The sequence below is a fragment of the Tateyamaria sp. GN1-10 genome (assembly GCF_055693845.1).
The window spans coordinates 996120-1111462 of sequence record NZ_JBVFUR010000004.1 but is presented as its reverse complement, the minus strand read 5'-3'; the positions used below and the strand labels follow the sequence as shown (position 1 = coordinate 1111462).

Sequence of the window (115343 nt, the reverse complement as noted above, 5' to 3'; positions counted from 1 at the left end):
CGCGGTACATGTCGCACATTTAGAGGGGCTCAGGGCACATCACAACTGCGGCACAATTGCCGCTGGCCCGCGTCTGTGACCGAGCAACCCCGCCATGCAACAAGAAAACCCCGCCTTCTTGCGAAAGCGGGGTCACAAGATGAAAAGCTTTGAAATCAGGCGGCGGCGGATTGTGCCTTCGCGATCTCTTTCTTCACCTTCAGGGCGCGGTCCGACAGTTCAACGTCCTTGGCTTTGGCAAGGTACGCGTCCAGACCACCGCGGTGATCAACCGACCGCAGTGCCGCAGCCGAGATGCGCAATTTTACACCACGGCCCAGTGCCTCGGACTGAAGGGTTACGTCATTCAGGTTCGGCAAGAAGCGCCGACGTGTTTTGTTGTTGGCGTGGCTGACATTGTTGCCAGTCATCGGGCCTTTTCCGGTCAGTTCGCATACGCGCGACATCGGCTTGTCCTCTTTCGTCCGGCAAGGGACGCGCCCTCGCAAATATCAAAAGGGCGCCGCAATGGCAGCGCCTGAAACTTGGTCAGCGGCTGGTATGCGCTCAACCAAGATTCGTCAACCCCTAGACCTGCCAAGAGCAGTCGCGCGCGACATAGCAACCCTTGCAAGGTCAGCACGCTTGCGCAACGTAGCAAGCTCAGCGAGTTTTTCCAGTAAATGGCAGAATGACGGCGGGCGTTCCGGTGCAGCACAGTCACGGCGCCAGATGAGACGGGTGGGTCAAACAATATGCGCTGCAAGGCCGGAAACTGCCCCGCCTCGCGCAAAACACGAGTGGCCGGATGACCGGAACACGCCGTCCGCGCCAGACCGATCCGTGGGAACAGGGCTTGAATCATGTGGGCATTGCGCATGTCCAGCGCGCGGAACGGATCCACGATCACTGTCCCGGCCAATTGACGGCGCCCATGTATGCCCAAGTCCCCTTGCGCAAAGTGGAAGCCGCCGGACGACCCACGAAAACGCTTGTCGAACGGCACCACATCCGGGTGGATCGACACCTGCGGCGATACAAGGATCACGTGGCGCAGATCAAGACACCGCGACAGCCGCAACGCTGCGTAACCACCCATTGAAAACCCCATCGCCACCCGCCGACCATACCCGCGCAGGGCGTCTGCCAAACAGTGTTCAAGCGCTTCGGTCTCGGCATTGACAAACCAGTCGTTGAACCGCGACTGAATGTGGAGATGCGCGTGGTCTTGCGCGATGAAACTACGTACCGGGTTAGGGCGGCTGAACGCCCCATCAACTGCTATGCGTTGACGGAGACTGACGAACAGGCGCCGCCCCGACGGATTGAAGAGGTCGGCGCGCAGCAGATCGCCATCGAAGGCGCGTTTGGGGTCAGCCATCCAGATGTTCTGTCAGGAACATCTGTGCGGCCGCCGAAGGACTGCGCGTTCCCGCCTCAACCTCGGCCGCCAGTTTGCCAAGCGCGGCCCGCGCCGTTGGTCTGTCCAACCGTGCGAGCAGTCCTGCGCGCACATCGTCTTCGAACCAGTAACGCGCTTGCGCAGCACGGGTTGCAGCAAAGAAACCCGCTTGCTTTCGCCAGTCCATCAGCGCCTGCATGTCGGCCCACGCGGCGTCCAGACCTTCTCCGGTCATCGCCGACACCATCATCGCCTTGGGAAATCCGTCCGGGTCCTGGGGACGCTTGCGCAACAAACGCAAAGCGCCGGTATAGTCGGCACAGGTGCGCGTCGCGGCGGGTTTCAGATCACCATCCGCCTTGTTGATCAGGATCATGTCGGCCATCTCCATGATCCCGCGCTTGACCCCCTGAAGCTCGTCCCCACCTGCCGGAGCCAGCAGCAACAGAAACAGGTCGGACATCTGCGCCACAACCGTTTCGGACTGCCCGACACCAACCGTTTCAATCAGCACCACGTCGAACCCGGCGCCTTCGCACAAGGCGACCGCCTCGCGCGTCCGTCGGGCCACGCCGCCCAGATGAGTCTGGCTCGGCGACGGGCGAATGAAAGCAGCCGGTTCGCGGCTCAGCCGATCCATACGTGTCTTGTCGCCCAGGATCGAACCGCCGGACCGGGCAGAGGACGGATCAACGGCAAGAACCGCGACGCGCAACCCAGCCTGCACAAGCATCATTCCGAACGCCTCGATAAAGGTTGATTTGCCGACGCCCGGTGTGCCGGACAATCCAATCCTCAGCGACTGCCGATCTCGTGGCAATGCGGCCAATACCTCGGCCGCCTGCACCCGATGATCGGCCCGTCCGCTTTCAACCAGCGTGATACCGCGTGCCAGCGCCCGCCGCTCGCCGGCTGCAATCCGTTCAGCAAGATCCTTTGTATCCATACGCGCGTTTCTGCGTGGGCATGTTAAAAATGTCCAGTGTTGGCGACCCATGACGGTTGCGCCATAAGGCGACGTATGACCCGCTTGCCTATCGATGACATTCTGCCTGATCTGATGGACGCATTGCGCCAGTACGGGCGCGCTGTCCTTCAGGCGCCACCGGGTGCGGGCAAAACCACGCGGGTGCCGTTGGCCATACTTGATGCCGGGTTGACCGACGGGCGCATTCTCCTGCTGGAACCCCGTCGACTGGCCGCGCGTACGGCCGCAGACCGAATGGCAACAACACTTGGCGAACGGATTGGGCAAACTGTCGGTTATCGCATCCGCGGGGACAACACTGTTGGTTCATCTACCCGCATCGAGGTTGTGACCGAAGGAATCCTGACAAGGATGCTGCAAGACGCTCCGGACCTGCCGGGCGTGGGCGCGGTGATCTTTGATGAATTCCATGAACGATCCTTGAACGCCGATCTGGGTCTTGCCCTGTGCTTGGAGGTGGCCGAGGCCTTACGGGACGACCTGATCCTGCTGGCCATGTCTGCCACGCTGGATGCTGCACCGGTGGCCGACGTGATGCAGGCTCCGATCCTGACATCCGAGGGCAAGAACTATGATGTCGCGGCGCATTGGCTGGACCGACCGCTTGCGAAAACGACCCGCTTCGAAAGCGCGATGGCGGACCTGATCCGCACGGCCTATTCAAACGAGCCAGGTGGCCTGCTTGCTTTTCTACCAGGAGAAGGAGAAATCCGGCGTACCGCAGCGTTCCTGTCCGATCTGCCCAATGTGCAGCCGCTTTTTGGTGCCATGGACTTCAAAGCACAGCGCGCCGCCATTTCCCCGTCTGACCAACGCAAGATCGTGCTGGCCACAGCAATTGCAGAGACCTCGCTTACCATTCCGGACATCCGCATCGTCGTTGATGGTGGCCGTGCCCGTCGCGCGCAATTCGATCCGTCATCGGGCATGTCGCGCCTGATCACAGAAAAGGTGACCCGCGCTGAAGCCACACAACGTGCGGGCCGTGCGGGCCGCGTCGCCCCCGGCGTCGCATACAAACTTTGGACAAAGGGCGAGGACGGCGCGCTTGCCGCCTTCCCGCCGCCCGAAATCAGCGCAGGCGATCTGGCCAGCTTTGCGCTCGAGCTGGCCATCTGGGGTGGAGGCGAGAATGACCTGCGGTTTGTCACGCCACCCCACGAAGGACGTCTGGCCGAAGCGCGCGCGGTGTTGCAAATGCTTGGTGCCCTCGACGCTCAAAACCGGATCACCGATCATGGGAGGGAGCTTGCCCGGCAACCGTTGCACCCAAGGCTGGCCCACATGCTGGTGACGGCTGGCAAACAGGCCGCACCGCTGGCCGCTTTGCTGAGCGATCGTGATCCCCTACGGGGAAGAGGTGTTGATCTGGGGCTCAGGCTGCGCGCGCTTAGGAACCCGGGTGACTTTGGTAACAGTGTCCATCGCGGGGCGATAGCCCGGATCAAGGATGAGACAAGGAAACTGGCCGCGAAGCAGCAGAATGCCGCACCGCTTACAGCGGCGGCGATGGCCAGTCTAGCATATCCCGACCGCATCGGGCTGCGGCGTTCTGGTGACGCACCGCGCTATGTCCTGTCCGGCGGGAAAGGCGCCGTCATGCCCGAAGGCGATGCCCTTGCAGGGCAGCGGCTTATCGTGGCGACGAACCTCGACGGTAACCCACGCGAAGCGCGGATCAGGCAAGCAACAGCTTTGACGATGTCAGAGTTGGAAGACCTTTTTACCGACCAAATCCAATGGAAAGACATCTGCTTGTGGTCCAAACGGGATGGGGCAGTTCAGGCCCGCACGCAACGTCAGTTTGGTGCGCTGATCCTCGAAGACCAACCATGGCACGCAGCGCCAGATGAGGCGGTGGCGATGGCGATGATCGACGGTATTCGGCAGATGGGTCTGCGACCGTCCAAAGGGGCAAAACGGCTGATGGCGCGTGCGCGTCTGATGGGAAGCGAATTTCCCGATCTGAGCGAAGGTACACTACTCGGCTCCCTCGACACATGGTTGCTCCCTCACCTGACGGGGATCCGCACAACGTCGGACTGGAAAGCCTTTGACATCTTGCCCGCGTTGCAGGCGCATCTTGGCTGGGACATGCTGCAAAAACTTGATCGCGCAGTGCCGGGGCATTTTGAAACACCTCTCGGTCGCCGTATTCCCATCGACTATGACGAAGACGTGCCGGGCATCTCTGTGCGCCTGCAGGAAATGTTTGGCGTCACCCGACACCCGGTGGTGGGCACTGTGCCACTACAAGTTACCCTGTTGTCCCCTGCCCAACGCCCCGTGCAGGTTACGTCGGACCTGCCCGGCTTCTGGGCCAATTCCTATGCCGATGTACGCAAGGACATGCGCGGGCAATATCCGAAACACCCCTGGCCCGAAGACCCAACGCAAGCAGACCCCACGCTTAGGGCAAAGCCAAGACGCTGAGCCCTGCCGTGGCTACGGCCGAATATCGGCTGGGGTTAACCCGGGCGGGCCCTTTCCAGCAGCTTCCGCCTCACGGATCAGTGCGCGCATGCGTGCATTCAACGGCGCTTGCCGTCCGTACCTTTCAGCAAGCGCAATGATGGCACCCTGCAAAGCATCGATTTCGGTGCGACGCCCCTGTTTCAAATCATCCCACATGGATGAGCGGGCCTGTGTGTCGATGGTCAGCATCTGGGCTGCGATCCGACGAAATAGAGGTGTGGGCAGACGCAGGATATGCGGGATCAGGCCGGGTGGAGCAGCAGTTGTCTTGGCAGGCTTGATCCCTGCAGCAGACAATATGCGCAGTGCTTCGCCCATTTGATCCGCCATGAGACGCCGCCACGCCCGGTCCTGCAGCTGTGTCAACAGCGGCAAGTCGGACAGCGCGTTGACGGCATTGCCCAGATTGATCAACAACTTGCCCCATTGCACCGCTTCGATGTTGTCGACCTGCTGCCACGCAAGGGTTGGCGTATCAAAATCGGGCAATGGCCCGGCTTCGATCAGAATGTCGCCAGAAGTCGCGCGGTGGTAGTGCGCAGCCCCTTCCGGCACGACATTGAATGGGACCATAGCAGCGCGAACATCGGCGCCCGGCACTTCGGCGCGTATGGTAGAGGCGTTGTCGACCCCGTTCTGCAAACTGACAATCTGTGCCGAAGGCGCATGTGCTGCGATGTCTCGCGCCATGGCGGCCGTATCGCCTGACTTTGTGCAAACAAGGATCACATCCGCACCGACAAATGCAGTTTCGGGCGTTTCGACCATCTGCGGCTTTGGCAGGTGCACATCATTCCCAGCATAGTCCGTCATACGCAGGCCACGCTGCGCACAGGCTTGCGCGATACGTGGCCGTGCCAGAAAACAAACGTCATGCCCTGCTGCGGCCAGCAAACCGCCCACATAGCAGCCAATACTGCCTGCGCCCGCGACTGCTATACGTGCGCCCGCCATCAGCTCAGACCCCAAGACACCAGCGCATGATGGCCTTTTGAGCATGCAGACGGTTCTCAGCCTCGTCAAAAATGACCGAATGCGGGCCGTCCATCACTTCGGACGTGGCCTCGTCATCACGGTGGGCCGGCAGGCAGTGCATGAAAAGACTGTCCGGTTTCGCTTGTGCCATAAGGTCCGCGTTCACCTGGTAGCCACGCAGCTGGTTGTGGCGCCGCTCGCGTGCGGATTGTGGATCGTGCATGCTGACCCATGTATCAGTTACGACGAGATCGGCATCTTTCACCGCCGCATGAGGATCGCGCTCGATCGTATAAAGACCATCCAACGCGCGTTCCGGGTCCAAGGGATCTGGTCCGGTAAACGTCAGATCAAACTCGAATTGCTTGGCCGCGTGGGCAAAGCTGGCAAAGACGTTGTTGCCATCGCCAGACCACACAACCTTCTTGCCCTTGATTGGACCGCGATGTTCTTCGAAGGTCATGACATCGGCCATGATCTGGCAAGGATGGGTGCGATTGGTCAGCCCATTGATCACGGGAACGCTGGCATACTCCGCCATTTCAAGCAGCGTCGCCTCTTCAAAGGTACGGATCATGATCAAGTCCACATAGCGGCTCAGCACGCGCGCTGTGTCGGCAATGGTCTCTCCGTGGCCAAGCTGCATGTCGCTGCCTGAAAGCACCATGGTCTGCCCACCCATCTGGCGCACGCCGACGTCAAACGACACACGCGTCCGGGTCGAGGGCTTTTCAAAGATCAGGGCGACCATATGGCCAGCCAATGGCTGATCGTCGTCATGGGTGCCTTTGGGGCGCCCGGCACGCGCTGCTTTCATTGCTTGCGCGTTGTCGATGATGTGCCGCAGATCTGTTTGGCTGGTGGTGTGGATGTCCAGGAAATGGGTCATGTCGATGTCTCTTGGATCGAAAGGTTCGAGGGCCAACAGCCCCCCAACCCTCGAGGTTTATTCAAATAAGGAAGGATCAGGCCGCCACCGTTTGTGCGGCTGCATCAAGGCGTTCAACAGCAGCGGCGATTTCGTCATCCGTTATGGTCAAAGGCGGCAAAAGACGGACGGTGTTGTCCGCTGCAGGCACTGTAATGATCTCTTTGTCATAACCGGCAGCAACGACATCCCCGCATGGAACCTTGCACTTGATACCAAGCATAAGCCCCGATCCGCGAACCAGTTCGAACACGTCCGGATGCGCCGCGATCAAGCCTTCGAGCTTTTGGCGCAGAAGGCCCGCCTTGCGGTTCACATCATCTAGAAATTGGGGATCCATGACGATGTCCAAAACCGCACAGCCCACGGCGCAACCCAGCGGGTTTCCACCGTAGGTCGATCCATGTGTGCCAGCTGTCATTCCGCTGGCCGCGTCTTCCGTGGCAAGTACGGCCCCAAGCGGGAAACCACCACCGATGCCCTTGGCCACCATCATGATGTCCGGCTCAATCCCGGCCCATTCATGGGCAAAGAGTTTACCGGTACGCCCCACACCGCACTGGACCTCGTCGAGGATCAAAAGGATATCCTTTTCGTCACAAAGGTCGCGCAGCCCTTTAAGACATTGATCCGGTATGGGTATGATGCCGCCCTCGCCCTGCACGGGTTCGACCATGATGGCGGCGGTCGTTTCGGTAATGGCTGGCGCGATGGCGTCGTGATCACCAAAGGCTAGATGGGTAAAACCAGGCAACAGGGGACCAAAACCCTTTGTCATCTTCTCAGACCCGGCAGCGGCGATGCCTGCAGAGGATCGTCCATGAAAGCTGCCCGAGAATGTGATGATGTCCACCTTTTCGGAATGCCCTTTGTCATACCAGTACTTGCGCGCCATCTTGACGGCCAGTTCGCACGCCTCGGTTCCCGAATTGGTGAAGAAAACGGTGTCGGCAAAGGTTGCGTCCACCAACTTGTCTGCCAGCGCCTGCTGTTGCGGGATGTGATACAGGTTGGACGTGTGCCACAGCGTGCCTGCCTGCTCGGTCAAGGCCTGCGTCAGAGCGGGATGGGCGTGACCCAATGCGTTCACGGCGATGCCGGCGCCAAAGTCAAGAAAACGTCGGCCATCTGCCTCGATCAGCCAAGTGCCTTCGCCTTTGACGAACGTCAAAGGAGCACGGTTGTAGGTCGGCAGAACGGACGTGATCATGCGGATCATCCTTTTTGGAAAGCCAATACGTCAAAGCACGTTGGTGCATGAGGCATCGGGCGGGGTCAACAGATTTGAGGAATGGAGTGCCTTCACGACACATCAAGATCAGGCGCAGCAGTCAGCTGCGTCGCAAGGCTCTTCGGAGGTGTGCGAAATTGATCATGGAGTCCGTCTAGGCCAGTTGCAGCGTATTTGCCAGCAAAAATGCGCTTGCACTTGGGGCGGCGTGGGCGCAGGGACGCGATATGTACAAGCCGAAGGCCGAGAACCCCGTTTTTGCCGCGCTGCTGATAATCGTGGCTTGCGCCTTCATCGCAGCCTCGACCTTGTTCGCAAAAGCACTGGGGACAGGTCAGTTTGGCGCGCCGCTGCATCCGTTCCAGATCAGCTTTGGCAGGTTTCTTTTCGCTTTTTTGGTCCTCGGCATGGCCGCGATGGTCCTAAGGCCAGAATTGCAGCGCCCCCATCTCGGCTTCCATTTGGCCCGCACAGCAAGTGGTTGGGCAGGTGTTACCCTGATGTTCGCGTCCGTTGCGTACATTCCCTTGGCAGATGCCACCGCAATTTCGTTTCTAAACCCGGTCTTCGGTATGATTTTGGCCATCCCATTGCTGGGCGAGCGGGTGGGTAAGTGGCGTTGGCTGGCCGCCCTGATTGCCTTTGTCGGGGCAATGATCCTGTTGCGTCCGACGCCGGAGAGTTTTCAGCCAGCCGCACTCCTGGCCCTCGGGGCTGCCATGGCGCTGGGACTTGAGCTGAGCTTTATCAAGAAATTGACCGCTCGCGAGGGGCCGTTTTCGATTCTACTGGTCAACAACGCGCTTGGACTTTGCATTGCCGGGGTGGCCGTATCTTTTGTTTGGCAATCCCTCTCCCCGAGCCAGTGGATACTCATGGCTGGGGTCGGATGTGCCATGGCTGCAGCACAAGCATGCTTTGTAAACGCCATGGCAAGGGCCGATGCCAGCTTTGTCGCGCCGTTCAGCTATGCCACCCTGATCTTTGCCGCGGGATACGACATCATCTTCTATCGCGTGATCCCCGATGCAATCACGATCCTTGGCGCTGGTGTTATCATCGCGGGGGCACTGCTTCTGGCCTGGCGGGAAGGGTTGCGTGCCCCACCCAAAGCCTAAGGTCACGTCTTGTAACTTTGGGCTGTGTGACTACTATAGGGCGCTGACACTGGAATGAGACACAAGGCGGCCCCACGTGAGGCCGCTTTTTAAATCGGAAAGCCTGCTGATGTCCTGGACCGACGAACGCGTTGAACTGCTGAAAAAAATGTGGGGCGAAGGCCAATCGGCCAGCCAGATTGCCAAGGAGCTTGGTGGCGTCACCCGCAATGCGGTGATCGGCAAGGTGCATCGCCTCGGCCTGTCGAACCGCGCTGGTGGCGGTGGCAGTGCCAGCACGGCAAAGGCTGAAGCCAAACCGAAACCGGCCCCCAAGGCCAAGGCCGAGCCTAAGGTGCAGCCCAAGACGGAACCGGCCGTAAAGCCGGTGTCCGAGACCAAGACAACCCTGCCCGCTCGCAAGCAGATCATTCCGGCAGGCCAGCCCTTGCCCCCGCAGCCCTCGGCCAACGAGATCAGCCCGGAAGCTCTGGCAAAGGTCAACGAGGTCGAAAAGAAAGCCAAGAAGATCAGCCTGATGGAACTGACCGAACGGACCTGCAAGTGGCCCGTGGGCGATCCAGCGACGGATAACTTCTGGTTTTGTGGCCTACCGGTGCAACAAGGCAAACCCTACTGCGAAGCACATGTGGGCGTGGCCTTCCAACCGATGTCGTCGCGCCGGGATCGCCGCCGCTGATCCTGCGGTCGGCTGACGGCGGCGCCATGTTCAAGGGGGCTTTGCCCCCGGCCTGCGGCCTCCCCCATCGTATTTTCAGTCAGAAGAAGACAGGCTGTTCAAAATCGGGCAATCGGGTCGATTGTCACCTGCACAGGTGTTGACGAGGTGACGCAGCGTATCGCGCATGGCTGACAGGTCAGCGATTTTGGCCTCAATGGCACCGAGGTGTGTCTCAGCAATATTGCGCACATCAGCGCTGGCCCGATCACGATCCTCCCACAACGCAAGAAGGGAGCGGCAATCCTCGACCGAAAAACCAAGCGCGCGGGCACGCGCCAAAAACGTCAGTTGATGGATGTGCATGTCTGTAAAGCTGCGGTAGCCGTTCGCGCTGCGCCCCGGCGTGATCAACCCTATCTCTTCGTAGTAGCGAATTGTTTTGGGTGGCAGTGACGTGATCTCTGCAGCGTCCGAGATATTCATGCGGCTCCCTCCGTGCGCAAGCGCAATGCATTCGTAACGACAAAAACGGACGACAGCGCCATGGCCAGGGCTGCCAAAGCAGGCGAAAGTTGCGGGCCACCAAAGGGCACAAGAATGCCTGCGGCCACCGGGATCAGGGCTGTGTTGTAGACGAAAGCCCAACCCAGATTCTGCCAGATGTTGCGTAGCGTGGCACGGCTGATGCGCATGGCGCGCAGGACGGCCGCTGGTTGCGGCGACATGAGCACAACATCCGCCGCTTCGATGGCTGCGTCAGTGGCCCCATTTACGGCCAGCCCAACGTCGGCAGCGGCGAGAGCCGGGGCATCGTTGATGCCGTCTCCGACAAAGGCAACGGCGCCTTTGTCGGCGCGCAGTTGGCGGATCGCATCAACCTTTTGATCCGGTTTCACACCGGCGATGACAGTATCGATCTGCAATGCTGCGGCAGTGTGTTTTGCTGCGGCAACCGCGTCACCGGATATCATGGCCACCGACCTGCCCTGCGCTTTCAAAGCGGCAATGGCGTCTGCCGCACCGCTCCTTATCGTATCGCGGATGGCCAATGACGCCATGTGCCGCTCATCAATGGCCACATGCACGACAGTTGCGCCCTTAGCAGCCCAGCCTGCAGCGGTCTCGCTCAACGGTGCATCCGTCGTTACGTTGGCCTGCAACAGTATATCCAGATTGCCAACAACCACGTTGTGCCCTTCGACAGATGCGGATGCTCCTGCCCCCAGAGTCGCCTGGAAGTCGGTGACATTCGTCGGAGCTTTCGCAACATGATCAACGATCGCGCGGGCGATTGGATGTTCGGACAGACTTTCGACACCCGCAGCCATCCGCATAACAAACGCCTCATCCACAGCACTAGCCAAGGCGATTTCATGGAGTCGCGGCGTGCCCATGGTCAAAGTCCCTGTCTTGTCAAAGGCTACGACCTGCGCATCCTGCACCCGCTGCAACGCATCGCCCTTGTGGAATAGGACGCCCAACTCTGCCGCCCGCCCCGTGCCCACCATCACGGACATGGGCGTTGCCAAGCCCATTGCGCAGGGACACGCAATGATCAGCACCGAAACGGCCGAAACCACGGCAGGGGCCAATCCGGCAAGAGCCCACCAGATCACAAATGTCCCCAATGCCACTGCAAGGACCGCGGGCACGAACCGCGCCGTGATCCGATTGACCAGTGCCTCGACCGGCAAACGCGCAGCCTGTGCTTCCTGCGTCAGGGCTGTAATGCGAGCCAGCACCGTATCCCCGCCCACATGCGTGGCGCGCAGCGCGATGGTTCCTGTGGTTGTCAGTGTCCCGCCGGTGACCACGTCGCCCTCTTGCCTGAGGACCGGCACAGGTTCACCCGTCAACATGCTTTCGTCAACGTGGCTGTACCCATCGACCACGATGCCATCCACCGGAATCCGCCCACCGGAACGCACACGCAGCACATCGCCGGTACGTACAGCTGTCAGTGGTACAGTCTCTGTCTCACCGTCGTCTGTCAGCCGCTCGGCTGTGTCCGGGCGCAACCCCAGCAAACGCCGGACGGCGTCACCGGTGCGCCCCTTCGCGCGCGCCTCAAGCCAGCGCCCCATGAGGATCAATGTGACAATCACTGCGGCAGCTTCGAAATAGACGCCTGCGGGTGGCAAGATGCCGGGGGCAAGGACGGAAAAAGCTGAAAATGCGAACGCCGCCCCTGCCCCGAGTGCCACCAAGGCATCCATGTCCGGGCGTGCCTTGAAAAGGTTTGGAATACCGCGACGGAAGAACCCCGCCCCGGGCCCTGCCAATACGACGGCAGTCAGGACAAGTTGAAACAGATGACTGTTGGCGGTGCCGATCGTGCGGGCCACCCAGTGATGCAAAGGCGGATACATGTGACCGCCCATCTCGATAACAAACACGGGCAACGTCAGCGCGGCGGCAAGCAGGAAGCGGCGGAAAATGCGCTTGGTTTCGCTTCCCTCTTCTGCACTGGCGTTGGATGCCTCAGCGGGATAGCCGGCCTCTTTCAAAGCGGTTCGCAGATCAGAATCGGGACCGAGCGTTTCAACAACAAGGGTACGGGTTGGCAAACGTGCCTCGGCCTTGATGACACCCGGCGTGGCGCGCGCCGCAGCCTCGATCCGCCCAACGCAGGACGCGCAGGACATGGACGGGATGTTCAAGACGATCTGCCGGACGGCAGGCGGATAACCGGCGTCATCCAATGCCTGCACCGCGTTGGCCATATCGACCCCCGCGACACGTGCGCTGTGATCTGCAAGGTTCACCCTTACGCCATGTGCACCCGGCAATCCGGCCAAGGCCGTTTCGGCCCGTCCGACGCAAGATGCGCAGCGCAGTCCCTGCAACTGAAAGGTCAATGTTTGATCAGCCATGCATTGCACATAGGGTTTCCAGTGACTGGAAGGTCAAGTCCCTGATGAAACAAACCCAGCGCAGGTGTGAGTTGTGCGTCAGCAACGACCATGACAGGAAGACGCGGTGTAAAAACGTGAAAGACCAGCGATGCAAGACCTGCCCCCGCCCCCGACACCACCGCGCGCCGCAGATGTTCTGGCGGCGCGGCTTTTTGATGCGGGGTGCCGTTTCGCCTTTGGTATGCCGGGCGGCGAGGTCCTGACCATCGTGGACGCTCTGGAGCGGGCCGGCATTCGCTTCATCTTGTGCAAACACGAGAACGCCGCGGCTTTCATGGCCGAAGGGGCATGGCACCGCACCGGCGCACCGGGCATTCTAGTCGCTACGGTCGGTCCTGGCGCATTGAATGGCGTGAATGCGGTGGCCAATGCGCATCAAGACCGCGTGCCGCTGATTGTGCTCGCTGGTTGTGTTGATGCGGATGAAGCGCAGACCTACACGCACCAGGTGCTGGATCAGACGCAAGTGTTCCGTCCGATCACGAAGGCAACATTCACTCTCAACACAGGTGCAGCACACGTCATTGCAGACAAGGCCGTGGGCATCGCGCTGGAGGGGCGCCCCGGCCCCGTTCACATCGATGTGCCAATCACTGTTGCAGTCACCCCTGTACGTCCGGAGCTTCCAATACGCAGGTCCTTTGCAGAACCAGTTGTACCAGCGGCACAGACACTTGCCGACATGCGCGCTGCCCTTGCGAACGCGGAACGCCCTATCGTGATTGCCGGCGTCGATGCGTTGAACCAAGGCTTCGATACGCGGCGCCAAGACATGTCGGACATGCTGCGTCACTTTGTCGAAACCTACAGCGTACCCGTCATCACCACGTACAAAGCCAAAGGGCTGCTACCCGAAGATCACCCACTGGCTTTGGGGGGTGCGGGACTGTCGCCCAAGGCAGACAAGATTCTGCTGCCACTCGTCCAGCGCGCCGATCTGATCATCGGTCTGGGCTATGACCCGATCGAAATGCGCACCGGTTGGCGTGATTTCTATTTCCCCGGCATCCAGACCATGATCGACATTACGGCTGAACCGAACCATCACTACATGCACCAAGCCACAACCAACGTGATCGGCGATTGCGCCGCTACGCTGACGGCGATGGCTGAGGGCGTAACGCCGCGCGCCACATGGGCAGATGGAGAAGTCTCCGCTGCTAAAGCCAAGTTGTCCAAGGCCTTCCCGCGTGACGACGATTGGGGACCGGCGGCGGTGATAGACACATGTCGTGCCGAACTGCCCCGCGATGCGCTTGCCACGGCAGACAGCGGGGCGCATCGCATTCTGCTCAGCCAGATGTGGGAATGCTACGAGGCACGCGGGCTCATGCAATCCTCTGCGCTCTGCACCATGGGCTGTGCAATTCCCCTTGCAATGGGTGCCCACGTGGCTGATCCCGCGCGCACGGTTGTCAGCTTTTCGGGCGACGCCGGATTCCTCATGGTTGCCGGGGAACTATCGACAGCGGCCGAACTGGGTCTCAAGACCATCTTTGTCGTCTTCGTCGATGCTTCTCTGGCTCTGATCGAACTGAAACAGCGGCAACGACAACTCACCAATGCAGGCGTCGACTTTGCCAAACATGATTTCGCTGCGATGGGGCGCGCCTTTGGCGGCGCAGGCCATACGGTCACGTCACGGACCGAGTTGAAAGACGCACTTGCCGCCGCGCAATCCGCCGATACCTTCACCGTGATTGCCGCTGTGATTGATCGGGGAGCATATGATGGCCGCATCTGATACACCGGGCGCGCTGGATGGCCTGTTCGTTCTGGACTTGTCGCGTATTCTTGCCGGGCCAACTGCGACGCAAATGTTGGGCGACCTTGGTGCCACAGTGATCAAGATTGAGAACCCGAAGACCGGCGGTGACGACACACGAGGATGGGGGCCCAACTACGCCCGCGACCAAGATGGACAACCCACTGATCTATCTGCCTATTTCATGTCCGCAAACCGCAATAAGCAATCGGTGGCCGTCGATCTTTCGACCGAAGAGGGTCAGGATGTTGTTCGCCAGCTCGCTGCGCGCGCCGATGTGGTGATCGAGAATTACAAGCCCGGGGGGTTGGCAAAATACGGCCTTGATCACGACACCCTCCTGGGCGCCCATCCGGGACTTGTCTATTGTTCGATCTCCGGGTTCGGGCAAACCGGCCCAAACCGCGACAAACCCGGCTACGACCTGATGGCACAGGGCTATGGCGGGATCATGTCACTGACCGGCGATCCAGAAGGCACACCAACCAAGGTCGGTGTCGGCATCGCCGACGTCATGTGCGGCATGTATGCCACCATCGGTATTCTGGCCGCACTGCGGCACCGGGATCAAACCGGCGAAGGGCAGCACATAGACCTCAGCCTTGTGGACGCGCAGATGGCGTGGCTGATCAATGAAGGATGCAACTACCTCGTGTCGGGTCAAGTGCCGGAACGGCGCGGCAATGCGCACCCGAACATCGTTCCCTACGATGCGTTTGCGACATCAGACGGACATGTACTGGTAGCCGTTGGAAACGACGCGCAATTTGTACGTTTCTGCGATGCCATAGGCGCGCTCGAACTGGGCAGCGACCCACGCTATAAAACCAACCTTGACCGTATCGAAAACCGGGTAACGCTGACTGCGTCGCTCACCCCGATTTTATCCGGGATGACAAAAGACGACTTGCTGGCGAAAATACACGCGGTCAAAGTTCCCGGCGGACCAATCCACGATGTCGCCGAAGCGCTGAACTCCGATCAGGCCGAGGCGCGCGGTACGGTGGTGCAGGTCGACAGCAGTGATGTGAAAGACGGACACGTACATCTTTTGGCAGATCCGCTCAAGTTTTCGGCCACGCCCGTGACTTACAGACGCCCCCCGCCGCGGTTCGGGCAGGACACAGAGGCCGTACTTGCAACATTAAAGCCCCGAAATTCGCAACAAAATACCGACTAGCCCAAGCGCTTTGGCCGGTTTTTGCCTGATTTTCGCAGATGTGCTGACATTTTGCTCACGGAACCGCACATGCTGCTTCACGGTTACGTGTTTCCTATGCTCATAGCATACCATTCCTGCCTAGATGTTTTACACCCAGTCAAGAACGCATTCGGTAAAAGGTCACGCACCCATGATGCACGATATTTGTCAGGCGCCCGTCAGCCTTGAAGACCCCGCTCTCGTTGAAGAGTGGAACGGCTTGATCCGCGCCTTCCTTGCGCATGGCACTGCAACCCCCACACATCTGGGGGCGGTCCTGTCTGGCGCGCCCCAGTTTGCAATGGGATACGCCGCAAAGGGTCTCTTTTCCCTGATGATGGGGCGAAAGGAGTTGTGGGATGTTGCCCATCAGGCCGGCAAGGATGCGGTGGCTGCATTGGCTGTTGCCGGAGGCTCCGCACGCGAACGGCTGTGGGTTCGTGCTCTGGGCGAATGGCTGGATGGTCGCCCTTCGGGCGCCATAGCCGCAATGGAGCGTGTTCTGGCCGATCATCCCACCGACACCCTGTCAGCCAAGGTAAGCCACGCCATCCGTTTCATTCTGGGCGACGGTGTCGGCATGCGCACCTCAATCGAGAACGTGCTGGGTGCCCACAAGGATCACCCACTCGAAGGGTATTTGCACGGCTGTCATGCCTTCACTCTGGAAGAGACAGGTGACTATCACGCGGCAGAAGCCGCCGGCCTCAAGGGGCTAGAACTGGCAACGGACGACGCTTGGGGTCTGCACGCCGTAGCCCACGTTTATGACATGACCGCCCGTCCTGACGCGGGCATTTCTCTCATCGAAAACAATGTTCCAGCATGGGACCACTGTAACAACTTCCGCTACCATGTGTGGTGGCACAAAGCGCTGTTGCACCTCGACCGGGGCGAAAACGACATCGTACTCGCGCTCTATGATCAACAGATCCGCGCGGACAAGACAGACGACTACCGTGACATCGCCAATGCGACATCCCTTCTGATGCGGCTTGAGCTTGAGGGCACCCAAGTGGGGGATCGCTGGACCGAGTTGGCGGATTTCGCACAACACCGCACGGATGACGGATGCCTCGTTTTTGCCGATCTGCACTACCAACTGGCCCTTGGCGCCGCTGGGCGTGAGGACGCTCAGGCTGCAATGACCGCACGCTTTGCTGTCGATGCAGCACGTCAGGGTGAAATGCCTGCACGTGTGGCTGATCCGGGCAAGGCTGCCCTATCGGGCCTGAATGCCTTTGCCGAAGGGCGCTACGACGCGGCGTTCCAAGACCTCGCTGCAGCGCGCCCGTCGATGCAGACCATCGGTGGCAGCCACGCCCAGCGCGACGTGTTCGAACGGATGACGATCGATGCCGGCCTGCGGTCAGGCATGTATGACGCGACCGAAGCCTTGCTCGAAGATCGCATTGCACGTCGGGCAGGCGCAGTCGACCGGTTTGCCGCAACCCGGCTCGTCTCGATCCAGGACGCGCGGCGCATTCCCGCTCAATAATGTGCGGGGATAGCACCCATTTGTGAGGTAAAGTAGACAGCTGCCATGACTTTTGCCGACCCAACCACCACTGCAGCGCCTTCCGCTGCCGCCGTGCCAGCCAATCCGGTGCGGGTGCGTGATATCCGTCTGGATTTCTTCCGCGGGTTGGCGATGTTCATTATCCTGTTTGCACATACGCCGGGCAACTTCCTGACCTCATGGATCCCTGCACGTTGGGGTTTTTCGGACGCGACCGAAATCTTCGTCTTCTGCTCAGGCATGGCATCCGCCATTGCCTTTGGCTCCACGTTCCAGAGGGCTGGCTTTGCCCTTGGGACAGCCCGCGTTGGCTACCGTATCTGGCAGGTTTACTGGGCGCATGTCGGCCTGTTCTTTGCCACGACAGCCCTATTGGCGTTTGTTACGGACCTTGAGATTACGACCCGCAACTACTGGGGCCAATTGAACCTGTGGATGCTGTTTGTCGAAGGTGAGCATTGGCAGAACCCGGACATGCTGTTCCGTTTCATGACGTTGCAGTGGGTACCAAACCTTTTTGACATCTTGCCGATGTACATGGTGATCCTTGCCATGATGCCCATCGTGATCTTTCTAGCGCGAGTGCATCTGGGGCTTGTCGCGGCATTCTGCGGCATCCTGTGGATACTTGGCCAACGCAAATTCATGGAGGCGATGGGCCTGCCATATCTGAATTTCACTGCTGAACCATGGGTCGGAAATGACGATTGGCAGCGGCGTTGGTTCCTTAACCCGTTTGGCTGGCAGCTTGTTTTCTTTACCGGCTTTGCCTTCATGCGCGGCTGGTTACCGAAACCGCCCGTCAACAAGGTGCTGATCGGTATCGCCGCCTTTATCGTGCTGGCCAACATCCCTTTCTCGAGCATTGGCGTGCGTGAACTGGGCTTTGACTGGGCCCGTGACTGGCGTGCCGACAACCGCCAGTGGATCTCCAAATCCGACTTTGGCCTGCTGCGTTACGTGCAATTCCTGGCGCTCGCTTACCTTGCCTGGGTTCTGGCAGGGGATAAGGGCCACCGCCTCCGGGTGTCGACGACTAGCGCGCTGGCTCGTGCCTGGGACAAGGTCCTGACGGTCATCCTGAAGGTGGGTCAGCAATCCCTCGCGGTTTTCGTCGTGTCTATCTTCGTTGCGCGGTTCAACGGTTTTGCGATGGACGTTCTGGGCCGCGACACAGGCACCGTGCTGGCAGCCAATGCATTCGGGTGCGGCATACTGATCCTGACGGCCTATTTGGCAGGCTGGTTCAAGTCCGTTCCCTGGAAACCAAAGGCGAGCTACTGATGCTGCGCCGCGAATTCCTCGCTTCCCTTGCAGCGCTTGCCGCAGCCCCCAATGCGTCTTGGGCGCAGGATGAACCCGGTTTGCCATTGGGCGATGCCGTGTCCTTCAACCCGTCAAACGTCATCGACATGGCCCGGGACAAGGCCAACCGCGCCTATGAACCACGCCCGATGATCCCTGAAGCGTGGCAGAACCTTACCTACGATCAGTATCGTAAGATTTGGTTCGACAGCCGCAATGGCCTGTGGGAAGGCAGCGATGCACCACAACGGGTCGACGTGTTTCCGCCGGGACTCTACTTTCCACAAGCCATCCGCACATATGTGGTCGAAGGCGATCAGGCCCGTCCGATCAAGTTCGACATGGGCGTCTTCGACACGACCGACAAATTCCCTGACGTGCCGATTGACGACACCTTAGGCTATTCTGGTCTGCGTTTGCGGGCAGAGCTGCGCCAGCCCGGCATCCATGAGGAATACGCCGTTTTTCAAGGTGCCAGCTATTTTCGTGGCATCGGCACCGGGGATATTTACGGCCTGTCGGCCCGGGGCCTTGCCCTCAAGACCGGCGATCCGATGGGCGAGGAATTCCCCGACTTCACGCATTTCTGGCTGGAGCGCCCCGCAACTGGAGCGGCGCAAATCGTCGTTCATGCGTTGCTGGACAGCCCGTCCTGCACCGGGGCCTACCGGTTCGAGATCATGCCCGGCCAACCGCTTGTGATGGAGGTTGAAGCGGAAATCTTTGCCCGCGCCACTCTCACACATGTGGGCATCGCACCTCTGACATCGATGTTCATGTTCGATGACATGAACACCCAACGCTTCGATGATTTTCGGCCGGCAGTGCACGACAATGACGGGCTCATGATCCACAATGGTGGCGGTGAGGTGATCTGGCGTCCTTTGGCCAACCCACGCACCCTGCAAATCAGTGCTTTTGGCGACAACAATCCACGGGGTTTCGGCCTGATGCAAAGGGCGCGTAAATTCAGTGACTTTAATGACCTGGAGGCTTTGTATCATCGCCGCCCTGGTCTTTGGGTTACACCGGGTGAGGGTTGGGGACGCGGAAGTGTGGCGCTGATCGAAATCCCGACGGACAAGGAAGTCTACGACAACATTGTTGCGTATTGGCGGCCCTCAGCTGACATTGAGGCTGGTACATCCCGCCGCATGACCTATCGCTTGGATTGGGGCGCGGACCCGGCGCCGAAAGCTGCCATGCCGCTGCGCGTTTTGAATACTGCTGCGGGCGGACGGCCCGAAGGCGGGCGCATCTTCACAATTGACTTCGAAGACGCGCCCCATGTTCCCAAGGACCTGTCAAAAGTGGACCGACTTGTCCGCTCCAGCGCGGGTGATGTGACCGAAGGTATTATCCAACGCAATCCCGAAACCGGCGGGCCGCGCCTTGCATTCACCTTCATGGCAGGTGACGCACAGTGGGCCGAATTCCGTGCGCAATTGCGGCTGGACGGGCAAGCTCTCAGCGAAGTGTGGCTCTATCGATGGACCATATGATACACACAGCAATGCCTCCCCGCGCGCCGCTCGATATGCCGGCGCAGGATTTTGCATGCGCGCCTGCGAACTCGGATGCAGGCACAGGCAAACAGGACCCGATTTGGCGCATGGCGGTGTTCATCCCGGCTCTGACAATCACAGGCCTAGTGCTTTGGGGGCTCTACGGCCTGTTCAAGATGTCTGGCATGACGGGCTTCGAGTATGTGCTTTTGGCTCTTATCGGCCTCACGTTCGTCTGGGTCACCATCGCCGTCTCAACCGTCGGTGTCGGGTTGGCTGGCAGACTTGATCCAAACCGCAAACCCGAACCTTCGGACCCGTTGGACGTGGCTCTTCTGGTGCCCGTCTACAATGAAACACCGTGGGACGTATTCGGTAACGCAGCCGCAATGCTGACTGACTTGGCCCGCCAAAAGGGCGGTCATCGGTACAGTCTCTTCATCCTGAGTGACACGACCGACGACCTCATCGCGTGGCAGGAATGGCAAGCTTTCGAAGCTTTGCGGAGCAGCGCGCCGTTTCCAGTCCATTATCGCCGCCGCGCACAGAATACGGATAAAAAGGTTGGCAACCTCGTCGACTGGATCACGGGATGGGGCGCTTCTTATGAAGCCATGCTGGTTCTGGATGCCGACAGCCTGATGACCGGCCGCGCTATTGATCGACTGGCCAGCGAGCTGGCTGCAGACCCAAAGGCCGGTCTGATCCAAAGCTTTCCACAGCTGATCGGCGCCAACACCCTATTTGCGAGAATGCAGCAGTTTTCCAACGTTGCGTATGGCTGGTTGTTGGCCGAAGGGCTCGCGCATTGGTCCCGGACCGAGGGTAACTATTGGGGCCACAACGCGATCATCCGCACGCGCGCCTTCGCTTCCTCCGCCGGACTGCCACATCTGCAGAGTATGACAGGACGTACCAACATGATCCTGTCTCATGATTTTGTCGAGGCATCGCTCCTGCGACGTTCTGGCTGGCGCGTGCGTTTCCTGCCCCGTATCTCGGGCAGTTTCGAAGAAACCCCCGGAACACTGATCGACTACGTGATCCGTGACCGGCGCTGGTGCCGAGGCAACCTGCAACACTTGCGCCTGCTGACCACACGTGGCCTGCATCCGGTCAGCCGCTTCCATCTGTTTCAGGGGGCAGCTGCCTACTTGATGTCGCCCGCGTGGTTCGTTCTTCTCGTGTTCTGGGCGCTTCTGGGCCGCGATGCAGAGACCAACGTGATCTCGTACTTTAACGAGGCGAACCCTCTTTTTCCCAACTGGCCACCGGCCATGACACATATCGACAGCGCCATCTTCTTGGTGGTCATGTACGCTATGCTGCTGACGCCCAAGATCACCTCTGCCCTGATTATCGCCGCCAACGGCAAGGCGGTTCGGCTCTTTGGTGGTCGTAGCGTGTTTGCAGGTGCGGTGGTGACAGAACTCGCGCTGTCTGTTGCCTATGCGCCAATCATGATGATCCAGCAAACCAAAGCCGTGATTGGAGGGGTGATGGGCCGTGGCGGATGGGCACCGCAAAGCCGTACCGCACAGGCATATCCGATGACAACCTTGATCAAGTTCCATTGGATTGAAACCCTGATTGGTGCCCTTCTGTTCCTCGGGTTAGGTACGGGACTGGTATCGTGGTGGCTTATCCCGATTGCTGCGAGCCTGGCCTTTTCTGTCCCGCTGTCTGGCCTCAGCGCATATCCTTTGGCCCATATCCGGCCACCAAGCCTACGGCTCGACAATCCCCTCACGCTTCGCGAGCCTGCCATCGTCGGCAACGCCCGCACTGCACGCGCCGAAATGCGCGCGCGGATTGAAGCGTCGGAAATCGCAGCCGAGTAGCAATCTACGCGAGAAAGACAACGCGCGCAGTCGAGCGGTGTTGAGGCAAAGCAATGGACACCGCCAAGCGATGTCTTGTTGCGCGAAGGAATACGGGTCCGGGACCAGCCGGTAGATCGTTTCGAAGCAGAAACGGCAGCCGTCTGTTAGATTTGCGAAAACGCCCTTGCGTAGAGAGGGCGATACAATTGTTGAGCAGCACAGCGCGTCCGAAAACAACCGTTCGGAAAAAATCTACTCGGGCTGCCATGTCACGGTCGGTAAGCCGCGCTTCAACCAACCAGGCCCTGCACCCGATCCCAGCATTCCCTCCGGCACATCGATGATCGTTGTAAATCCGGCTGTTGTCAGACGCTCGGTCAAACGACGGGAACGCACGCCGCGGGCGCAGATCAAAGCAACAGGCACATCCCTACGCCCATCCGTATGAATCAGAAGCGCGTCGGTAAAGTCCTTCCGGCGCATATCCAACGGAACAGCCCCCTCACCCACACCGGTCCGCTCCCATTCGTCAGGACGGCGGATGTCGATCAACAGGATCGCACCGTTCACCGCCGAAGCATGGGCGTCCGGTGTGCTCAGCGTTCCTTCTAACCCGGCCTCGGTCGAGATGTTGTACCACCGCGATGCAAAAACCGCGCCGCCAACGATGGCCACTCCGGCGGCAAGGCCAAAGCCCCGGCGCGTCATCCGCGCCGGGGCCTCTGCCCGATCAGTTCGGGAATGCTCTGTCGGGCGATCCGTCATATCAGGTGTTTGGAGCTTCGCTTGTGAATTTCGGAATGGTGCTTTCCGATGCTGCATCACCCTCGAGGCTGACCCAGTTGCTTTCCGAAACGGTGATGTTGCCTGGAATGTCTTCTTCCCAGAAGCCCACAACAACGTCTGTGATGTTCAGATACAGCTTGTCATCGACGATGCGCCACAGGTTGGGGTTGGCGGGCACTTTCCCCCCTTGGCAACACCGTAGGCACAGTGACCGTCATATTGAGGGGCATATCGCGCGGGATCAGCAGCAAACTTGTCGCGGTTTTCCTCGGTTGAGAACGCAAAGGTCGCACCATTGTATTCCGCGGTGATGTCGGCATTGCCGGGAACACCTGGTGTTTGGGTTTGACCGACTGGCTTCATCTCAAGGTCAAAATAAGCCACCACATCATAGCCAGAGACGGCAAATCCCGTCTCATCAATATACTGGTCGCCGGCGAACGCGGCCGTTGTGAAAGTCAAGGCGCTTGCAGCCGCCGCAACGGCCAAAGTGAATCGATTCATCATTTGTGATCATCCTCTGTCAAACTGAGCCCCCCGCGCGTCACTGCGGTGGATAATCAGTCATTAGGGGTCCGCGGTCCAGCATTTCAGCCTGCCTCGCGCTGATGTGAGATGGCGTCGGATTCCGTGAATACCGGATGCTCTTAACGCAGGCGCGGCGGGCGGTCCGGGTCCATGCCCGGAGCGGCAGGCTCAGGCGACCGTACGGGTGCAGGTTGCGGCAAATCAAAGCGCAAACCAACACGTGCAAGACGCTGAGTCACAGGATCATTGGCCTCAAAAAATCCCACATCCATCGCTCCTGCATCGATCCCGGAAAAGGTCAACACCTCGGACGCGGCTCTGGCCAAGGCGCCCTCGGCGCCCGGCGCCGCACCGACAAAAGCCAGCATGTGACTGCGCGCACCGTCCGCATCCGTCGTACCGACAAGATATGCAATTTGTGCCAATCCCGTTGCCGTGGCCAATTTGGTATCCACAGCCGAGATCAGCATTTCCGGCAAACCTGTTGGAGCGGATACTTCAGCCAGCCGTGCCTCAACTTCGTCCGGACCATTGCCGAGTGTCCGCGCAAGCCATTGCACTCCATCCGCATCCAGCAGAAAAGACGACTGGGCCACGTCAAGGTTCAACCCCAACCCCAACCCCTGTTCCGCAAGCAAACCTGCGATTATCCGACCGGACAGCGCGGCATATGGTGCCTCAGCACCAACAAACAGGGCCAACCGGTCCTCGCGATCAAAGACAAGAACAAGCGGACCAGAACCGGGGTCGAAGACTTGCGGCGTGATCTGCTCACCTTGCGCCTCTGCTTCGAGCAGAAGGAACAGTTCCGCATCCCCCAAGCGCTCAAAGAACCGCAACCGCTTTGCATCATCCTCGGGCGCAGCCAGCATGGCGGCATGCGCCTGATCGAGAACCGTTTCTGTCACGCCAACACCTCTTTTACACGCGCCCGCAGCACAGGCAGCACGTCTGCCTCGAACCACGGGTTTTTCTTCAACCACGCGGTATTGCGCCAAGACGGATGAGGCAAGGGAAAGGCCCGAGGCGCGAAGTCGCGCCAAGCAGCCACGGTTTCACGCACCGACATATTCGTCCCCAGATGCCAAGATTGGGCATATCCGCCAATCAAAAGAACCAATGGAACCTCACCCATATGATCCATGACATCACTTCGCCACGTTTTGGCACAGATCTTGGGCGGCGGTCGGTCCGATCCCTTTGCGTCGTAACCGGGAAAGCAAAACGCCATCGGTACAATGGCCAATTTGTTTCGGTCGTAAAATGTGGCCTCGTCCATACCAAGCCAATCGCGCAGCCGGTCTCCGGAAGGGTCGGTGAAGGGCCGTCCGCTTTCGTGTACACGCGCGCCGGGCGCCTGACCCGCCACGAGGATCCGTGCGCCGGGCTTGAACCAAACGACGGGACGCGGGCTGTGCCCTGTTTCGGTCGCAGCAAATCGATCCGCACAAAGCGTGCAAGCACGAATGTCTTCAGGCAATCCCATAAAAAACACCTATGCGACACCAATGGGTTAGGCAATCAATTCGATACTCTTCGAAATAAACCTTGCGTGACTCCAACATTTCTATAATTCTAGAAATATGAAAATAGAATCTCATCACTCGCTTGATCTGACACGCGCCGCCGCAGCCTTTGCCGCACTTGGATCAGAACAACGCCTGTCGGTTCTGCGAACGCTGGTACGGGCCGGGCCCGAAGGGCTGAGCATCGGGGCATTGGGTGACCGCACGGGCGTCACAGGCTCAACCTTGACCCATCACGTCAAAATCCTTGCCAGTGCGGGTCTTGTGACACAAGCCCGACAAGGCCGTTCGATCATCTGCGCCGCCGTCGCCTTTGGCGAGGTGCAAGACCTGTCGAACTTCCTCCTTACAGAATGCTGCGCAGACAGCCCCAACTCGGATCATGATCATGGCTGACACCACTACACCGGTACCTGCTCAACGGCGCAAGTTCCTTGATGGCGCATGGATTGCATCGATCGCGGTTCTTGTGGTTCTGGCTGTTCTGGACATAGCGCAGCTTTGGCCGACGATCACCTTTGCCGCGAATGCGTTGCTACACACAGCCCCGTTCATCGCCTTTGCAGTCTGCGCAGTTGCCTATCTAAAAGCCACGGGTGCGGAAAACCTGCTGGCAAAGGCGTTTGAGGGGAACCCCGCACGCATGATCGTCATGGCAGCACTGCTGGGCGGCTTGTCACCCTTTTGTTCATGCGAAGTCATCCCGTTTATCGCTGCACTGCTTGCAGTAGGTGCACCGCTTGGCGCGGTTATGGCTTTCTGGCTGGCCTCTCCGCTGATGGACCCGGCCATGTTCGCAATCACCACTGGCGCAATCAGCTTCGAATTCGCCTTGGCAAAGACAATTGCGGCGGTCGCGCTTGGTATGTTCGGCGGGTTTGGAACGCTGATGCTGTCGGGCACACCGGTCTTTACAAATCCGCTACGTGAGAAGCCGTCGGTGGGCGGGTGCTGTGGCGTGAAACAGCCCTTCTCATCACAGCCGATCTGGCGGTTCTGGACCGAACGCAACCGCCTCGACATCTTCCGTAGCACGGCTTTGGACAATGCGATTTTCCTGCTCAAATGGCTGACGCTCGCCTACGTGATCGAGGCAGTCATGGTGCACTATATGCCCGCCGATCTGATTGCATCGGTTCTAGGCGATGGTGGCATCGGCACGGTGATCCTTGGTGCGCTTGTGGGCATGCCCGCCTATCTGAATGGTTACGCGGCCGCGCCGCTGGTGGCAGAACTGATGGATCAGGGTATGGCTGCAGGAGCAGCTATGTCATTCATGCTGGCCGGTGGCGTCAGTTGCATCCCCGCCGCAATAGCCGTTTGGGCGCTCGTCAAACCACGCGTCTTTGCTGCTTACCTGAGTTTCGCACTGGCGGGGTCTGTCATCGCCGGCATGGCTTGGCAAATTCTGAGCTGAGGCATACTCAGAGTACGAACAAACAGCACACGGGCATATCAAAGACCCGTGTACATTCCCCCAAACTGTCCATTCCGTCGCGACAATACCCCGTGAAACCTATACATTTAACAGGACTTTGGACATAATATCGCCTAAGTCGGTGATTAGACCGTTAAGACGCCTCTGGTAAGGAGGGCCCTGGTCTCCCACGTTAATGCGCGGGGACAAAGCAGACACCGCGGAGCAACGGGGATGCTGGAATTCGAAAATGTATCCAAGTCCTTCTGGACGGGCACACAGCGCAAGGTGATCCTTGATCGTGTATCCTTCCGGGTGGAATTGGGCCATTCGTTTGGCGTGCTGGCCCCCAATGGCACCGGCAAGACGACCCTGATCAACATGATGGCAGGGCTCGAGAAGCCAGATGAGGGCGAAATCCGCCGCAGCTGCAACATCTCCTTTCCTCTTGGGTTCATGGGCGGGGTGCTGCCCAAGATCTCTGCACTCGAAAACTCACGTTACATTGCACGGCTCTATGGGCTTGATCCCGACTATGTGGAAAGCTTCTGTCGCTGGCTCTGTAACCTGGGTGAGTATTTCGACCAGCCCTTGGGTACGTATTCATCGGGCATGCGGGCGCGGTTTTCATTCGCGCTTATGTTGGCTCTCGACTTTGACATCTACCTGATCGACGAGGGCATGCCCTCGTCAACAGACGTTGAATTTAATCGCAAAGCAGGCGAGGTACTGCAGGAACGGCTGCGTACCACAACAATCATCATCGTGTCGCATCAGGCGCAAACGCTTGAGAAATTTGCGCGCTCAGCCGCAGTTTTGCTGGACGGCAAACTGCACATGTTTGACACGCTGGAAGAGGCAAAACGGCTTTATGACTACGAAACCCAAAGCTAGGAAGTTCCGGATCAAGCGCACAGCGCCCGCGCTTGGCAGTGCGGCGCCTGCGTCCGAGCGCGATACTGCTCCCGAAAAGCCAGCGCCTGAGGCCAAGCCGCGTGAGCAAGCTCAAAAACCTTCCGCCCAAAGCGGAGAAGTCGCGTCGAACCAGCAGGTGCAAAGTGAAAATACCATTGATGCGATACGCCAGGAGGGGCTGACCGGTCGGCAACTGCGCATGGCGCGACGGGTGGCGCAGAAGCACGGGCTGGCACCCACATCCGACTTTGATGCCGTTCGCCTGCTGCGCGCCAAGGGAATTGATCCATTCCAACGCGCGAACATGCTGGAGCTTGTTGTGCCGCAGGCGGGGGCCGAACAACATGAAGGCGGCGCGCCGGATGCCTTCGCAAGCCTGCCTGCAAGTGCCGGAGGTGCTGGGCGCGCGCAACTGCCACAAACCGTGCCTGTGAAACAGCAGCAACTGCCGTCAACCGAACTTAGCCCGGCAGATCGAAGATCTCAGGAAATCCAGAACATCCAGCGCGACATTGCACGGCGTCGCCGCAAGAAGATGGGCCTTTTGCTGGTCCGGCTGGCCTTTTTCGTGATCCTGCCCACCTTCCTTGCCGGCTACTATTTTTACACCATCGCCACGCCGATGTACGCGACCAAGTCCGAGTTCCTGATTATTCAGAACGAAGGATCGGGCGGCGCCGGACCCCTTGGCGGCCTTCTGCCTACACAATTCGCCACCAACGCCGACAGCATTGCCGTGCAAGGCTTTTTGCAGTCCAAGGATGCGATGCTGCGGCTCGACCGCGATGTCGGCTTCAAGACGCATTTCACACAGAACTGGATCGACCCAATCCAGCGGCTGAGTGACAATCCCACCAATGAAGAAGCCTACAAAACCTATAAGAAAAACGTTAAAATCGGCTATGACCCGACAGAGGGCATGATCCGGATGGAAGTGGCCGCCGCTGATCCACTGGTATCGGCCGAGTTCTCAAGCCAGTTGATCGACTACGCGGAACAGCGCGTAAACAACCTGTCCGCACAAAAGCGCGATGACCAGATGCGCGACGCCCGCCAAGGGTTTGAACGAGCAGAGTCGGAGCGCCGCACAGCGCAAGAAAACCTTGTCCGATTGCAGATCGAGGGCTCCACCCTCGACCCGGAGGGCGTGATCGCTTCCCTGCGCACGCAGATCGGCCAACTCGAAACACAAATCATCGAAAAAGAGATCGAGCTGGCCAGCTTGCTGAACAACGCGCGGCCCAACCAAAGTCGGGTGGACGGCGCGCGCGGCACGCTTGAAATCCTCAAAGACCAACTTGCGGCTCTCAACAACAAGATGACCGATGTGAGCCAGGGCGAAAACTCACTGGCGGAGCTTGCCGCACGCATCCAAATCGCCCAGGCCGACCTTGCCTCACGCGACTTGATGCTGCAATCGGCTCTGCAACAGATGGAACAGGCGCGGGTCGAAGCAACCCGTCAGGTGCGCTATCTTACAGTTGCTGTGGAACCCATCGCGCCCGAGGAACCGACCTATCCCCGCGCATTCGAAAACACGATCTTGGCATTCCTCGTCTTTGCAGGCATCTATCTGATGATCTCGCTCACCGCGTCGATCCTGAGAGAACAGGTGACAAGCTAGGGTCTGGACCCACTATGAAACATGTTGAAGTCGCCGATCTCACGATCGGCAATGACCGTCCCTTGACGGTGATCGCAGGCCCTTGCGCCTTGGAGAGCATCGACCTCGGCCAAGAGGTTGCCGGGCGTATGAAGGAAGTCTGCGAGGCAGCTGGCGCGCAATATGTCTTCAAAGCAAGCTATGACAAAGCCAACCGCACATCGCTAAAGGGTGGGCGCGGCCTTGGGCTGGACGCTGGGTTAAAAGCGCTGCAAGCGGTCAAAGAGTCCATCGGTGTCCCAGTACTTACGGATGTGCATACAGAGGCTCAATGCGCCCCGGTGGCTGAAGTCGCTGACATCCTGCAAATCCCCGCCTTCCTCTGCCGTCAGACGGACATGCTTTTGGCCGCTGGCGACACGGGTGCCGTGGTGAACATAAAGAAGGGCCAGTTCCTGGCTCCGTGGGAAATGCCCAACATCATCACCAAGGTCGAAAGCACCGGCAACACTCGTATCCTGTTAACAGAGCGGGGCACATCCTTCGGCTACAACACTCTGGTGGCCGACATGCGGTCGCTGCCGCAGATGGCGCAAACCGGCTATCCGGTGGTGATGGATGCCACCCATTCGGTGCAGCAACCGGGGGGCAAAGGTGGATCAAGTGGCGGGCAGCGTGAATTTGCACCTGTTATGGCGCGGGCGGCAGTGGCCATCGGAGTCGGCGCCGTCTTTATCGAAACGCACCCCGATCCCGACACTGCCCCGTCAGACGGGCCAAATATGATTTATCTCGATCAAATGCCCGCCCTGATCGAGACTCTTATGCAGTTCGATGCGCTCGCCAAAGCGCGCCCAATGACATTTTAGTCAAAGAGTTTTCCATGACCAAACCTGCCGCCACCGTGACCCCGAACACGTGGGAATTCCTGCGCGACCCCATGATTAAGCCGACGGGCTTCCGCGAGTATGATGCGCGCTGGAAATACCCGGACGAGATCAACCTTCCCGGGGTAACAGCACTTGGTCTTGGCCTTGGGACACAAATGCGACGGCGCGGCATCGATCCTGTGATTGCCGTAGGCAACGACTATCGTGATTACTCTCTCAGCATCAAGAACGCCCTGATCGTCGGGCTGATTCAGGCAGGGATACAGGTCAAGGACATCGGCCCAGCCCTTTCCCCCATGGCCTATTTCAGCCAGTTCCACCTTGATGTGCCGGCGGTTGCCATGGTCACTGCCTCTCATAATCCCAACGGCTGGACCGGCGTCAAGATGGGCTTTGATCGCCCCCTCACTCACGGCCCGGACGAGATGTCGGAACTGCGCGATATCGTATTGAATGGTAGTGGTGAAGCACGTCCTGGCGGCGGCTATGAATTCGTTGACGACGTGCAGGAAGCGTACCTTCAGGACCTTGTCGGCGACTTCAGAATGACACGCCCACTCAAGGTCGTGTGCGCCACTGGCAACGGCACCGCCGCGGCCTTTGCCCCCGAACTCTTCCGCCGCATCGGTGTCGAAGTGGTCGAAAGTCACACAACGCTCGACTACACCTTTCCAAACTACAACCCGAACCCCGAAGCCATGGAAATGCTGCACGACATGGCGGACAGCGTAAAGCTTCTGGCGCAGACCTTGCGCTTGGATTTGACGGGGATGGTGACCGCTGCGGCGTTGTGGATGATGAAGGGGAAGAGATCTTTGCCGACAAGGTGGGGGTCATCATGGCGCGCGACTTGTCGAAACTCTACCCGAACGCAACCTTCGTGGCCGATGTGAAATCCACCGGCCTCTTCGCCTCAGACCCCGAACTGCAAGCGAACGGCGTCACGGCAGACTATTGGAAAACCGGACACAGCCACATGAAGCGGCGGGTCAAGGAAATCGGCGCCCTCGCAGGGTTTGAAAAATCAGGCCACTATTTTCTCGCTGAGCCAATAGGACGCGGCTACGATTGCGGGATGCGGGTCGCGGTTGAAATCTGCAAACTGATGGATCGCAACCCTGACATGAAGATGTCGGACCTGCGCAAGGCGCTGCCGAAAACACACTCAACCCCGACAATGTCCCCCTACTGCTCGGACACTGAAAAATACAGCACACTGGACCGTATTGTCGCCAAGCTGACAGCCAAGGCCGTTGCGAATGAACCCATCGCAGGTCGCGCAATCAAGGAGGTGGTGACGGTAAACGGCGCTCGGGTCATTCTGGATAACGGCGGTTGGGGTTTGGTGCGCGCTTCGTCCAACACGCCGAACTTGGTGGTGGTCTGTGAAAGCCCGGAAAGCGAAGACGAGTTGCGCGCGATTTTCGCAGACATCGATGCGGTAATCCGGACTGAAGATACCGTTGGGGAATACGATCAGACCTTTTGACGGGCGCGCCGACCCATAACCTGACGCAATGCTCGTAATTTAGAAACGGGCCACAATCAGTTTTGCGGCCCGCCCATTCAGACCGCCTGCCAACCCTCACTGCGAACAGGTTGAAGCCATTCGACTTCATGTTGCCTAGCCTAGAAGAAACTTATGTCTGCCAACGAGCGATCACTGCAATATGTCGAAGCGCTTGCAGATCAGGTTTCTTGGCGTCCTGTATGTTCGAAAGCCCATCGCTTCGTAGTATGCCAACCCTTCCGGATTATTCGCGCCAATGCTTGCGTCGATATGAGCCAACCCTGCATCTTGCGCAGCCCTACATGTGACATCGAATAATGCGCGACCAACGCCACGCCGTGCTGCGGAGGGTCGTATGTGCGTGCCAACAATGCCCCACCCCGGTTCTACACCCCATTGGTTGCCCGCACGGGCAGTTTTGAGTGACTGGAATCCAAGTATGATCCCATCGTCCTCGGCCACGGAGCAACGAATCTTATCGACGCTTTCAATGTAGTATTGCCGTACGAATTCCTCATCGTCAGGACTCAAACGTTTGCCAGCGGCCGTCAGCTCGCGAAGAAATGTGCTCATCTGCTCAATATCTTCAACTGTGCCGTTCCTGATAATCATCGTCATTCTCCACTGCATTTTGCCAATCATGCACATCAGTCGCGTGTGACCTCAAGGACCCGCAAGCAAGCAAAGGGTGGGATGGCCGATACAAGCGCAGGCGATCGGCATGTTTCAACTTTCTGCTTGCCACTTCGGGCAAGTTTCCGATACGAAACTCTCATAACTTGACATTGGGAGAACCAGTTTACTGGTGCCGAAGGAGCAACTGCCTCGGAAACTCTCAGGCCAAAGGACCAATGTCAGGCCAAACTACTCTGGAGAGTGATGCCATTGGCATCCGCCGAAGGGATAATGATCTCAGGCACCCGGGACAGAGGAGGCACCGACGCGCAAGAGATGTCTTGCGCATGACTTGGTGCCGCATGATTTGACGCAAATCTTGTCGGCTTGAAAAAGGTGATGAGGCATGTCCGATCTAAAGCAGACCCCGCTTCACGCGTTGCACGTTGCCCTTGGGGCCAAGATGGTACCCTTTGCGGGGTATGATATGCCGGTGCAATACGAACTGGGGGTCATGAAAGAGCACCTCCATACGCGGGCGAAGGCCGGTCTTTTTGACGTCAGCCATATGGGGCAGGTCATTGTGCGCGGGACGACTTATGACGCGGCTGCACGTGGTCTGGAATCGCTGATTCCAGTCGATGTGCTGGGCTTGGGCAAGAACCGCCAACGTTATGGCTTTTTCACGAATGCGGATGGCGGCATCGAAGACGATCTGATGCTGGCGAACCGCGGGGATCATGTGTTCGTTGTGGTGAATGCTGCCTGCAAGGACGCCGATATTGCGCATATGAAAGCCGCGCTTGAACCGGATGTGACGGTGACTGAGATCACCGACCGTGCCTTGCTGGCTTTGCAGGGGCCTGCCGCTGAAGGTGTGCTGGCCGCGCTTGATCCGCGTGCAGCAAAGATGCGCTTTATGGATGTGGCTACGCTGGATCTGAACGGGGTTGAGGTCTGGGTTTCCCGGTCCGGTTACACGGGCGAAGACGGGTACGAGATTTCGGCACCCATGGATGTCGCGGAAGACATTGCAAAGGCCTTGCTGGACCATTCTGACGTTGAAGCCATCGGCCTCGGCGCGCGCGATTCCCTGCGGTTGGAGGCGGGGCTGTGCCTATATGGGCACGACGTTGACGCCACAACAACGCCTGTTGAGGGCGGCCTGACATGGGCGATCCAGAAGGTGCGGCGCGCGGGCGGAGACCGGGAAGGTGGCTTCCCGGGGGCGGAGAAAATCCTGGCCGAGATGGACAGTGGCGCCGCGCGCAAGCGCGTGGGGTTGCTGCCCGCCGGTCGCGCGCCCATGCGCGATGGCGTGGTGCTGTTTGCAACCGAGGATGCGACCGATCCCATCGGCGCAGTCACCTCGGGCGGGTTTGGCCCCACGGTCGGAGGACCTGTTGCGATGGGATATGTCACCACTGAGCACGCCGCGCCGGGCACCAAAATTTTTGGCGAGTTACGCGGAAAACGCCAACCACTCACGGTAGCAAAAATGCCGTTCACGGCAGCCAACTTCAAACGATAGCAGAGAGGGAAACCAATGAAATACACGGAAGAACACGAATGGCTGCGCGCCGATGGGGATGCGTATGTCGTGGGTATCACCGAACACGCGACAACGCAGTTGGGCGATCTGGTCTTTGTCGAATTGCCCGAGGTTGGCACGACCGTCAGCAAGGATGATGAAATTGTTGTCATTGAAAGCGTGAAGGCGGCGTCCGACATCATGGCCCCGATTGACGGAGAGATCACCGAGGTGAACACGGCATTGGCGGATGATCCGAGCCTCGCTAACAGTGATCCGCTGGGCGAGGGCTGGTTTTTCAAGATCAAGCCTTCCGACGCGTCCCAGATCGACACCTTGATGGATGAAGCCGCCTATAACGCGCTGATCGGCTAGGGAACATAATCGATGACTTTCAAACCCACCGACTATCTGCCCTATGATTTTGCGAACCGCCGCCATATTGGGCCATCCCCTGCCGAAATGGATGAGATGCTGAAAGTGGTGGGGGCGAAAGACCTCGACGCACTGATCGATGACACGATCCCGGCCAACATCCGGCAAAAGGAACCGTTGGATTTCGGCAAGGCCAAGTCGGAACGGGAACTTTTGCACCACATGCGGGTGACGGCCTCGAAGAACAAGGTTCTGACCTCGCTGATCGGGCAGGGATACCATGGAACCGTCACGCCCCCAGCCATCCAGCGCAACATCCTTGAGAACCCTGCGTGGTATACGGCATATACCCCGTATCAGCCTGAGATCAGCCAGGGGCGCCTTGAGGCGTTGTTGAATTTCCAAACGATGGTGTCGGACTTGACGGGCCTTGAGATTGCCAACGCGTCGCTGCTGGACGAGGCCACGGCCTGCGCCGAGGCGATGACCATGGCGCAGCGGATCAGCAAGTCGAAGGCGGTTGGCTTCTTTGTCGATGAGAATTGCCACCTTCAGAACATCGCTGTGATGAAGACGCGGGCACAGCCGTTGGGCATAGAAATCATCGTCGGCAATCCCGATGATCTTGATGCCAGCGCCGTGTTCGGCGCGATTTTCCAGTATCCGGGCACCCATGGTCACATCCGGGATTTTACCGATCAAATCGCAAAGCTGCATGAGAATAAGTCCATTGGCATCATCTCTGCTGATCCGCTGTCGCTAACCCTGCTCAAAGAGCCGGGGGCGATGGGCGCGGATATTGCCGTTGGCACGACTCAGCGCTTTGGTGTGCCTGTTGGCTATGGCGGTCCACACGCGGCTTATATGGCGACCAAGGCCAACTATGCCCGTAACATGCCGGGCCGGATTGTCGGGGTGTCGGTCGACAGCTTTGGCAACCGGGCCTACCGCCTGTCCCTGCAAACGCGCGAGCAGCACATCCGCCGGGAAAAGGCGACGTCGAATGTCTGTACGGCGCAGGCGTTGCTGGCCGTCATGGCTGGATTCTACGGCGTTTTTCACGGACCGGACGGCCTGAAAGCCATTGCGCAGCGCATCCACCGCAAGACCGCCCGATTGGCAGAAGGGCTGAAACAGGCGGGCTTCGATGTGCGCCCGGCAAGCTTCTTTGACACGATCACAGTCGATGTGGGGCCATTGCAATCGGCTGTGATCAAGTCCGCCGTCGACGAAGGTATCAACCTGCGCGCAGTGGGGGCGACCGCAATCGGCATCACGCTGGACGAACGCACGCGGCCCGCCACTATTGAAAAGGTCTGGCGCGCGTTCGGGATCGAACGGCAGGACAAGGATTACACGCCGCATTACAAAATGCCGGAGAAGCTGATCCGCACATCCGACTTCATGACACACCCGATTTTTCACATGAACCGGGCCGAGACGGAGATGATGCGCTACATGCGCCGGCTCGCGGATCGCGATCTGGCGCTGGACCGTGCAATGATCCCGCTGGGGTCGTGCACCATGAAGCTGAATTCTGCCGCCGAGATGATGCCGATCAGTTGGCGAGAGTTTTCGCTACTGCATCCCTATTGCCCCAAGGATCAGGCCGCGGGGTATATCGAGATGATCGACGATCTGTCGGCCAAGCTGTGCGATGTCACCGGCTATGACGCGATTTCCATGCAACCCAATTCGGGCGCGCAGGGGGAATATGCGGGCCTTTTGACCATCGCAAGCTGGCATCGGGCCAACGGCGAAGGACATCGTGACATCTGCCTCATCCCGATGAGCGCCCACGGCACCAATCCTGCATCCGCCCAGATGGTCGGGTGGAAGGTGGTGCCCATAAAGTCAGCGGACAACGGCGACATTGATCTGGATGATTTCCGGGCCAAGGTGGCGGAACACAGGGACAACCTTGCCGGTTGCATGATCACGTATCCGTCGACCCACGGCGTGTTCGAAGAGACGGTAATCGAGGTGTGCCAGATCACACATGATGCGGGCGGACAGGTCTATATCGACGGGGCCAACATGAATGCCATGGTGGGTCTGAGCCGCCCCGGCGACCTGGGCGGCGATGTCAGCCATCTCAACCTGCACAAGACATTCTGCATCCCGCATGGTGGCGGTGGCCCCGGCATGGGACCCATCGGTGTCAAAGCGCACCTGACCAAACACCTTCCGGGCGACCCCAATGGTGGCGAGGGTGCGGTCAGCGCTGCAGCCTTTGGGTCACCCTCTCTGTTGCCTATCTCGTGGGCCTACTGCCTGATGATGGGCGGCGACGGGCTGATGCAGGCGACGCGCGTTGCCATCCTGAACGCCAACTACATTGCGAAACGGCTCGAAGGGGCGTTCGAGGTGCTTTACAAGGGGCCGACCGGTCGCGTGGCGCATGAATGTATCATCGACACACGCCCCTTTGCCGACAGCGCACACATCACGGTGGACGACATTGCAAAGCGGTTGGCAGATTGCGGATTCCATGCGCCCACGATGTCGTGGCCGGTGGCGGGCACCTTGATGATCGAACCGACCGAGTCCGAGAACAAGGCAGAACTGGATCGTTTTTGCGATGCCATGCTGGGCATCCGCGATGAGATCCGCGCGATCGAAGAGGGGACAATGGACCCCGAGAACAACCCCCTCAAGAACGCGCCGCATACGATGGAAGACTTGGTGCGGGATTGGGATCGCCCTTACAGTCGTGAAAGCGGTTGCTTCCCAACCGGATCCTTCCGCGTCGACAAGTATTGGCCACCAGTCAACCGGGTCGACAATGTCTGGGGAGACAGAAACCTGTCCTGCACCTGCCCACCGATGGAGGACTATGCCAAGACGTGAGCCGGAGACTCGTAACTCCTTGCTTACCGAGCATTTAATAAAAATGCGGAAGGTTTTTGGCCCGGGCAGCACGCACCCAGTTTGGGACGAAGGGCACGATCTTGTCTTGGGTGGGCACCATGATTTCAATGAAACTGGCGCCGTCATGCGCGATGGCGGTTGCCAGTGTGGATTCGATATCCGCCTCTGACGTGATCCGCGACGTGGCGAACCCAAACCCTTCGGCGATTTTCAGGTAATCCACTGTGCCGAAATCCGTCGACCACGGCGCATCCACATCATCCAGCAACACGGCTTCTCCCCGGATCCAACCGAAGCTATCATTTCGATTCAGGACGATGGTCACATTCTTTCCGGATCGTTTGATCGTTTCCATGTCCCCCATCACAAAACCAAGCGATCCATCCCCGGTGAACGAAATCACCGGGCCGTCACAGGCATAGGACGCCCCCAGAGCCGCTGGAACGGAATAGCCAAGCGCGCCCATGGAATAGTTGGTGATATAGCGCCGCCCCGCCCTGCGAAACGTCAACAGCGCCGAAGGGTAGATCGCGCTGACCCCCGGTTCGGAGGTGACGACTGCGTTGTCGGGCATAAGCCTGTCCAACGCCTGTGACAGTTTGACGGGCGATATCGTCCCTTCGGGCATCGGGATGTTCGAGTTGAACACCTTGTCGAGCGCCGTCTTTTTCGTCGCGGTCACATTAACGCGGGGACGGTCAAAATTTGAGTGCTCCGTCTTGATGATCTCGACCATGTATTCAAGGCTTGCCCGCGCATCGCCTACCATGCCAACTTCGACCGGGAAGTTGTTGCCGATATGCGCTTCTGCGATATCAAGGTGCAGAAAGGTTTTGCTGTACGGGTCGCCATACAGCTTCCAGTGATCCGTAGCTGCACTGTCCGTGTTCGACCCGATGAAAAAGATCGTATCGGCATCGTAGACATATTGATTGGAATACTCCATCCCACCGCGCCCACCGATGACCCGCAAAGCCAACGGATGATCCTCTCGGATCGTGCCCTTGCCCGGCGTGGTCGTCCCGACCGGTATTTGCAGCAGTTCAGCCAGTTCAACAATAACCTCTGATGCTTTGGAGATCAGCGCGCCCTGCCCGCAGACAATTGCGGGTTTTTCGGCGGCCAGTAGCATTTCGATCGCCGCCCGGATCTTGCCATGGTTGGCGACCGGACGATGCGCAGGATAGGTGCTGTAGTCACCTTCGGCATAGAGATCAGTAACCTCTGCCTCTTCGCCAAAAATGTTGATCGGCACGCGGATGTGGACGGGCGCCGGTCTGCCCGAGGTTGCAACGCGAAAGGCACGCCGAACAAGGAAAGGGATTTCACTGACTTTCGTGACAACGAAGGATTCCTTGCAGATGCTGTCGTAAAGGGCGGTCTGGTCTACGCCCGTCAGCCCATGTTTTTTGTCCTGATTGATCGGAATGTCGGAGCTAAAAAAGATGATGGGCACCGAGCTAAGGAAGGCCTCCGTGATCCCCGGTGTACAGTGCGTGACGCCTGGGCTTGGGGCTTCTAGCACGCAGGGTTTCCCGGTGATTTTGGCATATGCTTCGGCTGCGTAGGAGGCCGTGCGTTCGTCGCGGGTCAGGACAAATTCGATGTCCGAATGTTTGCGCCATTCCTTGTACCACCCGATTGTTGTTTCACCCGGCAATCCAAAGACGTGGGTGACATCATGCAATTCCAGCATTCGCAAGAGCGCCTGCGCGCCATTCATACGTTGAGGGGCTGGTATGTTTGGCATCAGCAACCTTCCTATGTCAGCAGCTGTGTCCGGTAGCGTGCGAGCGCATCCGGATCAGGCGCGGTTCCAAGGCCCGGAGTCGTCGGCACGTACACATGCCCGTCGCGCACCGGGAATGGCGTTTCGGCCAGATCCACCTCTGCATAGAAGGTGGACATGTAGAATTCACAGCCAAACGTCAGATCGGGAACCGCGGCCATCAGATGTGCACCTGCCATGTGGGCAATGGACGTCTCGAACATGCAACCGCCATAGACCTCGATCCCGGCCGCACGTGCAATTGCCGCGATCTCGACACATCGGCGGATGCCGCCGGATTTGGCGGTTTTAAGCGAGAAGATGTCGGCAATGCGGGCCGCCGCACCTCGCGTTGCATCGCGCACATCAAATACACTTTCATCAGCCATGATCGGCACATCGACGGCGCGGGTGATCTCGGCCAACACTTCGCGCTCGTGTCGTTTGACGGGTTGTTCTACGAAATCGGGGCGAAACGTTTCGAGGTCGCGAATGTGCCGGATCGCGTCATAGGCCGGCAGGCCCTGATTGTAATCGACACGCAAGCGGATATCGTCGCCATAGCGCGCACGCAGCTTTTCAAGGCGCATCAGATCAAAGGCGTGATCGGCAAAACCGGTCTTCAGCTTGAATATCCGCACACCGCTGTCCCAGATGTGGGCAACATCCTCCTGATCGGCGCCGAAATCGGGGTTCGCAACCGAAAAGCTGAGCGGAATACTGTCGCGGTGCCGCCCGCCCACCAACTCGGCCACGGGCAAGCCCGCAACTTGCCCGGTGACATCCAACAGCGCACATTCCAGCGCCGCCTTGGCCTCGCTATGACCAACGAGGGCGCGTTCAGCATCATTCATGATCGGTTCGACCAACACGGGGTCACGTCCGATGACATGAGGGCGAAGATTCACATGTAGCGCAGCGGCATTGCCCTCGACCGTTCCGGTGAAGACCGGCCATGGCGATGCCTCACCCCAGCCGGTCAGGCCAGTATCAGTCACAAGCTCGCAGAGAACCACATTGATCCCGCCCACATCGCCCGATCCGTGCGAATGCACCGCTCTGGCTGGAATGGAAACGCAATGAACGCTCATCTCAGTGATACGGTGGTCGCTCACTTTGGAACGGCCTCACTGAGACGGATGTCGTCCAGATCTGCGGGAAAGCGTCGCGGCAGCAGCCCGGCTTGAAACCAAGTCAGATAGGTGTAGATTGAAAAGACCGGGCGCCCCGTGGCACGCCGGATGTCGGCGGCATAGGGCACCATATTGGTGCACTCGAGCAGAATGGCACCGACCTCAGGATGATCCGATACCAGTTGCATCGCTGCCGCGATGTTATCCGCCCGCGCCTTGTCAAAGTCGATCTCTAGTGCATCATCAAGGATGCGCGTGGTGAAGTGTGATCCAGCCCCAGTACCTACAACTGGCGTATCTGGGGTAATACCAGCTGCCTCCAGATGCACGGGTGTCAGTGTCTCGGACGAAATGGTGAGGATACCCAGCGACTGATCGGCAGGCAACGACTGTCGAATGAGGGGCGCTTGCAACAGCGATGAGGATGCGACCGGCACGCCGAGGGCGCGCGACATGTCGTGTTGAAACGGAACGAGAAACCCGCAATTTGTCGCGATCCCGTCGCATCCAAGATCAACCAACTCGCGGCCCGCCCCGATAAACGCATCCAGCAGCGGTGTCGCATCGCCGCGCACCACGTTGCCGGGCGTGGCTGCAGAGACAACCTTGAACTGGACGGGGAACGGCCATGTGGCTGCGTTGCCAATATCTCCGGGAATGCGGGGAAACCGGGTGTTCAGCATCAGGATGCCCACTGTCGCCCCAAAGACTGTTTTGCCACCATATGTCGTCATGTCAGTTCTTCCTGAGGGGCATAGAGATCAGCAAAGGCAAGGCGCACGGCCTCGGACGCATGTTTCGCGCGGTGTTCGATATGATCGCGCATGGCAGCAGAGGCCGCAGCACCATCCCCGGTGCGGACGATGTCCAGAACCGCACGATGCCGTTCCGTTGTCGTGCGTCCGGCAGCTTGCAGACGTCGCAAATCAGCCGTGCGAACAATGCGGATCTTGTCATAGATCGTTTCGAGCATTCGCAACAGCTCGGGGTTGCCCGACAGACCCGCCAGTTGCAGATGAAATGCTTCATCCAGCTCCATCAACCGGATTGGGTTTGTGCAGTTTGAATATTCATCAGCCGAGAGGTCCAGCGATGCATCGATCGCCTCTAGTTCAGCGGGTTTGGCGTGCATTGCTGCTTGACGCACCGCCTCGCACTCAATCGCCATCCGTGCCTGATACAAATGAATGATCCGCTTGTCAGACAGCGTCCGGCAAAAGAAACCGCGCCCCGCGCGAAGCTCAACAAACCCTTCTGCAACCAGACGATTCAACGCTTCGCGCAACGGCGTGCGGCTGGCGCCCAAATCTCGCGATAACGATGATTCATTAATCCTTTCGCCCGGCTTGAAGGCAAAAGATGCCGCCATTTCACGCAATTTCACGTAAATCGCGCTAACCGTGTCGTTCATCTCAGACGTGGCATGGTTCATCTCTTCGTATCCCAATGTGTCAGAGGCAGCCTAGCGCAACCCTTGCATTGCGCACAAGGCTGTGCATTGATCTGTATACAATTCTACAACTGTTTTCAGAGGTCGAGCAGCAGGACAATGCCAAAGCGCGTGATCATAGCCGGGGCCGGGATTGTCGGCGTCTCAACTGGGATTTGGCTGCGCCGCATCAGCGATGCTGAGGTCACGATAATCGACCGGCTACCCCCGGGCGAAGGGACCTCGCACGGAAATGCCGGCGTCCTTGCCGCCTGTTCGATTGCGCCCGTGACCGCTCCGGGGCTGACGCGTAAAGCACCCCGAATGCTTGTGAACCCGGACTTTCCCCTGTTCATGCGCTGGGGCTACTTTCCGAAACTGCTGCCTTGGTTGCTCAGGTATCTATCTAACGCCAATGACAGTGACACACGCCGCATTGCGGATGGGTTGACCACCATCGTCGCGGACAGTGTCGACCAGCACAAAGCACTTGCGGCCGACACCGATGCAGCAAGCTGGGTAAGCGACAGCGACTATTCTTTTGCCTATGCAAACCGCGCCGCATTCGAAGCCGACGCCTATACTTGGGGTCTGCGCCGAGATGCGGGGTTTGAACCGATCATCCGGGAAGGTGAGGCCGCACGCGCATATGAACCCAACCTGTCGCCCGACATAGGACTGCTGGCAACGATGCAGGACCACGGATATGTCCGCGACCCGGGTCGCTACGTCAAAGCGTTGGCAGTCGAATTCGAAAGACTTGGCGGCACGATCTTGCAGGCCGAGATCAAAGATTTCGACCTCACCGACGGCAAGATCTCGGCAGTGCAGACAGATCAGGGGCCGCATGCTTGCGATCAAGCCATCCTTGCGACCGGTGTTTGGTCCAAACCCCTGATGCAGAAACTGGGCCTGTCGATCCCGATCGAAGCAGAACGCGGCTATCATATCGTCTTCACGGATGCAGAGGGCGGACCCTCGCACCCGGTGATGGTCGCCAGCGGAAAATTCGTCGCCACCCCGATGGCCGCAGGCTTGAGATGCGCGGGCATCGTCGAATTCGGCGGGCTGTCTGCCGGGCCTTCAAAGCCGCCTCTGGACTTTTTGCGCAGGCACGCCAAAGCCAGCTTTCCCAACCTGACCTACAGCGAAGAGGTCGAATGGCTTGGCCATCGCCCTGCCCCATCCGACAGCCTCCCACTAATTGGGCAGGTGGGCGAGACAGGCGTATTCACAGCGTTCGGACACCATCATATTGGATTGACCGGTGGGCCGAAAACGGGAAGGATCACCGCAGGTCTTGTCGCGGAACAGCCCGTAAATACTGACATAAGTGCATTTAATCCAATGCGTTTTTCCTAAGGCCGCGCCAAAAAGAAATGACCACCAGGGAGACTACAATGACAAAATTCACCAAAACATGCGCCACGCTGGCTGCGACGACGATGCTTGCACTGCCTGTCGCTGCACAAGAAAAATGGGACCTGCCGATGGCATATTCAGGGTCCAACTTTCACTCGGTCACCGGCGCTGAGTTTGCGGAATGTGTGACGACCGGCACCGGCGGCGCGATCGAGATTACAACACACCCCTCAGGCTCACTGTTTGCGGGCGCAGACATTAAGCGCGCGGTCCAGACGGGACAGGTGCCGATTGGTGAGCGCCTGCTGTCCGGCCACCAGAACGAAAGTGCGATCTTTGGCTGGGACTCCGTTCCATTCCTCGTCTCGTCCTTCGATGAGCACGACAAGCTCTACGGCGCGGCCAAACCACATCTCGAAGAATTGCTGGCAGAGCAGAACCTGACACTGCTCTATTCGGTGCCGTGGCCGCCACAGGGCCTCTACTTCAACAAGGAGGTGAACGCCGTTGCAGACATGGAGGGGATCAAGTTCCGCTCCTACAACAACGCCACCGCACGTCTTGCTGAACTGACGGGCATGTTGCCAGTGCAGATCGAAGCCGCCGAGATCAGTCAGGCCTTTGCGACCGGCGTGGCTGAATCCATGGTGTCCTCGGGCGCTACTGGCTACGACCGGAAAGTCTGGGAAAGCCTAAGCCACTTCTATGCCGTGGATGCCTGGCTGCCACGCAACTACATGCTGATCAACTCCGACGTCTGGTCCGGCGTGGATGAGGCGAACAAGAACGTCATCAACGCCTGTGCAGGCATGGCCGAATATGCAGGCACGTGGCGCGCCAAGGAATACACGGGCTTCACCCTGGCGGGCTTGGCCGAGGGCGGTATGAGTGTTGGCCCAGCTGGCGATGCGCTCATGTCAGAGCTCAAGGACATCGGCGCTACAATGACGGCTGAATGGCTCGAAGCCGCTGGCGAGACAGGCAAGTCCATCGTCGACGCCTACAACGCCAACTAAACGACAACAGGCGGGTCGATTTTTGAAAGATCGACCCGCTTTTCTTTTTCGCGGGGGACAGACCCATGACCGGACTTCTGCGCGGTCTGCGCCGCGTCCTTGATTTCATTTATCTTGCCGCAGGCGTGCTCGCCGCCCTCTGCCTGATCGCGATACTGCTTTTGATCGTGGCGCAGATGGTGGCCCGCTGGACCGGAGAGATATTCCCTGGTGCCGCGAACTATGCTGGCTACGCCATGGCCGCCGCCAGCTTCTTTGCCTTTGCTAATGCGCTTAACCGCGGGGCCCATATTCGGGTGTCGTTGGTGCTGAATGCGGTTCCCACCCGTTTTAGACGCTTCCTTGAAATCTGGTGCTTCGGGATTGCCGCAGCGGTCATGTGGTACTTCACCTACTACGCCTACTGGTTCACCTACTGGTCGTGGAAGTTCAAGGAAGTCAGTCAAGCCCAGGATGCGACACCAATGTGGATCCCACAATCCGTCATGGTGATCGGCGGTGCCATTCTGGCGCTTTCCCTGACAGATCACCTGATCCACGTGCTGTTCCGAGGCGATCACCGGATCAAGCGCAACCTCGTCGATCAAAGCTTCGCGGAGTAGGATCATGCAAGAAATCTATGCCATCACGCTGTTTCTGTTTGTCCTGTTCCTGTTGTTGGGCAGCGGCGTCTGGGTCGGGCTTGCCCTGATGGGCGTCGCATGGGTGGGGATGGAACTGTTCACCACCCGCCCCGTCGGCGACACGATGATCACGACGATCTGGGCTTCATCGTCGAGTTGGACGCTGACGGCACTGCCACTCTTTATCTGGATGGGCGAAATCCTTTTCCGGACGCGATTGTCCGAAGACATGTTTCGCGGGCTGTCCCCTTGGCTAGCGCGGCTGCCGGGTGGGCTGGTGCACACCAATATCGTCGGCTGTACGGTCTTTGCCGCTGTCTCCGGATCGTCTGCGGCAACGCTGACCACGGTTGGCAAAATGTCGATCCCCGAGCTGCGCGCGCGCGACTACCCGGAGCGTATCGTGATCGGCACGCTTGCAGGCGCGGCCACACTCGGGCTGATGATACCCCCCTCGCTAGCCTTGATCGTCTATGGCGTTACCGTGAATGAATCGATCACACAGCTGTTCTTTGCAGGCGTGTTTCCGGGCCTGTGCCTAGCCCTGATGTTCATGGGCTATGTGGCAATCTACTCCTACACATCCGGCGCTTGGAACCCAAAACAGGAAACCGGTATGTCGTTCAGGGACAAGCTGCGCAATTCCCGCTTCCTGATCCCTGTTCTGTGCCTGATCTTTGTTGTCATCGGGTCGATGTATGCAGGTTACGCCACCGCAACCGAAGCAGCAGCCATCGGCGTGATCGGAGCGCTAGTTCTGGCAGCGAGCCAAGGGTCACTGAACTGGAACACGTTCACCGAAAGCCTGATGGGTGCCACCCGAACGTCTGCAATGATTGCCCTGATCCTTGCCGGGGCGGCCTTCCTGAAACTCGCCATGGGGTTCACCGGATTGCCCCGCGCACTCGCCGACGGGATCGCCACCATGGAGCTGTCACGTTTTGAGCTGCTGATGATCCTGATGGTATTTTATATCGTGCTGGGCATGTTCCTCGACGGCATCTCGTCGGTGGTGCTGACCATGGCCGTGGTCGAACCCATGGTGCGCGAGGCTGGGATTGACCTGATCTGGTTCGGTATCTTTGTCGTCGTGGTGGTCGAGATGGCGCAGATCACACCCCCCATCGGTTTTAATCTCTTTGTCTTGCAAGGGATGACTGAACACGAAATGGGCTACATCACGCGCGCCGCATTCCCGATGTTCATGATCATGGTCCTGATGTGCTTTGTCCTGATCTGGTTCCCAGACATCGCGATGTGGCTGCCCGAGACGATAAGACAGGCACCCTAAGAGGCATCGGCCTTGTACCAATGCGTCATTCGTTGAGTGTCCAACTCTCGGGTCCAAGCGACAATGGTCAAGGGCTGATTTGTGCGACCAGACTGGCGGTCCCCAGGGTCAAAATGGCAAAACCGTGGGAACATGCCCAATGATGCGAACCAAGTGACATGGCCTTTCTCATGAACGTAAGCCCTTGATTTCAATGGATCGAAAATCATGGCGACATGCTAAATTAGCACTCATTGTCAGAAAAGATGTCCTTTTGACAGGTCGGGCTGATAGCCTGCCTTACAGCCAAACCCAGCAAAATTCAGGAGAAGACTGATCAACAGCGTCGAAGAAGACTACGCATTTGCTAAGAATGGAGCCGCTCAGCGTCAGCTGCTCAAGGAAGCATTTGAAACTGGTGATGATTACAAAATCGATCAGGCACTTCTTACTGTGCAGTATGCGAGAGAAAGCCTGCGAAATAGTATCTTGGAGATGACGAGAGACTACGGAACGGGAGATGACGAGGCTCCTAGAAATCAAGGATGAGGTCCTGAATCCTACCAGCTGGGTCACTGACCTCTTCAGGGTATCCCAACGAAACGTTCACAAGTTGCGTTTCGCCGACCATCCCGCCTCGAGTGCCGTGGCAATGACCAAAGAACCAACGCTCTGGTTGATATCGTTCAATCAAACCACTCAAGTCGCTCGCGTAGGCAGAGCTGACGTCATCTGCATAGTCACCCAGAACGCCAGGATGCGGAGCGTGGTGGGTTGCAACAAACGTGCGGCCATCAAACGGCGAACTCAATGTGCTTTCCAGCCATCGTCTATGGTCACGATGTCTAGCCAACACATCAGACGGCCGCAGTTTTCAATATCCCCACTCCGCAACTCGTATTTTCTTGTAGTCGTTGATTTGGGTAGCAACATGCTTTGCATTTAGTGCGCTTCCCGCGCCGATTTCGAGATCAGTCCAAAGCGTCGCACAAAGGATCCTTACGCCATCGAAACTGAGCTGCTTCTTCTGAGCATATTGAATGCCAAATGATGTCGCGATTTCTCGCAACCGATCTTCACCATCGAGCCGAAAATCATAAAAGTCGTGGTTGCCGGGAAACAAAGATACCCGATCCAGCGGCAGATGTTTTGAAAGTTGCTCGAATGCAAATTTCCACCGAACCTTGGGTTTGTTTGAGATGTCACCTGCCAGGATCAGGTGATCCAACTCCCCCAAGTGTTGTTCCACGCCTTTGAAGGGGTCGCGCCCGCTGTCAGACCAGAAGTCAGCATGCAGATCGGAGAGTACAAGTAGTTTCAATTGAGGATCCGCTCAACATGGGGTGCATCAAGGTTGGAGGCCAAAGGACTCGACAGGTTGCCAACCAAGACTTCTAAGAAGCCGTTAATCGAAACGGGCGTGCCGGAGATATAAGTTCTCTAGACTGACTTACGGCCAATATGTCGTTTGTATCAACACAATCGCCAGCAACGCGATAACCATCATGTATAGCGCAAGATTCACTGGGATTTTGTGCCACCATCTGCTGGTTTGACCATCATTGCGAAGCAAAAAGTGTTCCAGAAGCGCTCCAAAACCAAAGACGAAAATTGCCAATACCCAGGTGAGTTCAGCCATCGAAACCGTGAGTGTTTCGAGCGATTTCATCCCACCTTCTAACGAATAACCCAAAAGTTGTGCGAGACCGACCGCTGCGCCTACGGGCAGTGCCGCTATGACAATTACATATACCGGCAGCAGCAAGAAATTGACGAATTCTTTGCGATCCAAGCTTTCGTAAAGCGCCACTATCATTCCCAAGGCCGCCAATGGTGTGGCGACTGTCGCAGTTTCCACGGCTGTCCCCGCCATGAAGAGTGAAATTGTTGCTAATGCCATGCCACCGGTGGCAGGGTTGATCATCTTTCTAGGGTCAGAAATATCCATGACCTGTCCTTTCCAGGTTATGCCAGTTGCTAAAGATCGAGGCGGCACATTTTGCACCAGGCACTTGTCGATCAACTATATATTGTATGCCATTGCGGTGAAAAATTCTACCGCGACATCCCTTTGGCAACGGCAGTACCTTTCCGTCACGCTTGATTAGTCCATTCCCAATAGATCGAACGTGAATGTTCCAAACCTCCGCCATCAACTTGGCTGGCACATAGTTTTCAAGGAACACCGCCATCGACTGATAAGTCACAATAGAGATGGATTTACGGGAAATCGGGTGTCGAGACTTCACGACAGGAAGGAGGCCAGTTTCATTCAAGTACCTGATTGTTGGGTCATTTACGCCGAGAAGCTCTCTGAGCTCATGCTTCATATATCCCTTTGGCGCGGTCAGCCTCATCCGCTCAGCAACCTCGTCCGGATCCACGCGCAGCGCGAGATAGCCGTTCTGATCAGGTCGGTAGCCAACGAAATCCAATCCGCCAGTCATGATCAAGTCAACGATCTCGGCCGCACCGCTGACCGTCTTGCGGCAAGCGGTCTGGATATCAAATATTGCAGCCGCGCTCTTAGGCGGGATGATGGCTCAGGCGTCTGTTGATTTGCCTATGTATGCAGGTGGAGGGTCAGCGCTCCTGTCTGCGCTGTTATTCGTGCATCCAGCGCGTTGTTTGCGTCGGCGTGCCTCATGCACCCAGCTGTCAAAGACTAACAGTCGATAGGCGACGAGCATCGAAACCATATCGCTAGTGCTGCCCGTATCTGTTTCGGTTTTTTAACTATTGTACATCGCGGCGGATTTTTCCTGGGGTTGCCGAGGACACGGTTTTGTCTAATGGGATTGCCTGAGGGGGAGGGCGGCGCCCTCACCATGACGGCCAGGGGCGTTTGGCTTGTCCAAATCCCGCTGGCTAGAGGGAAGATCTCGACGCGGCGTCAGAAGCGCCTCTGCCTATAAAACAGCTGTTCTTGATGATGCGGCGAAAGGGGACTGTGAGCCCAAACTATGAATTTGATTTTCTTGCTGCGTGCGCTTGCAGCGCGGAAATCGCTGCCACGGCGCAAACCTATACGCCGCTGTGCGGCATGAAAATCGGTCATTCATGCAAGTTGCAACGGAAACGACACGCTCAAGGATCAAGTCGCGGACAAAGCGGATGCCGGCTCCTATACGTTCAAGGTCCTCTTTAGGACAGTCGCTTCTATCGTGCGATAGAAAGATGGCGGCCTCCGTCCACGGGAATAATGACTCCCGTGACAATAGGAGTCTGCATGAGGGCGACGGCGAAGCGGCCAAATTCAATAGGCTCGACGATACGTCCAATCGTCGTTCGCTCAGCTTCTGCCCTGCGAAGTTCTTCACGGTCATCATCAGGCAAATCTGCCCATAGATTCGAGTCAATGAAGCCCGGTCGCAAGACGTTGCATCTAATCGGTGCTAAAGAGGTTGCGGCGACTTGAGCCATCGCTTCCATGGCTTTGAACGCAGTGTGGACGTGGCCAGCCTTGTCATCAATGATCTGGGAATATCCGCCAGTAATGAGCGTTACTGATCCGTCTTGATCCATTTGATCCCTGGCATGCCAGATACATCGATGAGTCCCCCAGACTTTGCCTTGCATAAACCGCTCTGCTTCGCCTGGGGGCGTTTCGCTGAAGCCTGAGCGCCCGACCGCGCCTGCTGTCACCATCAAATGGGTGAACTGCCCGACCCGCGAGAAGAAATCAGAGACGCTGGTTTCGTCGTAGATATCTATTGGCTCGCCTTTGCAGCCAAGCTCTTCTGCAGCTTCATCTGCTTTGGCTTTAGATCGTGATGTAACGACGACGTCAGCGCCAAGTTCCAAAGCTGCTTGTGCAACGCCACGACCCATGCCGCCCGATCCACCGATGCAAACCACTGTCTTGCCGTTCATCATCTTGGGTACTTCCTTGTTTGTAGCGAACATAGAGCAGCAAGGACTCAAATTTAAGAGGCGCAAAGCGGACGTTGAGGCGGCCTGCAGAATTCGGTCACCTTGGGCTCTCAACGGACATCAATTGCGGCGATCACCGATGGCTCTTGGCAGCCCGAAGCAGACCTTGGTTTTGAAGCCCTTAAGACGGGTCAGCGGGACGAAGCGGACTTAGGTTATTTCCTCAAACATCACGTCAGTGCGTAGGACAAGCTTCTCACCGCTGATGATCGGGTCACCACGATGAGAAAGCGGATGGTTAAAGAAAAGCGCCTTCCCTGTCTCCGGTGCGATTGTAAAATCATCGAAAACATGTGGTGAGAACACATCCGCAAAGGATGTTCCTCCACCTTCGCAGCGTTCACTGAGGTATATCATCATGGTGAACATGCTGCGGAGACCTGATGAAGCACAAAACTCGCCGTCTTGGTGCCAATCGAAGAACTGATCGGGGCCATAGCGATACACGCGAAACCTCTCATTCAAGCCGACCGCTCGGTGCCGTTTGAATGGGATCGAGAAGAAAGAACGCGCCTTTATCCACAGTGCTTTCGCTAGGTTCGGATCATCAAAAACTACGCGATCATTGTTCCGTATTTCCTGCGTGACGCTTGTGCCGTGTTCGGTCGTGATCGTTGCCGCTTCAAAGCCAATCTCGTCGGCTCGACGAATTATTTGAGTACAGAATTCTGTGGTGGCAAAATTTGGCGCTTCGAAAACGAGGTGCTGCAACCCGTTGGGAATGGTCATTGTCCATCTCCATGTGTCAGTCAAAAAAGAGGTGCTCGTTCAATCGCTGTGCGATCAACGATGACACCCCCTAAGAAGAGCTGAGTGGCAGGGCCACTGGAGGCTAACGAATGACAATTCCATAGGAGCCTCTTGGCAGAAGACGCGAATTTTTTCAACCAGTTTGCACATGCAGCATCGATCACTTTGGGCTCAAAGCCGGCTTTGGATCGATCGCAGTATGACGGCTTCCAAGCCTCCGCTCATTGGCACGCACGGCCCATTCCGGACCTTGGACGTGCCATCCGGTGCTGCGCCGCAGCGTTCCCGGAAGCGGACATTGAAAAGTGGCGGCTATCCATCATTACTCCGGGCAAAAACCTGCCAAAACCGCAAAGCTTTTGCCGGGGGTTTTTGTCATCGCTAAGGGATTGATCTGGGGCTGCGCAGCGCACACGGTCAAAAACGACCGTTTTTGACGCATAGGTATTGTCATAGGGTTTTTGACCATCTTGCGCGTAAACGTCTGCCTCCTCGTTGCGCTTGATGAGAACATGGCGAACGGTGGTCTTGGGCTTCCTTTACCAATAATGAATAGAACCTGTTCCGCACGTACGCGGAGGTTCCATGCAACACAGTTTCGGCGACTTCCTCAGGCATGGCGGCAACGGCCAGTATGTTATTGCACAGCGCGATGGCCGTATCGTTGGTCGTCGTCTAGGATTGGCACTCAAATCGACGTTCCCAAACTATTCCGCTCTAAGGGCCGAATTCAGCGAACGCCTCGATCAGGTGATTTCCGAAAACACTCGGATGCTCCTGAACGCGCTAACACCGCCTGACACAGTCCCAACTGTATCCGCATCCGATCTGAGGGATGTGTCAGATGCCAAAGAAGAAGCTTTGAGCGCATGGGACGTGCGGCTGGAAAGCATTCTCAGCGAATACCAAAACCACCAACAGCGACTGCGGCCACTGCGAACGGCCATGGAAGAACGGCTGCTGCGTGCTTTCGCCGGGTTAATCAACCAGCTCCTGCAGGAAGACCTCGAGATTGTACAGTACATCTGGCGCTCGCAAGATGATGCCAAAGTTCGTGACAGCCACGCCGCCTTTGATGGTCGGGTTTTCCGATGGGACAACTCCCCAGAAGGCGGGCATCCAGGCGAGGAGCACAATTGCCGGTGCTATGCTGAACCTGTTGTACCGGGAGTTCAGAGCAATGTTGTGCTTGCTGACTTTGCACCCACGGCAGGCGGTGTTCCGGCTCTAGACCCTGCCGAAGCGATACGCGGCTTGCGCGCTCTGACTGGCGTTGGCGCGGCTCTCCTTGCATCTGACACGCTGCAAGACTGGACGGACGCTATGCGAGATCGGCGTGTGGGTAATGCGGGTCAGCGACTAGGGGTCGATGTGACAACTCTTGAAGGTCGATTAGCGGCGACAGCCTACGTCCTTGTGCAGGAAGGAATAAGTAGCGGCCGGTATCCAGTCCTGCCTAAGAACTCTGAATTTGCACGCATTGGGGCTGAAGCAGCGGCGCTTTACGAGTTGCTGAACCACGGCACTGTTCTGGAAACAGTCGCAGGCGGCAACCCTGCAAAGCAGCGCGTTTTACAGGATTTCATCGAAGCCGCTGGTGAGGCGTTCGCACGCGGAGATTTACGGCTTCAGGAAGGTGAACTGGCACAAGGCTGGGTCGAGGTTTTCCCCGAACTGACGGAGGATGAGAGCCGACTGGGAGAACTACCCGGTTTCACCCCGGAGCGGATCGAGCAATGGCTTGAAACCTACCCCATCGAAGAGCTCGGCCTGCCGAACAACACTGGTTCCCCCATTCCTGGTGACCCAACCGACAACGTCATTTCAACCCCGATCCCGGAAGAGGCCCGACCGAATGTCGTCACGATGGCCGACCCAAATAATCAAAGAGCGACGGCCTTAGAAGAGCGTGCAGCTGATCGGATTCGCGACGAACTTCCAGAGGCTGATATCGAAAGAAATCGAGAATACTTGGCAGCTAATGGACAGCGCCTCGGAGAGATTGATACACTTGTAAGCGGCATCCCTGTTGAAGTTACCGTTGGCAATGGTAACGGAAAACTGGAACAGGCGAGGCGGATCGAAGAACTCACCGGAGAAGCTCCAATCATTTATGGCCCAAATCTTCGGGGGACAGTTGAGCGCAACCTGCGTAGCGAAGGTTACGAAGTTGTGCGCGATCTCGAAAGTCTAATTGAAGCGTTGCGCAAAAGAGGGGTAAACCCGTGAGCTTAAAACCTGTTTGGATCATTCTCGCAGCACCAATAGACCTAGCGGAACTCGCTATCACACATTTGTCAGGACAATTCCCTGGCCTTGTGGCTGAGCGCTATGAGTTCGGTTTCAGCATCACTTCAGAAGAAGGTGCACGCCTCTTTTTACACGACAGTAACGCATTGGATGACTTTGAACCAAGCGAGCGCGCGCAACTCGCAGCATGGAACCTCGCGGGGTATGCTCAATCTGTTGAATCCAAGGATCCACATTTGACCATCGAGCTTATTGCTCGTTTGAGCAAGCTCACTGATTTGGCGATTGATGACGACATGGGCCTGCTGTTGCGGGCCAAGGAATTCAACGCCTTGAAGCCAGAGCAACAAGTGTCTTTTCTCATCGGGAACGGCATCTGACTGCATCGACCGCACAAGCGGGCCCAAAGCCGACATCCGACCCATTCCCTCGATGCTGCAGTCGCAGCCCGCATTGCCGCCATTCGCTGCGGGCGCAAACTTCATCGGTGACCGAACTCACATATCCTGGACAAAGCGACAATTCCCTGCGGTTCCGCCATGGGATGCTTTAGTGAACTATCGGTTGTCTAGAAAAACCTGCCTTGATCAAACGTGCTCGCAATTCATTCAGTTTGCCGGTGTCTTTCAAAGGCACCCGATCAAGATCTTTGATGCTGGTTTCGGGAAGGATGTCCTGACAATATTTGACTGCATTCGCCGCGTCTTCTTGGCGGTCGAGTGCTTCATAGCTGGCGACTAAAACAAAGTGTGCGAAATACCACCGTGGCATTCGGTGGATAGCGCGTTCTGCCCATTCGACTGCAGTCTCAAAGCAACCAGCCATGTAATGTGCCAACGCAAGACCGGAAAAGCGAAAGAATATACTTGGGTCGAGCGGATTGGAACGGATGGCGATTTCCTGATTGGCGATAGCCTCATCCGAGCGTCCAAGGATACCAAGCAAGGTGCCAAGACTGCCATAGGCCAGTGAACAGTTTGGGTTGAGAGCAACGGCGCGTTCCAGGGATGCAAGCGACTCGTCGTATTTGAGCAGCCCCCAGCACGAAATCCCCAAAGCCCAATGCGCGTATTCATTGCGGTCATCCAACTGCGTGGCCCGTCGCGCCAATGCATAAGCCGTTTCCATTGCTGGCTGGACATCAGGGACAAACCCCATGATCGCGGTGTGGTGGTTGATCAGTGACAAGATCATGTTCGCTTCGCCGCTCTCGGGATCAATCGCCAAAGCACGTTCCAGCAAGGTCTTAGCGTAGGCGTAGCTTTCGGGCGTAAAATCATAGAGCAGATGCCAAGACCGCATAGTCAGCTCCCAAACGGTCAGATCGGGCCGTGATGCACGCTCGACTGGGTCTTGAATAGTACTGAGATGCACTGTCGTCTGGATAGATGCCACAACGTTGCGGGTGATCTCATCTTGCAGGTCAAAGACGTCCTCAAGCTGCCCATCGTAGCGTTCGGACCAGACATGACCGCCTGTTATGCCATCGATCAACTGCGCAGTGACACGCACCCGCTCGCCCGACCGCCGAACGCTGCCTTCCAAGACAAACCGAACGCCAAGCTCTTCAGCAACGCGGCGGACATCGACGGATGTACCTTTGTAAGTAAATGTGGTGTTGCGCGCGATTATGAAAAGCCAAGGGGAACGCGACAGGGCCGTGATGATGTCGTCACTGATCCCGTCTGAAAAGTATTCCTGCTCCTGGTCACCGGACATGTTCTCAAAAGCCAGAACGGCGATGGACGGTTTCTCAGGCCGGTTGGGATGTTCAATGGGCAAATCAGCGAGCGTGGTTGCCACAGGTGCCAACCGGTCGCGCAGCTCCAACTTCGAGGATACACCAAGTTTGCGATAGACCGTGGCCAGATGCGTGCGCACTGTTGATGGTGCGAGACACAGTCGATCTGCGATCTGCTGGTAGCTTTCGCCCTTTGCATAGTCCGCCGCAATTTGATGTTCGCGGTCGCTCAGGACACTTGTATTTCCACGTTTCTCGGTCACGAATGCGCCGCCTGTATGGCACGGATCATGCGCGCGTTCTCCAATGCGATCACACTTTGGTCCGCAAACATCTGTGCTAGCCGAGTGGTGTCTTCGGAAAAAGGTCGGACGGTCTGGCGATAGATCGTGAATGCGCCAACCAAACTGTCACCAGCAAGCATAGGGATGGCAACAAAGGACCGCGCCCCACCAAGATCTGCTGTGGCATGGCGCAAAGGATCGTCCGTTTGGTAAACTGCCTCAGATTTAACATCTATGATGTTAATCACCGCGCGCATCTCGTCCATCCGGCCAAGTCCGGTCTGGGGGCTGGCCGCAAAGACACCTTGATCGTTTAGCCAAGTCCTAAACGGTTTTGGGATTCCGACAGTGTGGTTTGCTAGAAACCCGCCATCCTGCTGATACTCAAACAAGATACCAAATTCCGCATCACAAAGTTCAAGTGCGTAAGTCAGTATCAATGGCATCACCGCCTCGGGATCACCTTGGGAGGCGCTTATGATCCGAAGCACTTCACTCAGGGCTTTTTCACGGCTGATTGCCTCTTCCAGGCTCAAAGCCAGCTCTGAAACCACGGCGGCCATTTCGGACGGGTTGCGTGGCTGCGGGGCCTCGCCACGCAGGTGTCTTGCCAGCTCCAGTTTCGAGGAGACTTCAAGCTTGCGGTAGATAGTCGCCAGATGCGTCCGCACAGTAGATGGTGCTATGCAAAGTGTGCCGGCAATGGTCTGATAGGTCTTTCCATCCGCATAAGACTGCGCGATTTGCAATTCCCTTTGGCTGAGACCTAATTGTCCAGACACCTAAAATACTCCGAAAAGAACAACTTGTGCTGAGTTTGGTAAGAACGCGTTCAACAAGCAATCCTGCAAATGCTGTAGTTTTAATACTGCACGTCCAATGCTGATTTTACAGCATCTGCACGATATCCGAATTAATCATCGCTGACCTAAGCTGCTGCCATCGGATCATCATGGAGAACAGCACAATGACACAATACGAAACCGCCAAAGCCTTTTTCGAAGCCTGCGAAACAGGCAAAGGGTGGGAAGGCTGCAAGCTTTTCTGCCACGAAGGGGCGCGTTTTTCCTGTCAGGCTGACGCTCTGGCAGAAACGACAACCCTTGCTGAATACGCTGAGTGGATGAAGGGGCTTCTGACCCCCGTACCGGATGGCCGCTACAAACTGACAGCTTTTGCTCTGGACGAAGCACGCGGGACTGTCGTTGCCGCTGCCGAATTCCACGGCACGCAAACCGGGGAAGGCGGACCGGTTGCGCCAACAGGCAAAGAGGTTGTCTCGGATTACGCCTATATGATGCAGTTTGACGGCGATAAAATCAGCCATATAACCAAAATCTGGAACGACGTGCACGCGCTGCGCGGGCTTGGCTGGGCGTGATGCGCTGGCGCATTCTGGGGTTGCTGTTTTTTGCGCGTGTCGGACTCGGGTTTCAGTTTCAAACCGTAGCGTCCGTTGGCGACGATCTGGTCGGCACCTTCGGCCTCAGCTACGCCGATATCGGCTTCCTGATTGGTCTGTTCATGGCACCCGGATTGTTTTTGGCCATCCCTGCCGGGTATTGGGGGCGTTACGTGTCAGACCGGATAATGGTGGTGCTAGGCCTATGCGCATTGGCGTTGGGTGGGGCCGCGTCATCGCTTGCGACGGATAGCTGGGCCATTGGCGTGGGCCGCATCTTTGCCGGGGCCGGGTTTCTGTTCACGACGCTATATTTCACCAAGATGGTGGCGGATTGGTTTGAGGGCCGCGAAATTGCCACGGCCATGAGCATCCTTGTGATGAGCTGGCCTTTCGGGATCGCTATGGGCCAAGTTGGCCACACCTGGTTGGCGCAGACTTACGGTTGGCAAGTGCCGTTTCAGGCTGCTTCCGTCTATTGCATAATTGCGGCGCTCGCGGTCTATTATCTTTACCGTCCGCCGCATGATTTGCCGGAGGTGACGGGCAGTGCACAGGTTGCGCTGACAGGACAGGAATGGCGTTTGATCTTATGTGCGGCGGCCGCCTGGGGCGTCTTTAACGCTGCCTACGTCACCTATCTTGCTTTTGCGCCAAAAGTTCTTGAAAGCCACGGCCAAAGCGCCATCGCTGCTGCTGGCATCATCAGTGTGGGCAGCTGGATCATGATCTTTTCCGGTGCGGCCTGCGGACAGATCGTGGATCGCATTGGTGGACGAAACACAGTCTTGGCTGTCTGCATGGGCGGTGCTATCGCTGCGCTCTTGTTAATTTGCCTGCCTAGCGCTGGCGTTGGCGCAAGCGTTCTGTTTGGACTGATCGGCATGGCGCCTGCTGGGGTTATCATGGCAATGGCGGGGCAAGCGATGCGGCCCCACGTCAGGGCCTTTGGCATGGGTGTATTCTTTACGGTCTACTATGCAATAATGTGGATCACGCCGCCGATTGCCGGTGCGATCCTTGACGTGACTGGCAATCCGCAAGCCCCCTTGCTTCTTGCAATGATCCTCTTTGCTGCGGTGGTGCCGCTTGGCATTGTGTTCCAGTTTTTCATAGGTGCGCCCGAGATAGGGAAAGAAAGGAAAGTGTGACGATGAACATTCGGAAAACAGTTTTTGCAAAGGAAATCATCACCGCAGATGAAATGGGTCAAGCGTGCGATCCGATCACCCGCGTTGTGGCTATGGCGGTTGTGAAAACCCCTTCGCCGGTGTCCATCAAGACGACCTGTCGCCGCTCTTCGATGTTGGTGCGCAGCTTGGAGATTCTGCTGACACAGGAGCTTGTGAATATGCTGGGAGCACCTGCTGTCTGCTATGGCAAAGCCGCTCTTGTCGGATCTTCGGGTGCGATGGAACACGGGGCTGCCTTGTTGCACCCCGCGCTTGGCAAACCGGTGCGGGCAGCCATCGGCGGCGGTAAGTCTCTGATGCCGTCCAACCACAAGGTTGGAGCTTTGGGCGGGTCCATTGACCTGCCACTTGATCATAAAGACGATGCCTGGTCTTTTGACCATATCGATACGATGACGCTCTGGGTGCCTGACGCACCGCGCGCAGACGAAATCGTATTGTGCATCGCACTGTCGGACGGAACACGGGTGCATCCGCGCGTAGGAAAAGGCCCAGGACCCACTTGATCGCGTTTCTTTCTCAAATCGGCCATTAGGCACAAACGCAGCATCGCTAAAATCGGGCTTATTGCCGCCAGCGGAGCGAATGCAGCATTTCAGCCGTGGGCCCAAGCTATGCCGCCAGCGGCCCTTAGCCGACCTTGCGCACCCCGTCGGCATGCCGCACTCGCAGCCCGCTTTGCAGTCATTCGCTGCAAGTGCAATATCTGGCGTCGCTTGAACTCACACATCGCGGGACAAACCTGCCGTTGGCAACTCAGTCACGAATGGCGGTTTTACGTTTGCTCAAATAGCGGGGGACGTCACTAATGTCGGAAAGCTTGGTCCAATCATGACGTCTATTGCAATTTTTCGAGCGCGATGACCGTGTCGGTAACCGTTGCCGTTTGGCCGCCCGGGCCGTTTGCGACCCGTTCGATGGGTCCGACGAAGACCTCGCGCCATTCGGATTGGTTGAGGTCGAGATGGGCCAGTTCTTCGTCTGCAGTCGGATAGATCGTGTCGGCATCAGCCCAGGACCACGGTGCGCGTGATCCATGGGCTGCGATCAGGAGCATGCCGCTAGGTGCAACCACACTTGCTGCGCGCTGCAACGCTGCGGCCCGTCAAACTTGCCTGGTGACTGCAGAAACATCGCCGAGACGAGATCGAACGCTCCATCTGGGGCGGAGAGACATTCAGGTCGTGACGGGCGAAGCGTGCGCGTTCTGCAATGCCAGCATTTTCCGCTGCACGTTGCGCCGCATCAATTGCTGACTGCGCCACATCAACGCCCGTGGCCGCACATTGCGCCGGGTCATCTGCCGGTTCTGGTGGCTCTGCGAAACGATCATGCGGAAACGCAACGTCACCTTGCACGCTTTGCGAAGATTGAGCAGCCGCCCATAGCACAGATGCTCAACCGGATGGAGCGCGACGGTTTGATCGAACGCAGGCCTGATCCCAAGGATGGCCGGAGCTAGAAGATATCGCTGACACCCACGGCACTGGAGCGAATGCCCATTGCGATTGAAGTTCTAATGGAGGGCAACCGAGAAGCGCTGTTCGGATTGACGGACAAACAGAAAGCCCTGTTCACAGGCCTTTTGGTGCACATCATCGCGAACCTCGATCAAATGATGCACCGCAAAGTCTGATCGAGCAGTTAGCCCGGGTCGCGTGAGAGAAGGGCCGCAAACGCTGCTGTATCGAGGAATGCAATGACCTCTGTCGCAACGCCACCATCCATCTTGAAAATCCAGAGATAGCTGTTCTTATAAACATCACCGGCCGCCGTTCTCCCCTTGCCATCGAAATGAACGATGACGTCTTCACCATCCGCCCAAACACTATGTACAGTTGGGTTGAGACCTTCGCTCATGCGTTCGCTAAAGGGTTCGACGGTGCGGGAGAGCAGGTCTTTTTTCCCATAGTAAGTTCCAGATACCATTGGATTGAAACCGGTGATGGTCCAGATGACGTCATCGGCTAGCAGGTCGAACACATTGGCTGTGCCCGCCTCCCAGCCTTTGAATGCGTCACCAACGATCTGTCGGTTCGTTTCCTCAATCGCGGAGTCCTCAGCAGCGATTGGAGAAAACCCAAGCGCCAGCGTTAAACAAACGGCAAGGCTCAAGCTACGTAGAACGGTATGTCGGTAGTTTTCGATCATTCTGATCTCCGGTCTCATATGCCGTCGATTTCACGGTGAAGTAGGAAATTCGCTATTCCTCGCGATAGAAGACGTAAGCGCCGTGATAAAGGACTCCGTCTCGAAACTGACCATCAGCATAGAAGCCGGTGTCGTCCCAATACTGGATAATGTCGCCAGTGACATGGTAGCGTCCCTGGTAGGCGCTTTCCCGGTTGCCGCGTGCTTCATCGTAGCGCCCGTTCGGCAAGAGATCGTGGCGGATATGCCCGTCTTCTGTCACCCACATGCCGACGAATTCATGTGATTGCGGCTCAGTCGGAGCCTCGGGGCGCGGCGAGCGTGGGAAATCCGTAGTGACAAGCTGCGCGCCAGCGGTCGTACCACTCATGATAATCCCCAACCCGACGGCGAAAACCTTGGCAAGCAATCCATGTCCAATCCCCCTCACTGGTCTGTCCCGGCGCTGCGCCACTCTTCAAACAGTTCCGACATGGTTTGGGAGGCGAGAATAGCCTTTGGGAAGCCAGCAGGGACGGTGATCATATAGACAATCTCTTTCAGTTCCTCTTCGGTCACACCGACATTGAGAGCATAGCCTGCGTGGATCTTCATCAATCCACGCTCTCCCATGGCAGCAAACGCGGCCACAGCTGCAAGCTGGCGCGTGCGGTCGTCAAGACCAGGACGTGTCCAGACGTCGCCCAAGGCATAGGCCTGGGTAGCGTCAGCCAAGAACGGAAATTCTTCACGCATGTTCTCCAGGGTGGTTTGAGGAACGCCGTTGTTCAGCTTGAGAATGACATCAGCACCACGCTGAAGCCGCTCTTCTGTCGTGTCTGGCATGGTGCTTCCTTCATTCGATTGCGCGTTCACGGGAGACATCGAGAGGCTGGTCGCAACCGCGATGGCTGAAAGGGTAATTTTGTACATTGGCAGTATCCTTTTCCTTGATGTCGAATACTGAAGACATTCAAACTCGAACATCTTCAGCACAGAGTGAGGTTTGTGGTCAGGCGGCAGTGGCGGTTGCGCCGTCTGTCGATTTGGACAAGTCTTGCCACTTGGCCAGTTCACCTTTTCGGGCGTCGTAGGCACCGCTTAGATACTCGAAGGCATCCGAGCCAGCGGCGTAGCGCAGAGGCGCATCTTCATCCCGCGAAAGCCGCACGAGCGCCGCACCCAACTTTGCGGGGTCGCCGGCCTGCACTTGGTTCTGCGATTGATAGAAGCCCTGCGTCGCCTTGGCGTATTCGGCATAGTCACTGATCGGCTGATCTGTGTATCGGATTGAGCTTTCATCAAGGAAATCCGTGCGGAAGAAGCCTGGCTCAACAATAGTGACGCCGATGTTGAATGGATTCACCTCAAGGGCCAGACATTCCGAGAACCCTTCGACCGCAAATTTTGTAGCGCAGTAGATCGACGCAATGTCGAAGCCGAGCGCACCACCAATGGACGAGATGTTGAAGATATGGCCCGATTTTTGCGATCGCATGGTCGGCAACACAGCGCGGGTGACATGCAGCGTCCCATGGACGTTGGTGTCGAACTGGCGAACGATCTTTTCGTGCTCGATCTCCTCGAACACGCCAAGCTGCCCGTAGCCTGCATTGTTCACAAGGACGTCAACCCGTCCGAAATTAGCAACGGCTTTGGCAACGGCGGTATCGGCTTGTTTGGCGTCAGTGACATCCAGCTGCAATGCCAGTGCGTCGTCGGTATTCGGTAAAGCTTTTTTGACTGCATCCGCATCCCGCCCGGTCGCCACGACGCGATCGCCAGCGTCCAAGGCCGCCTTCGCGATCTGAAGACCAAGGCCCCGTGAAGCCCCGGTTATGAACCATACCTTTTTGTCATCTGTCATATCGACCTCCTGTCTGTCGCCGGCCCCATGATTGGAGCCGTCTCTTACGCGGTGGATATGTGAATGCCAGTGCTTTAGGCGGTAGCACGATCTCACGGGATCATTGCCTAATTCTCCGTGAGGCTGAGAAAAATGCTTATCTGGACCTAGATGGCATGCAATGCAGCCGCACGGCTTGCTTATGACATGGAGGGTAAACCATGACAGAAACAGTTGAAGATCTTGCGAAGCTGGTTGCCCGATTTGTGCAATCTGACGGCGTTCACACAACACTCGTCCCGCGGTTGGACCTCATCCGCAGCACGCAGCAGACGCAAGACCTGCATACGGTTCATGAACCTGCGCTGTGCCTCGTCGTTCAGGGTGCGAAGCGGGTCATGCTTGCCGACCACATTTATGACTACGACCCCGCAAACTACCTGGTTGTGTCTTTCGACTTACCCATCATCGGCCAGATCACCTCAGCCAGTTCGCCAGAGCCGTATCTTTGCATCCGCATCGGCATTGACGTCGGCGTCCTTTCCGATCTGGCCATTGATATGCCATGGGATGATGAAACACCGTCAAAAGGGCCGGGCTTTTTTTGGGCGAAACCACACCGGACATCCTAGATGCCGCTACGCGGTTGGTTAAACTTATTGAATCGCCCGAAGACATTCCCGCGCTTGCAAAGCTCTATGAGCGCGAATTGCTCTACCGGATCATCCGTGCACCAGGCGGTCAGGCCGTGCTGCGGAGTGTCTATGGGCCGGGGCAAGGAAAGCAGATCGCGCGTGTCATCGCATCGATCAAGAAAAACTACCGCGAGCCGTTCGAAATGGCCCGGTTGGCCGAAGAAGCGCATCTTCAACCCTCAGCCCTGCATCAGCACTTCAAGGCCGTGACGCTCATGTCACCCCTTCAATATCATAAACGTCTCCGTCTTCAGGAAGCGCGCAGGCTCATGCTCTTCGAAGACCAGTCTGCCGCCCAGGCGGCATTCACCGTGGGATATGAAAGCCCATCACAGTTCAGCCGCGAGTACCGCAGACAATTTGGGCTACCCCCCATGAAAGATGTTGAGGCTCTAGCAGGTTCAATCCTGGCGACGGAACCTCAAAGCAAAGAAGCAGTCGGGGCAAGGACCACGTGAGAGACCGTTCACGGATGTCCGGAAGCTGCTGTTCGTTCACATCGCAGCATCCAGTAAATTGGGCTCTCAACCGCCATTAGATCGGTCGCAGCATGTTCAACCGACGGATCGTGTTGTGCCAGCAAGCGGCCCAGAGCTGCCTTCCAGCAGGGCACCTGAATGCTGCATTCGCAGCCCGCTTTGCGGTCATTCGCTGCATTTGCAAATTCAAGGTACAGTCCGCGGGACCGAGCTGCTGTTCGTTACCGTGGTGACAGTCGGCTGCTTTCGGGGGTACATGCTCAGGTTATGTATCGCCAACCAAGAAGGCAGACTGTCGTCGATGGGCAGGCAGAGACGGACAAGTATTGTTGAAGTTGGGAGGCCATATTGCGCGAGGTTGGCGAGGTTCAAGTTGACGGCGGCGAAACTCTCTGGAAATATTTTCGCTTCGATCGCTTCCTTTCAACGCTGACGGCGAGCCGGCTCTATTTTGCATCCGCCAACCAGTTCACCGATCCGTTTGAAGGTGCTGTAGCCGTCCAGTTGAACGTGCCGCCGCCTGATCCCCGTTACGCCGAAATGGAGAATGTCGAGCGCGCCTTCTTCCAGTTGAAAAGGTTGACCAAGATTAGCTGTTGGCATCGCGCCGCCTACGAGAGCGATGCAATGTGGAAGCTCTACGCCGGAGAGTCCAAAGGCATCGCGATCTGCACCACGCCCGATCGCATCCGCGCCGCCTTCAAGCCCTTCCGTCTCAAGCCGGAATATGGCGTCGAGGATCTGTGGGGTGGTCCGGTCGAATATGTCGATCTGACCCAGGTTCGTATGCGTGGCGTTGCCATGCTCGACCGGTTCTTCTTCAAGCATAGGGCCTTTGAGTGGGAGCGGGAGTATCGGCTCGCAATCTCTGTTCGAATGGCTGAGGAATTTGGCGTCCAAGTTCCTGAAAACGGCATCTTTGTCGACGTTGATCTTTCGGCTCTGATCGAACGTATCGTGCTCGGTTCGACCACCACAGAAGCCGAGCGGGCCACTGTCGTTCAACATGTGGCAGCCGCCGGACTCGGCGACCGCCTCGAGCTGTCCACCCTTCTCGGACAACCCCGATATGTCTGATGCACAGCAATCAAATGCCAGAGCAAGGCGAGCCCCACCAGAATGATATCTTACTCTGACACCGCCCTCACGATCTCGGAATCGTTGCAGACCAACGCGATCGTGTGGATCCACTCGCTGCCGGAACAGGAGATGGGACCCAGTCGACGCATCCTCGAGGACCTTGAGGGCCTTGCCACAGGCGGCGGTTTCCCACTCTTCGAGTATGCCGTTCGCGATCGTGCCGAACTGAGCGACCTCTTCAGGCAGTTAACCGTGAAGGCCGAGCAAGGATTAAGGCCGGTGCTCCACATCGATGCTCACGGCACAGTTTCCGACGGCCTCATGCTTGCACCGAGCGGCGAACGTGTCGGGTGGAGCGAGATCATCGAAGACCTGCGGGCCCTAAATGTTGCGACGGCCAACAATCTGACTTGTATCTTTGCGCTGTGCTTCGGCCTCCACCTCTACAAACAGGTGAGCCTGAAACGACCCGTGCCGGCTTACTTCTTTTGCGCCCCACCTGAGGAAATCAGCGTCGGCTTCCTCGAGGCGCAAACACTGGCTTTCTATCTGGAGATGAACCGAACCTCGAATGTGACGGCAGCATTCGAGGCGACTCTCGGCGGAGTCATGCAGTTGTTTCATTGTCAGGGCCTGTTTTTCCAATCGCTGTTGCGATACATCCGAACCTACTGCGTCGGGCGCACGCGGCAGGATCGCCTAGAGCGCATGGTCACTGCTGTTCTGCGACGAAACGACATCGTAAACCCTTCTAGTGCTCAACTGAAACAGACCCGGCGCGAGGTACGCGAATCCCTCAAACCAGACCAGAAGGTGATCGATTTGTTCGCGCCATCCTTTCTGATCGGCCGCGCGCCGGCCTTCACCTATGCTGATCTCGACCGGATTTTGAAGCGCTCTGTCACTTCCAGATTATCCCACCCGGGCACTGCATCGAACTGAACGCGGAGCAATCCGAGGCTTGGATTGCGATGGACTATGTGAAACCAACCACCTCATCCACTCCAGCTTGGGTCTCAGTCGACTGCTTCGGCAAGATGTGGCACCTGTGTCGCCCACACATACATCAGTCTGCCTTACGGCCTGTCCGTCGCACGCTGCGCAGTGCACAAAGGTCGCGGAAGCGCTCGGAGCTGTCCTCCGAGACGGAGCAGCATCGTAACCAAAGTTACCTGGAACCTCGTCGAGTAAGGCCCATTGCTGACTCCTGCAGTATCGTCGAGCGCTGCAATGCAGCTTCACCAAAGCGGCCATTCGTGCATCTTGGAGTTCGGTCAACGGTTTGATACATGCTCAAAGAAGGACACTAATTTTATGATAGGGTCTAATTGTGCACGAGCTTCCTGCGAATTTTCCGGATCCAGAGGTTGTCCTTGCGTTTGAACCTGAAGAGTTGGCGGGTAAATTGCTTTTCTTCCTTCGCGAAAGATGCGAACGCGGCGATCGTACCTTCAGCATTCACAACTTGATGTTGGAGACAAAGAATTCGGCCGGGCACAATGACAGGATGCCTAGTTATCCAAGAGAATACATAGAGCGAGTTAGCCTGGCTGTTTCAGAAGCCCTGGCATGGCTACAATCGCAGGGCTTTCTTGTGCCGGAACCTGGAAACGAGAGTTGGAAGGTTCTCAGCAGACGAGCTAAATCTCTAAAAACAGTGACAGATTTCGACCAATATGTGACCGCGCGTCGGTTGCAACGCGATTTACTTCACCCTGAGATTGCCACAAACGTCTGGATCGCATTTGTTCGGGGAGACTATGCTGAGGCCGTCTTTAAGGCGATGCGGGCGGTCGAGATTGCAGTTCGTACTGCCGCAGGTTTTCCCGAAGGAGATCATGGCGTCCCCATGATACGCCGCGCCTTCAATCTCAAGGATGGACCACTGCGTGACTGTACACAACAGGACGCCGAGGCCGAAGCACTGATGCACCTTTTCGCAGGCGCCATCGGATCTTACAAAAACCCGCACTCTCACCGAAGTGTATCTATGGATGATGCTCAAGAAGCGATTGAGATTGTTTTGCTCGCTAGCCATCTTTTGCGCATTGTTGATGCTCGCCGGACTTTAAATGACAAATAGAAAATGAGACAACCGAAGAATTCGGCGCTTGGCTACAGTTCAAGTTGTTTTGGCCATGCCAAGCTGTAGCTCTCCGAACAAGAATATCGCCGTAAGCACGCTCCCTACCTGGAAAAATATCCCGAGCAGGAGAACGTAGGCACTCGAGATTTCTGCAAGTTTAGCTAGTCTTGCGATCGGCTCGTTCGCCGCCAAGTTCGTCCCACCAAGGGAGTAGTATTCCAAGTTCATTGGCAAACGGATAGTTTCGACTTGGATGCGCTGTACCCGCAACCAAATCATTGTGCACGCCGTCCAGTCGCCAGCCCCAGTACTTCTCGGTGTTGGACGATTTCAAGGCCTGTATGAATGTCGTTTCCGTTGAAGTCGATAGTGTGCGCTCAAGTTCCGGAATCGCGACAAAAACTATGGGTTTTTTGTCTTCCTCAGAGATATCGGGGTCTTTTTCAAACGCCATTTTTTCTGCCTCTTCCAGAACCTGTTTTCTCAGGGTGTCAGCCAGCACAAGCCAGTTGTCCAAAGTTAGCACCACTCCGACGGTATCATTGTCGACCGTTCTCCTAGCGTGTCCTCGGCGGCAGTGTGAGAAGAACCGCCACAGTTGAAAAACAGCCTTCGCGATGTCTTGATAGCCTCGCGCCTCGATCGGGTTCATCCCAAACATCGCTTGCTGCGACATTCGGGTTGCTTTGCACTCAAAAGCCACTGAGATCCTGCTGTTCTCCCCGCAAAGAATGTCTGGGGTATCAAATCTGTTGGGCTTTTTTCTATAGCTGAATTCTCGCTCCCACTCGAAACCTGGCAACGTTTCAGCGAGATAGCGAGCGCTGTAGTCTTCGAAACGCCTACCGTAATCGTCTCGGATAGGGCCACCGCCACCCACTACGTCGTAAAATACTCCAGACGTAACGCGTTCAAGGATCAGTTCCGGCAGAGGCGCACGAATTCGCTCACCCTCTTTGCCAAAGCGTAAACAAGGGGACTGTCGAAGGATGCTAGGTTTGTCTGCTGTGTGGATGATCCTGCGTCGCCTGTCCTTTGCCAGAGCCGCAGCCTTCGAAAATGGCGTTGCTACGAGCGCCAAGACCTTTTCTACCTCCTCCCAATCTACTCCCAAAGCCACCCACGACTTGTCGTTCCGGACGATCGGAAAGTTTGTAAGCGACACAAACAGCATGAAACCAACTTGTGAGAAGCGATTTAGCGATATTCCATGCACTTCTTCGAAGTGTGCGGCACACGGACCTTGGCCGTAAACAAAGACATTGCGATAGAACTGTGGGATATTCACAAATCCCCTTTGCCAATCGAACTGTCGCGCAGCAATGCGCCCCATCTCGACAAAGATATCTTGGCGTTTCTTCTGAATCCGGTACTCAACATTTTCGAGCTTCCTCAGCCAATTTACACAGTCCATCGACGCACCAAAGTGGTCCCAGCGGAGAGTCCTGGTCGGTCCGCTTCCCTTTCGCTTGGCCTTAGGAACTGTCATTAACTCGTTTGCCAGCGTCTCGATTTCCCACTTTTGTATTGAGTATGCGCTAGGCATCTTCGCACTGATCGCGCCCTCAGGAACGGTTTCCGGCCGCAGGAATTTTCGCGCAGGGTCAGGGTTCTCTGTTTGCAGAATATGAGTGGCCCACAAGAGTTGGATAAACTCTTCGTCACCTGCGCACGACAAAAGCTTGTTCAGCTTGTTCCGGTAATAGTCACGCATTGGCAGAGGTCAGCGAACTTGCTTTACGGAATCCCGGACCGACTTGGCGAACCAGACGTCCAAGCCGACATCAAGTGCGAGCCGAAAAAACTCTTCGTCTTGATCCTTCAATCCATGTCTTCGGACGATGTCCCGAGTTCCCTTGGTAATATCGGTGATATCGCCTGACGACACCCATTCCGGGTTTCCAACCACCTTTTCGAATTCGGAGGTTGCACCTTCAGGAAGATTTGCTCCGGAGAGGAAGTACCGAAGATATTCAAGAAAATGTGGATGTGTGTAGATTTCGTCGCCCTGCCGACCGTTCCTCTCAAAGAGCCCTTTATGCGATGCCTTCAAGCGCCCGATCTGATACTCTGGATCCGACCAATAGCGCAAACGAGCTTCGGGAATGGCACTTCGTTCAGCAAGCGACTTCAACAGACTCAAGACCAGTGGTCCTTGCCGCTTGTATTGCTCATGATCCAGCGCCGATTGATCCAACTCAATGCCGCTGAGGATTTCTAACTCAACTTCGGTAAGCTCAATTGCATAACCCATATCACCACCCCAGATGTTCTTTTTTCGTTCTGATGAACCTACGGGGATGCTGAGAGCTTTTCAATCGAAAGGAGTGCAGCTTGGCGGCACAGGCGTCAATAGAATTGCCGACAAAAGACTAACCGCCCATTTCGAGGCATTATTCAGCCTTAGTTATCTTTCCCGATCAACAACGCTTCAACGCTTTCGATTTCAGGCATCGACCGTCCAGCGATCCCTTGCAAGTCACCATGCATCCCAACTGTTGAGGCGATAACCAGGTCAATCTGTTTGGCCCGTAGCGCCCATTGCTTTTCGATAAAGGCGCGTTCCTTGCGCAGGTTATCTTGCATATCCTCGAAGCGTTCGACAATCGCATCGGCGCGTTGCTTGAATTGTGTCCCGGTCAGATAGTCATAGATCATTTCCATCTTGGTTTCCTGCCCCATTGCGCGGCCTTTGGCGTTTGCTACATCGATCAAACCTTGGCGCAATGAGGACGCTAGTGGGACTGCATAGCGAGGTGCACAAACCCAGATGCCGTCAACCATGCCGAAACTTTCAATCCCTTCAGGCAGGGCTTGGGAGGTAATCACAGCCACTTCGCATCCCGAGGACCGTTGGTCATCGCGCAATTTAGCTAGCCAACCGGCGGTCCAGTTCTTTGTACGTTTGCTTTCCCAGAGGATGTTGCCTGCTATGCCATTGCCGGCGGTCACTTCCTGACGAACATCCGCACCGCTAACGCCTTTGGCAACTGGCACAAAGGTATCCATCGGAAAGGCCGCACCGAGGGTTTCTTCCAATACAATCTCTGCCGCTTCTCCCTGGGTCTGCATTGAACCTTGCTCGGATTTCTGTTTCAGCGTTTCGATCTGCCGTTTCATGCCCTGCATAACTTGTTCTTGTTCGGCCAGTTTCAATTCGGCCTTTTCATTTGCTTCTCGTGTCAGCTTTTCAGTTAGTGCTGGACGTTCTGCCGCTAGCATTTTTTGCAAAGTAAGCTCCATCTCGGCCTCTTTGTCTTTGAGTTCCTGTTCATGTTTCAGCGCAGCGGCTTGCGCCAGTTGAGCCTCTCGCAACTTTTCTTCCTGTGCTTTGATACGTTGCTCAAGAGCGGCGTGTTCTGCCGCAGTTTCAGCTTTGGCCGCATCCTTGGCCTGCGCCCGTGCTTCGGCGAGCGCCTTGGTCGCCTGTGCCTCTTGCTTGGCCAGCTCATCATTGAAAGACGCCCGGAGGTCAGCGAGCATCGGGCCTGCAAGTTGCTCGGTCAATTCGATTTCGTGGGAACACTTCGGGCACTGGATCTTCAAATCGGACATGCGCTCACCTCAAAATCTTGCGGAAAACCAAAGCTATCATGGAAAAGTATGCGCCTCCAGAGCGGGTGCGCCTGACTGACTCTTTAGCCTCTGCTGGTCGGTCCGAACCTGAAATTCTTCGACCACATTACTTCGATGCAGCCTTTCACGGAGGACTTCTAACAGCCCCTAAGCGTCGCATGCGAGTTAAGCTAGCTGAAATTCAAAACCATGTGCTAAGATCCACAGAATTCTAAGTGAATACATTAGTTAGCCAAGTTATTGTCTTTTGCGTGGCTTTAGCACGTTTAATGCCCAGGCATGTCGGGGCAAATTCTAGCGCCTGAAGGAACAGTATGCACCTAAGTGAACTAGAATTAGTCAATTTTCGATCCTTCTCTAAAGAGACCACGTACTTCGAGAAGAAACTCACCGTACTTGTGGGAGAAAATAATGGTGGCAAGAGTAATATTATCGATGCCATGCGACTTCTCACGACGCCGCTTGGAGGCCGCAGAGAAATCTATTGCGAGCAAACCGACGTTCGATTTGGGTCAAGTACCGCAAGCTTTGATTTGAAGGCCAGCTTCAACGATTTAACGCCACCGCAACAGGGGCGAATGCTTTCGGCAACTACTGACGAGAGCATGGAAGCAGCCTGTTTTGGCCTCACATACGACGCTTCTTCTAGGAGGCATTATGTGAGGCCGACGTTGTGGGGTGGGCGCTTTAAAGCCGCTCCTGAGCCTGGCTCCCACGAGATGATCCGCCATGTCTATTTGCCGCCCCTTCGTGATGCCAAGCTTGCATTGGCATCCGGCAATCCGACGCGGATAAACGCTCTGCTCAACCATTTTCTCGGAAACCAAGACGCCGCCGATGTGGCAAAGAGTCTTGCCCGCGGTACCGAAAACCCAATCCTCGGTAACGTTGACAGTGCCGTTGCAAGCGGTCTGGATGTATTGACCGCGGGCGTAAGGCGGCAAAGTGCCGAGTTGGGATTCAACACAAATGAAAGCCTGATCGACATTGCCCGCGACCTTCGGTTCAAACTTGCCGATCACGGTATTTCGCCTGAAGATCTGAAATACTCCGGTCACGGTTATGCCAACCTACTGTACATGGCGATTATCGCGGTCAAGCTAGAGAAGACCGACAATGCCGAGTTAACGCTTTTTCTTGTCGAGGAGCCGGAAGCACACCTGCATCCGCAACTTCAGGCCGCTGTTCTGAATTTCCTCGAAGAGCGCGCCGAACAATCCTTCAAACCAAAGAGTGATCCAAATGCGCCCGCAGGCAATTTGCAGGTCGTTGTCGCCACGCACTCTCCGAATCTCTCGGCCTGGGTGCCGAACCGCAACCTCGTCTTCGTCAAATCGATCATCCCTGAGATTGTGACCGGGGAGATCCAAGAGCCTCAGGCAGGCGACGACGACCAATCAGTCGTAGATACCAAGGATAGCGCGGAGCCTCAAAGCGATGCCCACGATCCCGCGGACTCGGCGCAAGCGCCGCGACCGGAATCGAGGTGTATCCCTCTCTCGAAGCTTGATCTCAATGATGAAGAGCGACGCAAGATTGACCGCTATCTCGATGTTACCAAATCCGCGCTCTTGTTCGGGGGTCGGGTATTTCTGGTTGAAGGCATTGCCGAAGCACTAATCCTGCCCTCCATCGCAAAGCACCACTTGTTCAAGGGCAAGCCTGAGGATTTTCGCGTCTTTCGGTCAGCAGTCTTTGTGCCGATCGATGGCGTCGACTTTCAACCATATGCAAAAGCTCTTCTCTCACCTTTCAACGACGTCAGGATCGCCGAGAGGTTGGTGATCGTGACAGATGGTGATGCGCAGTCTGTTGATGAAGGTGCAGAGCGGCCCGGCCAGAGCCGCAAAGAAAAGCTGGAGGAACTGGCAAGAGACAAGTCGGCTTCTGGCAATCTGGATGTCTGCATCAATACCTATTCGCTTGAGACCGAACTAGTGAACGCCGGAAATGTCGCGATCATGAAAGAGGTCTATCTCGGCCTGCATCCCAGATCGGAAGAGAAATGGGAATCGGCTGTTGCTTTGGCAGGCTATGCCAAGGCCAAGGCTGTGCAGAAGATTTTCAAGGACACACCCAAAGGAGACTTCGCCCAGCTTCTGGCCGAACAGGTCGCAAAATCTGCCGACTTCCAAGTACCGCAATATTTGATCGATGCGATAAAGGCCATTGTCAAATGACGCCAAAGCCTTTCGCGCCTACAGAAGAGCAACGCGCTGTCATCGACCATGAAGGCTCGGCGTTTGTTGATGCCTGCCCGGGTGCTGGGAAAACCAGAATTTTGATCGAACGCGCTCGCGAGCTTTTCGGCACATTGGGCCAAGGCCAAGGTATCGCGTTTTTGTCCTTCACTCATGCCGCAGTCTTCGAGCTGGAGACGCGACTTTCGCAGGAACGATTGCTTCCCGCGCCGATATTTCCAAACTTCATAGGAACGTTCGATAGCTTTGTCTGGCACTTCCTCGTCGCACCGTTTGGACTACCTGGCGCAACTGTTCGACCTCGTTTGATTGCCGATACGGCAGGCCTTCCCGTGGAGCCGTACGAAAATGCACAAATTCTACCGCTTTCCTGTTTTTGCCCCGATACAGGTGCGATCTTTCTGGCGGACGCAAAGTCCAAGGGCTTTGATGTCTCCAAAAAGCAGGACTATCAGGTCCAGGCCTATGAAACGACTGCCAGTCGAATACGAGAGCGCCTCCTTGCGCGCGGCCATCTCGGCTTTGATGAAGCGCGGTCACTTGCCTTGCAGAGGATTTCAGATACGCAAATCGCGCGACGGATCGCGCTCGCTCTAAAAGGGCGATTTTGTGAAGTGATCGTTGATGAGGCACAGGACTGTAACCCCGATGATCTGAGGATCATTGCTTGGCTTCGTGACTCCGGCCTTCCGACAAAAGTCGTGTGCGACCCCAATCAAGCCATCTACGAGTTTCGAGGCGGGGTCACTGACCTCCTTAGTACATTTGCAGAGACTTTTCCTGCTGCTCAGCGCAAGAAGGTTACCGGCAACTTCCGTTCTTCCCCAAATATCTGCAAGGCCGTCGCCGGGTTTCGCCCTATCCCTGTACGGGGCGATCCCGATGAAGCGCTTGGTTCGCTCAGGGGCCACTCAGCACCTGTCGAAATCCTGTCCTACGGAGGCAATAGCGTTCCGCCCTCGATAGGAGAAACATTCTCCACCATTTTGCGGAGCGCGGATATTCATCCTTCTTCCGCCCCAATTGTCGCTTCCACAAAGGCCAGTGGGGCCGCCGCGTCCGGTCAGCCCAAAGCAACAGGTTCACAGGATCGCACCCTTCGTCTTGCTGAAGTGGTTTCGGAGTTTCAATTTGCCGCTGGCTACAGTGATATGAAGAAGGCCATGGACAGTGCCCATGAACTGTTTCTGCTACTTGAGGGCAAGCTTGGCGGCGTGTCCTATCACCAGTACATCGCCGACAACGACATTGATCCTGCCAGTTGGCGCTCGCAAGTGATTACACTTTTGCGCACGCTTCGATTTTCCCCAGCCGTTCACGGAGATGCCCGTGGTTGGCAAGGTGCTGCAAAGCAAGTGCTGGAGCGGGAACTTTCTATCGATGATGGTCAAACGATCTCGCAGAAACTGAGGTGGAATACTGGTCTCGAAGGCCTACTTGTAGACGCTCCGAGGGACACTCCCCTTCCGCGCACGATCCATTCGGTCAAAGGTATGCAGTTTCCTGCTGTGTGTGTGGTGACGACGTCGAGAACCCTAGGCAGAATTCTCGATTTCTTGTTGACGGGCGAGCCTGCTGACCAGGCCGAGAATGCTAGAAAGCTATACGTGGCGGCATCGCGAGCGGAAAAGCTCTTGGTCCTAGCCGTGCCAAGAAGCCGAGCGCCGTGTTTGAAAACGCATCTTGAAGCGCAGGGTGCATCTGTAAATGTCCGAGAAATCTAGCTAGCCTCTCTCCGAGAGGACTCAGCTTAGTTCGAGATTCTGGGATGCCTTGCTTGAACGGCATTGGCAACGAAGGGCTGCTTTCAATCCTCTGTCTATGACTTCTCGCAACCGCGGCGAACTTCCGCTTTCCGCCCTGGTCGCATTGCCCACAAGCGCTTCGATATGTGAGGTCTACGCACTTGAGGTCAATGCTAACGTCGAAAGCAATGCAGCCTATGCCGAACGATGATTGGAATTAGTGCCGAGTGATTTTGCAATGAGCACATTAGGTCAGCAGTCGCTACTAAGTTTGGAAAGCCCGGAGTTCTTCCGGTGTGTAATCAAGAGTAAGCAACTTCAATAAGATCAGATCCAGCGGCAACTGAGTTTCGGTCCATACTCCGCTTTCAGCTTTGATACTAAGATCATAACCGCCTCGTTTGTTGGAACTGACCAGTATCTCACGACCGTTCAGGAAGTCCCAAAGTCGCAGCGGGCTCGGGTAGTCAGCATTGTCCGGGTGCAAATCTATCCCGGAGCACTTCGACAGTACTGATGGTAATGCTTCCAACAAGACGCCCCAGTTTCGTTGCCTCTCCTGCGGTTTCAGTGGTTTCGCTTCGGGCGAAATGGACCCAGCAGCAGCCTTCAGCGCAAATACTGGGGCAAACCTGGCCTCGAAATCGCTTTGAGTCATTAAATCCCTCCTCAAGAGCTTGCGCTGAATACTGGATTATATGTTTACCAGTTTTCGCTGTTTTTGCTTCTTGACGCGGCCGCAGACGAGCCTTTGTCAGACCTCCAACAGAAAAGGTAGCTAGGCAAACAATTCCCACGATTCATGGTATACTTCATAGACGGAATCGTAAAGACCCGAGAAGCCGATTGCATGGAAGAGCAATCGGATAAGTTACTCAGTTCATTTGCATTTGTGGTACGTAGACGCCGGACCCAGCTTGGGCTAACTCAAGAAGAACTGGCCCATAGGGCTGGTGTTTCGATGCGTTACATCTCTCTGCTGGAAACGCAAAAGCATCAACCGACACTTGATACGATAAACGGGCTCAGCATAGGACTTGAGACGACGATGACAGCGCTTGTCTCAGAAATCGAAGATCTGCTTCGAGAAACCTAGCCCATTGAATTAATGTTATTTTTTGACTCGCCTCGACCCATAGGACTTTAGGGAGTGGCCGTTTGGTGACCCAAAAGGTCATGTCGGGTGACGCGTTTCACCCAACCGGAACAAACCAGGCTATCCGCATTTCGAAAAGCCGCAGGACGCACACGTCATACAGCCTTCAATCATGCGCATCTCGTAGCTGCCGCAACTTGAACACGCTTTGCCGCGCGGTGCATCAAGGCCAACAACCTCAGCCCGTGGATCCGATTTGAGGCCCATGCCCTCGCCCTCAATGAAACCGATCTGGATCATGTGTTGTTCGATCACGCCCCCGATGGCGGCCAGGATCGATGGAATGTATTTTCCCTGCATCCACGCGCCGCCACGTGGGTCAAAGACGGCCTTCAGTTCTTCCACCACAAACGACACATCCCCGCCCCGCCGGAACACCGCCGAGATCATGCGCGTCAGCGCCACGGTCCACGCGAAATGCTCCATGTTCTTGGAGTTGATGAATACCTCGAACGGGCGACGATGCCCGCCAATCACCAGGTCGTTGATGGTGATGTAGAGCGCGTGTTCACTGTCAGGCCATTTGACTTTGTATGTGTTGCCTTCAAGCGCGTTGGGTCGATCTAGCGGCTCGGCCATGTAAATGACGTCACCATGGGGTTGCAGTGGTTCGGCGTCGTCGTTGGCGAGCACCGATGCCTCCGCCGGCTTCTCCTCGGCCACCGTCAGCACCGAGCCGGTCACAGCGTTGGGACGGTACGTCGTACACCCTTTGCATCCAGTATCCCACGCCTGCATGTAGACATCTTTGAAATCGTCAAAGCTGATGTCCTCGGGGCAGTTGATTGTCTTGGAAATTGACGAGTCGACCCACTTCTGCGCTGCCGCCTGCATCTTGACGTGATCGGCGGGCGCTAAAGTCTGTGCGTTGACGAAGTAGTCGGGCAGCTCGGCATCGCCAAATTTATCGCGCCACATTTGTACAGCGTAATCAACGACTTCTTCTTCGGTCCGCGAACCGTCCTTTTGTAGGACCTTGCGCGTGTATGCGTAAGCAAAGACCGGTTCGATCCCCGACGACACGTTCCCGGCATACAGCGAGATGGTGCCCGTAGGCGCAATTGAAGTCAGAAGTGCGTTGCGGATGCCATGTTCGGTAATGGCGTCACGAACGTCAGCGTCCATCATTTGCATGGTGCCGCTTGCAAGGTAGCCTTCGGCATCGAACAGCGGGAAGGCGCCCTTTTCCTTCGCCAATTGCACCGACGCCAGATACGCGGCGCGGGCGATGGCTTTCAACCATTGCTCGGTCTGACGCTCCGCCTCGTCGGATCCATAGCGCAGGCCCAACATCAACAGTGCGTCGGCAAGCCCGGTAACGCCAAGCCCGATGCGGCGTTTGGCTTGCGCCTCGCGCGCCTGGGCTTCGAGTGGAAAGCGGGAGGCATCGACCACATTGTCCATCATCCGCACCGCAGTGCCGACAAGGTCGGACAGCGCTGCCTCATCCAATTCAGCAGCCTCTTCAAAGGGTTGGCTAACCAAACGGGCAAGGTTGATCGACCCCAGAAGGCAAGCGCCGTAGGGTGGCAGAGGTTGTTCCCCACAAGGGTTCGTCGCCGCGATGGTCTCGCAATAGTTCAGGTTGTTGGCAGCGTTGATGCGGTCGATGAAGATCACGCCGGGTTCGGCATAATCATAGGTCGACTTCATGATGCCGTTCCAGAGGTCGCGCGCTTCCAAGGTCTTGTAGACGGTGCCATCAAAAATCAGGTCCCAGGATCCGTCTGTCTTGACCGCTTCCATAAGCGCGTCCGTCACCAGAACGGACACGTTGAACATGCGCAGGCGGGCGGCGTCAGACTTGGCTGTGATGAAATCCTCGATGTCAGGGTGGTCGCAGCGCATGGTCGCCATCATGGCGCCGCGGCGGCTGCCTGCGGACATGATGGTGCGGCACATGGCGTCCCAAACGTCCATAAAACTAAGGGGTCCGGAGGCATCTGCCGCCACGCCTTTGACCCCTGCCCCCTTGGGCCGGATGGTCGAGAAATCGTAGCCAATGCCGCCACCCTGCTGCATGGTCAGGGCCGCCTCTTTCAGCATGTCAAAGATGCCAGCCATGCTGTCGGGTATGGTGCCCATGACAAAGCAGTTGAACAGGGTGACCGAACGCGCCGTCCCTGCTCCGGCGGTGATACGACCGGCGGGCAAAAACTTGAAATCTTCCAGGGCGTTATAGAACGTCTGCTCCCATGCTTCGGGGTCTTTTTCGACCTTGGCGAGATCACGAGCGATGCGCCGCCAACTGTCTTCGACCGTGGTGTCGATGGGCGTGCCATCGGCGTCCTTGAAGCGATACTTCATGTCCCAGATCTGTTCAGCGATCGGCGCAGCGAAACGTGTCATCAGAGCATCCCCGTGGTGGCAGTCGAATCTATCGGTCGGCAGAAGATCACCAACGTAGCACACCCCAACAGATTGCAGAAGCGTGGATACACGCTACAATATAGAGTGTGGCTTGGGGACGACTCTGTGGATAAGTACATCAACCTGATCAAACTTTCTGTGGGCAGCGAATGCTATGAAAGTCTGGCGGCGTGGCAACAGACCAAGCGCGCGCAGACCGCCGATGGCTACCCGCGGCACGTGACCCGCATGTGGCCCAAGCGGCAGGCTGAAATCCTGAACGGTGGGTCGATCTTTTGGGTGGTCAAAGGCGTTTTGACCTGTCGTCAGCGCATCATCAGGCTGGACGAAGTGATTGGCAGCGACGGCATCCGCCGCTGTGCCATCGTGTCGGATCCGGAGCTGGTGCGGGTGCAATCAGCGTTGAAACGCCCCTTCCAGGGGTGGCGTTATCTGAAGCCCGAAGATGCCCCGCCGGACCTGCCGAAAGGCCGCGAGCGGGAGGAGCCGCTGCCGGTCGAACTGAACCGGGCGCTGGCCGAGATCGGGGTGCTTTAGGCCCAAAGGTTAATCGACCGTGCGGTACAATTTTCGAGCCGGATTTTCCGAAACTGCGCGTTTTACCGCATAAACCGCGATCTTTGCCCCGCTCCAAAACCGCGGATTTGGGCGCATTTCAGGCAAACTGCACATTTCGACGCGCAAATTGCGCATTTTACCGTCAGCGCACCCGTTCAGACACCGTTAACACTCTCCACCTGTTAACGTTTGCGCGGGCGCATTCACTGTTTGGAAAGAATTGGCGCCTAATCGGCCCCCAACCTGTCCAGCAGTGTCGCCAGCACCGCGCGATCCGCATCCGTGACCTCAGCCACGCGCGACCGCCACAGCGTCGCCTGACTGGCGAGGATCAGACCGTCGCTGAGGATCTTGAGGTGGTTGGCGCGCAGCGTTTCGCCGGATGAGGTGATGTCGGCAATCGCCTCTGCCGTTTCATTCGCCACAGTGCCTTCGGTCGCGCCCTGGCTGTCCACGAGGGCATAGTCGGCCACGCCCGCCTCGCGCAGGAAATCCCGCACCAGCCGGTGATACTTCGTCGCGATGCGCAGGCGGAAGCCATGCGTCCCTCGGAAGGCCGCGGCAGCCGCATCAAGGTCGTCGGTCAGATCAACGTCGATCCAGCCCTGCGGCACGGCCAACACAAGGTCGGCGTGGCCAAAACCCATTTCGGCCATCGGTTCGACCTGCTGTTCCCACAGCGGCAGCTTTTCGTGGATCAGGTCGGTGCCCGTCACGCCAAGGTGGATGCGCCCTGCTGCAAGCTCACGCGGCGTTTCACCGGCTGACAGCAGCACAAGCGACACACCGTCGATCCCGTCAACAGCCCCTGCATATTCGCGATCCGATCCCGTTCGGCTGAGCGTGATGCCACGCTTTTCAAACCACTGGAACGTTTTTTCCATCAGCCGCCCCTTGGAAGGGACACCAAGCTTGATCATGGCGTTGCCTCCAATTCGACCAGCAGACCCGGACGGATGACGGCCCCCACTGCCGGGATTTCCTGACCTGAGCCAAGGCGGCGGGTCAGCGCGTCATAGCGCCCGCCCGAGGCGATGGGCGGCAGGTCAGGGCGCTGTTCGGCGTAAAAGCCAAACACGAAGCCATCGTAATATTCCATCGAGGTGCGCCCGAAACTGGCCTCGAATTCCAGGTTGTCCACGTCCACGCCCCGCGCGCTGAGCGCCTCGGCCCGTGCGTCGGCGCGTTTGACGGCGGGGCGGATGGCAGGCAAGTCGACGCACAGCGTGTGCATCTGCGCCAGAGCGAAGGGCAGCGTTTCGCGCACGTTCAGGAGCGCGTCGAGGCTGTCCATCTGCGCGCCGGACAGGGGTGGCTCTGCCGCATCCGCGTGCAGGGCCGCGATGCGCGCATCGATTTCGGCCTGGCTGCGCAGACCGGTCAGCGGTGCGTCTGTCTGCGCCTCTCCGGCCAGCAGGGCCGCGCGCGTTTCTGGCACATCACTGCGTCCCGAAAACCGGTCGAGCAGCGCGCGGAACCGGCGCGGACGCCAGATGTGACGGCGCAAGGCCGCCTTGCGCCGCTCGGATGTGTCCAGCCCATCCACGGCCGCCATGAGCACGCCGATGTCGCCCGTGGCCGCCCGCAAGGACAAGGTGCTGATGGCGTCGGCGATCAGGGCGAACACCTCGGCATCTGCAGCTGCCGGATCGGTGCGGTCAAAGACCTCGTAGCCCACTTGCAGGAATTCATTGGCCCGGTCCGGGTCTTCCTCCTGCCTGCGAAACACCTCGCCCGCATAGGTGTAGCGTGCGGGTTCGGCGCCGTTTGACATGTGCATCTGGACCACCGGCACAGTGAAATCCGGGCGCAGCATCTGTTCCCCACGCAAGGCGTCAGAGGTCACATAGGCGCGCGCGCGGATATCCTCGCCATAAAGGTCGAGCAGCAGGTCGGCGGATTGCAAGATGGGCGGTTCCACGGCCTGTGCCCCCGCCGCGACAAAGCTGTCGCGCAGGGCATGGGCCCGCTGGCGTGCTTGCGTCATTGGTTCAGGATCTCCTGCACCTTGGCGAGCATCTGGTCGCGCGGCACTTCGAACTGGCTGGGGTTTCCGGCCCATTCTTCGTGCGTGGCCGTCTCGGCAATCTTGGCGCCCAGATAGAGGTCCTTGATCTGGACCACGCCGCGCACTTTCTCGTCCCCGCCTTCGATGATGGCGATGGGGGAGTTGCGCTTGTCCGCATATTTGAGCTGGTTGCCGAAGTTTTTTGGGTTGCCCAGGTAGACCTCGGCCCGGATGCCTGCGTTGCGCAGCTCGGCGACCATGGCCTGGTAGTCGGCCATGCGGGCGCGGTCCATCACGGTGACGACGACGGGCCCTTGTTCCGTGGTGCCGATGCGGTTGGTGGCGCGCAGGGCGGCGAGCAGCCGGTCGACACCGATGGAGACGCCGGTGGCTGGGACTTCCTGCCCAGTGAAGCGTTTGACCAGGTCGTCGTAGCGGCCCCCGCCTGCGACGGAGCCGAACTGGACCGTCTGGCCCTTTTCGTTCTGGACGTCAAAGGTGAGTTCCGCCTCGTAGACGGGACCGGTGTAGTAACCCAAGCCCCGAACGATGGAGGGGTCGATGATGATGCGATCAGGGCCATAGCCTGCAGCGTCCAGGAGGGCGGCGATCTCTTCGAGTTCAGCGACGCCTTGGGCACCGATGTCAGAGCCTTGGACCAGTTCACGCAGACGGGCAACGGTTTCCGTACCGGTGTCCCGCTTAGCGTCCATGAAGCCCATGACGATGTCGGCTTCGCTGTCACCCAGCCCGGCACCTTTGGTGAAGTCCCCGCTTTCGTCCTTGCGACCTTCGCCCAGCAGTGCGCGCACGCCGTCGGGGCCAAGCCTGTCGAGCTTGTCGATGGCGCGCAGGACGATGCCGCGTTCGGCCTCCTTGTCGTCACCGGCAAGCCCCGCGACCTCCATCACCCCGTTCAGCACCTTGCGGTTGTTGATGCGGATCACGTAGTCGCCGCGCCGGATCCCCACAGCTTCGAGCGTGTCGGAGAGCATCGCGCAAATCTCGGCATCCGCGGCCATGGAAGCCGTACCCACCGTATCCGCATCGCATTGATAAAACTGGCGAAACCGCCCAGGCCCCGGCTTTTCATTGCGCCAGACCGGGCCCATCGTGTAGCGGCGATAGGGGTTCGGCAGGTCGTTGCGGTGCTGGGCATAGACGCGAGCCAGCGGGGCCGTCATGTCGTAGCGCAGGGCCAGCCAGTCGCCGTCTTCTTCCTGCCAGGCAAACACGCCTTCATTCGGGCGGTCCACGTCGGGCAGGAACTTGCCCAACGCCTCGACCGTTTCCACGGCACTGGATTCGAGCGCGTCAAAGCCATACCGATGATACACCCCGGCAATCGCCTGCAGCATCTCGGCCCGGTCAGAGACATCGGTGCCGAAATAATCGCGAAACCCCTTGGGCGTCTGGGCCTTGGGGCGGGGAGTTTTCTTGGGCTTGGCCATGGTGGTGCTCCATCTGGCGTTCGGGCGCGGGGATACCGCAGGCATGGGGGCTGGGCAAGCGGAGCCTGAGATGGCAGGAGGGAGAGATGGAAAAGCTGGAAGAACAGATCGCGCATTTGCAGCGCACGGTGGATGAGTTGTCGGAAGTCACGGCGCGGCAGGAGACGGAGATTGCCCTGCTGACCCGTCGCGTGCAGATGCTAATGGAGCGGGAAGCGCAGCGCGAAGCGGATGGCGGTGGCGGTGTGATCCTTGGCGACGAACGGCCGCCGCATTATTGACCCGATCGGCCCGGCCGAAAGCGACCCTTGGGGGAGGATTTTTTGAAACAGGGAAGCCGGACCCGTTCACCCGATATTAAGGTTAATGCAATTTGCTCACGGAGCACCGGGAGCAGGGATGCGAACCGGTGTAAACGGGGAAGGCCCTTGGTCCATTGTGATCAAGGGCTGGACTCTGACCAGATGACCTCTTGCCTCCGTTGTTATAGTGCAGGACCGTCCAGCACTTCCCTGTTTCAAAAAATCCTCCCCGAAGGGTCGAGTGGCCAGCAGCGCCGTGTTCAGGGTGTCTTGAGCGCCGTTGCCAGAACAGCACCGTCGTGCAACAGCATGTCCGCCCAGCGCGCGTTGTCGGTGAAGTTTTCGTAGGCGCTGATGAAGGTCGTGTTGCGCGACAGCCGGTCGATGCGCGTGCCGCACGGCTTGGTGCGGCCCACATTGCAGATGCGACGTTTCAGCGTCTCGTACGCTTTGTCCGTCGTGGAATAGGGGTATTCGTCGGCCGGCAGACCGTAGCGTAACTGTTCGTGAAACGCGGGCTCGCCGAACAGGGCCAATGCCGCAGTGAACTGGCGGGGGCAATTGTCAGAGAAGCCAGTCACGTAGAACGTCCGGGGACCGGTGCTGTCAGGGACCGTGTCATAGAGGGCGTAGCCACGCCCCTTGCCCGCCGCCTTGTCCACCAGCGTCGCAGTTTTTGCGGGATTGGCAGCGCAGGCACGGGCAATCTGGCCGAAAGGGACGGTCATGCCAGGGGCGACATCGATGATGTCCGCGCTGCCGGGTGCAGAGGCGCGTGGCCGACCAAAGAGGCCACGGCGCTTTTGCGGCTCTACCAGGTCCGGGCTCTGCGCAGCCGGGGCGTCTTCGGCCTTGGCAAGGATCGTTTCCGGGTCTTGTGGAGCAGCAGCCACTGACACGACGTCTGCCTGGGCTTGCGTGTCGTTCTGCGCCGCACCGCGAAGCCAACCCAAAAGACCGCCGGACGTCCGGGGCGTTTGTGTGGCCTGTTCCTGCGGCGCAGTCTGTGCCTGTGCAGCGGCGACTGGTCCGGTTTCGGAAACGTCGGCGGTTGGCAGTGGACGTGCAGATTGTGCTGCACCTTCGGCCACATCCGTTTCCGTACCGTCCAGAAAATCGCCCAGAATGCTGCCCTCGCGCGCCAGTTCTTCCTCGGATGGGAGTGCGTTGTTGCCGGGTTCTGCGGGCAGCGTCGCCCCTTCGGACACGCGTTCGATTCCGTGCAAGGGATCGCCACAGGCGGCAAGCGCAAGCAGCATCACACATGCCATCGCAGATCGCATCACGCGCGGCTCCTCCCACAGATTTTGAACGTCCCGGCGATGTCATTAGCGGCAAGAGAGCTTCAGGTCCAGTCAGGCGGGCGGAGCGCCGCTTACATCTCTTGCACGTCGAGCACGCCTGAAAGGGACTTGATCGCTCCCTTGATCTGCGGCGTGACCGGGAATTCCGTGCCCAGGTCCATCTCGACCTCACCCGGCAGGCTGTCGTCCATGAGGCACACGGTGATGGGCCCGCGCCCTGCCCCCTTGGCCGCTGTCACCGCGCCTTCGAGCACGGTTGCAACCGACGCGAGGGCATTTGGCGCTTCGACAAAGATGCGCAGCCCCATGCCGCCCACATCCGCCACGACGGTGTCAATCGCGGCAACCGAGCGGCCCAGCAGTTTGAGTTGGTCGGATTCCATGGTCGCCTCGACCGTGACGATGACCTTTGCCCCGGTTTCGAGGTGGTCCTGTGCTTTCTCCAGACTTTCGGAGAACAGCGTGACCTCGAACGCACCCGTTGTGTCGGACATCTGGCAGAAGGCAAAGCGGTTGCCGCGGGCGGATTTGCGGATTTGCAGGCCCGATACAACGCCGGCCAGCTTGGCGACCAGCGGCTGGCTTTCGGCCTTGGCCGTCACTTCGTCCAGTGTGAGGATGCCCTTGCGTTTGAGTGGCCCCATGTAGTCGTCCAGCGGGTGGCCGGAGAGGTAGAAGCCGACCGCTTTGTGTTCTTCACCCAGCCGTTCCGAGGGCAGCCAGTCGTCCACCGGCATCAGCCGGGGTTCGGGCAGGTCATCGCCTGCTTCTCCGAAGAGCGAGACCTGGTTCGAGTTCTTCTGGTCATGGATCGCTGCGGAATAGGCACTGAGTGCATCAAGCGCATCGAAGACACGGCGGCGGTTGGGATCAAGTTGGTCAAAGGCCCCGGCCCGCGCCAGCGTTTCGAGGGGGCGCTTGCCGACCCGTTTCAGGTCCACCCGGCGGGCGAAGTCGAAGAGGTTGACGAAGGGTTTGTCTTCTCTCGCCTCCTGCACCAGCCGCATGGCCTCAACACCCACGTTTTTCAGCGCGCCCAGCGCGTAGACAAGGGCGCCATCGACCACTTTGAACGTGGCATCGGAGCGGTTCACGCAAGGAGGCACCCAAGGCAGGTCGAGCCCTTTGCGCACCTCTTCGAAATAGACCGCCAGCTTGTCCGTCAGGTGGATATCGCAGTTCATCACCCCGGCCATGAACTCGACCGGGTGGTTGGCCTTGAGCCACGCCGTCTGGTAGCTGACCACGGCATACGCTGCCGCATGGGATTTGTTGAAACCGTAATTGGCGAACTTGTCGAGGAGGTTCCAGACCTCCATCGCTTTGTCCTTGTCGACGCCGTTTTCTTTCGAGCCCGCCAGGAATTTCGGGCGTTCGGCGTCCATCGCCTCTTGAATCTTCTTACCCATCGCGCGGCGCAGCAGGTCGGCGCCGCCGAGGCTGTAGCCCGCCATTTCCTGCGCGATCTGCATCACCTGTTCCTGGTAGACGATGATGCCCTGGGTCTCGTCGAGGATGTGGTCGATGGAGGGGTGCAGCGTGTCGCGTTCGCTGAGCCCGTTTTTGACCTCGCAGAACTTCGGGATGTTCTCCATCGGGCCGGGGCGATAGAGCGCGACGAGGGCGATGATGTCTTCGATGCAGTCAGGCTTCATCCGCTTGAGCGCGTCGATCATGCCCGAGCTTTCCACCTGGAACACGGCCACCGTCTTGCCTGCGGCATAAAGCTTGTAGGAAGGCTCGTCATCGAGGGGGATGCCCCCGATGTCATTCTCCATTCCCTCTGCCGGCGTGTAGAGTTCAGTCCCATCTGCGGCCACATGTAGCTTGCGGCCCGAGCCAAGGATTTGCTCGACTGCATTCTGGATCACCGTCAGGGTCTTCAGGCCCAGAAAGTCGAATTTGACGAGACCCGCCTGTTCCACCCATTTCATGTTGAACTGGGTGGCGGGCATATCTGAACGCGGGTCTTGGTACAGCGGGACAAGCGCATCCAATGGCCGGTCCCCGATCACAACGCCAGCGGCGTGGGTGGAGGCGTTTCTGAGCAACCCCTCAACCTGCTGGCCGTATTCCAGAAGGCGGGCGACCACCTCTTCGTTCCGCGCTTCTTCGCGCAGGCGCGGCTCATCCGCGAGGGCCTTTTCGATGCTGACCGGTTTGACCCCTTCGACCGGGATCAGTTTCGACAGCCGGTCCACCTGGCCATAGGGCATTTGCAGCACGCGGCCGATGTCGCGCACGGCAGCCTTGGACAGAAGTGCACCGAAGGTGATGATCTGTCCGACCTTGTCGCGGCCGTATTTCTCTTGCACGTAGCGGATCACTTCCTCGCGCCGGTCCATGCAGAAGTCGATGTCGAAGTCGGGCATGGAGACCCGTTCGGGGTTCAGGAACCGTTCGAACAGCAGGGCGTAGCGCAAGGGGTCGAGGTCGGTGACCGTGAGCGCGTAGGCCACAAGGCTGCCCGCACCGGACCCACGGCCGGGGCCAACCGGGATGTTCTGATCCTTGGCCCACTTGATGAAGTCCGCCACGATCAGGAAGTAGCCGGGGAAGCCCATGCCTTCGATGATGTCGAGTTCGAAATCGAGGCGTTTCTGGTATTCTTCCTCGCTGGTGGCATGCGGGATGACCTTGAGCCGGTCCTGCAGGCCCTCGTTGGCTTGACGGCGCAACTCCTCCACTTCGTCATCCGCAAACTTTGGCAGGATCGGATCACGGCGATAGGCCATGAAGGCGCAGCGCTGTGCAATTTCAACCGTGTTTTCAATGGCCTCGGGCAGGTCCGCAAACAGCGTCACCATTTCAGCCTGGCTTTTGAAATAGTGTTGGGCCGTCAGGCGGCGGCGTGGTTCCTGCTGGTCGACATAGGCCCCTTCGGCAATGCAGATCAGCGCGTCGTGGCTTTCGTACATGTCCGGTTTGGGGAAATAGACGTCATTGGTGGCGACCAGCGGCAGGTCCATGGCATAGGCCATTTCAATGAGTGGCCGTTCGGTCAGGCGTTCAGCTTCGGGCTGTCCGCCCTCGCCCGGGTGGCGCTGCAACTCGACATAAAGCCGGTCGCCAAAGATCTCTTTGAGCCGGTCCATCAGCGCCTGTGCGGCGGGCGTCTGTCCGGTTTGGAGCAGCATCCCGACGGGACCATCCGGCCCCCCGGTCAAACAAATTACATCATCCGAGTGGCGTGCCAATTCATCGGCCGTGACATGAGGCAGCTCTGAGCCGTCGCGCAGATAGAGACACGAGTTCAGCTTCATCAGGTGTTCATAGCCAGCCTCGGTCTGGGCCAGCAGCACCAGCGGTGCAGGGTCACGCGGGCGTTCGCCGGGGCGCGGCGTCATGTATTGCAGATCAACCTGGCAGCCGATGATCGGTTGGACCCCTGCCCCAGCCATGCCCACCGAGAATTCGAGCGCCGCGAACATGTTGTTCGTGTCGGTCAGTGCGATGGCGGGCATACCTGCGTCACGCACCAGTCCGGGCAGCTTTTTCAGGCGCATGGCCCCTTCAAGCAGGGAGTATTCGGAATGGGTGCGGAGGTGGATGAATCGGGGGGCGTCAGTCATGGACCTACGATATGTCGTGGCGCGCCGCTGGGAAAGCCCCACAAGATGTTATCCACAGGTCAATAGATAGCTGAACAACTAAGTATCTTGACACGAATCGCCTTGCAACAATACTTAGCTATATGACTAACCAACTCGACAGCTTCTTCAGCGCCCTTGCCGACCCGACCCGCCGGGCGGTGGTGGAACAGCTGATCCAAGGCCCTGCCGCGGTCAGCGCATTGCATGACGGGCACGACATGGCGCTGCCGACCTTCCTGCGACACCTCAAGGTGCTGGAAGACAGCGGATTGGTCACAAGCACGAAAAAGGGGCGCGTCCGCACGGTCGAGATGCAACCCGAGGCCCTGCGCGCCGGGGCGGACTGGTTCGAGGCGCACAAATCGATGTGGGAGGGCCGCATGGATCGGCTTGCCCGCCTCGCCGACCACCTAGAAAGGACCCGGACATGACCACCGACACCGGACATTTTGAACTGACGCGCACATTTCCCCTCACTCCGGATCGCTTGTGGCACGTTTTGACGGATGCCGAGATGCGCGGGACATGGAATGCGCCGGGCGAAGGGATGGTGATGACACTCCAAACGTCGGATTTCAGGGTTGGTGGGCTTGAGACGCATCACAGCGGACCTGCGGACGCGCCAGAGTTCACGGTCGACACGCGCTGGTATCGGATCGACGGACCACATGACGCGGCCTTTACCGAGACGGTGAACATGGGCGAAGGCGCCATTGCGACCACGCTTGTCACCTACCGCATCACCCCTGACGGTGCGGGTTCGAAACTGGATGTGGCGGTGGCCGTGTCATCCTTTGCCGGGCCGGATGCCGATGGTGAATTCAAGACGGGCTGGGAAGCGGGGCTGGCCAATCTGGAGGCACTGGCCGCCAAGATGGTAGCCTGACAGGGCCGCACAGCTTGCCAATCCCTGTCTGCCTCGCCTAACCTGACGACCGACTGCCCGCCCTTTGGTCTACGCCGCATCGACCAAAAGGCCCAAAAAGGGCGTTGGTAACGCGGCAGGCACAAAACAATATGCGTACGACCTTTCTTCTGAACGGAAGCGAGATCACGGCTGACACGACACCCACGACAACGCTGCTGGACTGGCTACGGGACCACCCTGGACTGACAGGCACCAAGGAAGGCTGCAACGAAGGCGACTGCGGGGCCTGTTCGGTGATGGTCACGGATGTGGACGGGGCGCGGGCCCTGAACGCCTGCATCCTGTTCATGCCACAGCTTGAAGGCAAGGCGGTGCGCACGGTCGAAGGGATCAGCGCACCCGATGGCACCTTGCACCCTGTGCAACAGGCGATGATCGACCACCACGGGTCGCAATGCGGATTCTGCACACCCGGCTTCATCACCACGATGGCCACGGCACACCTGAACGGCGACACGGATCACGACACCGCCCTTGCTGGCAACCTGTGCCGTTGTACGGGTTACGCGCCGATCATCCGCGCAGCAGAGGCGGCTGAAACAGCGCCCGTTCCTGACCATGTAAAGGACATTCCCCTTCTTCTGGCCCAAAATACCTCGGGGGAGCCGAAGGCGGGGGCAGAGCCCCCAACCACGCCCGAAGCCCTTGCGACGTGGCTGGATCAGAACCCCGGCGGCACGCTGATTGCCGGGGCCACGGATGTGGGTCTGTGGGTCACCAAGCAGTTCAGGGATCTTGGACCGGTTGCCTTTCTGAACCGCATTCCGGATCTGTCTGGCGTGACTGTCACCGAGGATGACATCCGCATCGGAGCGGCCACAACCCTGACCGATTTGCACAACGCCATGGCACCCCGTCACCCGGGTTTTGCCGAGTTGATCCGCCGCTATGGGTCCGTGCAGGTGCGCAATGCAGCGACCATCGGCGGCAATGTCGCCAATGGCTCGCCCATCGGAGATGGCTCGCCCGCGCTGATCGCCTTGGACGCGACGCTGCATTTGCGGTCGGTGGACGGGGTGCGGACGCTGCCGATCGAGGATTTCTTCATCGACTATGGCAAGCAGGACCGGGCCGAGAACGAGTTTGTCGAGGCGATCACGATTCCACGGCAAGACGACGCCTTGCGCTGCTACAAGCTATCGAAACGGTTTGATCAGGACATTTCGGCCGTATGCGGCTGTTTCTGGATCGAAGTTGTCAATGACGTCGTGACCGAGGTGCGCCTTGCTTTTGGCGGCATGGCAGGCACGCCCAAGCGGGCCGCGCATGCCGAAACGGCGCTGCGCGGCCAACCCTGGACCGATGCAATCGTGGCCCGCGCCATGCAGGCCATGAGCCGCGATTTCCAACCGCTCAGCGACATGCGCGCCTCTGCCGATTACCGGATGCAGACGGCGCAGAACATGCTGTTGCGCGCGTGGCTGGAGGATCAAGGGCAGGCCACCAATGTGCTGGAGGTGACGTCATGAGCGTTTTGCCGGAGGCGAACATATGACAGTCGCAACACCCCTGCCCCATGACGCCGCCCATCTGCATGTGACCGGGGCGGCCCGCTATGTGGACGACACGCCGACACCTGCGGGGACGTTGCATCTGGCCTTTGGCGTGAGCGACGTCGCGTATGGCCGGATTGCCGCGATGGACCTTGATGCCGTGCGGTCCGCGCCGGATGTGGTTGCTGTGCTTGTGGCCGAAGACCTGCCTTTTGCCAACGACGTCTCGCCCTCAGCCCATGATGAGCCGCTGCTGTCGGATGGGACGGTACACTACCTCGGCCAGCCAATGTTTCTGGTGGTTGCCCGCTCGCATCTGGCCGCCCGTCACGCGGCGCGTCTGGGCAACGTTGAGATCACCGAAGAAGCGCCTGTTCTGTCCATCGACGACGCGCTGAAGGCTGGCACCCGGTTCGAGGATGGCCCGCGCATCTATACCCGTGGCGATGCGACAACCGAATTGGGCGGGGCACAGCACCGCCTTACGGGGTCGTTCGAGATTGGCGGGCAGGAGCACTTTTACCTCGAAGGGCAGGCAGCACTTGCTCTGCCGGGTGAGGACGGGGACATGCATGTCATCTCGTCCACCCAGCACCCAACCGAGATTCAGCACAAGGTGGCCGATGCCATTGGGCGGCCCATGCATGCCGTCCGGGTCGAGACCCGTCGTATGGGAGGCGGCTTTGGCGGTAAGGAGAGCCAGGGCAACGCCTTGGCCGTGGCCTGCGCCGTGGCTGCCCGCGCGACCGGCAGCCCCTGCAAGATGCGCTATGACCGCGACGACGACATGATGATCACCGGCAAGCGCCATGATTTCCGCATCGATTATGATGTCGGGTTTGATGATGCGGGCCGCATCACCGCCCTGGATGTGCGTCAGTACGTGCGCTGTGGCTGGGCCATGGATCTGTCCCTGCCCGTTGCGGACCGGGCCATGCTTCATGCCGACAATACCTATTTCCTGCCCCACGTGCGGATCGAGAGCCATCGTTTGCGCACCAACACGCAGAGCGCCACGGCCTTTCGCGGGTTTGGCGGCCCGCAGGGCATGTTGGGCATGGAGCGGATTGTCGATCATGTGGCGGGCCATCTGGATCTTGATCCGCTGGCGGTGCGGGTTGCGAACTTTTACGCCTCCGGCGGTGGTATTTCCGGTCAGAAGAAACAGACGACGCCCTATGGGCAGGAGGTTGACGATTTCATTGGCGATGCGCTGGTGGCGCAGTTGCGGAAGACGTCGGACTATGAGGCCCGCCGGGTGGCGATTGCGGACTGGAACGCGGACAACCCGGTGTTGAAGAAGGGTATCGCGCTGACGCCTGTGAAGTTCGGCATCAGCTTTACCCTCACTCATCTGAACCAGGCAGGCGCCTTGGTCCATGTCTATGCCGACGGGTCCATTCATCTGAACCATGGCGGGACCGAGATGGGTCAGGGCCTGTTTCAGAAGGTCGCGCAGGTGGCGGCAAGCCGCTTTGGCCTGCCCTTGGAGATGGTCAAGATCACGGCCACCGACACGGCCAAGGTGCCGAACACGTCAGCCACCGCCGCCTCCTCTGGCAGTGATCTGAACGGGATGGCGGTCAAGGCCGCTTGCGACACCATTCGGGATCGGATGTGCGAGCATCTGGCGCAGTTACATCAATGCCGCCCCGATGAGGTGGTCTTTGAGGATGGCCGGGTGCGCGCCGGATCGGGCGACTACAGCTTTGCCGAGGTGGCGGCCCTGACCTACGAGGCGCGTATCAGCCTGTCCTCCACCGGCTACTACAAGACGCCCGAGATCAAGTGGGACCGGATCAAGGGTCAGGGCCGCCCGTTTTTCTACTTTGCCTATGGGGCGGCGGTGACCGAAGTGGTGATCGACACGCTGACCGGGGAAAACCGTATTCTGCGTGCAGACATTCTGCATGATGCGGGTGCATCGCTGAACCCTGCGCTGGATATCGGGCAGGTCGAGGGGGTATGTGCAGGGCGCGGGTTGGCTGACGACAGAAGAGTTGGTCTGGGACGATCAGGGGCGTCTGCGGACCCATGCGCCGTCGACCTACAAGATCCCTGCCTGTTCGGACCGGCCCGATGTGTTCAACGTGGCCCTATGGGAGGGCGAGAACCGCGCCGACACAATCTACAAGTCGAAGGCCGTGGGAGAGCCGCCCCTGATGCTGGGCATATCCGCCTTTCTGGCGTTGAGCGATGCGGCGGCGGCCTGTGGATCGCACTATCCTGACCTACAGGCCCCGGCCACGGCTGAGACGATTTTGAAGGCGGTGCACACCGCGCGTGGCGATGTTTGATCGGGCGGAACTGATTGCGGCCTGCAAGGCACACGCCCGCGTTGTGCGAGTGGTGATTGCGTCCGTGCAGGGGTCTGCCCCGCGCGAGGTGGGCGCGGCGATGCTGGTTTGGGACACGGGCCAATCCGGCACGATTGGCGGCGGGGCGCTTGAGTTTGAGCTGGCGGCCGCGGCCCGCACGTTGAGCGACGACACACGCAGCCGCCACGCCTTGGGCCCCGATCTGGGCCAGTGCTGCGGCGGCGCAGTCGAGGCGTTGAGCGAGGTCTATGATCTGAACCGCGCGCGGGCCTTGCCGGATGATCTTGTGGCGCGCGGACCTGATCCCATGCCTTTGTCGATCAAACGCATGATGAAGGCGGCGCGGAACCAGGAGCGGTTGCCCCCTGCACAGCTGAAGGACGGATGGATGATCGAACCGGTGCGCGCGCCGGATCAGGATATCTGGATCTGGGGCGCGGGCCATGTCGGGCGCGCGTTGGTTGATATCCTGCAGCACATGCCCGGATACAAACTGACCTGGGCGGATACAGGGGCCGAGCGGTTTCCGGATGCCGTGCCCGAGTGCGTCACGACCGTGCCCGCCACGGACTTGCCTGCCCTTGCCGCCCACGCGCCCCGCGGCGCGCATCACCTGATCCTGACCTATGCGCATGATATTGATCTGGGCCTGTGCCACGCGGTGCTGACACGTGGCTTTGCCTCTTGCGGATTGATCGGGTCCGCCACCAAGTGGGCGCGGTTTCGCAAAAGGCTTGCCGCACTGGGATACGGCACGGATGAAATTGCGCGCATCACGTGCCCCATTGGCGATCCATCTTTGGGAAAGGACCCACATTTGATTGCGGTCGGGGTTGCCTATCGGCTAGCACAGTCCACGCAGACCATACCGCAACGACTGGAGACGCGTGCGTGACACCCCTTTTGTCCCTGACCGGCTTGACCAAGGCCTATCCCGGCGTGATGGCAAATGATGACGTGTCGCTGTCCATCGCCCCCGGGGAAATCCACGCGTTGCTGGGGGAAAATGGGGCGGGCAAGTCAACGCTGGTCAAGATGATTTATGGCCTGGTGAAGCCCGATGCGGGCGCGATGCAGATGAACGGTGGGGACTTTGCCCCCGCCGATCCGCGGGCGGCGCGGGCAGCGGGCGTGGGCATGGTGTTCCAGCATTTTTCGCTGTTTGACGCGCTGAGCGTGGCGGAGAACATCGCACTGGGTATGGAAACACCACCGCCCATGCGCACGCTGGCAGCCCGTATCCGGGAGGTGTCGGAGACCTATGGCCTGCCCCTGTCACCGGGCAGGGTGGTGGGCGATTTGTCAGCAGGGGAACGGCAGCGGGTCGAGATCATTCGCTGCCTGCTGCAAGACCCCAAGCTGTTGATCATGGACGAGCCGACCTCTGTCCTGACACCACAGGAGGTGGAGATCCTGTTTGAAACCCTGCGCAAGCTGAGCGCGGAGGGCACGGCGATCCTGTATATCTCGCACAAGCTGGAGGAAATCCGTGCATTGTGCGATGCCGCCACGATCCTGCGCGGCGGCAAGGTGGTGGGGACCTGCGTGCCACGCGACACGTCAGCCCGCGCGATGGCCGAGATGATGGTGGGCAGCACGCTTGCCACACCCAAGGCCGCCGCCCATGACGCCGGTGAGGTTTTGTTGTCGGTGACGGGCCTTTCGGTTGCATCGCCGTCTGCCTTTGGCATGTCCCTGCGGGGCATTTCCTTTGATGTGCGGGCGGGAGAGGTGCTGGGCATTGGTGGGGTTGCAGGCAACGGGCAGGACGAATTGCTTGCTGTTCTGTCCGGGGAACTGCCCTGCGGCGTCGGCATGGTGCAGTTCAAGGGCAGCGATCTGGCGAAGAACGGACCGGAGGCGCGGCGCGGTCTGGGCGTGCTGGCCGCCCCTGAAGAACGGCTGGGTCATGCCGCGGCGCCCAACATGTCACTGACCGAGAACGCGATGCTGACCGGGGGCGCGCGCGAAGGGTTGGTGCGGCGCGGGATGCTGAACTGGACCAAGACCCGCGATTTCGCCGAACGGATCATTGCGGGTTTTGACGTGCGCACACCGGGGCCGGAGAATGCGGCGCGGTCGCTGTCGGGTGGGAACCTGCAGAAGTTTGTGATTGGCCGCGAGGTATTGCAGCGCCCAGAGGTGCTGGTGGTGAACCAGCCGACCTGGGGCGTGGATGCCGCCGCTGCAGCTGCGATCCGGCAGGCCTTGCTGGATTTGGCGGCGGACGGGTCGGCTGTTGTCGCGATTTCGCAGGATCTGGATGAGTTGATGGAAATCTCGGACCGGTTTGCGGCCTTGAACGAAGGGCGGTTGAGTGATCCGCGTCCGACTGTGGGGCTGGATGTCGAGCAGATTGGCTTGATGCTGGGCGGCGCCCACGGGATGGAGGTTGCACATGTTTGAGACCAGCCCTCCGGGGGGGATTTTTTTGAAACAGGGAATTAGAGGACTGCGGGGATGATCCGGATCGAGGCGCGTCCGCAGCCATCTGCTGTTATGGCTTATGCCACGCCGGTGCTCGCCGTGGTGCTGACCATGATCTTTGGTGGGATCTTGTTTGCTGTTTTGGGCAAAGATCCGTTGCAGGCCATTGCGACGATTTTCTGGGAGCCGATCTTTGGCGAGTTTGCGTTCTTTTACCGGCCGCAACTGCTGATCAAAGGCGCGCCGCTGGTGCTGATTGCCATTGGGCTGGCCTTGGGGTTTCGAGCAGGCATCTGGAACATCGGGGCCGAGGGGCAATACATCGTCGGGGCCATTTGCGGTGCCGGGGCCGGGTTGGCCTTTTTTCCGAAAGAGAGTGTTTTGATCTTTCCTTTCATGGTGTTGGCGGGGGCCTTGGGCGGATGGGCCTGGGCGATGATCCCTGCTGTTTTGAAGGTGAAGTTTGGCACCAATGAGATTTTGGTGTCGCTGATGCTGGTCTATGTGGCCGAGCAGTTGTTGGCATCGATGTCGTTGGGATTGCTGAAAAATCCGGAGGGCTTTGGCTTTCCCGGTTCGCGGAACCTGCAACAGTATCCGTCTGCGCACAACGCCGAGATCATTGCGGGCACTGGCATGCATTGGGGTGTGGTTGCCGCGTTGATTGCCGTCATCTTTGCCTATGTTTTGCTGACACGGCACCGGTTGGGATTTGCCATTCGGGTGACGGGTGAGGCGCCACGGGCGGCCAAGTTTGGCGGGGTTAATCCGGGACGGTTGGTGCTGTTCTGTCTTGGCATGTCCGGCCTTTTGGCGGGGCTTGCGGGGATGTTCGAAGTGGCGGGGCCATCGGGTCAGATCAGCATTGATTTCAATGTGGGTTATGGGTTTACGGCGATCATCGTGGCCTTTCTGGGCCGTTTGAACCCGCTGGGGATTGTGGCCGCGGGACTGCTGATGGCGTTGACATATATTGGCGGCGACATTGCCCAGTCGCAGCTGGGTCTGCCAGCGGCGGCGATCCAGGTGTTTCAGGGGATGCTGCTGTTCTTCCTTTTGGCGCTGGACGTGTTGACGAATTACCGCGTGCGGGTTGGCCGGGCAGAGGTAGCATGATGACAAGACAAACCTTGATACCCACGTGTCTAGGGCTCGTGATGGGCGCGATGATGCTGTTCATGCTACACCGGCAGATCATGTCGCCAGAACCGCTGGACCTGACGGCGCTGCTTGTCTTTGTTGGAGCGCACGCGGTGGCGGCTTTGGTCCTGCTTGCCGCGCCCTTTATTGCAAGTCCCCGGTTGCGCGCATGGTTGGCACGGGTGCACCGGCCAAGCCGTCAGCATGCGACGCTGATGCTGGGTGGCGCTGCACTGGGTGGCGCGATGCTCCACGTATTCTTGCATGGGTTCGGGCACTGACATGGACCTTTCCGCCATCAATCCCATTCTCCTGATCGCTGCCATGATCGCGGCCGCGACGCCCATTCTGCTGGCGGCCATCGGCGAGCTTGTCGTGGAACGCGCAGGTGTTTTGAACCTTGGGGTCGAGGGAATGATGATCACGGGCGCTGTCTGCGGCTTTATCATTGCCGTGAACACCGGCTCACCCACCGTGGGCTTCATCGCTGCCGCTGTCGGGGGCGCGGTGCTGTCCCTGCTTTTTGCCTTTCTCACGCAGGTCGCGCTGGCGAACCAAGTGGCGTCGGGCCTTGCCCTCACCCTTTTTGGCCTTGGGTTGTCGTCGCTCATGGGGCAGAGCTATGTGGGGATCAAACCGCCCCGTGCCGAGGCAACGCCGCTGGGGCCGCTGGCTGACATTCCGGTCATCGGGCCGATCATCTTTGGTCATGACCTGATGGTCTATCTGGGCCTTGGAATCGTTGCCGCCACGTGGGCGGTACTGAAATTCACCCGCATGGGGCTGGTCCTGCGCGCGGTGGGGGAAAACCACGATGCGGCCCACGCGCTGGGGTACAAGGTCAAGCGCATCCGCACGCTTGCGATCCTCTTTGGCGGGGCCTGCGCAGGCTTGGGTGGTGCCTACATTTCATTGATCCGCGTGCCACAGTGGACCGAGGGGATGACAGCCGGTGTGGGCTGGATTGCCCTCGCCCTGGTTGTGTTTGCCAGCTGGAAGCCATGGCGCGTGTTGCTGGGTGCTTATCTTTTTGGCGGAATTACCCAGCTCCAGTTGAACCTGCAGGGCGCGGGCGTTGCCATTCCGGTCGAGTATTTGGCAATGTCCCCCTACGTCGTGACGATCATCGTTCTGGTGATTCTGAGCGCAGATAAATCACGCGCCCCCGGCTCACTGGGGCGTACATTCCACGCCTCGGGATAAGGGGCGCACCTAAATGGGGAGACTACCTGAATGAAATTCACCACTTTGATGGCAAGTGCCGCGCTGGCGCTTGGTCTGGCGGGCGGCGCCTATGCCGATGGCCATGAGAAAACGAAGGTTGGCTTTGTCTATGTCGGGCCCGTGGGCGACGGCGGCTGGACATACGAGCACGATCAGGGTCGTCTTGCGGTCGAGGAAGAGTTCGGCGATGCGGTTGAGACCGTATTCGTAGAGAACGTGGCCGAAGGCCCGGACAGCGAGCGCGTGATGACTCAGATGGCACTGGATGGGGCTGACCTGATCTTTACCACCTCGTTCGGCTACATGGACCCGACCAACAACGTCGCGGCCAAGTTCCCGGATGTGAAGTTCGAGCACGCGACCGGCTACAAGCGCCTGCACCCGAACGTGTCCACCTACTCGGCCCGTTTCTACGAAGGCCGCGCCATTCAGGGCCACATCGCGGGCAAGATGACCAAGACCAACACCATCGGCTATATCGGGTCTTTCCCGATCCCCGAAGTGATCCGTGGCATCAACTCGGCCTATATCCACGCCAAAAAGGTGAACCCGGATGTCGAGTTCAAGATCATCTGGGTCTACACGTGGTTTGACCCCGCGAAAGAAGCGGACGCCGCCAAGACCCTGATCGATCAAGGTGCGGACGTTGTTCTGCAACACACCGACTCCACCGCACCGCAAGCGGCTGCTCAGGAAGCCGGTGGTGTTGTGACCTTTGGCCAAGCGTCGGACATGGGCCAGTACGCGCCCTTCCCGCGCGTGTCGTCGATCATTGATGACTGGGCCCCCTACTATATCGCGCGCACCCGCGCCGTGATGGACGGCACTTGGGAGTCGAAAGACACATGGGACGGCATCGGCGCTGGCATGGTTGGCATCGGCGAGATTTCGGACGCTGTTCCCGCCGAGGTCAAGGAAGAGGCACTGGCAATGAAGGCCGCTTTGGCGGATGGATCGTACCATGCGTTCACCGGCCCGCTGAACAAGCAGGACGGCTCGCCCTTCCTGGCAGATGGTGAGACCGCCGATGATGGCACCCTGGCTGGCATGAACTTCTATGTCGAAGGCATCGAAGGCGATATCCCGCAGTAAGCCGTTGTAAGGCGGGGGTTCCCCCGCCGAACAGGATTGCCCCCGGCCCCGCGCCGGGGGTTTTTTGTTGGGTGGGGCGCACGGCACGTGCGCCTTACGGGCGCGTCAGCTTTACGCGTTACACTGTAAGGCGGAGGTGTCCTCCGCCACCCCGTGCCAAATGCGCCGGGGACATTTTATTGCGTGAAAATCCGGACCATCTGCGCGTCGAAATGCGCCCATGACATTGTCGCTTTGTTGCCCGCATATCCATGATAATGGGACTTGCCGGTGTCATTGGGCAGACCCGCCCAGATCTTGGCCAGATTGTTCATGAAGGTCTGGCGCTTCATCTCGCCCGCGAGGAAGGGTGCAAGGCCAGCGTCAGCCAGCAGAATGTCTGCAAGACGATCCTGCACTTGCGGTGTGAACTGCGTCTTGGGGTCGATCCCCGCCTGCCGCACGAGCCGCCGCAAGGTGGGTGGAATGAACTGGTAGCGGCCAATGGCGTGGGGCTGGTCCGGTGTGGCGTCGATCCAGTCATAGATTTGCTGAATCGTCAGCCGGGTTGGGGCCGCTGCGGGTTTGACCTTTGCCCCGTACTGTACCGCGTCATACCCCTTTTTGCCTGCCTCTGCCTGTGCGATCAGGTTGCGCAACCGCGCCACCCGCCCTTCGACGGGATAGTTCCGCAAGTTGTCGAGTTCCTTGGGATCGGGCGGCGCAAAAAGGCCAGTGATGGAACGCCCTGCAAACAGGCTCGGCCCGGAATGACGGATCATCGGCTCTGAACTGATCAGCGGTGCCGCCTTAGTCATCAGGCTGGCCCGACTGACCATCGGCAACGCCTCCGCCCAGGCAAATGCCCCTTGCCCCACCAATCCAACACACGCCAAAAGGCCCCAAATCCGCCGCATCGCAATCCCGTTCTGAAATCATCGCGTGCGGGGTTTGTGCGGCGACATCCCTAAACACGGGGTTGCCACCGCAATGCGTTTTGAGCCGAGTTTAGTTCAAATGCGATTTATCGTGTGAACGACCCCGTTCAGGCGGCCGTCAGCGTGGCATAGAGCTGGTCCTTCAGCGCCATGCGCTGCTTGCGCATGTCTTGCATATGCGCGTCTGATACGGGTTCAACATCCGTCTCGGCGCGGTGCACGGCGCGATTGACGTCGTGGTATTCATCGAGCAAGCGGGCGAAATGCGCATCGGTCTGCCGCAGGTCCGAAATGCGATCTGCGTGTTCGGGAAAATCCTGCATAAGCTTGTGGGGCGTGTTCGACATCTGATCCTCCGGGTCGTCAGCTTTTGCGGGAATGCGGGTGCACCGAGGCGGCCAGGATATGCTCGGACCCGTTCACAGCAGCATCTGCCTGCTGCACGATCAGCGGGTCGGGTACGGTGGCCACTGTCAGGTCCTTGTCGGGATAGTCCAATGTCGACAGAAAGTGCTTCATGCAATTGATGCGTGCGCGTTTCTTGTCGTTGGATTTGACGACCGTCCAAGGTGCATCGGCCGTATCGGTGTAGAAAAACATCGCCTCTTTCGCTTCGGTGTACGCATCCCATTTATCAAGGCTGGCCCGGTCGATCGGCGACAGTTTCCACTGTTTCAGCGGGTCTGTCTCGCGCGCCTTGAAGCGGCGACGCTGTTCGTCCTGCGTGACGGAAAACCAGTATTTGAACAGTTGAATGCCCGAACGCGACAGCATCCGTTCGAACTCGGGCGTCTGACGCATGAACTCAAGATATTCATTAGCGGCACAGAAGGACATGACCCGTTCGACACCCGCCCGGTTGTACCAGGATCGGTCATACAGCACGATCTCACCGCTGGTTGGCAGGTGTTTGATGTAGCGTTGAAAAAACCACTGCCCCCGCTCTTGGTCTGTGGGTTTGTTGAGGGCCACCACACGCGCAGCACGGGGGTTCAGATGCTCCATGAACCGTTTGATGGTGCCGCCTTTGCCTGCCGCATCGCGCCCTTCGAACAGCAGCACAAACTTCTGGCCCGTCTCCTGCACCCACAACTGAACCTTCAGCAACTCGACCTGCAAGGCAGCCTTTTCCGCCTCGTATTCGGCACGCGTCATCTTGTCGGCGTGGGGGCATTGGGTCTGGTCAAAGGCCTGAGCGTTAGAGGGCTTGCGATCAATGATCTCAACAGATTGTGCCAAAAGTCTTCTCCTAGTGCTATTCGGTGAAGACGTAGAAACCCGCACGTACGCGTTGTCATTGATGTGCGTCATTTACAGGTGCGAATCGAAGACCTTCCAGACAGGCATCAAGGTGTTGATCCGCGATACGGTTGCCTTGATCAGGCCAGTGTCGCGCCAATTGGCGGGCATCGGCCCCGACATGGCAAGCGCCTTGCGCTTCAGCAGATCCCCATGCGGATGGTCCTGGTTATAGGGTTTCGGTACGCGCTTCAGCGGCTCTGGTCCCCAGTCACTGATCTCAGCACCGGTATCGGCGGCCGCATCCAGCGCCTCCTGCAAGCTGTCCCCCCAACTGTCGACGAAGGCGCGGTAGCGGGTCAGATGCTCGCCCTGCAGGCCCATCACCCCCATACCAAGGATGAAATAGTCCTTCGACAGCCCCCAGAACCATGAGGGGGCCAGCGGGTCCTTATCCGCAGGGGACCACATGATGTGCAGATGCGTGTTGAGCGGTGTCTTGTCCTTGGAAAAGCGCACATCGCGGTAGATGCGGAAGACCTTTGGGCTGTGCGGCTTGCCGGTGATGCGGGCGATATCCTGGGCCATCAGGTCCGAAAAGAACCCGGCAGGGCCAGCGATGGCCTCCTTGTAGCGGGCCTTGTGCGGCTCGAACCAGTCCTTGGTGTTGTTCTTCTCCAGCTTGGCAAAGAAGCTGAGCGCCTCATCCACCATCTGTTCAAACCCGTCGGCCATATCCGCCCCCTGCATATCGTTCCCTTCCGAACCTATCGCACAGCGGGGGCCAGTCCACCGCAAGCTGCTGCCAGGTTGCGGCAGTGGCGTGCATTTGCGCCGTCTTCACGCACCCGACCACAGTTTGGCGAGATACACCCATGGCGCTTCGGGGATGTACGCCCGGTGCACTCTGTCCATACAGACCAGCACGGCGCATCTGCATTCTTCGCACCAAAACACGCGTTAGCCGTTGCGCCCACTGTGTTCTGCATGGCACGATTTGGCGCATGATTACCTCTCTCAACGGCACCCCGCTTTCACCGCTGACCTTCGGCACCATGCAGTTCGGCGGCAAGGCCGACGCCAGCGAAAGCCGGGCGATGTTCGACGCCGCCCGCGCCGCGGGCATCACCCATTTCGATACCGCCTTTGTTTATACGGGCGGCGCATCCGAAACGCTGTTGGGTGAGATGGTCAAGGCCGACCGCGATGACTTGATCATCGCGACCAAGGCGGCATACGAGGGTGGGTCCGGGCGCGACAACATCCTGACCGGCTTTGCCACCTCGCAACAGCGATTGCAGATGGATATGGTCGATACCCTTTACCTGCACCGCTTTGACGATGACACGCCACTGCAGGAAACCTTTGACGCGCTGGCCACGCTGAAGGCGCAGGGCAAGATCCGCCATATCGGTGTCTCCAACTTTGCCGCATGGCAGGTGATGAAGGCGCAGGCGGTTGCCGCACAGTTCGAAGTGCGGATCGACATCATCCAACCCATGCACAGCCTCGTCAAACGCCAGTCCGAGGTCGAGATTTTCCCGATGGCTGTCGATCAGGGCATTGAAATCGCACCCTATTCGCCCCTTGGTGGCGGGCTGTTGACCGGCAAATACGCGGATGGCGGCACCGGGCGGCTGACCGAGGATGACCGTTATGCCGCGCGCTACAACGTGGATTGGATGCGCGAGGCGGCAGCCAAGCTGTCTGCGCTGGCAGCCGACCTTGGCACCAGCCCTGCAACGCTTGCCGTGGCGTGGGCCATGGCGCATCCGGCGCTGCCCCGGCCCATCATCTCTGCCCGATCGGCAGAGCAGCTGGCACCGTCGCTCGCTGCGCTCGACTTTGACATGACTGCCGACCTTTATGACCAGATCACCGGCTTCAGCGTCACGCCGCCCCCGGCCACGGACCGGATCGAGGAAGCGTGACAGACATCATCGTCATCGGCGGTGGTATCGCCGGGGTGTCTGCGGCGGCGCGTCTATCGGATGGGGCGCAGGTCACGTTGATCGAGGGCGAAAGCGCACTTGGTTACCACGCCTCGGGCCGGTCTGCCGCGCTGTTCGAAGAGAACTATGGGTCGCCTTCGGTGGTGGCACTGAACAAGGCCAGCGCCGCCTATCAGCAACCGTACCTCAGCCCCCGTGGCTTCCTGTTACTTGGGCGCGCAGGCGAAGATGATCAATTCGATGAAGATGCGCAGACCCTGAAGTGCCCCGAGATTTCGGTGGACGAGGCGCGGACATACATCCCGATCCTGAACGACGCGATCACCCGCGCCGCTTATCATGCCGATGCGTTTGATATCGATACGGACCGGATGGTTCAGGATTTCGCAAAGACCGTACGCGCGAATGGCGGGCGGGTTCTGACGGGTCAGGCGGTGACCGAGATCAAGCACGACAGAACCTGGACCGTGCATTGCGGTGACGGGGTGTTCACCGCTGATGTACTCGTGAACGCTGCGGGTGCCTGGGCCGACCAGATTGCCGCGATGGCGGGGGTCGCGCCCATTGGCATCATGCCCCTCCGTCGTTCCATGGCACGCCTGCCCGCGCCGGGCGGCCACGACGTGAGCGATTGGCCCATCTTCTTTGGTGTGGGCGAGACGTGGTATGCCAAGCCGGATGCGGGGAAACTTTTGGTCTCTCCGGCGGATGAGGACCTTGTCGCACCGCAAGACGCATGGGCCGACGACATGGTGCTGGCCGAAGGGCTGGACCGCTACAGCCAGCACGTGACCGAACCCGTCACCCGGGTTGAGACGTCATGGGCGGGTCTGCGCAGCTTTGCCCCCGACCGCACGCTGGTGCTGGGACCCGACCGCCAAGTCCCTGATTTCATTTGGTGCGCGGGCCAGGGCGGCTATGGGTTTCAGACAGCGCCCGCGGCCAGCAAGCTTGTGGCTGAGCTGGTGTTGGGCCGTCCTCCGCACATCGACGCGGCCACCATCAAATCCTTGTCGCCAGCGCGGTTCTAAGCGGCTAGGCTCAGCCTCATGTTCACACGATTTTTGATTGCCGCCCTCGTCATTTTATCCGCCTGCGCCCCCGGCCCCACCCCCTTTACCGGCCCGATGATCATCGGGGACACCGACCCGGTGCGCTTTGCCGGTCGCCAGCCCAGCACCTTTCCGGTGCGGGGTATGGATGCGGCCCGTTTCCAGACCAGCGTAGATTGGGTGCGGGCCAAGGCCGTGGGGATCGAGTTTGCCTTCCTGAAGGCGACCGAAGGCGGGGACCTGGCCGATCCGATGTTCAAGGATCACTGGCGTGGCGCGGGTCAAGCCGGGATCAGGCGTGGGGCCTACCACTTCTACTATTTCTGCACGGCACCCGAGGTGCAGGCGCAGTTCTTTATCCGTACAGCCCCACGGACGCACGGCAGCTTGCCCCCTGTGCTGGACATGGAGTGGAACCCGTTTTCACCCACCTGCCAACGCCGCCCGGATGCGGCCACGGTGCGCAACGAAATGCAGCGTTGGCTGAACATTGTCGAAGCACATTATGGTCAGAAACCCGTCATCTACACGACGCCGGGCTTCTACGAGGATGCGGAGCTGAACCGTTTGCGGGGCTACGAATTCTGGCTGCGCACCACGGCCAAGACCCCGGCACAGGCCTATCCCGGCCAGTCGTGGCGGTTCTGGCAATACACGGCAACCGGGACGCTGCCAAACACGCCCGGTTCCGTTGATATCAATGCCTTCAACGGCTCAGCCGCCGACTGGCAAAGCTGGCTTGAGCGGCGCACGGTCCGCTAGGGCGACCTCGTCGCCGCTCACCCGGAAGAAGATGGCATAGAGCGCGGGCACAACGATCAACGTGAGAACCGCTGCAAAGCTGAGCCCGCAGATGATCACGATTGCCAGCGAGGCAAAGAACGGGTCCCACACCAGTGGCACAACGCCCAGCACGGTCGTCAGCACCCCCAACAACACGGGTCGCACCCTGCTGACCGCAGAATCCACGATGGCATCCATGCGTGGTTTGTCATCGGCAATCTGGCTATCAATTTCATCAATCAGCACGATGGCCGCCTTGATCAGCAGGCCGGTCAAGGACAGGACACCAAGGATCGCCATGAACTCGAGCGGGGTTTGCGTGGCCGCCAGCCCCCAGATCACCCCGATCAGGGCCAGCGGCACCGTCAACCAGATGATCAATGGCTGCCGAACCGCGTTGAACAGGAAGATCACAACAAGGATCATCGCGCCAAACCCCAAGGGCATGGTCGCGGCCAGTCCGGCATTCGCCTCTTGAGAGTTGCCGTATTCACCCTTCCACTCGAGCGCGTAGCCGGGCGGCATAGCGATATCCTCGATCTGGTCCCGGACATCGTTGAACAGGTCGCCTGACAGGACACCCACCGCGTTGTCGGATTGCGCCGTGATGGCCAACTTACGGTCGATGCGACGCAGGTTACCTGCCTCGAACACAACGTCAAATCGGTCCACGACCTGATTGATCGGAATGTATCCACCGGCCACCTGACTGAAGACCTGCACATCGCGCAGCTCTGTCAGGTCGTCACGTTCTACGGCTGTCGGGCGCATGACAATGTTCAACAGCTCATCCCGCTCGCGATACACGCCCAGGGTTGATCCGGTCAGATGGGTGGCAAGGGCACCCGAGATATCGCTTTGGGTCAGGCCCAGACGGCGCGCGTTTTCGGTGTCGATGACAGGCCGGAGGACCTGCACCTGTTCACGCCAGTCGTCCTTGACCGCAATGGCCCCTGCATCGGACATGATCGCCTTCGCCTTGGCGGCCAGTTCGCGCAAGACCACGGGATCGGGACCGAAGAACCGCGCCTCGACCTTGGACCCGCCACCTGGGCCCAGCACGAATTTCCACACTTTGGTATTGGCCACGGGATAGTTTTCTTCGATCCACGCCTGCAATTCAGTACGCAGGTCCTCGATCTGGTCAAAGCTTTCCACGTCGACCAAAATCTGCCCATAGGCCGAGTTCTGGGTCTCGGCCTCGTAGATCAACATGAAACGTGTGTGGCCCTGACCGATGGCCGTGTTTGTTCCGGTGACGCCGGGCAGCGTGCGCACGTGCTCACTGATTTCCAGTATGTCCGCCTCGGTTGCAGTGATGTCGGCGCCTTGCGGCAGGAAGTAGTCAATCGCGAATTGCGCGCGGGTGGAGGTCGGAAAGAAGCCGGGCGGCACCATGCTGAACATCGCAATCGCAGATGCGAACAGTACCACGACCAAGCCGATGGTCAGATACCGGACCGCAATCGCACGTTTGAGAATGCTGCGGTACATCCCCAGAAACACATTTTCCCGCTCTTCCACGGCCGTGCCGGGTTTGAGCAGAAGGGTGCAGAAATACGGTGTCAGCCAAATGGCGACCAGCCAGGAAAACAGCAGTGAGATCGCGATGGTCCAGAACAGGCTGCCCGCGTATTCGCCGGTATTGTCCGGCGAAAAACCGATGGGTGAAAAGGCGAGGATACCAACAAGCGTCCCCCCCAGCAGCGGCCATTTCGTCTGGTTCACAACCGCGATGGAGGCAGACGCCGCGCTCTCGCCCCTTTGGACCCGAACCAGCGTGCCTTCGACCACGACGATGGCGTTGTCGACCAACATCCCCAGCGCGATAATCAGCGCACCAAGCGAAATGCGCTGCATGTCCAGATCATAGAGGTACATTCCGAACAGGGTTCCGGCCACAGTCACCATCAGGATGCCGCCCATCAGGATGCCCGACCGCAGCCCCATGAAGATCAGAAGCGTGCCCACAACAATGGCGAGCGCCAACACGACGTTCATGACGAAATCGTCGACCGACTCTTTGACCGTGACGGACTGATCCGAAATCGCCAGCACATCGATACCAATGGGGCGCTGATCAATCAGGGCGTCCATCCGTTCCTTGACCGCCACACCCATGTTCACGACGTTGCCGCCCAACGTGTTTGATATCCCGATCCCGATGGCTTGTTTCCCATCGCGGTACAGCAACATGGTGGCCGGGTCCTCGACCCCGCGGCTGATCGTTGCAATATCGGACAGGCGGAAGGACGCGCCAGTCTGCGGATTGGTGATCATCAGGTTGCCGATGGCCTCGGTCGAGGACACCGCACTTTCCGGGCGGACCATCAGGCGGGTTTGCCCCGCCTTGATTGACCCGGCGGGACGGACGAGGTTCTGGCCTTCAAGGATTTCCGCAATCTGATCCGGTGCCAAACCAAGCTCGATCAAGCGGGCCGACGAGTATTCGACATAGATGACCTCGTCTTGAACACCGTTCAGAACCACCTTGGACACGCCATCGACCGTCACCAGTTCGCGTTGCAGGTCCTTGGCGTATTCATGCAACTCGTTGATGGAGAACCCATCCCCTACAACAGCGAAATACAGGGCATAAACGTCGCCAAAGTCATCAAAGATCAGGCTTTCAAGCGCGTTGGGGGGCAGGTCCCCCTGCGCATCGTCGACCTTGGCGCGCATCTGTGCGAACCGTTCATAGAGCACAGGGTAGTCCGGCACCGAAGGAATGGTGAATTCAACATTCACGATGCTGAGACCTGGCGAGGACACCGACCGCACTTCATCCACGCCTTGTAATTGCTGCAAGGCGTTTTCGACAACCTCGGTCACTTCCTCTGCCACCTCTTCGGCGCTGGCACCGGGATAGGGCGTGATGATCTGGGCCTGACGGATGATGAATTCAGGGTCTTCGAACCGCGGGAGCACGGTGTAGGCAAAGTACCCCGAGATCAGAATAAGGAGCGTCGAGATCGCCGAGATCAGACGCTTTTCGATGGCAAACCGGGCCAGATCCATAGCTTAATCTCCAACCCGAGTGATCGGGCGTATGGTCATCCCGTCAACGATCTGACTGACCCCGGCAGCAATCACGCGGTCCCCCGCGCTGACCCCATCGGTCACGGCAACCTCAGCGCCGCTGGCCTCGCCCAACGTGACGGATTGCTTGGACACGGCGTTGTCATCATCCAGCAGCCATACAAACGGCGAACCATCGGGGTCTGCGCCCACTGATGTCAGCGGAATACGCAATTCCGGCGCCGACCCCGGGGCCGTTGCCAAGGCGCGGCCAACCATGCCCGGCAGAATGATGGACCCGTTTGGTTGCGCGACACTGACCCGCCCCCGATAGGTTTGGGTGGCGGCGTCGGCCTGCACAGAAAATTCTACCACCTCTGCATCAAAGGTTTGCCCCGGCAACGCGTCAAACTGAACCTGGGATTGGATCTGGTCCTGTCCGTTTGCGGACAGCGCGACCACATCCGGCCCCGGCACATCAAAGGCAAGGTGCACGGTGTCGATGTTTTGCAGCAGCGCAATGCTTTGGCCCGCCTGCACATTCGTGAAGTTGTCGATGTCACGGCGCGAGATGATGCCCGCAAAAGGCGCCGTCAGCGTTGCGTCATCAAGATTGTCGTTTGCCACCTGCAATTGCGCTTCAAGCCCACGCAAGGCCGCCTCAGCCGCTTCGATGTCTTCCGCTCGACCACCGGATTGCCCGATGATCAACTGTTCTTGCTGCGCCCGCAGGTTGGCTTCGGCAACACGCAAGGACGCCTCATCCTGTTCAAGACGGGCAGCAGCAACAACGCCGCGTTCCGCCAACTCGCGTGTCCGTTCGGCCTGATCACGGGCCTGATCAACTTGGGCCTGAGCCGATTCAACTGCGGCTTCCAGCGCGACAATCTCTTCCGCACGCGCGCCTGTTCGCAAGGCACGGAGTTGGGCTGCCGATTGATCACGTGAGCTTTCAAGCTGGGCAATCTGGCGTTCGAAGTCGCGCGGGTCGATCTGCGCAATCAACGCACCCAGCGCCACATCCTGTGCACCACGAATGGGGAGTTCAATGACCCGCCCACTGACGCGAAACGACAGCTCAACCTCTTCGGAGGGCAACACAATCGCAGGATACGTACGCTGGATCGTTGCTTCTGTTTCCTGAACGGTGGCGATCTTGGCAGGGCGCAAAACGTCCTGAGCGCTGAGTGACACCGCTGATGCAAGCGCTGCGCCGATGCCAAATACAAAAATCTTTATTAGATTCATCGTGGTGCAACGCCTTTTTCCAATATTGAAGCGGACAATTAAGCGACGCGCCAGCCGAGTCAACCAACAGGCGAGTGATCCCCCTTCAATCGGCGGGTTCACCCATCCTTGCGGATCACTTCGTTCTTTGGATCGTAGGGGCTGTCGCTGACAATTTCTGCCTGCCAAAGCTTGTCGAACATCCTGACCTGCAGCTTTGTGCCCGGTACAGCCAGATCGGGCTGGACATATCCCATGCCAATCGATTTGCCGAAAGCGACCGAATACCCGCCAGAGGTCAAACGTCCGACACGTGTGTCCCCGTGATAGAGGGCTTCACGTCCCCAAGGGTCTGCATCATCAGGCCCGTCGATCAATACGGTGACGCAAGTCGAACGGACGCCAATCTTTTCCATCGCCGCCTTGCCATGGAAATCCTTGGACAGGTCAACGAAGCGGGGCAGATCAGCTTCCACCGGGGTCGCATCGCGCCCCAGTTCAGTCCCGAACGCGCGATAGGATTTTTCCTGCCGCAACCAGTTCTGCGCACGCGCGCCCACGAGCTTCATTCCGTGCTTTTCACCAGCCTTCACAAGCTGATCCCACAGGTAGTTCTGCATTTCGATTGGATGGTGCAATTCCCAGCCCAACTCGCCGGTATAGGCCACGCGGATGGCCCGCACAGGACACATACCCAGTTCGATGTCGCGGTAAGACAGCCAAGGGAAGCGCTTGTTCGACAGGACAGTCGACGGGTCCGCGTCCTTGACCAGTTCGTTCAGAACATCACGCGATTTTGGCCCGGCAATGGCGAAAACACCCCACTTGGTCGTCACGTCCTCTTCGTTGATGCGTCCGAACTCGGCCTCTTTCTCCATGATCGCCTTGTAGAGGTAATCCTGATCATAGGCGTGCCATGCGCCTGCCGACACGAGGTAATAGTCATCCTCGGCCAGCCGCACGATGGTGTATTCCGTGCGTGTCGTGCCAGCTGCCGTTAGGGCATAGGTCAGGTTGATGCGCCCGACCTTGGGCAGCTTGTTGGTGGTGAACCAATCCAGGAAGGCCGTGGCGCCCGGGCCAGAAATCCGGTGTTTGGTAAAGGCCGTCGCGTCGACCAGACCAACACCCTCACGGATCGCCTGGGCCTCGTCATGGGCGTATTGCCACCAACCGCCCCGGCGGAAGGACCGGGCATCGTGATCAAAACTGTCCGGCGCACCCAGAGGGCCGTAATAGTTGGGGCGCTCGAACCCGTTCACGCAGCCGAACTGTGCCCCTGCCGCCTTTTGCCGGTCATAGGCCGGGCCCGTCCGCAACGGACGGCACGCTTCACGCTCTTCGTCGGGGTGGTGCAGGATATAGACGTGCTCGTAGCATTCCTCGTTCTTGCGCGCAGCATATTCGGTCGTCATCCAGTCGCCGTAACGCTTGGGATCAAGCGAGGCCATGTCGATCTCGGCCTCCCCCTCGACCATCATCTGGGCAAGGTAGTAGCCGGTGCCGCCAGCGGCGGTGATACCAAATGAGAACCCTTCGGCCAGCCACATATTGTCCAACCCGGGCGCTGGACCGACCAGCGGGTTGCCATCCGGCGTGTAGCAGATCGGGCCATTAAAATCGTCCTTGAGACCGCTTTCTTCGCAAGACGGCACGCGATGGATCATCGCCATGTACTGGTCTTCGATCCGCTCCAGATCCAGCTGGAACAGGTCCGCCCGGAAGCTGTCCGGCACCCCATGTTCGAATCGCGCAGGCGCATTCTTTTCATACACCCCAAGGATCCAACCGCCGCGCTCCTCGCGGACGTAGGACTGCGCGTCGGCATCGCGAATGACCGGGTGCTCGGCATTGCCCTCGGCCCGGTACTTCACAAGCTCGGGGTCCTGCTCCATCACGATGAACTGGTGTTCAACAGGGATGGCGGGCATCTTGATGCCCAGCATTTGGGCGGTGCGCTGCGCGTGGTTGCCGCTGGCCGTCACCACATGCTCAGCCGTTATCACGACCTGCTCGTCAGAGGGGACAAGGTTGCCGCCCTTCTCCACCATCTTGGTGGCCGTGACCTCCCAAGCCTCACCGTTCCAGTGAAAGGCATCGGCCTGCCACTTCCGCTCGATCATCACGCCGCGCTGGCGCGCACCCTTGGCCATCGCCATCGTGACATCGGCGGGGTTAATATAGCCGTCCGTCTGGTGATACAGCGCGCCCTTCAAATCCTCAGTCCGGATCAGGGGCCACTTCGCCTTGATCTCATCAGGCGTCATGAACTCGTAAGGCACCCCGCAGGTCTCGGCCGTTGAGGCATAGAGCATGTATTCATCCATGCGCTCTTGAGTTTGCGCCATGCGGAGGTTGCCCACAACGGCGAAGCCCGCGTTCAGCCCCGTCTCTTCCTCAAGTGTCTTGTAGAACTTGATCGAGTAGTCGTGGATGTGGGTCGTGGCATAGGACATGTTGAAATAGGGCAGCAAGCCAGCAGCATGCCATGTCGAGCCAGAGGTCAACTCGTCCCGTTCAAGCAGCATCACGTCGTCCCAGCCCGCACGCGCCAGATGGTAGGCAATCGAGGTTCCGACAGCGCCGCCACCGACAACCAATGCTTTGACCTGCGTTTTCATGTCCCGATTCCCTCGCAATCCGTCCCCGTTGTTCTAGGAAAACAACACGCGCCCCGCGCCAACAAGCCGACCGAACGCTGCAGAAAAACGACGCCCACGACACGTCCCTTCTTCCCTGTTTCAAAAAATCCCGGGGGTTTGGGGGCTGGCCCCCAATAAACAGACAGCGTCGCCGCAGGCGTCCGCAGGATCAAGGCAAACGGGTAAAGGAGGCCTGCCCGATGGGGGCAAGGCCATCTGCGGTCAGAAAATCGGGATGGGTCAGCAGGCGGACAGACTGGCGCGGCTGCGTTTCGACATTTGGGCTGGTGTAATTCGGTCCACTGTCTGCACCTGCGTCCCACGGCCACAGCACAACGGTCACCTGATCCCGCCATATGTCTTCGGCGCGCAATTGCACGCCGCTGGCGCCAGAAAACCAATCCGGACTGGGCGCAAGCATCGTCGCAAAGGACACACGGCTCAACGTCTCATCCACCATCAACTCAAAGGAAAACGCCCCTGGGCTGGCGACCCCCGGCAACACCACATGCTCGCCGACGCGGCCACGCCTGCGCCCTTCGGCCAGTTCCGCTTCAAGCACGCTGACCCGCCCGTTTGTGGCGACAAGGGCCAAACCGCTCGAGGCTGTTTCTCCGTCTCGGAAAAGGCTGTACCGCGATGAATGCGCAAAGGCGATCAACCTGCTCCAATGCGCGTCCAGGTCATCCGCTGCCGTCCAATTGAACGTCACATCGACACGGTAGCGTGCCGTGTCTTGCGCCAGCGCGACACCTGCCATCACCACGCACAGGAACGTCGCGATTGCTTTAGCGACGCGGGCCAAAGATCTTGCCCGGGTTCATGATGTTTTGTGGATCCAGCGCCGTCTTGATCGCGGCCATGTATTCGACCGTGGGTCCCAGTTCCTTGACCAGATAGGGCATCTTACCCTGACCGATGCCATGCTCACCGGTGCAGGTGCCGTCCATCCGGATCGCCTCGTCCGCAAGGAAGGCCGTGAACTCCTCGGCGCGGCGCACCTCCTTGGCGTTTTCCATATCGATCAGCACGAGGCTATGAAAATTACCATCACCCACATGCCCGACGATTGGGGCCAGAAGCCCAAGCTCCTCCGCCTTGGCCTGCGCGCCTGTCACGGCCTCGGCCAGCCGCGAGATGGGCACGCAAACATCGGTCGAGATCCCTTGTGCGCCGGGGCGCAATTGAAGCGTGGCCCAGTACAAGTCGTGTCGCGCTTTCCACAGCTTGTTGCGTTCTTCTGCCGTGGCAGTCGTTGCAAAGTCCGTGCCTCCCGCATCCCCGGCGATGGAACCAAACATCTCTGCCTGTTCGATCACACCACTGTCCGAGCCGTGGAATTCCAGCAGAAGCAATGGTGTTTCTGGCAGGGTTAGACCTGCATAGTCATTCGCCGCCTTCACGTTCAACGCGTCCATCAGCTCGATCCGCGCAACGGGAATGCCATACTGGATCGTCGTCATCACGGCCTGGCAGGCGGCATCGATGGAGGGAAAGGACATGCGCGCCGCAGAGATAGCCTCCGGGATACCCTGCAGTTTCAGCGTGATCTCGGTGATCAGACCCAGCGTGCCCTCGGACCCGATCAGCAAGCGTGTCATGTCATAGCCTGCTGATGTTTTCTTGGCCCGCTGCGCCGTGCGGATGACCCGCCCATCGGCCATCACAGCCTCAAGCGCCAGCACATTGTCCTTCATCGTGCCATAGCGCACCGCGTTGGTGCCCGAAGCGCGGGTCGAGGCCATCCCACCCAGCGATGCATTCGCACCGGGATCAATGGGAAAGAAGAGCCCCCTGTCCCGCAGATAGGTGTTCAACTGCTCTCGCGTCACACCCGGTTGCACGACGCAATCAAGGTCCTCGGCATTCACGGCGAGTATCTGGTCCATCTGGGTCAGATCCACGGATACGCCACCCGCCGGCGCATTCACGTGCCCTTCGAGCGACGTGCCAGTGCCAAAGGGGATGACCGGCACCTGATGTGTCGCGCAGACCTTGATGATGTCCGACACTTCCTTTGTCGAGGTGGGGAACACCACCGCATCTGGCGCCTGCGCTCGGATCCACGTCGTCGTGTGTGCGTGCTGATCCCGCATCGCCTGACCCGTATGGAATTGGTCCCCGAACTTCTGCTTGAGGATGCCAAGTGCCGTGGCAATCCCCTCTTCGTTGCGTGGCAGATCAATGGCCTGCGGCATGTGTATTCTCCCCTTGTCGCCGGGCGTCAGTCGCCCAGCGCAATGCCTTCACGGCGCGGATCGGCCCCGCCTTGCAGCGTCTCCCCGATCTCAATCGCATGCAGACCGGAATTCAACCCACGCACATTCACTTCAAAGCCAAGCGCTTCCAGTGCCGGGGCGAGGTCTGCCGCCGATGTGCCTTCTTCGAAATCGTAGGTCCCAAACCGGTTCACAGCGTGGGGCAGGCCGACGGCCTGCTGCACGTCCATCCCCCAGTCCATCCACGCGATGATCGACTTGGCTGTGTAGCCAATGATGCGGCTGCCACCGGGCGAACCGATGGCCAGAACCGGCGCGCCATCCTTCATCACGATGGTCGGCGACATGGACGAGCGGGGACGTTTTCCCGGTGCAAGCGCATTCGCAATCGGCACGCCGTCCACATGGGTGCTGAAGCTGAAGTCGGTCAGCTCGTTGTTCAGAAGGAACCCATGCACCATCAGCCGTGAGCCAAATGCGTTTTCAATGGTCGTCGTCATCGAAGCCACATTGCCGTACGCATCAACAATCGAGATGTGTGACGTCGAAGGCAGTTCTAGGCTTTGGTCATCAGCCCAAAGACTGCTGTGATCAAAGGCCGGATTGCCCGGGGCAACATCGGCCAGGGCAGTCTCTCCGTTCAGTTGCCCGGAGCGGTCGGCAAGGTAGGCAGGATCGACCAGACCGGCGGTGGGCATTGGAACGAAATCGCTATCGGCCATGTACCGCCCCCGATCCGCAAACGCGAGACGCGAGGCGTCACCGATCAACCGCCAGCTTTCCGGATTTTCTGCCCCGAGTCCGGCAAGATCGTAGCTGTCCAGCATCCCTAGGATCTGACCCACGGTCAGCGCCCCAGACGACGGTGGACCCATCCCACAGACATCATGCGCCCGGTAGGTAACACAGACCGGCGCGCGTTCCTTGACCTGGTAGACCGCCAGATCAAGCTCGGACAGAACGCCGGGATTGCCCGCGACAAACTGCACCGTCGCCATGATGTCCTGTGCGATTTTGCCGGTGTAAAAGCCGTCCGCACCTTCGGCCGCCAAGACCCGCAAGGTTTCGGCATATTCCGGGTTCTGCAGCACTGTGCCCGCGCTCAGCGGCGTGCCATCAGGCAGGAAATAGTCAGCAGTCACCGGGAAGCGACCCAGGCGTTCTGCATCCTGTTCGATCAAACCCGCAAGACGTGGTGATACTTCGAACCCGTCATCGGCCAGCCCAATCGCTGAGTCGAAAAGGCTGGGCCAAGGTTGGCTGCCCCAACGTTGATGCACCTCTTCCAAGAGCGCGGGTGTTCCCGGCGTGCCAACGGACCGCCCTCCAACGACCGCATCGAAGAAGCCCATGGGCTCCCCATCCTCTGTCTGGAATAGCTGCGGCGTTGCTGCCAACGGCGCCGTTTCGCGCCCATCAAGTGTCGTCAATTCCTGTGTTTCAGCATTATACCAGACCAGGAACGCGCCTCCTCCCAGGCCCGACGATTGTGGCTCAACCAATCCCAGAACGACCTGCACGGCCACGAGGGCGTCCGCTGCGGTACCGCCATTCGCAAGCACTTCGGTGCCAGCCTGCACGGCCAGCGGGTTGGCAGCGGCAACCATATAGCTTTGCGCCGTGACGGGCTGGCCTGCATCCTTGGATGCTTGTGCCGCGGCAATGGCTTCTGTGGTCGCAACCGCTGCGCCTTCAGTCCCGCCTTCGGGCTGGACGGCGTCCGCGGTTTGCTGGGCCAACGCGGCCCCTGCGATCAGGGTAAAGGCAACGGTCAGGGAAAAGCGCATGGGATCCTCCTTTGGCGCGGCAGGCTCGTCAATTCGGCGGTCAAAAAACCGGGCAGCTGTGCCGCCCGGGGCATCAAAGCATGGACGGCACGACCTGATCAGGTGGGCGGTGACCATCGTCAAAGGTCTTGATATTGATAATGACCTTTTCGCCCATTTCGATCCGGCTTTCGCGGGTGGCCGAACCCATATGGGGCAACAATACAACGTTGTTCAGTTCGCGCAGGCGCGGGTTCACCTCGGTCCCGTTTTCATAGACATCGAGGCCCGCCCCCGCGATCTCGCCCGCCCGCAACATGCGTGTCAGGGCGTTTTCATCAATCACCTCGCCACGCGACGTGTTCACGATCACGGCATCCGGCTTCATCAGTTTCAAACGGCGTGCATTCATCAGGTGAAAGGTAGAGGGCGTGTGCGGACAGTTGACGCTGATAACGTCCATGCGCGCCACCATCTGGTCCAGGCTTTCCCACCACGTGGCTTGCAACTCTTCTTCGATCTCGGGCCGCAGGCGGCGGCGGTTGTGGTAGTGCACCTGCATCCCGAAAGCCGCCGCTCGGCGGGCAACCGCCTGTCCGATACGCCCCATGCCAAGGATACCGAGCCTGCGTCCGGCGACCCGACCGCCAAGGAATGCGGTGGGCGCCCATCCGTCCCATGTGCCTGATTGCATCGCAGCCAGCCCTTCGGGCAGGCGGCGGGTCACGGCAAGGATCAGACCCATGGTCATGTCGGCGGTGTCATCGGTCAGTACACCGGGCGTGTTTGACACCAGGATACCGCGCTGCCGGGCCGTCGAGACATCAATATTATCAACACCTGCGCCATAGTTCGCGATCAGTTTCAAACGTTCGCCAGCCTGCCCGATCATGGCCCCATCCACGGTGTCGGTGATCGTGGGAACCAGAACATCAGCCGCCTTCATTGCCTCGACCAACTCGGTGCGGGTCATGGGCGCATCGCTGTCGCGCAAGGTGACGTCGAACAGTTCGCTCAACCGGGTTTCCACCTCGGCGGGCAACCGTCGCGTAACGACAACACTCAGACGTTCCTTTGGCATTGCGCCCTCCCCGGTGCTTGGCCTTGCGTCCTATCTTTGGCATGGTGGCGGATGTGAGCACGAGGCACAAGAACCTCGGCCACATCAAAAGGCGAGTGACGAGCGGAAAGTTCCCGATGATTGCGGTTTGGCGGTTTGTGCTATCGATGCTTTTGGTGCTGGGCCTGACCCTGCCCGCTGTTGCACGAGACACAGGTCCCGTGACCAACCTGCCCTTGCCGCGCTTTGTGTCGATGAAAGCGGCAGAGGGTAACGTGCGCCGCGGCCCATCCCTGACCCACAGAATCGACTGGGTGTTCAAGCGCCGCGACATGCCGCTGCGCATCACGGCCGAACATGGCCACTGGCGCCGGGTCGAAGACCGGGACGGACTGGGCGGCTGGGTGCACTATTCGCTGCTTTCCGGCACACGCACGGTCATTGTCGAACAGGACATGCTGACCCTGCGCACCAAACCTGACGCCAATGCGCCCGTCACCGCCGCATTGGAAGCGGGCGTTGTCGCCCGATTGGGCAAATGCGGACCCGAGTGGTGTCGCCTGAGTTCTGGCGGCTATCGCGGTTGGGCACCCAAAGCACGGCTTTGGGGTGTTGCGATAGACGAACTGCGCGACTAACCCAGCTCCGCCACAACACGGACTTCCACGACCGCCCCTTCGCGGCGCAACCCTGCCACTTCAACCGCTGTCCAAGCAGGGTAAGGTTGTGAAAGATGCGCGCGGCGCACGGCATCAAACGCATCGAAATGGGCGCGGAGCCCCACGTGGTAACTGGTCATCTCGACAATGGCGTTCAGGGTAAGGTCGGCTTGGGCCAGCACCTCGCCGATCTTGGTGAAACAGGCGTGGAATTGTGCCTCCTCCGACAATGGCATCGTTCCGTCCGCCGCTGCCCCGGTGACACCTGTCATGAATACATGATTGTGCGATACGACCCCCGGCGACATGCCCGCCGCGTCACAGGCGGCCTCGAGCCCCGGTGGTATCAATACCCGTCGCGTCATCAGCAACTCTCCTTGCTCTTGCCCTTATCTTGTTTAGCATTCAAAGCATTGCACAACACGTATCCAAGAAGAACGTTCCAATGAAAGCCATTCAATACACCCGTTTCGGCCCGGCCTCGGATGTTCTGACCTTGGCAGAGATGCCAACGCCGGACCCCGCAGCGGGCGAGGTGCTGGTCGAGTTGACCTTTTCCGGCGTGAACCCGTCAGATGTCAAAGCACGCTCTGGCACACGGCCCGGTGTGATAAAGCCTCCGTTTGACCAGATCATCCCACATAGCGATGGCGCGGGACGGATCGTGGCCGTTGGCGATGATGTGCCAGAGACACGGATCGGGCAACGTTTCTGGATCTGGAACGGCCAGTGGCAGCGCCCCTTCGGCACGGCCGCAACACATATCTGTCTGCCCGCAGACCAAGCGGTACTGCTGCCAGACCCGATTACCATGGACACAGGGGCCGTGTTGGGCATTCCCGGCCTGACCGCAGCACATGCTGTTTTCGGAGGTGGCGCTGTTGCAGGCCAAACGCTTCTTATCCAAGGCGGTGCAGGCACTGTCGGCCTGCTGGCCGTGCAACTGGCGAAATGGGGTGGTGCCAAGGTGATCGCAACAGCCCGGGGGGACGGATTGACCACCGCGGAGGACGCAGGTGCAGACGTTGTTCTGAACTACTCCGACCCTGACCTTGCACAGCACATTCTGGCGGCCAATGACGGCGCGCCTATATCG

105 protein-coding genes, 4 pseudogenes and 1 riboswitch (2 of these 110 cut by a window edge) are annotated in these 115343 nt (G+C 58.6%); of the genes and pseudogenes, 55 read left to right on the top strand and 54 right to left on the bottom strand.

Going from position 1 to position 115343, the window contains the following annotated elements:
- From ACZ1HN_RS07195 to meaB, 4 genes are all read right to left on the bottom strand, one after another.
- On the bottom strand, window positions 1–10 hold the 5' portion of the coding sequence (locus ACZ1HN_RS07195; RefSeq protein ID WP_472727006.1) for a hypothetical protein. The gene continues 359 nt to the left of window position 1, outside the view; only the first 10 of its 369 coding nucleotides appear in the window; its start codon is at window positions 8–10; its stop codon lies beyond the left edge, outside the window.
- A 145-nt stretch (window positions 11–155) separates the two neighbouring features.
- Window positions 156–446, bottom strand: coding sequence for a 50S ribosomal protein L28 (gene rpmB / locus ACZ1HN_RS07190; RefSeq protein WP_472727005.1), 291 nt, complete (start codon window positions 444–446; stop codon window positions 156–158).
- On the bottom strand, window positions 425–1360 hold the full coding sequence (locus tag ACZ1HN_RS07185; RefSeq protein ID WP_472727004.1) for an alpha/beta hydrolase: 936 nt from the start codon (window positions 1358–1360) through the stop codon (window positions 425–427). The genes rpmB and ACZ1HN_RS07185 overlap by 22 nt, the downstream gene beginning before the upstream one ends.
- Window positions 1353–2327: a methylmalonyl Co-A mutase-associated GTPase MeaB gene (gene meaB, locus ACZ1HN_RS07180; protein ID WP_472727003.1), complete on the bottom strand. Its 975-nt coding sequence runs from the start codon at window positions 2325–2327 to the stop codon at window positions 1353–1355. The genes ACZ1HN_RS07185 and meaB overlap by 8 nt, the downstream gene beginning before the upstream one ends.
- A 75-nt stretch (window positions 2328–2402) precedes the next feature.
- Here meaB and hrpB point away from each other — a divergent pair, with 75 nt between their 5' ends.
- Complete coding sequence (gene hrpB / locus ACZ1HN_RS07175) at window positions 2403–4802, top strand: ATP-dependent helicase HrpB (protein WP_472727002.1); 2400 nt, start codon at window positions 2403–2405, stop codon at window positions 4800–4802.
- A gap of 12 nt (window positions 4803–4814) precedes the next feature.
- Here the strand turns inward: hrpB and ACZ1HN_RS07170 are convergent, their stop codons facing one another.
- The 3 genes from ACZ1HN_RS07170 to ACZ1HN_RS07160 form a co-directional block, all read right to left on the bottom strand.
- Entirely contained in the window at window positions 4815–5798 is a 984-nt protein-coding gene (locus tag ACZ1HN_RS07170) for a 2-dehydropantoate 2-reductase (protein ID WP_472727001.1), read from the bottom strand.
- Window positions 5799–5802: 4 nt separating this feature from the next.
- Entirely contained in the window at window positions 5803–6708 is a 906-nt protein-coding gene (gene argF / locus ACZ1HN_RS07165) for an ornithine carbamoyltransferase (RefSeq protein WP_299602826.1), read from the bottom strand.
- Window positions 6709–6784: 76 nt separating this feature from the next.
- Window positions 6785–7957: an acetylornithine transaminase gene (locus ACZ1HN_RS07160; protein ID WP_472727000.1), complete on the bottom strand. Its 1173-nt coding sequence runs from the start codon at window positions 7955–7957 to the stop codon at window positions 6785–6787.
- Between the two features lie 248 nt (window positions 7958–8205).
- Here ACZ1HN_RS07160 and ACZ1HN_RS07155 point away from each other — a divergent pair, with 248 nt between their 5' ends.
- Both ACZ1HN_RS07155 and ACZ1HN_RS07150 read left to right on the top strand, forming a co-directional pair.
- Window positions 8206–9096, top strand: a complete 891-nt coding sequence (locus tag ACZ1HN_RS07155; protein WP_472726999.1) for a DMT family transporter — start codon at window positions 8206–8208, stop codon at window positions 9094–9096.
- Between the two features lie 109 nt (window positions 9097–9205).
- Complete coding sequence (locus ACZ1HN_RS07150; protein WP_299205904.1) at window positions 9206–9775, top strand: GcrA family cell cycle regulator; 570 nt, start codon at window positions 9206–9208, stop codon at window positions 9773–9775.
- Between the two features lie 75 nt (window positions 9776–9850).
- On the opposite strand, the gene cueR is transcribed toward ACZ1HN_RS07150, so the two are convergent.
- Together cueR and ACZ1HN_RS07140 are read right to left on the bottom strand one after the other, a co-directional pair.
- On the bottom strand, window positions 9851–10240 hold the full coding sequence (gene cueR / locus ACZ1HN_RS07145; RefSeq protein WP_472726998.1) for a Cu(I)-responsive transcriptional regulator: 390 nt from the start codon (window positions 10238–10240) through the stop codon (window positions 9851–9853).
- Window positions 10237–12630, bottom strand: a complete 2394-nt coding sequence (locus ACZ1HN_RS07140) for a heavy metal translocating P-type ATPase (RefSeq protein ID WP_472726997.1) — start codon at window positions 12628–12630, stop codon at window positions 10237–10239. The genes cueR and ACZ1HN_RS07140 overlap by 4 nt, the downstream gene beginning before the upstream one ends.
- 130 nt (window positions 12631–12760) lie before the next feature.
- Between ACZ1HN_RS07140 and ACZ1HN_RS07135 the strand changes: the two genes are divergently transcribed.
- The 6 genes from ACZ1HN_RS07135 (at window position 12761) to mdoH (ending at window position 21808) form a co-directional block, all read left to right on the top strand.
- The gene (locus tag ACZ1HN_RS07135) at window positions 12761–14416 is read left to right on the top strand and encodes a thiamine pyrophosphate-binding protein (RefSeq protein ID WP_472726996.1); all 1656 of its coding nucleotides are present in this window, start codon (window positions 12761–12763) and stop codon (window positions 14414–14416) included.
- Window positions 14403–15617 carry a CaiB/BaiF CoA transferase family protein gene (locus ACZ1HN_RS07130; protein ID WP_472729293.1) on the top strand — a complete coding sequence of 405 codons (1215 nt, stop codon included), beginning with the start codon at window positions 14403–14405 and terminating at the stop codon, window positions 15615–15617. Before ACZ1HN_RS07135 ends, ACZ1HN_RS07130 begins: the two co-directional genes overlap by 14 nt.
- A gap of 172 nt (window positions 15618–15789) precedes the next feature.
- Window positions 15790–17136: a tetratricopeptide repeat protein gene (locus ACZ1HN_RS07125; RefSeq protein WP_472726995.1), complete on the top strand. Its 1347-nt coding sequence runs from the start codon at window positions 15790–15792 to the stop codon at window positions 17134–17136.
- A gap of 45 nt (window positions 17137–17181) precedes the next feature.
- Window positions 17182–18441, top strand: coding sequence for an OpgC family protein (locus ACZ1HN_RS07120; protein ID WP_472726994.1), 1260 nt, complete (start codon window positions 17182–17184; stop codon window positions 18439–18441).
- The gene (locus tag ACZ1HN_RS07115; protein WP_472726993.1) at window positions 18441–19964 is read left to right on the top strand and encodes an OpgD/OpgG family glucan biosynthesis protein; all 1524 of its coding nucleotides are present in this window, start codon (window positions 18441–18443) and stop codon (window positions 19962–19964) included. The genes ACZ1HN_RS07120 and ACZ1HN_RS07115 overlap by 1 nt, the downstream gene beginning before the upstream one ends.
- An 11-nt stretch (window positions 19965–19975) precedes the next feature.
- Window positions 19976–21808: a glucans biosynthesis glucosyltransferase MdoH gene (gene mdoH, locus ACZ1HN_RS07110; RefSeq protein ID WP_299205180.1), complete on the top strand. Its 1833-nt coding sequence runs from the start codon at window positions 19976–19978 to the stop codon at window positions 21806–21808.
- Window positions 21809–22042: 234 nt separating this feature from the next.
- Here mdoH and ACZ1HN_RS07105 read toward each other — a convergent pair whose 3' ends face one another.
- The 4 genes and pseudogenes from ACZ1HN_RS07105 to ACZ1HN_RS07090 all read right to left on the bottom strand — a co-directional run bounded on the left by ACZ1HN_RS07105 (window position 22043) and on the right by ACZ1HN_RS07090 (window position 24590).
- On the bottom strand, window positions 22043–22555 hold the full coding sequence (locus ACZ1HN_RS07105; protein ID WP_472726992.1) for a rhodanese-like domain-containing protein: 513 nt from the start codon (window positions 22553–22555) through the stop codon (window positions 22043–22045).
- Window position 22556: 1 nt separating this feature from the next.
- Window positions 22557–23080, bottom strand: a pseudogene (locus ACZ1HN_RS07100) (YHS domain-containing (seleno)protein).
- Window positions 23081–23223: 143 nt separating this feature from the next.
- On the bottom strand, window positions 23224–24012 hold the full coding sequence (locus tag ACZ1HN_RS07095) for an SseB family protein (protein ID WP_472726991.1): 789 nt from the start codon (window positions 24010–24012) through the stop codon (window positions 23224–23226).
- On the bottom strand, window positions 24009–24590 hold the full coding sequence (locus ACZ1HN_RS07090) for a uracil-DNA glycosylase family protein (protein ID WP_472726990.1): 582 nt from the start codon (window positions 24588–24590) through the stop codon (window positions 24009–24011). Before ACZ1HN_RS07090 ends, ACZ1HN_RS07095 begins: the two co-directional genes overlap by 4 nt.
- A gap of 97 nt (window positions 24591–24687) precedes the next feature.
- Here ACZ1HN_RS07090 and ACZ1HN_RS07085 point away from each other — a divergent pair, with 97 nt between their 5' ends.
- The 6 genes and pseudogenes from ACZ1HN_RS07085 (at window position 24688) to ACZ1HN_RS07060 (ending at window position 30944) form a co-directional block, all read left to right on the top strand.
- Window positions 24688–25026 carry an ArsR/SmtB family transcription factor gene (locus ACZ1HN_RS07085; RefSeq protein ID WP_472726989.1) on the top strand — a complete coding sequence of 113 codons (339 nt, stop codon included), beginning with the start codon at window positions 24688–24690 and terminating at the stop codon, window positions 25024–25026.
- A complete protein-coding gene (locus tag ACZ1HN_RS07080; protein ID WP_299602445.1) occupies window positions 25019–26047 on the top strand; it encodes a permease in 1029 nt (342 codons plus the stop codon). Before ACZ1HN_RS07085 ends, ACZ1HN_RS07080 begins: the two co-directional genes overlap by 8 nt.
- Before the next feature lie 234 nt (window positions 26048–26281).
- Entirely contained in the window at window positions 26282–26941 is a 660-nt protein-coding gene (locus ACZ1HN_RS07075) for an ABC transporter ATP-binding protein (protein WP_299205196.1), read from the top strand.
- Window positions 26919–28586 carry a KpsE/RkpR family capsule polysaccharide export protein gene (locus tag ACZ1HN_RS07070; protein WP_472726988.1) on the top strand — a complete coding sequence of 556 codons (1668 nt, stop codon included), beginning with the start codon at window positions 26919–26921 and terminating at the stop codon, window positions 28584–28586. The genes ACZ1HN_RS07075 and ACZ1HN_RS07070 overlap by 23 nt, the downstream gene beginning before the upstream one ends.
- A gap of 14 nt (window positions 28587–28600) precedes the next feature.
- Window positions 28601–29434 carry a 3-deoxy-8-phosphooctulonate synthase gene (kdsA, locus tag ACZ1HN_RS07065; protein ID WP_299205202.1) on the top strand — a complete coding sequence of 278 codons (834 nt, stop codon included), beginning with the start codon at window positions 28601–28603 and terminating at the stop codon, window positions 29432–29434.
- Window positions 29435–29448: 14 nt separating this feature from the next.
- Window positions 29449–30944: pseudogene (locus tag ACZ1HN_RS07060) on the top strand (phosphomannomutase/phosphoglucomutase).
- A gap of 171 nt (window positions 30945–31115) precedes the next feature.
- On the opposite strand, the gene ACZ1HN_RS07055 reads toward ACZ1HN_RS07060, so the two are convergent.
- Complete coding sequence (locus tag ACZ1HN_RS07055) at window positions 31116–31607, bottom strand: GNAT family N-acetyltransferase (RefSeq protein WP_472726987.1); 492 nt, start codon at window positions 31605–31607, stop codon at window positions 31116–31118.
- A gap of 134 nt (window positions 31608–31741) precedes the next feature.
- Window positions 31742–31826: riboswitch (glycine riboswitch) on the top strand.
- Window positions 31827–31986: 160 nt separating this feature from the next.
- Here ACZ1HN_RS07055 and gcvT point away from each other — a divergent pair.
- Genes gcvT through gcvP form a run of 3 tightly spaced genes read left to right on the top strand, consistent with a single transcriptional unit; the run spans window position 31987 to window position 36336 of the window.
- Window positions 31987–33111: a glycine cleavage system aminomethyltransferase GcvT gene (gene gcvT / locus ACZ1HN_RS07050; protein ID WP_472726986.1), complete on the top strand. Its 1125-nt coding sequence runs from the start codon at window positions 31987–31989 to the stop codon at window positions 33109–33111.
- Between the two features lie 15 nt (window positions 33112–33126).
- On the top strand, window positions 33127–33486 hold the full coding sequence (gene gcvH / locus ACZ1HN_RS07045) for a glycine cleavage system protein GcvH (protein ID WP_472726985.1): 360 nt from the start codon (window positions 33127–33129) through the stop codon (window positions 33484–33486).
- A gap of 12 nt (window positions 33487–33498) precedes the next feature.
- A complete protein-coding gene (gene gcvP, locus ACZ1HN_RS07040) occupies window positions 33499–36336 on the top strand; it encodes an aminomethyl-transferring glycine dehydrogenase (protein WP_472726984.1) in 2838 nt (945 codons plus the stop codon).
- 34 nt (window positions 36337–36370) lie between these two features.
- On the opposite strand, the gene ACZ1HN_RS07035 is transcribed toward gcvP, so the two are convergent.
- From ACZ1HN_RS07035 to ACZ1HN_RS07020, 4 genes are read right to left on the bottom strand one after another with little or no spacing between them, the layout of a single operon-like run.
- The gene (locus ACZ1HN_RS07035) at window positions 36371–38107 is read right to left on the bottom strand and encodes a thiamine pyrophosphate-binding protein (protein WP_472726983.1); all 1737 of its coding nucleotides are present in this window, start codon (window positions 38105–38107) and stop codon (window positions 36371–36373) included.
- An 11-nt stretch (window positions 38108–38118) separates the two neighbouring features.
- The gene (locus ACZ1HN_RS07030; protein ID WP_472726982.1) at window positions 38119–39240 is read right to left on the bottom strand and encodes an enolase C-terminal domain-like protein; all 1122 of its coding nucleotides are present in this window, start codon (window positions 39238–39240) and stop codon (window positions 38119–38121) included.
- The gene (locus ACZ1HN_RS07025) at window positions 39237–39992 is read right to left on the bottom strand and encodes an aspartate/glutamate racemase family protein (protein ID WP_472726981.1); all 756 of its coding nucleotides are present in this window, start codon (window positions 39990–39992) and stop codon (window positions 39237–39239) included. Before ACZ1HN_RS07025 ends, ACZ1HN_RS07030 begins: the two co-directional genes overlap by 4 nt.
- Window positions 39989–40669 carry a GntR family transcriptional regulator gene (locus tag ACZ1HN_RS07020; protein WP_472726980.1) on the bottom strand — a complete coding sequence of 227 codons (681 nt, stop codon included), beginning with the start codon at window positions 40667–40669 and terminating at the stop codon, window positions 39989–39991. The genes ACZ1HN_RS07025 and ACZ1HN_RS07020 overlap by 4 nt, the downstream gene beginning before the upstream one ends.
- A 138-nt stretch (window positions 40670–40807) precedes the next feature.
- Here ACZ1HN_RS07020 and ACZ1HN_RS07015 point away from each other — a divergent pair, with 138 nt between their 5' ends.
- From ACZ1HN_RS07015 to ACZ1HN_RS07000, 4 genes are all read left to right on the top strand, one after another.
- Window positions 40808–42049, top strand: coding sequence for an NAD(P)/FAD-dependent oxidoreductase (locus ACZ1HN_RS07015; RefSeq protein ID WP_472726979.1), 1242 nt, complete (start codon window positions 40808–40810; stop codon window positions 42047–42049).
- Window positions 42050–42087: 38 nt separating this feature from the next.
- Window positions 42088–43065, top strand: coding sequence for a TRAP transporter substrate-binding protein (locus tag ACZ1HN_RS07010; protein ID WP_472726978.1), 978 nt, complete (start codon window positions 42088–42090; stop codon window positions 43063–43065).
- Between the two features lie 65 nt (window positions 43066–43130).
- Entirely contained in the window at window positions 43131–43667 is a 537-nt protein-coding gene (locus ACZ1HN_RS07005) for a TRAP transporter small permease (RefSeq protein WP_299205235.1), read from the top strand.
- Between the two features lie 4 nt (window positions 43668–43671).
- Window positions 43672–44979 carry a TRAP transporter large permease gene (locus tag ACZ1HN_RS07000; protein ID WP_472726977.1) on the top strand — a complete coding sequence of 436 codons (1308 nt, stop codon included), beginning with the start codon at window positions 43672–43674 and terminating at the stop codon, window positions 44977–44979.
- 511 nt (window positions 44980–45490) lie between these two features.
- On the opposite strand, the gene ACZ1HN_RS06995 is transcribed toward ACZ1HN_RS07000, so the two are convergent.
- The 6 genes from ACZ1HN_RS06995 to ACZ1HN_RS06970 form a co-directional block, all read right to left on the bottom strand.
- Window positions 45491–45769 (bottom strand): hypothetical protein, encoded by a 279-nt coding sequence (locus ACZ1HN_RS06995; protein ID WP_472726976.1) that lies wholly within the window; start codon window positions 45767–45769, stop codon window positions 45491–45493.
- A 63-nt stretch (window positions 45770–45832) separates the two neighbouring features.
- Complete coding sequence (locus ACZ1HN_RS06990; protein WP_472726975.1) at window positions 45833–46279, bottom strand: metallophosphoesterase; 447 nt, start codon at window positions 46277–46279, stop codon at window positions 45833–45835.
- Window positions 46280–46408: 129 nt separating this feature from the next.
- A complete protein-coding gene (locus tag ACZ1HN_RS06985) occupies window positions 46409–46906 on the bottom strand; it encodes a hypothetical protein (RefSeq protein ID WP_472726974.1) in 498 nt (165 codons plus the stop codon).
- Entirely contained in the window at window positions 46893–47405 is a 513-nt protein-coding gene (locus ACZ1HN_RS06980) for a hypothetical protein (protein WP_472726973.1), read from the bottom strand. The genes ACZ1HN_RS06985 and ACZ1HN_RS06980 overlap by 14 nt, the downstream gene beginning before the upstream one ends.
- Before the next feature lie 712 nt (window positions 47406–48117).
- The gene (locus ACZ1HN_RS06975) at window positions 48118–48834 is read right to left on the bottom strand and encodes an SDR family oxidoreductase (RefSeq protein ID WP_472726972.1); all 717 of its coding nucleotides are present in this window, start codon (window positions 48832–48834) and stop codon (window positions 48118–48120) included.
- 207 nt (window positions 48835–49041) lie between these two features.
- Window positions 49042–49620 (bottom strand): 2OG-Fe(II) oxygenase, encoded by a 579-nt coding sequence (locus ACZ1HN_RS06970; RefSeq protein WP_472726971.1) that lies wholly within the window; start codon window positions 49618–49620, stop codon window positions 49042–49044.
- Window positions 49621–50226: 606 nt separating this feature from the next.
- Here ACZ1HN_RS06970 and ACZ1HN_RS06965 point away from each other — a divergent pair.
- Together ACZ1HN_RS06965 and ACZ1HN_RS06960 are read left to right on the top strand one after the other, a co-directional pair.
- A complete protein-coding gene (locus ACZ1HN_RS06965; RefSeq protein WP_472726970.1) occupies window positions 50227–51870 on the top strand; it encodes a phage minor head protein in 1644 nt (547 codons plus the stop codon).
- On the top strand, window positions 51867–52271 hold the full coding sequence (locus tag ACZ1HN_RS06960; protein ID WP_472726969.1) for a hypothetical protein: 405 nt from the start codon (window positions 51867–51869) through the stop codon (window positions 52269–52271). The genes ACZ1HN_RS06965 and ACZ1HN_RS06960 overlap by 4 nt, the downstream gene beginning before the upstream one ends.
- A gap of 169 nt (window positions 52272–52440) precedes the next feature.
- Here the strand turns inward: ACZ1HN_RS06960 and ACZ1HN_RS06955 are convergent, their stop codons facing one another.
- Complete coding sequence (locus ACZ1HN_RS06955; RefSeq protein ID WP_472726968.1) at window positions 52441–53895, bottom strand: LuxR C-terminal-related transcriptional regulator; 1455 nt, start codon at window positions 53893–53895, stop codon at window positions 52441–52443.
- Window positions 53892–54698 (bottom strand): LuxR C-terminal-related transcriptional regulator, encoded by an 807-nt coding sequence (locus tag ACZ1HN_RS06950; protein ID WP_472726967.1) that lies wholly within the window; start codon window positions 54696–54698, stop codon window positions 53892–53894. The genes ACZ1HN_RS06955 and ACZ1HN_RS06950 overlap by 4 nt, the downstream gene beginning before the upstream one ends.
- Before the next feature lie 185 nt (window positions 54699–54883).
- On the opposite strand from ACZ1HN_RS06950, the gene ACZ1HN_RS06945 reads away from it, so the two are divergent.
- From ACZ1HN_RS06945 to ACZ1HN_RS06935, 3 genes are read left to right on the top strand one after another with little or no spacing between them, the layout of a single operon-like run.
- Window positions 54884–55297 carry an ester cyclase gene (locus tag ACZ1HN_RS06945; protein ID WP_472726966.1) on the top strand — a complete coding sequence of 138 codons (414 nt, stop codon included), beginning with the start codon at window positions 54884–54886 and terminating at the stop codon, window positions 55295–55297.
- Entirely contained in the window at window positions 55297–56469 is a 1173-nt protein-coding gene (locus ACZ1HN_RS06940; RefSeq protein WP_472726965.1) for an MFS transporter, read from the top strand. Before ACZ1HN_RS06945 ends, ACZ1HN_RS06940 begins: the two co-directional genes overlap by 1 nt.
- 2 nt (window positions 56470–56471) lie before the next feature.
- Window positions 56472–57017 carry an amino acid synthesis family protein gene (locus ACZ1HN_RS06935; RefSeq protein WP_472726964.1) on the top strand — a complete coding sequence of 182 codons (546 nt, stop codon included), beginning with the start codon at window positions 56472–56474 and terminating at the stop codon, window positions 57015–57017.
- A gap of 332 nt (window positions 57018–57349) precedes the next feature.
- Here the strand turns inward: ACZ1HN_RS06935 and ACZ1HN_RS06930 are convergent, their stop codons facing one another.
- Window positions 57350–57568, bottom strand: a complete 219-nt coding sequence (locus ACZ1HN_RS06930; protein ID WP_472726963.1) for a hypothetical protein — start codon at window positions 57566–57568, stop codon at window positions 57350–57352.
- A gap of 120 nt (window positions 57569–57688) precedes the next feature.
- On the bottom strand, window positions 57689–57844 hold the full coding sequence (locus ACZ1HN_RS06925) for a hypothetical protein (RefSeq protein ID WP_472729382.1): 156 nt from the start codon (window positions 57842–57844) through the stop codon (window positions 57689–57691).
- Here ACZ1HN_RS06925 and ACZ1HN_RS06920 point away from each other — a divergent pair.
- Window positions 57824–57973, top strand: a complete 150-nt coding sequence (locus ACZ1HN_RS06920) for a MarR family transcriptional regulator (protein ID WP_472729292.1) — start codon at window positions 57824–57826, stop codon at window positions 57971–57973. The two genes, ACZ1HN_RS06925 and ACZ1HN_RS06920, sit on opposite strands and share 21 nt — an antisense overlap.
- Before the next feature lie 33 nt (window positions 57974–58006).
- The gene (locus ACZ1HN_RS06915; protein WP_472726962.1) at window positions 58007–58147 is read left to right on the top strand and encodes a hypothetical protein; all 141 of its coding nucleotides are present in this window, start codon (window positions 58007–58009) and stop codon (window positions 58145–58147) included.
- 8 nt (window positions 58148–58155) lie between these two features.
- Here ACZ1HN_RS06915 and ACZ1HN_RS06910 read toward each other — a convergent pair whose 3' ends face one another.
- The 4 genes from ACZ1HN_RS06910 to ACZ1HN_RS06895 are packed head-to-tail and all read right to left on the bottom strand — an operon-like array spanning window position 58156 to window position 60508.
- A complete protein-coding gene (locus tag ACZ1HN_RS06910; RefSeq protein WP_472726961.1) occupies window positions 58156–58662 on the bottom strand; it encodes a nuclear transport factor 2 family protein in 507 nt (168 codons plus the stop codon).
- Between the two features lie 52 nt (window positions 58663–58714).
- Complete coding sequence (locus ACZ1HN_RS06905) at window positions 58715–59032, bottom strand: Atu4866 domain-containing protein (RefSeq protein WP_472726960.1); 318 nt, start codon at window positions 59030–59032, stop codon at window positions 58715–58717.
- A 56-nt stretch (window positions 59033–59088) separates the two neighbouring features.
- On the bottom strand, window positions 59089–59628 hold the full coding sequence (locus tag ACZ1HN_RS06900) for a carboxymuconolactone decarboxylase family protein (RefSeq protein WP_472726959.1): 540 nt from the start codon (window positions 59626–59628) through the stop codon (window positions 59089–59091).
- Between the two features lie 25 nt (window positions 59629–59653).
- Window positions 59654–60508, bottom strand: coding sequence for an oxidoreductase (locus ACZ1HN_RS06895; protein WP_472726958.1), 855 nt, complete (start codon window positions 60506–60508; stop codon window positions 59654–59656).
- 200 nt (window positions 60509–60708) lie between these two features.
- On the opposite strand from ACZ1HN_RS06895, the pseudogene ACZ1HN_RS06890 reads away from it, so the two are divergent.
- The 5 genes and pseudogenes from ACZ1HN_RS06890 to ACZ1HN_RS06870 form a co-directional block, all read left to right on the top strand.
- A pseudogene (locus tag ACZ1HN_RS06890) lies at window positions 60709–61172 on the top strand (AraC family transcriptional regulator); the annotation flags it as partial.
- Between the two features lie 153 nt (window positions 61173–61325).
- A complete protein-coding gene (locus ACZ1HN_RS06885; RefSeq protein ID WP_472729291.1) occupies window positions 61326–61640 on the top strand; it encodes a helix-turn-helix transcriptional regulator in 315 nt (104 codons plus the stop codon).
- Window positions 61641–62009: 369 nt separating this feature from the next.
- Window positions 62010–62738 (top strand): DUF2971 domain-containing protein, encoded by a 729-nt coding sequence (locus ACZ1HN_RS06880; RefSeq protein ID WP_472726957.1) that lies wholly within the window; start codon window positions 62010–62012, stop codon window positions 62736–62738.
- Window positions 62739–62780: 42 nt separating this feature from the next.
- Window positions 62781–63683, top strand: a complete 903-nt coding sequence (locus ACZ1HN_RS06875; protein ID WP_472726956.1) for a hypothetical protein — start codon at window positions 62781–62783, stop codon at window positions 63681–63683.
- Between the two features lie 388 nt (window positions 63684–64071).
- Complete coding sequence (locus ACZ1HN_RS06870; protein WP_472726955.1) at window positions 64072–64824, top strand: TIGR02391 family protein; 753 nt, start codon at window positions 64072–64074, stop codon at window positions 64822–64824.
- 160 nt (window positions 64825–64984) lie between these two features.
- On the opposite strand, the gene ACZ1HN_RS06865 is transcribed toward ACZ1HN_RS06870, so the two are convergent.
- From ACZ1HN_RS06865 to ACZ1HN_RS06855, 3 genes are all read right to left on the bottom strand, one after another.
- A complete protein-coding gene (locus ACZ1HN_RS06865; protein ID WP_472726954.1) occupies window positions 64985–66541 on the bottom strand; it encodes a hypothetical protein in 1557 nt (518 codons plus the stop codon).
- A 9-nt stretch (window positions 66542–66550) separates the two neighbouring features.
- Window positions 66551–67081, bottom strand: coding sequence for a hypothetical protein (locus ACZ1HN_RS06860; protein ID WP_472726953.1), 531 nt, complete (start codon window positions 67079–67081; stop codon window positions 66551–66553).
- Window positions 67082–67230: 149 nt separating this feature from the next.
- Entirely contained in the window at window positions 67231–68142 is a 912-nt protein-coding gene (locus tag ACZ1HN_RS06855; RefSeq protein WP_472726952.1) for a DUF2130 domain-containing protein, read from the bottom strand.
- On the opposite strand from ACZ1HN_RS06855, the gene ACZ1HN_RS06850 reads away from it, so the two are divergent.
- The 3 genes from ACZ1HN_RS06850 to ACZ1HN_RS06840 all read left to right on the top strand — a co-directional run bounded on the left by ACZ1HN_RS06850 (window position 68119) and on the right by ACZ1HN_RS06840 (window position 72328).
- Window positions 68119–68457, top strand: coding sequence for a hypothetical protein (locus ACZ1HN_RS06850; protein WP_472726951.1), 339 nt, complete (start codon window positions 68119–68121; stop codon window positions 68455–68457). The two genes, ACZ1HN_RS06855 and ACZ1HN_RS06850, sit on opposite strands and share 24 nt — an antisense overlap.
- A 260-nt stretch (window positions 68458–68717) precedes the next feature.
- Complete coding sequence (locus ACZ1HN_RS06845; RefSeq protein ID WP_472726950.1) at window positions 68718–70583, top strand: ATP-dependent nuclease; 1866 nt, start codon at window positions 68718–68720, stop codon at window positions 70581–70583.
- Complete coding sequence (locus tag ACZ1HN_RS06840; RefSeq protein ID WP_472726949.1) at window positions 70580–72328, top strand: UvrD-helicase domain-containing protein; 1749 nt, start codon at window positions 70580–70582, stop codon at window positions 72326–72328. Before ACZ1HN_RS06845 ends, ACZ1HN_RS06840 begins: the two co-directional genes overlap by 4 nt.
- 286 nt (window positions 72329–72614) lie before the next feature.
- Here ACZ1HN_RS06840 and ACZ1HN_RS06835 read toward each other — a convergent pair whose 3' ends face one another.
- Entirely contained in the window at window positions 72615–73007 is a 393-nt protein-coding gene (locus ACZ1HN_RS06835; protein ID WP_472726948.1) for a hypothetical protein, read from the bottom strand.
- 192 nt (window positions 73008–73199) lie between these two features.
- On the opposite strand from ACZ1HN_RS06835, the gene ACZ1HN_RS06830 reads away from it, so the two are divergent.
- The gene (locus ACZ1HN_RS06830) at window positions 73200–73445 is read left to right on the top strand and encodes a helix-turn-helix domain-containing protein (protein WP_472726947.1); all 246 of its coding nucleotides are present in this window, start codon (window positions 73200–73202) and stop codon (window positions 73443–73445) included.
- A gap of 120 nt (window positions 73446–73565) precedes the next feature.
- Here ACZ1HN_RS06830 and ACZ1HN_RS06825 read toward each other — a convergent pair whose 3' ends face one another.
- Window positions 73566–75854 carry an adenosylcobalamin-dependent ribonucleoside-diphosphate reductase gene (locus tag ACZ1HN_RS06825; RefSeq protein WP_472726946.1) on the bottom strand — a complete coding sequence of 763 codons (2289 nt, stop codon included), beginning with the start codon at window positions 75852–75854 and terminating at the stop codon, window positions 73566–73568.
- Window positions 75855–75980: 126 nt separating this feature from the next.
- On the opposite strand from ACZ1HN_RS06825, the gene ACZ1HN_RS06820 reads away from it, so the two are divergent.
- Window positions 75981–76412, top strand: coding sequence for a DUF1489 family protein (locus ACZ1HN_RS06820; protein ID WP_299602407.1), 432 nt, complete (start codon window positions 75981–75983; stop codon window positions 76410–76412).
- 248 nt (window positions 76413–76660) lie between these two features.
- Here ACZ1HN_RS06820 and hisG read toward each other — a convergent pair whose 3' ends face one another.
- Genes hisG through hisS form a run of 3 tightly spaced genes read right to left on the bottom strand, consistent with a single transcriptional unit; the run spans window position 76661 to window position 79892 of the window.
- Entirely contained in the window at window positions 76661–77353 is a 693-nt protein-coding gene (hisG, locus tag ACZ1HN_RS06815; RefSeq protein ID WP_299602405.1) for an ATP phosphoribosyltransferase, read from the bottom strand.
- Entirely contained in the window at window positions 77350–78420 is a 1071-nt protein-coding gene (locus ACZ1HN_RS06810; protein WP_472726945.1) for an ATP phosphoribosyltransferase regulatory subunit, read from the bottom strand. The genes hisG and ACZ1HN_RS06810 overlap by 4 nt, the downstream gene beginning before the upstream one ends.
- The gene (gene hisS, locus ACZ1HN_RS06805; RefSeq protein WP_472726944.1) at window positions 78417–79892 is read right to left on the bottom strand and encodes a histidine--tRNA ligase; all 1476 of its coding nucleotides are present in this window, start codon (window positions 79890–79892) and stop codon (window positions 78417–78419) included. Before hisS ends, ACZ1HN_RS06810 begins: the two co-directional genes overlap by 4 nt.
- Before the next feature lie 86 nt (window positions 79893–79978).
- On the opposite strand from hisS, the gene ACZ1HN_RS06800 reads away from it, so the two are divergent.
- Window positions 79979–80173: a SlyX family protein gene (locus ACZ1HN_RS06800; protein ID WP_299602397.1), complete on the top strand. Its 195-nt coding sequence runs from the start codon at window positions 79979–79981 to the stop codon at window positions 80171–80173.
- 281 nt (window positions 80174–80454) lie between these two features.
- Here ACZ1HN_RS06800 and ACZ1HN_RS06795 read toward each other — a convergent pair whose 3' ends face one another.
- On the bottom strand, window positions 80455–81480 hold the full coding sequence (locus ACZ1HN_RS06795; protein ID WP_472726943.1) for a hypothetical protein: 1026 nt from the start codon (window positions 81478–81480) through the stop codon (window positions 80455–80457).
- Window positions 81481–81569: 89 nt separating this feature from the next.
- Window positions 81570–85070, bottom strand: coding sequence for a DNA polymerase III subunit alpha (dnaE, locus tag ACZ1HN_RS06790; RefSeq protein ID WP_472726942.1), 3501 nt, complete (start codon window positions 85068–85070; stop codon window positions 81570–81572).
- 122 nt (window positions 85071–85192) lie between these two features.
- Between dnaE and ACZ1HN_RS06785 the strand changes: the two genes are divergently transcribed.
- The 10 genes and pseudogenes from ACZ1HN_RS06785 to ACZ1HN_RS06740 all read left to right on the top strand — a co-directional run bounded on the left by ACZ1HN_RS06785 (window position 85193) and on the right by ACZ1HN_RS06740 (window position 95713).
- Window positions 85193–85522 (top strand): ArsR/SmtB family transcription factor, encoded by a 330-nt coding sequence (locus tag ACZ1HN_RS06785; RefSeq protein WP_299550325.1) that lies wholly within the window; start codon window positions 85193–85195, stop codon window positions 85520–85522.
- A complete protein-coding gene (locus ACZ1HN_RS06780; RefSeq protein WP_472726941.1) occupies window positions 85519–85977 on the top strand; it encodes an SRPBCC domain-containing protein in 459 nt (152 codons plus the stop codon). Before ACZ1HN_RS06785 ends, ACZ1HN_RS06780 begins: the two co-directional genes overlap by 4 nt.
- Before the next feature lie 131 nt (window positions 85978–86108).
- Window positions 86109–87488: a xanthine dehydrogenase small subunit gene (xdhA, locus tag ACZ1HN_RS06775; RefSeq protein ID WP_472726940.1), complete on the top strand. Its 1380-nt coding sequence runs from the start codon at window positions 86109–86111 to the stop codon at window positions 87486–87488.
- A 22-nt stretch (window positions 87489–87510) separates the two neighbouring features.
- Window positions 87511–89809, top strand: a pseudogene (xdhB, locus tag ACZ1HN_RS06770) (xanthine dehydrogenase molybdopterin binding subunit).
- Window positions 89802–90725, top strand: a complete 924-nt coding sequence (gene xdhC, locus ACZ1HN_RS06765; RefSeq protein WP_472726939.1) for a xanthine dehydrogenase accessory protein XdhC — start codon at window positions 89802–89804, stop codon at window positions 90723–90725. Before xdhB ends, xdhC begins: the two are co-directional and overlap by 8 nt.
- A gap of 47 nt (window positions 90726–90772) precedes the next feature.
- Window positions 90773–92236: an ABC transporter ATP-binding protein gene (locus ACZ1HN_RS06760; protein WP_472729290.1), complete on the top strand. Its 1464-nt coding sequence runs from the start codon at window positions 90773–90775 to the stop codon at window positions 92234–92236.
- 54 nt (window positions 92237–92290) lie between these two features.
- The gene (locus ACZ1HN_RS06755; RefSeq protein ID WP_472726938.1) at window positions 92291–93373 is read left to right on the top strand and encodes an ABC transporter permease; all 1083 of its coding nucleotides are present in this window, start codon (window positions 92291–92293) and stop codon (window positions 93371–93373) included.
- A 50-nt stretch (window positions 93374–93423) separates the two neighbouring features.
- On the top strand, window positions 93424–93678 hold the full coding sequence (locus ACZ1HN_RS06750; protein ID WP_472726937.1) for a hypothetical protein: 255 nt from the start codon (window positions 93424–93426) through the stop codon (window positions 93676–93678).
- Between the two features lies 1 nt (window position 93679).
- Complete coding sequence (locus ACZ1HN_RS06745; protein ID WP_299602377.1) at window positions 93680–94600, top strand: ABC transporter permease; 921 nt, start codon at window positions 93680–93682, stop codon at window positions 94598–94600.
- A gap of 30 nt (window positions 94601–94630) precedes the next feature.
- Window positions 94631–95713: a BMP family ABC transporter substrate-binding protein gene (locus ACZ1HN_RS06740; RefSeq protein ID WP_299771366.1), complete on the top strand. Its 1083-nt coding sequence runs from the start codon at window positions 94631–94633 to the stop codon at window positions 95711–95713.
- 176 nt (window positions 95714–95889) lie between these two features.
- Here the strand turns inward: ACZ1HN_RS06740 and ACZ1HN_RS06735 are convergent, their stop codons facing one another.
- From ACZ1HN_RS06735 to ACZ1HN_RS06720, 4 genes are all read right to left on the bottom strand, one after another.
- Window positions 95890–96609 (bottom strand): lysozyme family protein, encoded by a 720-nt coding sequence (locus tag ACZ1HN_RS06735; protein ID WP_472726936.1) that lies wholly within the window; start codon window positions 96607–96609, stop codon window positions 95890–95892.
- A gap of 128 nt (window positions 96610–96737) precedes the next feature.
- A complete protein-coding gene (locus ACZ1HN_RS06730) occupies window positions 96738–96977 on the bottom strand; it encodes a YdcH family protein (protein WP_472726935.1) in 240 nt (79 codons plus the stop codon).
- Window positions 96978–96993: 16 nt separating this feature from the next.
- Window positions 96994–97851 carry a polyphosphate kinase 2 gene (gene ppk2 / locus ACZ1HN_RS06725; protein ID WP_472729289.1) on the bottom strand — a complete coding sequence of 286 codons (858 nt, stop codon included), beginning with the start codon at window positions 97849–97851 and terminating at the stop codon, window positions 96994–96996.
- 90 nt (window positions 97852–97941) lie between these two features.
- A complete protein-coding gene (locus tag ACZ1HN_RS06720; protein WP_472726934.1) occupies window positions 97942–98604 on the bottom strand; it encodes a DUF2461 domain-containing protein in 663 nt (220 codons plus the stop codon).
- Between the two features lie 269 nt (window positions 98605–98873).
- Here ACZ1HN_RS06720 and ACZ1HN_RS06715 point away from each other — a divergent pair, with 269 nt between their 5' ends.
- From ACZ1HN_RS06715 to ACZ1HN_RS06705, 3 genes are read left to right on the top strand one after another with little or no spacing between them, the layout of a single operon-like run.
- Entirely contained in the window at window positions 98874–99800 is a 927-nt protein-coding gene (locus tag ACZ1HN_RS06715; RefSeq protein ID WP_472726933.1) for an aldo/keto reductase, read from the top strand.
- Window positions 99797–100852 carry an NAD(P)/FAD-dependent oxidoreductase gene (locus ACZ1HN_RS06710; protein WP_472726932.1) on the top strand — a complete coding sequence of 352 codons (1056 nt, stop codon included), beginning with the start codon at window positions 99797–99799 and terminating at the stop codon, window positions 100850–100852. Before ACZ1HN_RS06715 ends, ACZ1HN_RS06710 begins: the two co-directional genes overlap by 4 nt.
- A gap of 18 nt (window positions 100853–100870) precedes the next feature.
- Window positions 100871–101635 carry a GH25 family lysozyme gene (locus ACZ1HN_RS06705; protein ID WP_472726931.1) on the top strand — a complete coding sequence of 255 codons (765 nt, stop codon included), beginning with the start codon at window positions 100871–100873 and terminating at the stop codon, window positions 101633–101635.
- Here the strand turns inward: ACZ1HN_RS06705 and ACZ1HN_RS06700 are convergent.
- The 7 genes from ACZ1HN_RS06700 to ACZ1HN_RS06670 all read right to left on the bottom strand — a co-directional run bounded on the left by ACZ1HN_RS06700 (window position 101588) and on the right by ACZ1HN_RS06670 (window position 113609).
- On the bottom strand, window positions 101588–104674 hold the full coding sequence (locus tag ACZ1HN_RS06700; protein ID WP_472726930.1) for an efflux RND transporter permease subunit: 3087 nt from the start codon (window positions 104672–104674) through the stop codon (window positions 101588–101590). The two genes, ACZ1HN_RS06705 and ACZ1HN_RS06700, sit on opposite strands and share 48 nt — an antisense overlap.
- A 3-nt stretch (window positions 104675–104677) precedes the next feature.
- Window positions 104678–105922: an efflux RND transporter periplasmic adaptor subunit gene (locus ACZ1HN_RS06695; RefSeq protein WP_299602358.1), complete on the bottom strand. Its 1245-nt coding sequence runs from the start codon at window positions 105920–105922 to the stop codon at window positions 104678–104680.
- A gap of 98 nt (window positions 105923–106020) precedes the next feature.
- Window positions 106021–108522, bottom strand: coding sequence for a GcvT family protein (locus tag ACZ1HN_RS06690; protein ID WP_472726929.1), 2502 nt, complete (start codon window positions 108520–108522; stop codon window positions 106021–106023).
- Between the two features lie 190 nt (window positions 108523–108712).
- Window positions 108713–109348 carry a spondin domain-containing protein gene (locus ACZ1HN_RS06685; RefSeq protein WP_472726928.1) on the bottom strand — a complete coding sequence of 212 codons (636 nt, stop codon included), beginning with the start codon at window positions 109346–109348 and terminating at the stop codon, window positions 108713–108715.
- Complete coding sequence (locus ACZ1HN_RS06680; protein WP_472726927.1) at window positions 109332–110741, bottom strand: FAD-binding oxidoreductase; 1410 nt, start codon at window positions 110739–110741, stop codon at window positions 109332–109334. Before ACZ1HN_RS06680 ends, ACZ1HN_RS06685 begins: the two co-directional genes overlap by 17 nt.
- Window positions 110742–110767: 26 nt before the next feature.
- Complete coding sequence (ggt, locus tag ACZ1HN_RS06675) at window positions 110768–112549, bottom strand: gamma-glutamyltransferase (RefSeq protein ID WP_472726926.1); 1782 nt, start codon at window positions 112547–112549, stop codon at window positions 110768–110770.
- Window positions 112550–112622: 73 nt separating this feature from the next.
- Entirely contained in the window at window positions 112623–113609 is a 987-nt protein-coding gene (locus tag ACZ1HN_RS06670; protein ID WP_299205327.1) for a 2-hydroxyacid dehydrogenase, read from the bottom strand.
- Window positions 113610–113755: 146 nt separating this feature from the next.
- Between ACZ1HN_RS06670 and ACZ1HN_RS06665 the strand changes: the two genes are divergently transcribed.
- Window positions 113756–114226, top strand: a complete 471-nt coding sequence (locus ACZ1HN_RS06665) for an SH3 domain-containing protein (RefSeq protein WP_299205917.1) — start codon at window positions 113756–113758, stop codon at window positions 114224–114226.
- Here the strand turns inward: ACZ1HN_RS06665 and ACZ1HN_RS06660 are convergent.
- Window positions 114223–114612 carry a Rid family hydrolase gene (locus ACZ1HN_RS06660; RefSeq protein WP_472726925.1) on the bottom strand — a complete coding sequence of 130 codons (390 nt, stop codon included), beginning with the start codon at window positions 114610–114612 and terminating at the stop codon, window positions 114223–114225. The genes ACZ1HN_RS06665 and ACZ1HN_RS06660 overlap by 4 nt on opposite strands.
- An 80-nt stretch (window positions 114613–114692) precedes the next feature.
- Between ACZ1HN_RS06660 and ACZ1HN_RS06655 the strand changes: the two genes are divergently transcribed.
- Window positions 114693–115343, top strand: the 5' portion of a protein-coding gene (locus ACZ1HN_RS06655) for an NADPH:quinone reductase (RefSeq protein WP_472726924.1). Its footprint extends 342 nt past the window's final position; the window shows 651 of its 993 coding nt (coding positions 1–651); its start codon is at window positions 114693–114695; the stop codon falls past the right edge of the window.

Coding starts and splice junctions, on each gene's coding strand:
- ACZ1HN_RS06755 (WP_472726938.1), top strand. CDS start 92,291: ATGATCCGGATCGAGGCGCGTCCGCAGCCATCTGCTGTTATGGCTTAT.
- ACZ1HN_RS07150 (WP_299205904.1), top strand. CDS start 9,206: ATGTCCTGGACCGACGAACGCGTTGAACTGCTGAAAAAAATGTGGGGC.
- ACZ1HN_RS06935 (WP_472726964.1), top strand. CDS start 56,472: ATGAACATTCGGAAAACAGTTTTTGCAAAGGAAATCATCACCGCAGAT.
- ACZ1HN_RS06660 (WP_472726925.1), bottom strand. CDS start 114,612: ATGACGCGACGGGTATTGATACCACCGGGGCTCGAGGCCGCCTGTGAC.
- ACZ1HN_RS07185 (WP_472727004.1), bottom strand. CDS start 1,360: ATGGCTGACCCCAAACGCGCCTTCGATGGCGATCTGCTGCGCGCCGAC.
- ACZ1HN_RS07055 (WP_472726987.1), bottom strand. CDS start 31,607: ATGATTGGCAAAATGCAGTGGAGAATGACGATGATTATCAGGAACGGC.
- dnaE (WP_472726942.1), bottom strand. CDS start 85,070: ATGACTGACGCCCCCCGATTCATCCACCTCCGCACCCATTCCGAATAC.
- ACZ1HN_RS07010 (WP_472726978.1), top strand. CDS start 42,088: ATGACAAAATTCACCAAAACATGCGCCACGCTGGCTGCGACGACGATG.
- rpmB (WP_472727005.1), bottom strand. CDS start 446: ATGTCGCGCGTATGCGAACTGACCGGAAAAGGCCCGATGACTGGCAAC.
- ACZ1HN_RS06730 (WP_472726935.1), bottom strand. CDS start 96,977: ATGTCGAACACGCCCCACAAGCTTATGCAGGATTTTCCCGAACACGCA.
- ACZ1HN_RS07125 (WP_472726995.1), top strand. CDS start 15,790: ATGATGCACGATATTTGTCAGGCGCCCGTCAGCCTTGAAGACCCCGCT.
- ACZ1HN_RS07155 (WP_472726999.1), top strand. CDS start 8,206: ATGTACAAGCCGAAGGCCGAGAACCCCGTTTTTGCCGCGCTGCTGATA.
- xdhC (WP_472726939.1), top strand. CDS start 89,802: ATGTTTGATCGGGCGGAACTGATTGCGGCCTGCAAGGCACACGCCCGC.
- ACZ1HN_RS06965 (WP_472726970.1), top strand. CDS start 50,227: ATGCAACACAGTTTCGGCGACTTCCTCAGGCATGGCGGCAACGGCCAG.
- ACZ1HN_RS06705 (WP_472726931.1), top strand. CDS start 100,871: ATGTTCACACGATTTTTGATTGCCGCCCTCGTCATTTTATCCGCCTGC.
- ACZ1HN_RS06860 (WP_472726953.1), bottom strand. CDS start 67,081: ATGGGTTATGCAATTGAGCTTACCGAAGTTGAGTTAGAAATCCTCAGC.
- ACZ1HN_RS06760 (WP_472729290.1), top strand. CDS start 90,773: ATGGCAAATGATGACGTGTCGCTGTCCATCGCCCCCGGGGAAATCCAC.
- argF (WP_299602826.1), bottom strand. CDS start 6,708: ATGACCCATTTCCTGGACATCCACACCACCAGCCAAACAGATCTGCGG.
- ACZ1HN_RS06930 (WP_472726963.1), bottom strand. CDS start 57,568: ATGCTCCTGATCGCAGCCCATGGATCACGCGCACCGTGGTCCTGGGCT.
- ACZ1HN_RS06740 (WP_299771366.1), top strand. CDS start 94,631: ATGAAATTCACCACTTTGATGGCAAGTGCCGCGCTGGCGCTTGGTCTG.
- ACZ1HN_RS07140 (WP_472726997.1), bottom strand. CDS start 12,630: ATGGCTGATCAAACATTGACCTTTCAGTTGCAGGGACTGCGCTGCGCA.
- hrpB (WP_472727002.1), top strand. CDS start 2,403: ATGACCCGCTTGCCTATCGATGACATTCTGCCTGATCTGATGGACGCA.
- ACZ1HN_RS06800 (WP_299602397.1), top strand. CDS start 79,979: ATGGAAAAGCTGGAAGAACAGATCGCGCATTTGCAGCGCACGGTGGAT.
- ACZ1HN_RS06785 (WP_299550325.1), top strand. CDS start 85,193: ATGACTAACCAACTCGACAGCTTCTTCAGCGCCCTTGCCGACCCGACC.
- ACZ1HN_RS06895 (WP_472726958.1), bottom strand. CDS start 60,508: ATGACAGATGACAAAAAGGTATGGTTCATAACCGGGGCTTCACGGGGC.
- ACZ1HN_RS07120 (WP_472726994.1), top strand. CDS start 17,182: ATGACTTTTGCCGACCCAACCACCACTGCAGCGCCTTCCGCTGCCGCC.
- ACZ1HN_RS06780 (WP_472726941.1), top strand. CDS start 85,519: ATGACCACCGACACCGGACATTTTGAACTGACGCGCACATTTCCCCTC.
- ACZ1HN_RS07035 (WP_472726983.1), bottom strand. CDS start 38,107: ATGCCAAACATACCAGCCCCTCAACGTATGAATGGCGCGCAGGCGCTC.
- ACZ1HN_RS06810 (WP_472726945.1), bottom strand. CDS start 78,420: ATGACGCAAGCACGCCAGCGGGCCCATGCCCTGCGCGACAGCTTTGTC.
- ACZ1HN_RS07085 (WP_472726989.1), top strand. CDS start 24,688: ATGAAAATAGAATCTCATCACTCGCTTGATCTGACACGCGCCGCCGCA.
- ACZ1HN_RS06905 (WP_472726960.1), bottom strand. CDS start 59,032: ATGAGTGGTACGACCGCTGGCGCGCAGCTTGTCACTACGGATTTCCCA.
- hisG (WP_299602405.1), bottom strand. CDS start 77,353: ATGATCAAGCTTGGTGTCCCTTCCAAGGGGCGGCTGATGGAAAAAACG.
- ACZ1HN_RS06940 (WP_472726965.1), top strand. CDS start 55,297: ATGCGCTGGCGCATTCTGGGGTTGCTGTTTTTTGCGCGTGTCGGACTC.
- ACZ1HN_RS06970 (WP_472726971.1), bottom strand. CDS start 49,620: ATGACCATTCCCAACGGGTTGCAGCACCTCGTTTTCGAAGCGCCAAAT.
- ACZ1HN_RS06925 (WP_472729382.1), bottom strand. CDS start 57,844: ATGATCGTTTCGCAGAGCCACCAGAACCGGCAGATGACCCGGCGCAAT.
- ACZ1HN_RS06720 (WP_472726934.1), bottom strand. CDS start 98,604: ATGGCCGACGGGTTTGAACAGATGGTGGATGAGGCGCTCAGCTTCTTT.
- ACZ1HN_RS07130 (WP_472729293.1), top strand. CDS start 14,403: ATGGCCGCATCTGATACACCGGGCGCGCTGGATGGCCTGTTCGTTCTG.
- ACZ1HN_RS07115 (WP_472726993.1), top strand. CDS start 18,441: ATGCTGCGCCGCGAATTCCTCGCTTCCCTTGCAGCGCTTGCCGCAGCC.
- xdhA (WP_472726940.1), top strand. CDS start 86,109: ATGCGTACGACCTTTCTTCTGAACGGAAGCGAGATCACGGCTGACACG.
- ACZ1HN_RS06825 (WP_472726946.1), bottom strand. CDS start 75,854: ATGACACGTTTCGCTGCGCCGATCGCTGAACAGATCTGGGACATGAAG.
- meaB (WP_472727003.1), bottom strand. CDS start 2,327: ATGGATACAAAGGATCTTGCTGAACGGATTGCAGCCGGCGAGCGGCGG.
- ACZ1HN_RS06900 (WP_472726959.1), bottom strand. CDS start 59,628: ATGTTCGAGTTTGAATGTCTTCAGTATTCGACATCAAGGAAAAGGATA.
- ACZ1HN_RS07015 (WP_472726979.1), top strand. CDS start 40,808: ATGCCAAAGCGCGTGATCATAGCCGGGGCCGGGATTGTCGGCGTCTCA.
- cueR (WP_472726998.1), bottom strand. CDS start 10,240: ATGAATATCTCGGACGCTGCAGAGATCACGTCACTGCCACCCAAAACA.
- gcvT (WP_472726986.1), top strand. CDS start 31,987: ATGTCCGATCTAAAGCAGACCCCGCTTCACGCGTTGCACGTTGCCCTT.
- ggt (WP_472726926.1), bottom strand. CDS start 112,549: ATGCGCTTTTCCCTGACCGTTGCCTTTACCCTGATCGCAGGGGCCGCG.
- mdoH (WP_299205180.1), top strand. CDS start 19,976: ATGCCTCCCCGCGCGCCGCTCGATATGCCGGCGCAGGATTTTGCATGC.
- ACZ1HN_RS07075 (WP_299205196.1), top strand. CDS start 26,282: ATGCTGGAATTCGAAAATGTATCCAAGTCCTTCTGGACGGGCACACAG.
- ACZ1HN_RS06835 (WP_472726948.1), bottom strand. CDS start 73,007: ATGACTCAAAGCGATTTCGAGGCCAGGTTTGCCCCAGTATTTGCGCTG.
- ACZ1HN_RS07000 (WP_472726977.1), top strand. CDS start 43,672: ATGCAAGAAATCTATGCCATCACGCTGTTTCTGTTTGTCCTGTTCCTG.
- ACZ1HN_RS07090 (WP_472726990.1), bottom strand. CDS start 24,590: ATGGGATTGCCTGAAGACATTCGTGCTTGCACGCTTTGTGCGGATCGA.
- hisS (WP_472726944.1), bottom strand. CDS start 79,892: ATGGCCAAGCCCAAGAAAACTCCCCGCCCCAAGGCCCAGACGCCCAAG.
- ACZ1HN_RS06840 (WP_472726949.1), top strand. CDS start 70,580: ATGACGCCAAAGCCTTTCGCGCCTACAGAAGAGCAACGCGCTGTCATC.
- ACZ1HN_RS07160 (WP_472727000.1), bottom strand. CDS start 7,957: ATGATCACGTCCGTTCTGCCGACCTACAACCGTGCTCCTTTGACGTTC.
- ACZ1HN_RS06695 (WP_299602358.1), bottom strand. CDS start 105,922: ATGAATCTAATAAAGATTTTTGTATTTGGCATCGGCGCAGCGCTTGCA.
- ACZ1HN_RS06700 (WP_472726930.1), bottom strand. CDS start 104,674: ATGGATCTGGCCCGGTTTGCCATCGAAAAGCGTCTGATCTCGGCGATC.
- ACZ1HN_RS06945 (WP_472726966.1), top strand. CDS start 54,884: ATGACACAATACGAAACCGCCAAAGCCTTTTTCGAAGCCTGCGAAACA.
- ACZ1HN_RS06865 (WP_472726954.1), bottom strand. CDS start 66,541: ATGCGTGACTATTACCGGAACAAGCTGAACAAGCTTTTGTCGTGCGCA.
- ACZ1HN_RS07070 (WP_472726988.1), top strand. CDS start 26,919: ATGACTACGAAACCCAAAGCTAGGAAGTTCCGGATCAAGCGCACAGCG.
- ACZ1HN_RS06910 (WP_472726961.1), bottom strand. CDS start 58,662: ATGATCGAAAACTACCGACATACCGTTCTACGTAGCTTGAGCCTTGCC.
- ACZ1HN_RS06680 (WP_472726927.1), bottom strand. CDS start 110,741: ATGCCGCAGGCCATTGATCTGCCACGCAACGAAGAGGGGATTGCCACG.
- ACZ1HN_RS06845 (WP_472726950.1), top strand. CDS start 68,718: ATGCACCTAAGTGAACTAGAATTAGTCAATTTTCGATCCTTCTCTAAA.
- ACZ1HN_RS06885 (WP_472729291.1), top strand. CDS start 61,326: ATGGCCCGGTTGGCCGAAGAAGCGCATCTTCAACCCTCAGCCCTGCAT.
- ACZ1HN_RS07170 (WP_472727001.1), bottom strand. CDS start 5,798: ATGGCGGGCGCACGTATAGCAGTCGCGGGCGCAGGCAGTATTGGCTGC.
- ACZ1HN_RS07080 (WP_299602445.1), top strand. CDS start 25,019: ATGGCTGACACCACTACACCGGTACCTGCTCAACGGCGCAAGTTCCTT.
- ACZ1HN_RS06715 (WP_472726933.1), top strand. CDS start 98,874: ATGATTACCTCTCTCAACGGCACCCCGCTTTCACCGCTGACCTTCGGC.
- ACZ1HN_RS06980 (WP_472726973.1), bottom strand. CDS start 47,405: ATGACTGGCGGATTGGATTTCGTTGGCTACCGACCTGATCAGAACGGC.
- ACZ1HN_RS06875 (WP_472726956.1), top strand. CDS start 62,781: ATGATATCTTACTCTGACACCGCCCTCACGATCTCGGAATCGTTGCAG.
- ACZ1HN_RS06665 (WP_299205917.1), top strand. CDS start 113,756: ATGCTTTTGGTGCTGGGCCTGACCCTGCCCGCTGTTGCACGAGACACA.
- kdsA (WP_299205202.1), top strand. CDS start 28,601: ATGAAACATGTTGAAGTCGCCGATCTCACGATCGGCAATGACCGTCCC.
- ACZ1HN_RS07005 (WP_299205235.1), top strand. CDS start 43,131: ATGACCGGACTTCTGCGCGGTCTGCGCCGCGTCCTTGATTTCATTTAT.
- ACZ1HN_RS06975 (WP_472726972.1), bottom strand. CDS start 48,834: ATGATGAACGGCAAGACAGTGGTTTGCATCGGTGGATCGGGCGGCATG.
- gcvP (WP_472726984.1), top strand. CDS start 33,499: ATGACTTTCAAACCCACCGACTATCTGCCCTATGATTTTGCGAACCGC.
- ACZ1HN_RS06670 (WP_299205327.1), bottom strand. CDS start 113,609: ATGCCAAAGGAACGTCTGAGTGTTGTCGTTACGCGACGGTTGCCCGCC.
- ACZ1HN_RS07135 (WP_472726996.1), top strand. CDS start 12,761: ATGCAAGACCTGCCCCCGCCCCCGACACCACCGCGCGCCGCAGATGTT.
- ACZ1HN_RS06750 (WP_472726937.1), top strand. CDS start 93,424: ATGATGCTGTTCATGCTACACCGGCAGATCATGTCGCCAGAACCGCTG.
- ACZ1HN_RS07020 (WP_472726980.1), bottom strand. CDS start 40,669: ATGAACGACACGGTTAGCGCGATTTACGTGAAATTGCGTGAAATGGCG.
- ACZ1HN_RS06735 (WP_472726936.1), bottom strand. CDS start 96,609: ATGCGGCGGATTTGGGGCCTTTTGGCGTGTGTTGGATTGGTGGGGCAA.
- ACZ1HN_RS06830 (WP_472726947.1), top strand. CDS start 73,200: ATGGAAGAGCAATCGGATAAGTTACTCAGTTCATTTGCATTTGTGGTA.
- ACZ1HN_RS07025 (WP_472726981.1), bottom strand. CDS start 39,992: ATGACGACATATGGTGGCAAAACAGTCTTTGGGGCGACAGTGGGCATC.
- ACZ1HN_RS06915 (WP_472726962.1), top strand. CDS start 58,007: ATGCCCATTGCGATTGAAGTTCTAATGGAGGGCAACCGAGAAGCGCTG.
- ACZ1HN_RS07105 (WP_472726992.1), bottom strand. CDS start 22,555: ATGACGGATCGCCCGACAGAGCATTCCCGAACTGATCGGGCAGAGGCC.
- gcvH (WP_472726985.1), top strand. CDS start 33,127: ATGAAATACACGGAAGAACACGAATGGCTGCGCGCCGATGGGGATGCG.
- ACZ1HN_RS06985 (WP_472726974.1), bottom strand. CDS start 46,906: ATGGATATTTCTGACCCTAGAAAGATGATCAACCCTGCCACCGGTGGC.
- ACZ1HN_RS06745 (WP_299602377.1), top strand. CDS start 93,680: ATGGACCTTTCCGCCATCAATCCCATTCTCCTGATCGCTGCCATGATC.
- ACZ1HN_RS06690 (WP_472726929.1), bottom strand. CDS start 108,522: ATGAAAACGCAGGTCAAAGCATTGGTTGTCGGTGGCGGCGCTGTCGGA.